This is a genomic window from Streptomyces sp. NPDC048353, assembly GCF_055587165.1.
The window spans coordinates 1-97,763 of record NZ_JBVJGU010000013.1; the positions used below are offsets into that span (position 1 = coordinate 1).

General features: G+C 69.6%; 105 protein-coding genes and 3 pseudogenes. 47 read left to right on the plus strand and 61 right to left on the minus strand.

Annotated elements, in window-relative coordinates; all coding sequences use genetic code 11:
* Nucleotides 1-744 precede the first annotated feature (744 nt).
* The 4 genes from ACZ6RC_RS31800 (at nucleotide 745) to ACZ6RC_RS31815 (ending at nucleotide 6,680) form a co-directional block, all read left to right on the plus strand.
* Nucleotides 745-3,270, plus strand: a complete 2,526-nt coding sequence (locus ACZ6RC_RS31800) for a helicase associated domain-containing protein (RefSeq protein ID WP_469589809.1) — start codon at nucleotides 745-747, stop codon at nucleotides 3,268-3,270.
* A gap of 569 nt (nucleotides 3,271-3,839) precedes the next feature.
* Nucleotides 3,840-5,036, plus strand: a complete 1,197-nt coding sequence (locus ACZ6RC_RS31805; protein WP_469589812.1) for a nucleoid-associated protein — start codon at nucleotides 3,840-3,842, stop codon at nucleotides 5,034-5,036.
* A gap of 34 nt (nucleotides 5,037-5,070) precedes the next feature.
* Complete coding sequence (locus ACZ6RC_RS31810; RefSeq protein ID WP_469589814.1) at nucleotides 5,071-6,054, plus strand: hypothetical protein; 984 nt, start codon at nucleotides 5,071-5,073, stop codon at nucleotides 6,052-6,054.
* On the plus strand, nucleotides 6,051-6,680 hold the full coding sequence (locus ACZ6RC_RS31815) for a hypothetical protein (RefSeq protein WP_469589817.1): 630 nt from the start codon (nucleotides 6,051-6,053) through the stop codon (nucleotides 6,678-6,680). The genes ACZ6RC_RS31810 and ACZ6RC_RS31815 overlap by 4 nt, the downstream gene beginning before the upstream one ends.
* An 89-nt stretch (nucleotides 6,681-6,769) precedes the next feature.
* On the opposite strand, the gene ACZ6RC_RS31820 is transcribed toward ACZ6RC_RS31815, so the two are convergent.
* The 3 genes from ACZ6RC_RS31820 to mobF all read right to left on the minus strand — a co-directional run bounded on the left by ACZ6RC_RS31820 (nucleotide 6,770) and on the right by mobF (nucleotide 10,167).
* Nucleotides 6,770-7,279 carry a hypothetical protein gene (locus ACZ6RC_RS31820; protein ID WP_469589819.1) on the minus strand — a complete coding sequence of 170 codons (510 nt, stop codon included), beginning with the start codon at nucleotides 7,277-7,279 and terminating at the stop codon, nucleotides 6,770-6,772.
* Nucleotides 7,280-7,398: 119 nt separating this feature from the next.
* Nucleotides 7,399-7,914 (minus strand): hypothetical protein, encoded by a 516-nt coding sequence (locus ACZ6RC_RS31825; RefSeq protein ID WP_469589822.1) that lies wholly within the window; start codon nucleotides 7,912-7,914, stop codon nucleotides 7,399-7,401.
* Between the two features lie 273 nt (nucleotides 7,915-8,187).
* Nucleotides 8,188-10,167: a MobF family relaxase gene (gene mobF, locus ACZ6RC_RS31830; RefSeq protein WP_469589825.1), complete on the minus strand. Its 1,980-nt coding sequence runs from the start codon at nucleotides 10,165-10,167 to the stop codon at nucleotides 8,188-8,190.
* A gap of 296 nt (nucleotides 10,168-10,463) precedes the next feature.
* On the opposite strand from mobF, the gene ACZ6RC_RS31835 reads away from it, so the two are divergent.
* Nucleotides 10,464-10,769, plus strand: coding sequence for a hypothetical protein (locus ACZ6RC_RS31835; RefSeq protein ID WP_469589828.1), 306 nt, complete (start codon nucleotides 10,464-10,466; stop codon nucleotides 10,767-10,769).
* A gap of 28 nt (nucleotides 10,770-10,797) precedes the next feature.
* Here ACZ6RC_RS31835 and ACZ6RC_RS31840 read toward each other — a convergent pair whose 3' ends face one another.
* The gene (locus tag ACZ6RC_RS31840) at nucleotides 10,798-11,814 is read right to left on the minus strand and encodes an ATP-dependent DNA ligase (RefSeq protein WP_469589830.1); all 1,017 of its coding nucleotides are present in this window, start codon (nucleotides 11,812-11,814) and stop codon (nucleotides 10,798-10,800) included.
* Between the two features lie 254 nt (nucleotides 11,815-12,068).
* Here ACZ6RC_RS31840 and ACZ6RC_RS31845 point away from each other — a divergent pair, with 254 nt between their 5' ends.
* Nucleotides 12,069-12,398, plus strand: coding sequence for a hypothetical protein (locus tag ACZ6RC_RS31845; RefSeq protein WP_469589834.1), 330 nt, complete (start codon nucleotides 12,069-12,071; stop codon nucleotides 12,396-12,398).
* 250 nt (nucleotides 12,399-12,648) lie between these two features.
* Here ACZ6RC_RS31845 and ACZ6RC_RS31850 read toward each other — a convergent pair whose 3' ends face one another.
* The gene (locus ACZ6RC_RS31850; RefSeq protein WP_469589836.1) at nucleotides 12,649-13,674 is read right to left on the minus strand and encodes a hypothetical protein; all 1,026 of its coding nucleotides are present in this window, start codon (nucleotides 13,672-13,674) and stop codon (nucleotides 12,649-12,651) included.
* A 478-nt stretch (nucleotides 13,675-14,152) separates the two neighbouring features.
* On the opposite strand from ACZ6RC_RS31850, the gene ACZ6RC_RS31855 reads away from it, so the two are divergent.
* Both ACZ6RC_RS31855 and ACZ6RC_RS31860 read left to right on the plus strand, forming a co-directional pair.
* Nucleotides 14,153-15,301: a ParA family protein gene (locus tag ACZ6RC_RS31855; RefSeq protein ID WP_469589841.1), complete on the plus strand. Its 1,149-nt coding sequence runs from the start codon at nucleotides 14,153-14,155 to the stop codon at nucleotides 15,299-15,301.
* Entirely contained in the window at nucleotides 15,298-16,359 is a 1,062-nt protein-coding gene (locus ACZ6RC_RS31860; protein WP_469589844.1) for a ParB/RepB/Spo0J family partition protein, read from the plus strand. Before ACZ6RC_RS31855 ends, ACZ6RC_RS31860 begins: the two co-directional genes overlap by 4 nt.
* A 98-nt stretch (nucleotides 16,360-16,457) precedes the next feature.
* Here the strand turns inward: ACZ6RC_RS31860 and ACZ6RC_RS31865 are convergent, their stop codons facing one another.
* The 18 genes from ACZ6RC_RS31865 to ACZ6RC_RS31950 form a co-directional block, all read right to left on the minus strand.
* Nucleotides 16,458-16,961, minus strand: coding sequence for a nucleoside 2-deoxyribosyltransferase domain-containing protein (locus ACZ6RC_RS31865; RefSeq protein WP_469589847.1), 504 nt, complete (start codon nucleotides 16,959-16,961; stop codon nucleotides 16,458-16,460).
* On the minus strand, nucleotides 16,958-17,341 hold the full coding sequence (locus tag ACZ6RC_RS31870) for an HIT family protein (protein ID WP_469589849.1): 384 nt from the start codon (nucleotides 17,339-17,341) through the stop codon (nucleotides 16,958-16,960). Before ACZ6RC_RS31870 ends, ACZ6RC_RS31865 begins: the two co-directional genes overlap by 4 nt.
* Before the next feature lie 2 nt (nucleotides 17,342-17,343).
* A complete protein-coding gene (locus tag ACZ6RC_RS31875; protein WP_469589852.1) occupies nucleotides 17,344-17,835 on the minus strand; it encodes a hypothetical protein in 492 nt (163 codons plus the stop codon).
* Nucleotides 17,836-17,837: 2 nt separating this feature from the next.
* A complete protein-coding gene (locus tag ACZ6RC_RS31880) occupies nucleotides 17,838-18,695 on the minus strand; it encodes an Lsr2 family DNA-binding protein (protein ID WP_469589856.1) in 858 nt (285 codons plus the stop codon).
* A 9-nt stretch (nucleotides 18,696-18,704) separates the two neighbouring features.
* On the minus strand, nucleotides 18,705-18,890 hold the full coding sequence (locus tag ACZ6RC_RS31885; protein WP_469589859.1) for a hypothetical protein: 186 nt from the start codon (nucleotides 18,888-18,890) through the stop codon (nucleotides 18,705-18,707).
* 29 nt (nucleotides 18,891-18,919) lie between these two features.
* Nucleotides 18,920-19,174 carry a hypothetical protein gene (locus ACZ6RC_RS31890; RefSeq protein WP_469589861.1) on the minus strand — a complete coding sequence of 85 codons (255 nt, stop codon included), beginning with the start codon at nucleotides 19,172-19,174 and terminating at the stop codon, nucleotides 18,920-18,922.
* The gene (locus tag ACZ6RC_RS31895; RefSeq protein WP_469589865.1) at nucleotides 19,171-19,611 is read right to left on the minus strand and encodes a type 2 periplasmic-binding domain-containing protein; all 441 of its coding nucleotides are present in this window, start codon (nucleotides 19,609-19,611) and stop codon (nucleotides 19,171-19,173) included. Before ACZ6RC_RS31895 ends, ACZ6RC_RS31890 begins: the two co-directional genes overlap by 4 nt.
* Nucleotides 19,608-20,285, minus strand: a complete 678-nt coding sequence (locus ACZ6RC_RS31900) for a GGDEF domain-containing protein (protein WP_469589867.1) — start codon at nucleotides 20,283-20,285, stop codon at nucleotides 19,608-19,610. The genes ACZ6RC_RS31895 and ACZ6RC_RS31900 overlap by 4 nt, the downstream gene beginning before the upstream one ends.
* 92 nt (nucleotides 20,286-20,377) lie before the next feature.
* Nucleotides 20,378-20,683, minus strand: coding sequence for a hypothetical protein (locus tag ACZ6RC_RS31905; RefSeq protein WP_469589869.1), 306 nt, complete (start codon nucleotides 20,681-20,683; stop codon nucleotides 20,378-20,380).
* A 107-nt stretch (nucleotides 20,684-20,790) separates the two neighbouring features.
* Nucleotides 20,791-21,636 carry a hypothetical protein gene (locus ACZ6RC_RS31910; RefSeq protein ID WP_469589872.1) on the minus strand — a complete coding sequence of 282 codons (846 nt, stop codon included), beginning with the start codon at nucleotides 21,634-21,636 and terminating at the stop codon, nucleotides 20,791-20,793.
* Nucleotides 21,637-21,728: 92 nt separating this feature from the next.
* A complete protein-coding gene (locus ACZ6RC_RS31915) occupies nucleotides 21,729-22,709 on the minus strand; it encodes an AAA family ATPase (protein ID WP_469589875.1) in 981 nt (326 codons plus the stop codon).
* Nucleotides 22,706-23,047: a hypothetical protein gene (locus ACZ6RC_RS31920; protein WP_469589878.1), complete on the minus strand. Its 342-nt coding sequence runs from the start codon at nucleotides 23,045-23,047 to the stop codon at nucleotides 22,706-22,708. The genes ACZ6RC_RS31915 and ACZ6RC_RS31920 overlap by 4 nt, the downstream gene beginning before the upstream one ends.
* Nucleotides 23,044-23,625: a hypothetical protein gene (locus ACZ6RC_RS31925; protein WP_469589881.1), complete on the minus strand. Its 582-nt coding sequence runs from the start codon at nucleotides 23,623-23,625 to the stop codon at nucleotides 23,044-23,046. Before ACZ6RC_RS31925 ends, ACZ6RC_RS31920 begins: the two co-directional genes overlap by 4 nt.
* 111 nt (nucleotides 23,626-23,736) lie before the next feature.
* Nucleotides 23,737-24,030 (minus strand): hypothetical protein, encoded by a 294-nt coding sequence (locus ACZ6RC_RS31930; protein ID WP_469589884.1) that lies wholly within the window; start codon nucleotides 24,028-24,030, stop codon nucleotides 23,737-23,739.
* On the minus strand, nucleotides 24,027-24,278 hold the full coding sequence (locus tag ACZ6RC_RS31935) for a hypothetical protein (RefSeq protein ID WP_469589887.1): 252 nt from the start codon (nucleotides 24,276-24,278) through the stop codon (nucleotides 24,027-24,029). The genes ACZ6RC_RS31930 and ACZ6RC_RS31935 overlap by 4 nt, the downstream gene beginning before the upstream one ends.
* A gap of 19 nt (nucleotides 24,279-24,297) precedes the next feature.
* Nucleotides 24,298-24,726, minus strand: a complete 429-nt coding sequence (locus tag ACZ6RC_RS31940; protein ID WP_469589890.1) for an RRQRL motif-containing zinc-binding protein — start codon at nucleotides 24,724-24,726, stop codon at nucleotides 24,298-24,300.
* A gap of 293 nt (nucleotides 24,727-25,019) precedes the next feature.
* A complete protein-coding gene (locus ACZ6RC_RS31945; protein ID WP_469589893.1) occupies nucleotides 25,020-25,820 on the minus strand; it encodes a hypothetical protein in 801 nt (266 codons plus the stop codon).
* A gap of 46 nt (nucleotides 25,821-25,866) precedes the next feature.
* Nucleotides 25,867-26,361, minus strand: a complete 495-nt coding sequence (locus ACZ6RC_RS31950) for a hypothetical protein (RefSeq protein ID WP_469589896.1) — start codon at nucleotides 26,359-26,361, stop codon at nucleotides 25,867-25,869.
* A 226-nt stretch (nucleotides 26,362-26,587) separates the two neighbouring features.
* Between ACZ6RC_RS31950 and ACZ6RC_RS31955 the strand changes: the two genes are divergently transcribed.
* Nucleotides 26,588-26,749, plus strand: a complete 162-nt coding sequence (locus ACZ6RC_RS31955; protein WP_168725275.1) for a hypothetical protein — start codon at nucleotides 26,588-26,590, stop codon at nucleotides 26,747-26,749.
* A 1-nt stretch (nucleotide 26,750) separates the two neighbouring features.
* Here ACZ6RC_RS31955 and ACZ6RC_RS31960 read toward each other — a convergent pair whose 3' ends face one another.
* From ACZ6RC_RS31960 to ACZ6RC_RS32020, 13 genes are all read right to left on the minus strand, one after another.
* Entirely contained in the window at nucleotides 26,751-26,939 is a 189-nt protein-coding gene (locus tag ACZ6RC_RS31960; RefSeq protein WP_469589901.1) for a hypothetical protein, read from the minus strand.
* Between the two features lie 79 nt (nucleotides 26,940-27,018).
* Complete coding sequence (locus tag ACZ6RC_RS31965) at nucleotides 27,019-29,160, minus strand: chromosome segregation protein ParM (protein WP_469589903.1); 2,142 nt, start codon at nucleotides 29,158-29,160, stop codon at nucleotides 27,019-27,021.
* Between the two features lie 84 nt (nucleotides 29,161-29,244).
* Nucleotides 29,245-29,661 carry a conjugal transfer protein TraB gene (locus ACZ6RC_RS31970; protein WP_469589905.1) on the minus strand — a complete coding sequence of 139 codons (417 nt, stop codon included), beginning with the start codon at nucleotides 29,659-29,661 and terminating at the stop codon, nucleotides 29,245-29,247.
* A 22-nt stretch (nucleotides 29,662-29,683) separates the two neighbouring features.
* Entirely contained in the window at nucleotides 29,684-31,924 is a 2,241-nt protein-coding gene (locus tag ACZ6RC_RS31975; protein ID WP_469589907.1) for an ATP/GTP-binding protein, read from the minus strand.
* A gap of 128 nt (nucleotides 31,925-32,052) precedes the next feature.
* Nucleotides 32,053-32,361 carry a hypothetical protein gene (locus ACZ6RC_RS31980; RefSeq protein ID WP_469589909.1) on the minus strand — a complete coding sequence of 103 codons (309 nt, stop codon included), beginning with the start codon at nucleotides 32,359-32,361 and terminating at the stop codon, nucleotides 32,053-32,055.
* Nucleotides 32,358-32,834, minus strand: a complete 477-nt coding sequence (locus tag ACZ6RC_RS31985) for a hypothetical protein (protein WP_469589911.1) — start codon at nucleotides 32,832-32,834, stop codon at nucleotides 32,358-32,360. The genes ACZ6RC_RS31980 and ACZ6RC_RS31985 overlap by 4 nt, the downstream gene beginning before the upstream one ends.
* Nucleotides 32,835-32,948: 114 nt before the next feature.
* Nucleotides 32,949-34,853, minus strand: a complete 1,905-nt coding sequence (locus ACZ6RC_RS31990; protein ID WP_469589914.1) for a DUF2637 domain-containing protein — start codon at nucleotides 34,851-34,853, stop codon at nucleotides 32,949-32,951.
* A 239-nt stretch (nucleotides 34,854-35,092) separates the two neighbouring features.
* Nucleotides 35,093-35,452 (minus strand): hypothetical protein, encoded by a 360-nt coding sequence (locus ACZ6RC_RS31995; RefSeq protein WP_469589917.1) that lies wholly within the window; start codon nucleotides 35,450-35,452, stop codon nucleotides 35,093-35,095.
* A gap of 112 nt (nucleotides 35,453-35,564) precedes the next feature.
* A complete protein-coding gene (locus tag ACZ6RC_RS32000) occupies nucleotides 35,565-35,729 on the minus strand; it encodes a hypothetical protein (protein WP_469589920.1) in 165 nt (54 codons plus the stop codon).
* Nucleotides 35,730-35,851: 122 nt separating this feature from the next.
* Nucleotides 35,852-36,166: a WhiB family transcriptional regulator gene (locus ACZ6RC_RS32005; RefSeq protein ID WP_469589923.1), complete on the minus strand. Its 315-nt coding sequence runs from the start codon at nucleotides 36,164-36,166 to the stop codon at nucleotides 35,852-35,854.
* A 161-nt stretch (nucleotides 36,167-36,327) separates the two neighbouring features.
* A complete protein-coding gene (locus ACZ6RC_RS32010; RefSeq protein ID WP_469589926.1) occupies nucleotides 36,328-36,474 on the minus strand; it encodes a hypothetical protein in 147 nt (48 codons plus the stop codon).
* A 121-nt stretch (nucleotides 36,475-36,595) separates the two neighbouring features.
* Nucleotides 36,596-36,760, minus strand: coding sequence for a hypothetical protein (locus ACZ6RC_RS32015; protein ID WP_469589929.1), 165 nt, complete (start codon nucleotides 36,758-36,760; stop codon nucleotides 36,596-36,598).
* Nucleotides 36,761-36,930: 170 nt separating this feature from the next.
* On the minus strand, nucleotides 36,931-37,770 hold the full coding sequence (locus tag ACZ6RC_RS32020; RefSeq protein WP_469589931.1) for a hypothetical protein: 840 nt from the start codon (nucleotides 37,768-37,770) through the stop codon (nucleotides 36,931-36,933).
* Nucleotides 37,771-38,135: 365 nt separating this feature from the next.
* On the opposite strand from ACZ6RC_RS32020, the gene ACZ6RC_RS32025 reads away from it, so the two are divergent.
* The 9 genes from ACZ6RC_RS32025 (at nucleotide 38,136) to ACZ6RC_RS32065 (ending at nucleotide 46,519) form a co-directional block, all read left to right on the plus strand.
* The gene (locus ACZ6RC_RS32025; protein ID WP_469589934.1) at nucleotides 38,136-38,483 is read left to right on the plus strand and encodes a GntR family transcriptional regulator; all 348 of its coding nucleotides are present in this window, start codon (nucleotides 38,136-38,138) and stop codon (nucleotides 38,481-38,483) included.
* A 354-nt stretch (nucleotides 38,484-38,837) separates the two neighbouring features.
* A complete protein-coding gene (locus ACZ6RC_RS32030) occupies nucleotides 38,838-39,854 on the plus strand; it encodes a helix-turn-helix domain-containing protein (RefSeq protein ID WP_469589937.1) in 1,017 nt (338 codons plus the stop codon).
* Nucleotides 39,854-40,438 (plus strand): cysteine hydrolase family protein, encoded by a 585-nt coding sequence (locus ACZ6RC_RS32035; protein WP_469589941.1) that lies wholly within the window; start codon nucleotides 39,854-39,856, stop codon nucleotides 40,436-40,438. Before ACZ6RC_RS32030 ends, ACZ6RC_RS32035 begins: the two co-directional genes overlap by 1 nt.
* On the plus strand, nucleotides 40,435-41,355 hold the full coding sequence (locus tag ACZ6RC_RS32040) for an FAD-dependent oxidoreductase (RefSeq protein ID WP_469589944.1): 921 nt from the start codon (nucleotides 40,435-40,437) through the stop codon (nucleotides 41,353-41,355). The genes ACZ6RC_RS32035 and ACZ6RC_RS32040 overlap by 4 nt, the downstream gene beginning before the upstream one ends.
* Nucleotides 41,356-41,636: 281 nt before the next feature.
* Entirely contained in the window at nucleotides 41,637-41,906 is a 270-nt protein-coding gene (locus tag ACZ6RC_RS32045) for a helix-turn-helix transcriptional regulator (RefSeq protein WP_469589947.1), read from the plus strand.
* Nucleotides 41,907-42,829: 923 nt separating this feature from the next.
* Entirely contained in the window at nucleotides 42,830-44,584 is a 1,755-nt protein-coding gene (locus tag ACZ6RC_RS32050; protein ID WP_469589950.1) for a hypothetical protein, read from the plus strand.
* The gene (locus tag ACZ6RC_RS32055) at nucleotides 44,584-45,615 is read left to right on the plus strand and encodes a DciA family protein (protein WP_469589953.1); all 1,032 of its coding nucleotides are present in this window, start codon (nucleotides 44,584-44,586) and stop codon (nucleotides 45,613-45,615) included. Before ACZ6RC_RS32050 ends, ACZ6RC_RS32055 begins: the two co-directional genes overlap by 1 nt.
* A gap of 107 nt (nucleotides 45,616-45,722) precedes the next feature.
* The gene (locus ACZ6RC_RS32060) at nucleotides 45,723-46,112 is read left to right on the plus strand and encodes a hypothetical protein (protein ID WP_469589956.1); all 390 of its coding nucleotides are present in this window, start codon (nucleotides 45,723-45,725) and stop codon (nucleotides 46,110-46,112) included.
* A 137-nt stretch (nucleotides 46,113-46,249) separates the two neighbouring features.
* Nucleotides 46,250-46,519, plus strand: coding sequence for a hypothetical protein (locus tag ACZ6RC_RS32065; protein ID WP_469589959.1), 270 nt, complete (start codon nucleotides 46,250-46,252; stop codon nucleotides 46,517-46,519).
* Nucleotides 46,520-46,577: 58 nt separating this feature from the next.
* On the opposite strand, the gene ACZ6RC_RS32070 is transcribed toward ACZ6RC_RS32065, so the two are convergent.
* From ACZ6RC_RS32070 to ACZ6RC_RS32080, 3 genes are all read right to left on the minus strand, one after another.
* Nucleotides 46,578-46,976, minus strand: a complete 399-nt coding sequence (locus ACZ6RC_RS32070) for a GNAT family N-acetyltransferase (RefSeq protein ID WP_469589962.1) — start codon at nucleotides 46,974-46,976, stop codon at nucleotides 46,578-46,580.
* Nucleotides 46,977-47,150: 174 nt separating this feature from the next.
* Nucleotides 47,151-48,947 carry a hypothetical protein gene (locus ACZ6RC_RS32075; protein ID WP_469589965.1) on the minus strand — a complete coding sequence of 599 codons (1,797 nt, stop codon included), beginning with the start codon at nucleotides 48,945-48,947 and terminating at the stop codon, nucleotides 47,151-47,153.
* Nucleotides 48,948-49,091: 144 nt separating this feature from the next.
* On the minus strand, nucleotides 49,092-50,993 hold the full coding sequence (locus tag ACZ6RC_RS32080) for a hypothetical protein (RefSeq protein ID WP_469589968.1): 1,902 nt from the start codon (nucleotides 50,991-50,993) through the stop codon (nucleotides 49,092-49,094).
* Between the two features lie 652 nt (nucleotides 50,994-51,645).
* On the opposite strand from ACZ6RC_RS32080, the gene ACZ6RC_RS32085 reads away from it, so the two are divergent.
* The 4 genes from ACZ6RC_RS32085 (at nucleotide 51,646) to ACZ6RC_RS32100 (ending at nucleotide 54,108) form a co-directional block, all read left to right on the plus strand.
* On the plus strand, nucleotides 51,646-51,798 hold the full coding sequence (locus tag ACZ6RC_RS32085; RefSeq protein WP_469589971.1) for a hypothetical protein: 153 nt from the start codon (nucleotides 51,646-51,648) through the stop codon (nucleotides 51,796-51,798).
* A gap of 90 nt (nucleotides 51,799-51,888) precedes the next feature.
* Nucleotides 51,889-52,851, plus strand: coding sequence for a PIN domain-containing protein (locus ACZ6RC_RS32090; protein WP_469589974.1), 963 nt, complete (start codon nucleotides 51,889-51,891; stop codon nucleotides 52,849-52,851).
* Between the two features lie 92 nt (nucleotides 52,852-52,943).
* A complete protein-coding gene (ku, locus tag ACZ6RC_RS32095; protein ID WP_469589977.1) occupies nucleotides 52,944-53,879 on the plus strand; it encodes a non-homologous end joining protein Ku in 936 nt (311 codons plus the stop codon).
* Between the two features lie 43 nt (nucleotides 53,880-53,922).
* A complete protein-coding gene (locus ACZ6RC_RS32100; protein WP_469589980.1) occupies nucleotides 53,923-54,108 on the plus strand; it encodes a hypothetical protein in 186 nt (61 codons plus the stop codon).
* Nucleotides 54,109-54,143: 35 nt separating this feature from the next.
* On the opposite strand, the gene ACZ6RC_RS32105 is transcribed toward ACZ6RC_RS32100, so the two are convergent.
* Together ACZ6RC_RS32105 and ACZ6RC_RS32110 are read right to left on the minus strand one after the other, a co-directional pair.
* Nucleotides 54,144-54,518, minus strand: coding sequence for a DUF6233 domain-containing protein (locus ACZ6RC_RS32105; RefSeq protein WP_469590112.1), 375 nt, complete (start codon nucleotides 54,516-54,518; stop codon nucleotides 54,144-54,146).
* Between the two features lie 19 nt (nucleotides 54,519-54,537).
* Nucleotides 54,538-54,906 carry a hypothetical protein gene (locus tag ACZ6RC_RS32110; RefSeq protein ID WP_469589983.1) on the minus strand — a complete coding sequence of 123 codons (369 nt, stop codon included), beginning with the start codon at nucleotides 54,904-54,906 and terminating at the stop codon, nucleotides 54,538-54,540.
* Nucleotides 54,907-55,135: 229 nt separating this feature from the next.
* On the opposite strand from ACZ6RC_RS32110, the gene ACZ6RC_RS32115 reads away from it, so the two are divergent.
* The 3 genes from ACZ6RC_RS32115 to ACZ6RC_RS32125 all read left to right on the plus strand — a co-directional run bounded on the left by ACZ6RC_RS32115 (nucleotide 55,136) and on the right by ACZ6RC_RS32125 (nucleotide 56,425).
* Nucleotides 55,136-55,390: a hypothetical protein gene (locus ACZ6RC_RS32115; protein WP_469589986.1), complete on the plus strand. Its 255-nt coding sequence runs from the start codon at nucleotides 55,136-55,138 to the stop codon at nucleotides 55,388-55,390.
* The gene (locus ACZ6RC_RS32120; RefSeq protein WP_469589991.1) at nucleotides 55,387-55,761 is read left to right on the plus strand and encodes a PIN domain-containing protein; all 375 of its coding nucleotides are present in this window, start codon (nucleotides 55,387-55,389) and stop codon (nucleotides 55,759-55,761) included. Before ACZ6RC_RS32115 ends, ACZ6RC_RS32120 begins: the two co-directional genes overlap by 4 nt.
* A gap of 304 nt (nucleotides 55,762-56,065) precedes the next feature.
* Complete coding sequence (locus ACZ6RC_RS32125; RefSeq protein WP_469589994.1) at nucleotides 56,066-56,425, plus strand: winged helix-turn-helix transcriptional regulator; 360 nt, start codon at nucleotides 56,066-56,068, stop codon at nucleotides 56,423-56,425.
* Nucleotides 56,426-56,745: 320 nt separating this feature from the next.
* On the opposite strand, the gene ACZ6RC_RS32130 is transcribed toward ACZ6RC_RS32125, so the two are convergent.
* From ACZ6RC_RS32130 to ACZ6RC_RS32140, 3 genes and pseudogenes are all read right to left on the minus strand, one after another.
* Nucleotides 56,746-56,949, minus strand: coding sequence for a hypothetical protein (locus ACZ6RC_RS32130; RefSeq protein ID WP_469590118.1), 204 nt, complete (start codon nucleotides 56,947-56,949; stop codon nucleotides 56,746-56,748).
* A pseudogene (locus ACZ6RC_RS32135) lies at nucleotides 56,930-57,286 on the minus strand (IS5 family transposase); the annotation flags it as partial. The pseudogene ACZ6RC_RS32135 and the gene ACZ6RC_RS32130, both read right to left, overlap by 20 nt.
* Nucleotides 57,287-57,340: 54 nt before the next feature.
* Nucleotides 57,341-57,814: a GNAT family N-acetyltransferase gene (locus tag ACZ6RC_RS32140; protein ID WP_469589997.1), complete on the minus strand. Its 474-nt coding sequence runs from the start codon at nucleotides 57,812-57,814 to the stop codon at nucleotides 57,341-57,343.
* Nucleotides 57,815-58,195: 381 nt separating this feature from the next.
* Here ACZ6RC_RS32140 and ACZ6RC_RS32145 point away from each other — a divergent pair, with 381 nt between their 5' ends.
* The 3 genes from ACZ6RC_RS32145 to ACZ6RC_RS32155 all read left to right on the plus strand — a co-directional run bounded on the left by ACZ6RC_RS32145 (nucleotide 58,196) and on the right by ACZ6RC_RS32155 (nucleotide 59,759).
* Nucleotides 58,196-58,630 (plus strand): hypothetical protein, encoded by a 435-nt coding sequence (locus tag ACZ6RC_RS32145; RefSeq protein WP_469590001.1) that lies wholly within the window; start codon nucleotides 58,196-58,198, stop codon nucleotides 58,628-58,630.
* A 265-nt stretch (nucleotides 58,631-58,895) separates the two neighbouring features.
* Nucleotides 58,896-59,168, plus strand: coding sequence for a hypothetical protein (locus ACZ6RC_RS32150; RefSeq protein ID WP_469590004.1), 273 nt, complete (start codon nucleotides 58,896-58,898; stop codon nucleotides 59,166-59,168).
* A gap of 423 nt (nucleotides 59,169-59,591) precedes the next feature.
* The gene (locus ACZ6RC_RS32155) at nucleotides 59,592-59,759 is read left to right on the plus strand and encodes a hypothetical protein (RefSeq protein WP_469590007.1); all 168 of its coding nucleotides are present in this window, start codon (nucleotides 59,592-59,594) and stop codon (nucleotides 59,757-59,759) included.
* Between the two features lie 51 nt (nucleotides 59,760-59,810).
* Here ACZ6RC_RS32155 and ACZ6RC_RS32160 read toward each other — a convergent pair whose 3' ends face one another.
* Nucleotides 59,811-62,486: an ATP/GTP-binding protein gene (locus ACZ6RC_RS32160; protein WP_469590010.1), complete on the minus strand. Its 2,676-nt coding sequence runs from the start codon at nucleotides 62,484-62,486 to the stop codon at nucleotides 59,811-59,813.
* Nucleotides 62,487-62,684: 198 nt separating this feature from the next.
* On the opposite strand from ACZ6RC_RS32160, the gene ACZ6RC_RS32165 reads away from it, so the two are divergent.
* A complete protein-coding gene (locus ACZ6RC_RS32165) occupies nucleotides 62,685-62,960 on the plus strand; it encodes a hypothetical protein (RefSeq protein WP_469590013.1) in 276 nt (91 codons plus the stop codon).
* Here the strand turns inward: ACZ6RC_RS32165 and ACZ6RC_RS32170 are convergent.
* On the minus strand, nucleotides 62,924-64,708 hold the full coding sequence (locus ACZ6RC_RS32170) for a zeta toxin family protein (protein WP_469590016.1): 1,785 nt from the start codon (nucleotides 64,706-64,708) through the stop codon (nucleotides 62,924-62,926). The two genes, ACZ6RC_RS32165 and ACZ6RC_RS32170, sit on opposite strands and share 37 nt — an antisense overlap.
* A 186-nt stretch (nucleotides 64,709-64,894) precedes the next feature.
* On the opposite strand from ACZ6RC_RS32170, the gene tap reads away from it, so the two are divergent.
* Together tap and tpg are read left to right on the plus strand one after the other, a co-directional pair.
* Nucleotides 64,895-67,150, plus strand: coding sequence for a telomere-associated protein Tap (tap, locus tag ACZ6RC_RS32175; protein WP_469590019.1), 2,256 nt, complete (start codon nucleotides 64,895-64,897; stop codon nucleotides 67,148-67,150).
* A gap of 12 nt (nucleotides 67,151-67,162) precedes the next feature.
* On the plus strand, nucleotides 67,163-67,720 hold the full coding sequence (gene tpg / locus ACZ6RC_RS32180) for a telomere-protecting terminal protein Tpg (protein WP_469590026.1): 558 nt from the start codon (nucleotides 67,163-67,165) through the stop codon (nucleotides 67,718-67,720).
* Between the two features lie 491 nt (nucleotides 67,721-68,211).
* Here tpg and ACZ6RC_RS32185 read toward each other — a convergent pair whose 3' ends face one another.
* Entirely contained in the window at nucleotides 68,212-68,517 is a 306-nt protein-coding gene (locus ACZ6RC_RS32185; RefSeq protein ID WP_469590029.1) for a hypothetical protein, read from the minus strand.
* A gap of 459 nt (nucleotides 68,518-68,976) precedes the next feature.
* A complete protein-coding gene (locus ACZ6RC_RS32190; protein ID WP_469590032.1) occupies nucleotides 68,977-69,546 on the minus strand; it encodes a hypothetical protein in 570 nt (189 codons plus the stop codon).
* A gap of 308 nt (nucleotides 69,547-69,854) precedes the next feature.
* Here ACZ6RC_RS32190 and ACZ6RC_RS32195 point away from each other — a divergent pair, with 308 nt between their 5' ends.
* Nucleotides 69,855-70,031: a hypothetical protein gene (locus ACZ6RC_RS32195; protein WP_469590034.1), complete on the plus strand. Its 177-nt coding sequence runs from the start codon at nucleotides 69,855-69,857 to the stop codon at nucleotides 70,029-70,031.
* Between the two features lie 1,483 nt (nucleotides 70,032-71,514).
* Nucleotides 71,515-72,321: a hypothetical protein gene (locus ACZ6RC_RS32200; protein WP_469590037.1), complete on the plus strand. Its 807-nt coding sequence runs from the start codon at nucleotides 71,515-71,517 to the stop codon at nucleotides 72,319-72,321.
* A gap of 562 nt (nucleotides 72,322-72,883) precedes the next feature.
* On the opposite strand, the pseudogene ACZ6RC_RS32205 reads toward ACZ6RC_RS32200, so the two are convergent.
* The 3 genes and pseudogenes from ACZ6RC_RS32205 to ACZ6RC_RS32215 all read right to left on the minus strand — a co-directional run bounded on the left by ACZ6RC_RS32205 (nucleotide 72,884) and on the right by ACZ6RC_RS32215 (nucleotide 76,159).
* A pseudogene (locus ACZ6RC_RS32205) lies at nucleotides 72,884-73,714 on the minus strand (IS5 family transposase).
* Nucleotides 73,715-74,046: 332 nt separating this feature from the next.
* Entirely contained in the window at nucleotides 74,047-74,487 is a 441-nt protein-coding gene (locus tag ACZ6RC_RS32210) for a hypothetical protein (RefSeq protein ID WP_469590040.1), read from the minus strand.
* A gap of 718 nt (nucleotides 74,488-75,205) precedes the next feature.
* Nucleotides 75,206-76,159 carry a hypothetical protein gene (locus ACZ6RC_RS32215; RefSeq protein WP_469590043.1) on the minus strand — a complete coding sequence of 318 codons (954 nt, stop codon included), beginning with the start codon at nucleotides 76,157-76,159 and terminating at the stop codon, nucleotides 75,206-75,208.
* 268 nt (nucleotides 76,160-76,427) lie between these two features.
* Here ACZ6RC_RS32215 and ACZ6RC_RS32220 point away from each other — a divergent pair, with 268 nt between their 5' ends.
* Nucleotides 76,428-77,294 (plus strand): hypothetical protein, encoded by an 867-nt coding sequence (locus tag ACZ6RC_RS32220; protein WP_469590046.1) that lies wholly within the window; start codon nucleotides 76,428-76,430, stop codon nucleotides 77,292-77,294.
* Nucleotides 77,295-77,815: 521 nt separating this feature from the next.
* Here ACZ6RC_RS32220 and ACZ6RC_RS32225 read toward each other — a convergent pair.
* Complete coding sequence (locus tag ACZ6RC_RS32225) at nucleotides 77,816-78,994, minus strand: ParB/RepB/Spo0J family partition protein (protein WP_469590051.1); 1,179 nt, start codon at nucleotides 78,992-78,994, stop codon at nucleotides 77,816-77,818.
* The gene (locus tag ACZ6RC_RS32230) at nucleotides 78,991-80,226 is read right to left on the minus strand and encodes a ParA family protein (protein ID WP_469590054.1); all 1,236 of its coding nucleotides are present in this window, start codon (nucleotides 80,224-80,226) and stop codon (nucleotides 78,991-78,993) included. Before ACZ6RC_RS32230 ends, ACZ6RC_RS32225 begins: the two co-directional genes overlap by 4 nt.
* Before the next feature lie 935 nt (nucleotides 80,227-81,161).
* On the opposite strand from ACZ6RC_RS32230, the gene ACZ6RC_RS32235 reads away from it, so the two are divergent.
* The 5 genes and pseudogenes from ACZ6RC_RS32235 (at nucleotide 81,162) to ACZ6RC_RS32255 (ending at nucleotide 86,405) form a co-directional block, all read left to right on the plus strand.
* Nucleotides 81,162-82,064 (plus strand): hypothetical protein, encoded by a 903-nt coding sequence (locus tag ACZ6RC_RS32235; RefSeq protein ID WP_469590057.1) that lies wholly within the window; start codon nucleotides 81,162-81,164, stop codon nucleotides 82,062-82,064.
* Nucleotides 82,065-82,364: 300 nt separating this feature from the next.
* Nucleotides 82,365-83,057, plus strand: a complete 693-nt coding sequence (locus ACZ6RC_RS32240) for a hypothetical protein (protein WP_469590060.1) — start codon at nucleotides 82,365-82,367, stop codon at nucleotides 83,055-83,057.
* A gap of 76 nt (nucleotides 83,058-83,133) precedes the next feature.
* Nucleotides 83,134-84,177 carry a hypothetical protein gene (locus tag ACZ6RC_RS32245; protein WP_469590063.1) on the plus strand — a complete coding sequence of 348 codons (1,044 nt, stop codon included), beginning with the start codon at nucleotides 83,134-83,136 and terminating at the stop codon, nucleotides 84,175-84,177.
* A pseudogene (locus tag ACZ6RC_RS32250) lies at nucleotides 84,174-85,339 on the plus strand (C40 family peptidase). Before ACZ6RC_RS32245 ends, ACZ6RC_RS32250 begins: the two are co-directional and overlap by 4 nt.
* Before the next feature lie 589 nt (nucleotides 85,340-85,928).
* Nucleotides 85,929-86,405, plus strand: coding sequence for an HNH endonuclease (locus ACZ6RC_RS32255; RefSeq protein WP_469590065.1), 477 nt, complete (start codon nucleotides 85,929-85,931; stop codon nucleotides 86,403-86,405).
* 81 nt (nucleotides 86,406-86,486) lie between these two features.
* Here ACZ6RC_RS32255 and ACZ6RC_RS32260 read toward each other — a convergent pair whose 3' ends face one another.
* Complete coding sequence (locus tag ACZ6RC_RS32260) at nucleotides 86,487-87,020, minus strand: hypothetical protein (protein WP_469590068.1); 534 nt, start codon at nucleotides 87,018-87,020, stop codon at nucleotides 86,487-86,489.
* A 156-nt stretch (nucleotides 87,021-87,176) separates the two neighbouring features.
* Between ACZ6RC_RS32260 and ACZ6RC_RS32265 the strand changes: the two genes are divergently transcribed.
* A complete protein-coding gene (locus tag ACZ6RC_RS32265) occupies nucleotides 87,177-87,470 on the plus strand; it encodes a hypothetical protein (protein ID WP_469590071.1) in 294 nt (97 codons plus the stop codon).
* On the opposite strand, the gene ACZ6RC_RS32270 is transcribed toward ACZ6RC_RS32265, so the two are convergent.
* The 5 genes from ACZ6RC_RS32270 to ACZ6RC_RS32290 all read right to left on the minus strand — a co-directional run bounded on the left by ACZ6RC_RS32270 (nucleotide 87,467) and on the right by ACZ6RC_RS32290 (nucleotide 90,169).
* Nucleotides 87,467-88,072, minus strand: coding sequence for a GIY-YIG nuclease family protein (locus ACZ6RC_RS32270; RefSeq protein ID WP_469590073.1), 606 nt, complete (start codon nucleotides 88,070-88,072; stop codon nucleotides 87,467-87,469). The two genes, ACZ6RC_RS32265 and ACZ6RC_RS32270, sit on opposite strands and share 4 nt — an antisense overlap.
* A 56-nt stretch (nucleotides 88,073-88,128) precedes the next feature.
* Nucleotides 88,129-88,608, minus strand: coding sequence for a hypothetical protein (locus tag ACZ6RC_RS32275; RefSeq protein ID WP_469590075.1), 480 nt, complete (start codon nucleotides 88,606-88,608; stop codon nucleotides 88,129-88,131).
* 57 nt (nucleotides 88,609-88,665) lie between these two features.
* Nucleotides 88,666-88,860 (minus strand): hypothetical protein, encoded by a 195-nt coding sequence (locus ACZ6RC_RS32280; RefSeq protein WP_469590078.1) that lies wholly within the window; start codon nucleotides 88,858-88,860, stop codon nucleotides 88,666-88,668.
* Nucleotides 88,861-88,920: 60 nt separating this feature from the next.
* The gene (locus ACZ6RC_RS32285; protein WP_469590081.1) at nucleotides 88,921-89,331 is read right to left on the minus strand and encodes an FxLYD domain-containing protein; all 411 of its coding nucleotides are present in this window, start codon (nucleotides 89,329-89,331) and stop codon (nucleotides 88,921-88,923) included.
* A 523-nt stretch (nucleotides 89,332-89,854) separates the two neighbouring features.
* Nucleotides 89,855-90,169 (minus strand): hypothetical protein, encoded by a 315-nt coding sequence (locus ACZ6RC_RS32290; RefSeq protein WP_469590083.1) that lies wholly within the window; start codon nucleotides 90,167-90,169, stop codon nucleotides 89,855-89,857.
* Between the two features lie 261 nt (nucleotides 90,170-90,430).
* Here ACZ6RC_RS32290 and ACZ6RC_RS32295 point away from each other — a divergent pair, with 261 nt between their 5' ends.
* From ACZ6RC_RS32295 to ACZ6RC_RS32325, 7 genes are all read left to right on the plus strand, one after another.
* The gene (locus ACZ6RC_RS32295) at nucleotides 90,431-90,856 is read left to right on the plus strand and encodes a hypothetical protein (RefSeq protein WP_469590088.1); all 426 of its coding nucleotides are present in this window, start codon (nucleotides 90,431-90,433) and stop codon (nucleotides 90,854-90,856) included.
* Between the two features lie 225 nt (nucleotides 90,857-91,081).
* A complete protein-coding gene (locus ACZ6RC_RS32300; protein ID WP_469590091.1) occupies nucleotides 91,082-91,540 on the plus strand; it encodes a hypothetical protein in 459 nt (152 codons plus the stop codon).
* Complete coding sequence (locus ACZ6RC_RS32305) at nucleotides 91,537-92,070, plus strand: hypothetical protein (RefSeq protein ID WP_469590094.1); 534 nt, start codon at nucleotides 91,537-91,539, stop codon at nucleotides 92,068-92,070. The genes ACZ6RC_RS32300 and ACZ6RC_RS32305 overlap by 4 nt, the downstream gene beginning before the upstream one ends.
* Nucleotides 92,071-92,765: 695 nt before the next feature.
* The gene (locus tag ACZ6RC_RS32310) at nucleotides 92,766-93,806 is read left to right on the plus strand and encodes a bifunctional DNA primase/polymerase (protein WP_469590097.1); all 1,041 of its coding nucleotides are present in this window, start codon (nucleotides 92,766-92,768) and stop codon (nucleotides 93,804-93,806) included.
* Nucleotides 93,807-93,832: 26 nt separating this feature from the next.
* Nucleotides 93,833-95,329 carry a DNA primase family protein gene (locus ACZ6RC_RS32315; protein WP_469590116.1) on the plus strand — a complete coding sequence of 499 codons (1,497 nt, stop codon included), beginning with the start codon at nucleotides 93,833-93,835 and terminating at the stop codon, nucleotides 95,327-95,329.
* Nucleotides 95,326-95,727: a DUF6009 family protein gene (locus ACZ6RC_RS32320; RefSeq protein WP_469590100.1), complete on the plus strand. Its 402-nt coding sequence runs from the start codon at nucleotides 95,326-95,328 to the stop codon at nucleotides 95,725-95,727. Before ACZ6RC_RS32315 ends, ACZ6RC_RS32320 begins: the two co-directional genes overlap by 4 nt.
* Complete coding sequence (locus ACZ6RC_RS32325) at nucleotides 95,724-95,870, plus strand: hypothetical protein (RefSeq protein ID WP_469590103.1); 147 nt, start codon at nucleotides 95,724-95,726, stop codon at nucleotides 95,868-95,870. The genes ACZ6RC_RS32320 and ACZ6RC_RS32325 overlap by 4 nt, the downstream gene beginning before the upstream one ends.
* 249 nt (nucleotides 95,871-96,119) lie before the next feature.
* Here the strand turns inward: ACZ6RC_RS32325 and ACZ6RC_RS32330 are convergent, their stop codons facing one another.
* Together ACZ6RC_RS32330 and ACZ6RC_RS32335 are read right to left on the minus strand one after the other, a co-directional pair.
* Nucleotides 96,120-96,710, minus strand: a complete 591-nt coding sequence (locus ACZ6RC_RS32330) for an SMI1/KNR4 family protein (RefSeq protein ID WP_469590107.1) — start codon at nucleotides 96,708-96,710, stop codon at nucleotides 96,120-96,122.
* Between the two features lie 97 nt (nucleotides 96,711-96,807).
* Complete coding sequence (locus ACZ6RC_RS32335; protein ID WP_469590110.1) at nucleotides 96,808-97,176, minus strand: hypothetical protein; 369 nt, start codon at nucleotides 97,174-97,176, stop codon at nucleotides 96,808-96,810.
* Between the last annotated feature and the right edge of the window lie 587 nt (nucleotides 97,177-97,763).

The window sequence follows — 97,763 nt, forward strand, 5'->3', positions numbered from 1 at the left end:
CGCTCCCGCTCCGCGTGAGCGGATGCGGCTCGCTCCGCTCACCGCCAGGCGGCACGCGCTCCGCGGGCACCGCCAAGGGCAGGGCAGCCGGGCCGCGTTGCGGCCCGGGGCCGGCCTCCGGCCGACCGGTGGCCTCCGCTGCGCTCCAGCCACCCGCCACCCCACCGCCTGACCCCACGTCACCCGCCGTACCACGGGGCGCGCCACGCTCCGCGCGGCCCACCCACGGGCCTGCGGCCCGAGTAGCAGCAAGAGGAAGGGGTGACAGGTGGTCGAGGGCGTCAACGCCTCTTTCGGTACAGCCCCCAGGAAAACATGCCCACCAGAACCGCAAGCAGTATCACCGCGAGTACCTTTCCTGTCGGCCCGTCAGGCCATGTCGTCCCGGCCAGCTCCACACCGCATCACCCCTTATCCGGTAGCCCGAACATTCATTGGGTGTCGCCTACCCTCGATCCGTTGGCTAACCGCTTCATAGCATCCAGTTACATGGGGGAATCTCGACATCGCGCGTGCTTCATTTTTCCTATCAGATAGACTCTGGACTCAAAGCATGCCACCTCGTAATGTCCTGGGACTCCTCTAGATCCATCACGCAGTCTTTCCGGGGTTCCATCGAGGAGGAGTGGGGGCACCCAGCCGGACCACTCCAACCGTAGCTCTTCACAGCCCCATCTACGTACAGGTTTCCCGTTTCCCGCCGCTCGAATCGACCGGACGGCATCCCAGGAGAAGGCAGGCGATATGTCGAGCACAGACCGCGTTGACCAGCGCGAGGCAGCCCAGCGAGAAGCCATTGACGCGGTCGTGCGTGCCCTCGAATTGCCTGCAAGATCACTTGTGCCCGAACGGGGGCTTCGAACGCAGGTGATCATGGCGACCGGGTCCGGGAAAACCCGGGTGGCGGTCCGCAGCGCGGAGGAGCTCCACGCGGGCCGTGTGTTGGTGCTCGTGCCCTCGTTGGACCTGCTCGCCCAAACCGAGGCCGCGTGGCGCGAGGGGGGCCGCCGGGGGCCGATGATCGGGGTGTCCTCGCTCCGGGGTGAGGAGGTGTCCTTCCCCAACACCACGGACGTGCACGAGCTGGTGGAGTGGACGCGGGGCCTGGACAAGGTGACCGTGTACGCCACGTACGCCAGCCTCGGTCTGGGCACGCTGGAGCGTGCGCACGCCGGGGGCCTCGCGGCCTGGGACCTGATCGTGGTGGACGAAGCCCACCGCGTTTCGGGCCGGATCGGGAAGCCGTGGGCGGTCGTCCACGACAACCAGAAGATCCCGTCCCTGCGCCGTCTGTACATGACGGCCACGCCCCGGCTGTGGCAGCTCGGGGACGAGGACGAGGCCGGCGCACCCGGTGAGCTGGTCGCGAGCATGGAAGACGACCCCAACGGGCCGTTCGGCAGCCGGGCGTTCACTTTGACGCTCTCGGAGGCCATCGACAGGGGCATTTGTGCCCCCTACCAGGTCGTATGCGTGGACGTCACCGACACCGCGCTCCAGGCCGCGCAGCTCCTGGGCGCCGAAAGCCGCTCGGCAGAGGTCCGCGGGGCCCGGCTCGCTGCCCTGCAGACCGCCCTGGTGAAGGCGTCGGCCGAAGAGGGCTTCCGCAGGACGCTGGTCTTCCACCACCAGGTCCGCGAGGCCGAAGCGTTCGCGGCCGGCCTTCCCGACGTCGCCGCGCAGCTGCACGCATCCGACCCCGAGCTGTACCCGAAGACGATCTGGGCGGACTGGCTGTGCGGTGACCACAAGCCGCTCCACCGGCGCCGCCTGCTGGGCGAGTTCGCGGCCGGGATCGCTACGGACGGCACGGTCGTGGAGAAGTGCTTCTTGTGCTCGGTGAAGGTCTTGGGTGAGGGGGTCGACACCAAAAAATGTGACTCCGTGTACTGGGCGGATGTGCGCGGCTCTATGCCGGACCTGGTCCAGGCGGTGGGCCGGGCGCTGCGGATGCAGCCCGGCGAGGGCAAGGTGGCCTCGCTCGTGGTCCCGGTGCTGCTCGGGCCGGGCGAGACAGCGGACAACATGCTCACGAGCCGGGCGTTCGGCGGGCTGGCGAAGCTCTTGGAGGCGCTGCGGGCGCACGACGCGCGGATCGTGGAGAGCCTCGCGGAGCAGCAGGCCCCGAGCCGCTACAAGCCCGTCAGCAAGGCCGACAGCGGAAAGAGCACGGGCGGGAGCGGCGAGGGCTCCGGAGGCGTGAGCGCCCCCGCCAAGGCCCTGCTGAAGTTCTCCACGCCCCGCGACCCGGCCGCCCTGGCCGCGTTCATCAACCTGCGGGTCCTCAACCCTGAGCACGAGCACTGGCGGCGCGGCGTGGAGGCCGCCGTCATCTACGCCCGCGAGCACGGCGACCTGAAGGTGCCCTTCACGTTCCGGGTGCCCGCCGCCGATGACCAGGAGGCGGAAGGCGCGGTGTGGCCGGCCTCGCTCGCCGGGTTCCCGCTCGGGCAGTGGACCGCCGACGCCCGCCGGTTCTACGCCCGCAGCGACATGGACGAGGACCGCATCGCGCAACTGGAGAAGCTCGGCATGATCTGGAGCCACTTCGACGTCGCGTGGGAGGAGGGCCTGTCCGCCGCCCGCGGGTGGGCCGCCGAACACGGCCACCTCCTGGCCCCGCTCGACGCCACCTACCAGGGGTACCGGGTGGGCATCTTCCTGAAGAACGCGCGGGCCGCCGCCCGCAAGGCGCAGGAGAACGAGCAGCGGCGTGCCGAGGGGCTGCCGGTTCAGTCGTCGGCCGGGGCGCTGTCGGAGATGCGGCGCGAGCAGCTGGAGGAGATCGACGCGTCCTGGTGCCCGAGCTGGCCGGTCACCTGGCAGCGCTGCTTCCACCTGGTGAGGATGCACCTGGACGCCGGTGAGGCGCTGCCCACCGAGACGGGCGACGTCGTACGCCAGGGCGAGGATCTCGGACGGTGGGTGCAGTCGGTGCGGCTCGGCTGGGACCAGCTCACGACCGTGCAGCAGTGGATGTGCGAGCAGGTTCTCGGAGTCCAGCCCGCGGCCGAGGACGAGAAGCCGCCGCCGCGCCGTACGCAGGCCGACAAATGGGCGATGAACTACGAGGCCGCCAAGCAGTTCTACGAGCGCGAGGGGCACCTCCAGGTCCCCAGGAAGTGGGTTGAGCGGGTCGTCGGCGGCGAGGGCCAGGAGGAGCGGGAGCACAAGCTGGGTGCCTGGATCGGGAATCAGCGGAGCAGGGCGTCGACGCTGACGCCGGAGCGGATGGAGCTGCTGTCCGCGATCAGCATGCGGTGGTCCTGATGGTGAGCGTCCTCGTCACCGCGGTCGTCACGCTCGCCACCGGCTACCTGCTCGGGCGGCTTCGCCCATGGCAACGGCTGAGCGACTGGGCGGCCGATCAGGTCCGCTTCACCGAACCGTGGGGGCCCGGCCGGCCAGGGACGCCAGGGCGCCGTAATCCTGGCGCATGTCCCTTTGCGTAGCACACCGGTAAGCGTCTCATGTACGTGGTGGCTCCCTAGGCCAGAGTTTTACCGAGCGCAGGAACCAAGATCGTTTCTTCAGGTGGCACGTTGGAAGACGTACGCGCACAGGCCTCAGGAGCTGTGGTCTCAGTCGAGCTTCCGCGGTTGGACATGACGTATATGCGGGTGGTCGGTCAACGAGGCACTGCTTCGCAGCTGTTCAGCTTGCTCTCGACATTGGGTCTACATCTGTTGCACCCCCCGTTACGATGAGCGCTACGGTTTGTGCGCGCGGCGTGGAGGGGGCGGCTGAATCGCTTGCGGGTCCCCTCTGCTGCTGTACGTGCGGTTCGACCAGCAAGCGTCCGGCCTTCGCGGCGCGGGCGGGGATGCAAGAGGTGAAGAGTGCGGACCGACTTTGGTGATCTTGTGGTCGAGCAGGCCATCGTCCACGTAGTGCCCAAGCGCATCCGCGGAACGGAACTTGCCCCACTTGAGCTCAGCCAAGCAGTCTGCCGGCTCGACGACACTGTGCGGACGGCGTTGCAGGCGAGGCTCCGCGATGTACTCGCCCGCCTGGGTCGCGAGGTTGTAGAAGACCCCGACATCAAGGCAGGCCTTCCTGATGCGGTGCGCGCCTTCCTGAGTGGCGACCAGGATCTGGTCAGCGTCTCGGGCGAGATCGCCCATCTGCTGCGTGACAACCAGACCGGCTCCAACCCGGCGGGCCTGCTTCTTGTCGCCACTACCCGTCTAAACGACAGGCGAGCGTTGCTCATGGTCAAACTTGAGCAGGAAACCGGCATGCAGGCCAAAGGGATCACCGCTGATGGCCTGCGGACCTTTGACGTGCAGTTTTTTGCCGACTTGTTGTTCACCGAGAGGTCTAAGGTCTACAAGGTGGCTCTCTTCTCTGAAGAGGGAGCCACTGAGGAGAGGCTGGAAGGGTGGGCCGCGGACGCGCAGTTGTCGGGCAAGGCTGTAGCCAGGTTCTTCTTGGAAAGGTTCTTGGGCTGCCGGCATAAGGACGACCCGCGAGAGGTGACCCGGCGCTTCCATGACACGGCCATGGAGTGGGTGAATACCCGTTTCACGGATCCCGAGGTTCGCATGGACTACGTCATGGCAGTCATGGTTGAGCTGCAGAGCTCTGCAGCTGCGCTGGACCCCGTTGCGTTCATCCAGAAGCATGTGCGTGCGCCGCATCGTGATGATTTTGCCGAGTTCCTCCGGGAGAACGACGTCCCGGTCCGTGTCTTCGACAAGGACACCGAGCTCGTCGGCAACCGGCTGCAGAAGATGAGGGTGGAGCTGTCCAGCGGCGTCTTCCTGGTGACGCCGGTGGAAGCTGTACAGGAAAGCGCCGTCAAGGTCGAGGACCTGGGAGACGGGCGGACCGTTGTCACGATTCCCGGCGTGGTCACCAAGACCAGCAGCTTCGCTGGAGCGGGACGCCGCCCTCAGTCCAAGGAAGAGCCGGAGGCATCCCAGGAGGCTGCCTCTTCGGATCTCCACGCAGAAGACACTCTGAGTGTCTCTGTAGCGATGCCGCTGGCCGAACAGCAGCCTGTCGCCGACAGCATGCCATCGGTACAGGCATGATGCCCTGCCCCCACCCTCTCCTCGGTACATCACGATGACGTTGACCGCTGACGAGGCGTTCCAGCGCTATCGGGATGAGAGAGAGCGTATCGAGAAGGCGGTCAAGGAGACCGCAGATCACCTGGCGCGCAGTACCGCCCGGAAGGGGCTTACCTGCGAGGTGGACTCGCGCGCCAAAGAGGTCAGCAGCTTCAAGACCAAGATCGAGCGCAAGGGCTACACCGACCCCTGGAAACAGATCACTGACAAGGCCGGCATCCGCGTCATCGTGCCGCATTCCGGCCTGCTAGACCCCGTTCTGGAAGTGATCACCAACTGTCTCGACATCATCGAGGTCCAGGACCACCGCACGCTCACTGACGACAAGTACCGCCTGCAGTACCCCCGTCTGCACGTTCAGGCGGTCATGGTCGGTCGGCAGAACGATCCGGACGGCATCCCCTACGAGTGCGAGATCCAGCTGCGGACAGAGGCCGTCGACCTGTGGGCACGGATGTCCCACAAGCTTCTCTACAAGCCTGGTGTCGTTCCTCCTCCCGATGTCAGTCGCTCGCTGTACCGTCTGATTGCTCTGGTTGAGCTCTACGACCTCGAAGTCGAACGGGGGGCACAGACCATGTCGAACCACCCCGAACTTATCCGTAGCGCCCAGCTTCTTGACGTTACGGAGCAGGTCTACCGGACCTTCACCGATCACCCTTACAGCCGAGACCTCTCACATGAAGTCCTTGATGTCCTCTCGCAGGCCATCGAAGACGAACCGGCCTACGGCGAGAAGCTCACTGCCTTCGCCGAGCGCTTCCGTGAGCGGCTCGAGCGTGCCTACACCGACTACGGCCCCAACAGTGCCCACTTCCTGGAACATGGCCGTTACCTCTTGGCCAGCCAGCCGGAAAGTTTGATCATTTTCGAACGGCTGACCACCGCTCCCTTCCTCCTCCAAGAGACCTGGGAGGAGGGCGAGCTGCCTGAAAGTATGCTCACCGATATGGCAAGTGCCTGGGGGACCCCACTATGACCAGCTCGACGCAACCCGAGCCTCCCGCCCTGGCCGCAGCCACCGCGATGTTCGTCGAGGTTCTTGTTGTCGGCATAGGCACCCTGGCCGCAGGCACCTCGCTCCTCATCGCCCTCATCGGCCCTGCCACGACGGCCAAGATCGCCCCAGCCACAGATTCCACACTGATTGCAGGAGCAGGCCTCGCAGCCGCCTATGCGCTAGGCATCCTCACCGACCGGGCGGCAGATGCGGCTCTCTCGCCTGTCCGCCGCCGACTGAGGGCCACGTTCTTCCCTGCAGACGGCTCGTACGCTCAGGCACGACTTCGCCTTGCAGCAATCCCCGCCCTGGCCGCCCAAGCCGACTACGCACGCTCCCGCATGCGTATTTGCCGCGGATGGATCATCAACACTGCGGCACTGACCATCGCATCGGACCTGACCCTTCTGCGCTACTCCTTCGAGAACCGGCAGCTCGTCATCTGTGCTATCAGCGCCGCTGGCCTGCTCATCACCTTCGGCTTCTACCGAGCCTGGCACGCTCTCACAGCCACCAGTTACCGCAAACTTGCCGAGCAGACCACCCCTGCGGCCTCCGGTACCTCGGTACCCAGCCAGCCTCAGCCTCGAGCAGCACGTCCTTGAAAGCCTGCCTGCCTTAGCTGATGAGCAACTAGCGAGCGGCCGCCATGGCGGGGTGAAGGGTTGTTCCGGCACAGGTTTCTCGTACGGCGCTACTGAGGAGGGCGCAGGCGGGCGTGGAGGGTCTGCCGGGAGATGGCGGTCATCCGGGCGAGGGCGGCGATGTTCACTTCTGCGCCGGTAGCCTCGATCTGCCTGACCATCCGGACGATCATCTCGATGACCGCGCCGCGCATCATGTTGTGGTGTGCCCAGGAGCACGCGAGGCTCTGGATGGTCTTGAGGCTGGCTTCTGCCGTTGCGTTGCCCTGCCCTCGTGGCGCCACCTCCGCGAGCGTGTTGCTGTCGAAGCGGTCGAGGAGACCGAGTCCGATGTCGGGGCCGAGACTGAGAATCTCGTCGTACCTTCCGGGGCCGTGCCAGCGGCCGATGAGGCGTTCGTGCAACTCCGCTGTGCGAGTGTCATATACCGCGCGCTCACGTTCAGATGCAGCTCCCTCGGTGTCGCCGCGCCTGTCTGCCTCGACCGCCTTGCGATAGTGCTCGCCGGCACTGATACGCAGGCTCTCCGCCCTCTTCTGAAGAAGATCGTCATCCGTCATAGGTACATGTAAAGGCCTTGACGTTTCACCCGTCAAGGCCTTTACGATTTTTCGAGCAGGGGGCTGCCGTTATACCTGGACGGACAGCCCGCTCTACACGGGTGCCGCCTCACCCTGGCTCATTCCTGGGTGCGTTCGTAGACGGCGCGCTGCGCATCGGTCTTGACGATGAAGCCATCCGCGCAGAGGTCTCGAAGGATCTGGCGGACGCGCTTCTCGGCGGCCTGTCGGTCTTCCCAGGTGTGCCCGTGGTCTGCGAGGGCCTGGATCGAGCGCTGGGCGTCCCAGGCTCCGCCGAGGGAACGGATCGCCTGGGCGAGGACGTGCCGTTCGGGGTGATCCTTCTTGCGGTGGTTGGCGATGCTGGCGGGCGCGCCGCTGTAGTTGCAGTCGGAGCACTTCTCCCAGGAGCAGTCCGGGTCGGTGACGGCGGCGTGACGGACGGAGTGATGCGAGCCGTACCCGTGTGCATGGAGGAGTTGAGCCACGGACCCGTCGTATTTGAGGGCCATGAGGGCGGCTTCAGCGATCTTGTCGTGGCCGGCGGCGAAGAACTTGCCGAGGCCGACATCCTTCCCGCAGCCGCACCAGCACTTACCGGTCGGGATGAGGCGAGGCTTCTCATTGCTTGGCATGCACCCAAGGTACCAATCCTTGGATATCAATCAAGGGTTCAATCCAAGGATTCTTTGAAGTCGCTACCGCTGCAGGACATTTCGCTGGGGTCGGGCGCAGTGGCTGTTGATCACCAACTGTGACGGCCGGCCGGGGGGGGGTGCCTTCCCGTCCTCGCTCACCGGAACGAGTGGCGATGGCGTCCACTTCCACCCGGTGGACTCCACTCGGTGGAGTGGATGGGGGCGTCGTCGGTGCGCACCGCCGCACCGGGTGCGCGCCATCGGGTCCACTCAGTGGCCGGCCTCCCGGCCGCGGTGCGGTCCGGGCTGCTGTGGGCGGTGCGCCTGCTGGTCGTCCGGGCGCACCGGGCGCACCGCGTCGGCGTCGGCGTCGGCGTCGGCTTGTGCGGTGTGGCGGTGCGCGCGGGCGCGGGAGTCGTTGACCATCTTGGTGCCCGCCTCCCGGATGCGGCGCAGCCGGTCGGCGGTGAGATCGAGGGCTTCCACGTCCGTGCGGGACTTCCGCAGGGCCCGCAGCGCCGTCATATCGATCGCGTCCCCGCGACCGGCCTCCGGCTCCTGGTCGTCGTGCTCGGGGTCGGCCGGGTCGGGCGCGAGCAGCTGCTCGGGCATCGCCGCCTGCTGGTGGGCGACGACGTCGTACGCCCGGCCCCGCACGGCGGTCGCGGTGGTGCGCAGCTTCTCCCGCACCACGGCACCGGCGAGGACGGCCCGGTCGTACTGGAGCGGGATGCGGGGGATCTCCCACTCCCCCGCGTCCTGTCCCGGGGGCCGGCGCGCGGCCGGCGCGCCGGGATCGGCTGGGGGTCGCCGGTCCGGGTCGGGCGCGGGAGTGGGTGGGCGGCGTCGGGCGGGGAGGTCGGCCAGGTTCCACCGGGCGGTGTAGAGGCGATAGCCGGCCTCCAGGCCGCGGATCGTCTTCGGCTCGCTGATGTCCAGGCAGTGGGTGGAGATGGCGGCGGCCACGACCTGGTCGTCCAGGCCGGGGTCGCGGCGGCGGCCGCGCAGGACGAGGGCGAGGTGGCGTCGGGCTTCGGCGAGCAGATGTCGGCGGTGGAAGCGGCCGCCCTCGTTCATCACGAACACCGTCGCGGTGACGTCGACGGCCGCCAGGGCGACGTCGACCACGCCGGTGACCCGGGCCCGGATCGCCGCAGCCGCGGCGCGGGCGTACTCGAGGAGGGAGGTGATGACGTCGGCAGCGACACCGGAGGTGAGGATCGCGCTCACCTTCCACCACGCGCGCAGCTGCGCGAGCGGCCGGGTCTTCCGCTTGGGCGGGCGGGTCTTGCGGGCAGCGATCTGGTTCAGTCTGGCGCGGGCCCGCTCGGAGACCACGGGCAGGAACCGCGGCTCGCCGTCGTCGTCGATGGCGGTGACGTACTCGTGCTCCAGCTCAGCCAGGCAGGCGGCAATCTGGTCGCTGCGCCGGGCGGTCCAGCGGATCAACTCGTGGGGCACCCCGGCAATCTCCATCACCGGCCGGCGCTCCGGGGTGACGGTGCGCGGCTCGGTCGCCAGCCCCAGCGCCTCGCAGACCTCGGAGGCGACCAGCTCGTTGTAGAGCGCGGAGGCGGCCACGGTGTTCTCGTGCAGGGCCGTGGTGTGGATCGATCCCCACTTCCCGTCCAGGCGCTGCCCCTTCACCGACAGCAGCAAGTGGTCATGCAGCAACGGCCGACCTGAGCGCGCTTCGTAGTGGCGGAAGCGGGCGGCGACCAGGCCGCCGGGCGGCCGGACCCGGTAGATGCCGTCCTTGCCGGACCGGATCACCGCGACCTCGTCCTCAATCCACTCCAGCACCCGCTCGATCGCCCGCTCGTGCGCGGCCTCGATCGCCCGCCGGGTCTCCTCGTCCCCGAACGCCCACAGGAGGTAGATCGTCGGCTGCGGCCGGAACACGAAGTCGACGCCGGTCACCGTCACCTGGCGTCCGAGGGCGCCGGCCATGAACGCCTTCTTCGGGGAGTCGCCCTGGGCGAGCCGGTCGGCCTCGATCCGGTCCGCGTACGGGTGGCGACCGCGCTCGCCGAACAGGTTCCGCAGCTGCGCCTCGGTGACCTCCTCACCCGGCGCGAGTCCGAGCACGGCCAGGCCGCGGCCCATCCATCGCCCGACCGGGACACCGGCCTGCTCCTGGGCGGCGCGCAGCGGCGTGCGCGCCGGGCGGCGGCCGTCGCCGACAACGGTCTCGCGCAGGTAGTAGCGGTACATCTGACCGGCCCGGATCACCCTGATGTCGACTGTCATGCAGACCACGCCACACGGCTCTGACCTGCAAGAAAAGTCCGATCAGCAGCACGTCCCGCCAGGCGGGAGCAGCGGCCGAACTTTCTTCTCAGGTGCCCGCCGGGCGGGAAGCGGCGCCGGGCCGGACGCGAATGTCATCGCTCTCCGGCAGCACGCACACCCCGACCCGAACGACACCAACCAGCACCACTGAGCATCACCACGCGCCAAGAGACGAGCACCGCCAAGGAAGCACCGCCTACAGCAGCCCCTGGCATCCGTCGGGGGCTTCGTCGTGCTGCCCGGAGGAACCCACCGTGCCGACCTTCGAGACCCTCCCCCGCTTCACCGCCGACCTCCAGCGCCTCACCCCCGCCCAGCGCCGGCGCTTCCGCCGCGCCGTGGCGGCCTTCGTCGAGGACCTGCGCACCGGAAGGCACTTCCGCGCCGGCCTCCGTGTCAAGCGCGTCCAGCGCGCATCCGGCATTTACGAACTGACCTGGTCCATGGGCGCTGGCCCCGCAGGACGCGCCACCTGGCAATACGGGCCTGCGCTCCGCCCAGGCGTTCAGCACGTCATCTGGCGCCGCATCGGCGGACACGACATCCTCACCGGCCCCTGACGGCATCGGGGGCGGTGGGCCCGGCCGGTCACCCGCTGGCGGGCTCGGCGCCCGCGCCGAAGGGCGGGATGTCCGCGACGGCGACGTCCAGCCGGAGCCGGGCGAAGCGCACCGGGTGCCGCCACGCCCCGCACTCCAGCGCCGTGTCCACCATGATCTCGGCGACCAGCTCCGGTTCGACCAGCACGACGTCGAGCGGCGTCCGCGACCCCCAGGAGGTCGTGAACCGCACGCCTTCCCATGGGTGCCGGGGCCCGGCTGGTGTCAGCCGGTCGGCCAGTTCACGCGCGACGTCCGGCCGCAGCGGCGTACTGCGGCCGACCGGCCGGAGCGCCCCGGCCACGTCGAGGCGGCCCAGCACGAGCGTCTGCGGCCGGCGCACGGTCCCGGTGATGGCGCCGACCACCGCCTCGGTGGAGTCCCGGCGGCGCACCTTGTAGAGCGCACGGGCTCCCGGCAGATACCGCTGGCCGCTCCCCCGGATCACCAGTCCTTCGACGCCGGGCACCTGCGTCCAGGACGTCAGCCACTCCTGCGCCGTCGCCAGGTCAGTCGTCTCCGGGCAGAGCGTCCACGGGGCACTCAGCCCGTGGTCGGCGAACAGCCGCTCCAGCCGCGCGCGCCGCTCGCCGTACGGGACGTGCAGCAGCTCCTGGCCGTCGATCTGGAGGACGTCGAAGGCGATGAAGTGCGCGGGTGCCTCTGCGGCGAGGCGGGCGGCGGTGCGGCCGCCGGAGACCGCGCGCCGCTGGAGCGCCTCGAACGACATCTTCTCCTCGGCCCACACGATCAGCTCGCCGTCGAGGACCAGGCCGTCGGGCAGGGGCGCGGCAGCGGCCACGAGGTCCGGGAAGCGGCTCTGCAGGAGGCTCCCGCGGCGGGACTGCACCAGCAGCGGGCCGGGAGCCGGCCACGGGGTGTAGACGATCGCCCGGTAGCCGTCGAACTTGGGCTGGAACCGCAGCTCACCGGGCAGCGCGCCCGGCGCGGGCACCGTGTCGCGGGCCTGCGCCAGCATCGGTTCCACCGGCGGCCGAAGCGCCATACGTCCGGTCTACGGGCTGCCCGGTGCCCCCGCGACCCGGCACGGCCAGCGGTGTTGCGGGCGTCATCATGTGATCAGCGCGCACGACCTTGCGCGGTCACATCTCGTTGGGCAGGACATGAAGCTGACCACCGAGCCAGGCAGGGTGGACGCGCTGGCGGAGGAGGCCGTCGTCGCGGCGTGCACGCTGGCCGACGCCGCCGATCCGGCGCGGTGGAGCGCGGGCGCGGTGGAGCGCGGGCGCGGTGGAGGGCGTGGCCGCCGCCCTCGAGGTCCTGGCCGGTGCGCTCGCCCAGCTCGATCCGGAGTTCGCGGAGATCCTCTCCGTCGTGCCGATCGCTGCGGCCGCCGTCGTGGAGCGCGCCGGACAGCCTGGAGCCGGGGCGAGCGAGTCCGTCGACGGCAGAGCTGCGGCCGGAACGAGTGCGGCGCTGCGCCAGGCACTCGCCGCTCACGGCAGGCGCAGCCGGACGACGCCGGGTGGGGTGCCGGGCCGGCGGAGACCGCGGCCGCCGCGCTCGCCGACGCACTCCGGGCCCACGGCACGGGCTCGTACGCACGGGTCCTGGCCTCCGGGCAGGTGAGCGCCGGCCTCACCCCGCGCACCGCCCAAGAGGTGGTCGCGTCCCTCACCGCCCGGCCCGGCGCCACGCCGCGCGGCAGGCGACGCGGGCTCGGGTCCGGCTTTCAAGGGCATCCCCGCCCGGTAGCCAGCCTCACGGCCGGCCTCGCCCCAGCGTCGCCCTCGTCTGGCGCCGCGTCGAGACCCACGAGATCCTGGCCCGGCCCTGAGAGAGACACCTCCGTACGAGGCTGGAGTCTCGGCGCTGACCGCTAAGTTGCCGGGCTGCGGTGATGAGCCGGCAGGGCCTGGGCAAGCCAGTCGGACGCAGCGCCTGCTCCGACCAGCCGTCCGTACTCGCGCATGATGTCGTAGCCAACGCGGGTGGACCTGAAGTGGAGCACGATCTCGTCGCGTCGGCCTCCACCTGTGTCGAGGGTGAACCAGCAGTTTCGCTCTGCTCCCCCGTCGCAGTCGCATTCCTTGCACTCGCAGTGGTCGCGGGTGCTCTGAATCGCCAACCCATACCTCGGCTCGGTGAGGTGCTTGATGAGCCGGTCGTGGTCCACCGGGACGCCGTGTTCGTAGCGCAGCTCGAACTTCCAGCCCAGCCCGTGACGCCAGTACCTGATACAGAACGGCTTGATTACCGTGTGGAAGAGGGCGATCCGCCGGAGCAGTCCGCTGGCGATCCATGCCCTGTCGGCTTGCTCCTTCCACCAGGTGGAGTCTGCGGCGAGGTAGGTGGCTTCGAAGGGGGTCAGCGCGGGCGCGTCCCACAGAGGGACGAGGCTGTGATCACGACAGAAGGACCGGTGGCGGGCAAGGGTGGCCTGCCACCACTCGGGGGGAGGTCCGGTGAGGGTGACGCGGGCATCGGTACCGGCGAGGCCGAGGTGGAGGCCGCTGGAGTCGACCTCGAGGAGCCGGACACCGGCGACCCCTCCGGGTGTCAGCCCTTCGTCCTCGTCGGGTCCTGTGTACTGGGTGGGCAGGAGAGACTCAAGGCAGTGCTTGGGAAGCGAGTGCTCGGGACCGAGCTTGCGGTCCACCTCCACGACCAGGTGGTCCGCGCTCGGACGGACGTAGGCGATACCGGCCGGATGGGCGCAGTAGTCAATGGTGCCGCCCAGGCGCTCGAACACGGCGGCCTCCAGGCGAGCCTGGTCCCGGTTCGCGGCGGGCACCGGGGCTTGCCCGTGAGCGGTTTCGAGATGCTGGAGGCTGGCCTTGTGCCCGATGCCGGTGCAGCGGGAGTGGTAGCGGGCCCTCTGCGTGAGGGTGTCTCCGTGGCTCATCAGGGTTCCTGATCTGCGTACCGTCCGACCCCAGTGCGCACAGGCAGGTGTGAGCACGTCTTTTGGTGGGTGTGTGTCTGCCGGTCGGGGCCTGGCTCCTTCAACATCCGCCAACGCGCGGGGCGGGGTGTCTGGTCGGAGAGCGCCCTGCGGATGCCGGCCCACCGGGGAGGGCCGCCCGCGATTCTGCCGTGAAACTGCGGTGAGGGGCCAGCTCCAGACATGAGGAAGCGAAGAAACCCCCAATCGGGTGATCCCAGGGGTCGAGTAGAGGTCATACGGCCGCGCGCAGATAGCTGGGAGGACCGGCACATCGTCTCGTGGCGCATTGGCAGCTTCGCTGCTCTGTGAACTTCCCCGCTGGTGAGGTGTGGTCGATGGTGTGCCTGAGTCCGTCGGGGTGTCGTCTCACTCTTGGAAGGCGATTGTCGTGTGGCGGCTACTCCAAGACACAGGTGACCTAGTAATGTTCGGCCACATGAGCATCCCTAACCCCCGAGGGGAGCGAGAGAAGCTAATTACCTCCCTCACTCCCCAGTTGCGCAGGCACTTGAAAATCCGGGCCTTTGAGCACGGCATGGACATTCAGGATGCGGCCGAGCATGCCATCAACGCCTGGTACGCCGAAGAGAACCTGCCGGAGGTGAAGACCGAGGGCGCGAAGACCTGGGGCACTTTCCTCCCGGCCGGCGAGCCCGACAACTTCAAGGCGGTCTGTGCAGAGCGGGGCGTTACCTACGTCCAGGGCCTCGCGCAGGCGCTGACCCTGTGGCTCGAGAGGCACCCCTCTCCGTCCGCGCCTCTAGTCGCTCAGCCGGTCGTCCGGATCCTGATCGCCAATCAGAAGGGCGGAGTCGGCAAGACGTTCCTTTCCTCCGGGATCGCCCAGGCGCTCGCCGAGGCTGGCAAGCGCGTGTTGCTCGTCGACTACGACCCTCAGGGGCACATGACCGCCGAGCTCGGCTTCGAAGACCTCATGTACGAGGACGACGTCGAGACCTTGATGATGCACATGGATGGATCAGCCAAGGGCCACATCGGCGACCTGCTCGTCGCCCTCGATGGCGAGATCTTCGGGGACCGGCTGCACCTGCTGCCCGCCTCTGACGACGCCTTCCTGCGCGACGTGGTCCTGTCGAAGGTGAGCTTCAGCGAAGCGGCTCTTGAGCGCGCCCTGGAGCCGATCGAGAACGACTACGACGTCATCATCATCGACGGGCCGCCGAGCCTCGGCCTGAACATGGACACCGCGCTGTACTACGTCCGCCGACGCGACGGCGAACTCGCCGACCGCTCGGGAGTGCTCACCCCGGTGTGGGCCAACAAAGCCTCGCACCGCGCCTTCCGCCTGCTGAGGTCCCAGATGGAGGACCTGCAGAAGAAGGGTCGCATCTCCGTCGATTACCTCGGTCTGATCGTCAACGCCTACGACAGCCGCCGAGGAAAGCTCGTACAGCACAACAAGCAGGAGTGGGAGAAGAGCGCCTCCCCCTCCGTCCTCGCGGTCATCGGGGACCTGAAGGAAGGCCGGGAGGCGGCAGACGGAGAGATCCCGCTGCTCGAGTACGCCCCGGACAGTGAGCATGCGCACGTGATGCGCGAACTGGCGAAGGAGCTTGCCGTATGACCCGGCCGACCCGTCGCGTCACCGCTGGATTCAGCGTGGACGGCGAGGAGGGCACCGCGAAGCCGGCGCCGCGGCGGGTGCGAACCCGCGATCAGATCATGAAGGGCGAGGGAAAGCGGCCCCCGGCCTCGGTCGAGCTGAAGCTTCTGGCTCACAACCCGTTCAACCCCCGGGAAGAACTCACCGAGATCGAAGAGACGGCGGCGTCTCTTCGCGAGCGGGGACAGATTCAGCCCGTCACGGTGGCACGGCGGGCAGCGTTCCTGGCGGCTCACCCTGGACAGGAGGAGGCCCTCGGGGAGGCAGAGTACGTCGTCCTCGACGGGAACCGTCGGCTGGCCGCAGCGAAGGAGGCCGGTCTCGAAGAGCTTCGTATCGACGTCAACGACGCCCTCGCAGCAACGGCCGCAGACATCCTCGAAACCGCTCTGATCGCCAACGTCCACCGCGTGGATGTCGCTCCGCTGGACCAGGCGCGGGCCCTGCAGGAGCTTGTCCGCTTCCACGGTTCGCAGGGGAAGGTCGCCAAACGGCTCGGCATGACACCCCCTTGGGTCTCGCAGCGGCTCGCACTTCTGGAACTCACAGACGATCTGCAGAAGGAGGTCGAGTCCGGCAATCTGAAGGTCGAGCCGGCCCGCCGGATCGGCCGCCTGCCCAAGACGAAGCAGGCCGCGGAGGCGCAGAAGGCCATCACGGCGGCCAAGACGCCCCGCCAGCGGTCCTCTAGTGCAAAGGCCGACGAAGGCCAGACCATTAACGCCGTTAATACCCCTGCTGCTGGAGCCGAGGACCAGGCAACTCCGGAGGCAACCGTTAACGCCGTTAATACCCCGGCCGCCGGAGCCGGCGAGCAGGGGAGTCTAGGTGAAACCGTTAACGGCGTTAATACCCCGGTGGCGGGCGGGACAGGCCAGCAGCTGATCGTCCCGTGCTCCTCGCCAGAACAGGTCGTGGATGCCCTGGTGGCAGGACTCTCTTCGGGTGATCTGCTGGCTGTAGCAGAGCTGCTGCTCGATCGTGTCTCCAACACCTCCGCCGAGAAGGTCAGCGCGTAGCCCGCGACCGTCCTGAAACGCAAGAAGGCCGGCACCCCACGGTTCGTGGGGTGCCGGCCTTCTTGGTTGCCGGGCAAAGAACTTCGGGCCCCTGGCTCTTACCGGACTGCCGGGGTGCCTGCTGCGGTGACGAGGGCGAGAGCTTCTGTCACGGTGTCGGTCAGGGTCTCGCGCACCGGGACGCCGTGGCGGCGGGCCACGTAGGCGAGGTACCTGTTGCGCTCGGGGTTGGGGCAGTCGGGCGGGACTCCGAGGACGGCGCGGCCGGTGCTGACGTCGAGGCCGAATTCGACGTTCGTCGTCATGCCCGGCATGGTGCGCATATCGCGGGGGATCCAGAAGAGAATCGCGTCGGCCGCTGCGCGGGCGTCGGTCTCCCAGTCGACTTGGTGCTCGTAGCGCTCGGCCCGGAGGCCGCCGCGGGACTCGGGGGTCAGGACGGTGAGCGGCTCCGGGCCGGTCCACTGGGCGGTGATGAGGTCGAGGGCCTCGGTCCGCCAGGAGGGGACTGGCGCACTCTTGTCGGGGGTCGGCCCGGCCAGGAAGACCTTGGGGCCGGCGGGGATGGGCTCGCGGGCCATGACGAGGCGGACGGTGCTCATCGGGCCTCTCCGTTCTGCGCGGCGGCACGGGCGGTGTGCTGCGGGGTCCAGGGCAGGGGCAGGCCGTCGCCCTCCTGGCGGCCCAGGACGTGGACGTGGAGGTGGAAGACCGTCTGGGTTGCCGCGGCGCCCTTGGAGGTGATCAGGTTCGCGGCGGGCTGCTCGGCCATCAGTTCTGCGGCCCGGCGCATCACCGCGGCGGTCACCTCCGGGTCGGTGCCGGCGTCTTCAACGTGGACGCGCGGCAGGACCAGGAGGTGGCTGGCGTTGACGCCCCCGGAGCGGGGGCGGATCGCGAGGGCGTCGGGCCACTCGCGGACGATGACGGCCGGGGCGGTTCCGTCCGCGATGGCGCAGAAAGCGCAGGTCTTGCCGGTCATGGTCAGCCCTTCTGGTCGGGGTTGTGGGTGGATCGGGTGCCGGTCTCGTAGGCGTGGATCAGGTCGGTGATGGCGTCCGGGTGCTCGGCGGTGCCGATCCAGGCGCCGGCCTCGGTGAAGACCGGCACCTTGTCGGTGTCCGGGTCGAGAACGACGAGGTAGGGGCCGTAGCGGTCGAGCACCATCTCGGCGAGGTGCCGGGCGGGCGCGGGGGCCAGGAGCTCCAGCGCGTCCACGTCCATGCGGGGGCCGCCCTCGTAGCCGGGGCCGGGCAGAACGAGGTGGCCGGCGATGCGCAGCAGGTCGCCGGGTTGCATCAGGGTGAGCAGCGCGTGCGCGAGGTGCGGGTCGGCGGTGCGGCAGGCGAAGACGGTCTCGTCGGCGGCGTCGTCAGTGGGCGAGGAGATCACCCGGAACCGCGCGGTCAGGCCGTCGTCGCCGGGGGCGGGGAGCTCGTCGAGGTAGCCGTCGAGGACCAGGGGGATCGCGGTCATCGTCAGCCCGCCTTCCGGGCGGGGGTGGCCGGGTGGGCGGCGGCGTACTTGTCCAGGACCGTCTTGCTCGGCAGGCCCCGGTCGGCGACCTGGTGTCCGTTCTCGCGCGCCCAGGTCCGGATCGCGGCGAGCTCATCTCGGCTGTAGGCGCCGCTGGTGCCGGTGCGGATCGGGGTGGGCGTGGTGGCGGTCGCCTTGGTGGTGGTGCGGGTGCCGGCCTTCACGGCGCGCAGCTCCTGCTCTGCCTGTTCCAGCGCTTCGTGGGCTTTGGTGACGCGGGCCTCCGCCTCGCGCTGGGCGGCCTCGCTGTCGCGGCGGGCGGACAGCTCGGTGAGGGCGGTGGTGATGCGGGCGGCGGTCTTGCGGACCGATGCGGCCGGGTGCGCGGCCGCCCAGTCGATCAGCTGCTGGAGGGAGTTGGAGCTCGGGAGCGGGATGACGGGCACGTCGATCAACGGGGTCATCATGACGCCGGCGCGGGGCAGGTCGAGGACCTTGTTGGCGATGAGGTCGCTCAGCTCGGACTCGGTCAGGCCGGTGGCCTCGCGGATGGCGTCCTCGCTGGTGCCGGCGGCGTGCATCGACAGCGCGACGGCCTGGTGCGCGGAGTGGGTCGAGCCGCCGGTGGTGGTGGGGTTCGTCGTCATGGGTGCGTCTCCGGTTTCCGGGAGGAGGGGGAAGAGGTCGGTGAGGGTGTCGGGTTCGCGGGGGAGGCCGAGGACGTCCAGGAGCTGGGCCAGGTCGTCCTTGTTGTGGGCGTGGCGGGCGACGGTGCTGGCGGCGGCGCCCTGTTCGTCGTCGGTGTTGGCGTTCAGGGCCAGGGCCTGGGCCTTGGCGCTCTCGGTGAAGTCGTCGAACACGGCGGCCTCCTAAGCGGCCTTGGCGGTGGTGGTCTGGCGCGTGCGGCGCTGGGCGAGGAGGAGGAGCTCGCGGTTGCGGCGCTGCTGCTCGGGGGTGAGCTGGCGGGCCCGGGGGCCGTGGCGGTGCCACAGCGGCGAGGCCGGCGGCTCGGGGTAGGCCAGGGCGTGCTCGACGGAGGGGTCGGTGTTGCTCACAGGTGCCTCCAGACGGTGGAGGGAGAAGGTCAGGCGTGGTCCTTGCCCTTGCCGCTCTTGGGCGGGTCGGAGACGAACCGGGCTGCGCCCGGGTTGGCGGCGTTCCAGGTCTCTGCGCACGTCTTGTGCACGGGCTCGCCGTCGTGGGAGCGCAGCGGGGTGAACTCGCGGCACAGCGCGCACCGCTCGGGCCAGGCGAAGTGCGCCCCGTCGCGCCAGTCCAGGAGGCGGGCCGGCACGACGGGCGGCTCGGGCGGTGCGGGCGTCGGGCGGCGGGTGCTCATGGCCGGAAGCCGGGGAGCTGGTCGAGGACGCGCTCCAGGAGGTCCGGTGTCGGGCGCCAGGGACCGAGCTGTCCGGTCGCGGGGACCGGCAGGGCGAGCTCCTGGACGTCCGTGAGCTCGAGGTGCCAGGCCCCGGGCAGCGACCAAGGCGTACAGGGGGCCGCGTCGTCGGGGTCCTGGTGCAGGGCGGGGATGCGGGCGATGCCGAGGACTGCGCCGGTCATCAGCTCGCGGCCGCGGACCGCGTGGGCGACGAGCGGGTCCCGCCGGGCCCGGCGGTCGATCTGCCCGCCGGCGTGCAGCAGGACCCAGCCCGGCCGCCAGGGCCGGAAGCGGTTCTCGATCGTCTTGTGCCCGGCCAGGATCGCGGCCGTCCAGGGCTGCCTGATGGTGATGCCCCGGATCCAGTCGCCCTCGGGGAGACGGGTGGTGCTCATGCGGCACTCCCCCACGAAGCCGTTCCCGGGCGCCCGGCGCGGCGGCCGTTGACGGACGGGACCGTGGCGTGCGCTGCGGTGGCGAGGGTGGCGTGACCGGAGTGCTTGCCGCCGTACAGGGCGGCGTCGGCGGCTCGTTGCAACACGGACAGGTCGCTGGAGCCGACCGCGTCCGGGGTCGCGGCGCCGACCGAGGCGGCGACGTTCACCACCCGGCCGTCGTCCAGGACGACCGGGGTGCGCAGCATGCCGACCAGCTGCGCGAGACGCTCCTCACGGCGAGCGGCGGGTAGGTCGAGAACGACGGCGAACTCGTCGCCGCCGAGGCGGCCGAGCGCGGCGCGCGGGCCCGCCCAGGCGGTGAGCCGCGCGCCGAACGCGGCGAGGACGGCGTCACCGGCCGCGTGGCCCAGCGTGTCGTTCACGGCCTTGAAGTCGTCGGCGTCGACCAGGACCACAGCGGCGCTGTCGCCGTGGCGGCGCAGGACCTGCCGGGCGCGGGCGGTGTAGGCGTCGCGGCGCAGCAGACCGGTCAGCGGGTCGCGGCGACTCGCGGCGATCTTCTTGTGCAGGGCGATGGCGTGGACGGCCCAGCCGGTCAGCGGCAGGGCCGCGGTCGTCAGGAGGAGTGCGCGTTGCCCGAACCGGGCCTGTGTGCGCAGGACGGAGTCCATACTGGGATCTCCCTCTCGTCTCGTACGGGATGGGAAGGCCCGGGGCAGGCGAACTGGTTTGGACGCCGAGGTGCGGCTGCCCCGGGGCGGATCTACAGCTCGATGTCGCCGTCGTCGGCGCGGGTCCAGCTGTACGGGTCGTTCCAGCGGCCGGCGGCCGCCGCCTTCCAGTCGAGCTCCCAGCCGGGCCGGTAGCCGCGCGCCGTCCATCCGTCCGGCCGCGTGCCGGGAACCTCGAGTCCGGCCCGCCGCGCGGCGGCGGCCTGGTCGTAGACCTCGTGGGCGATCCGTACGGCGGTGCTGCGGCTGTCGGCGTGGCCGGTGAAGACGTGCACACCGCGCAGGCCAGCGGTGTTCCTTATCGGGACGTCGACCTCATAGAGGGGGAGCAGGGTCATGACGTCCTCTCCTTTCCTGGTCCTGGTCCCGGGGTGTCTGCTGTTTGAGGGACCACCGCGACCGCCCCGGCCTCCGTCGGAGAGGCCGGGGCGGCACAGAGCGTCCGTCAGGCGCGGTAGACGGGCGGGCGGACTCCGGCGCGGAGTTCGCGGATGATCGAGCAGGGGCCCTTGGTGGCGCAGTACGCGTCGTCGGTGTCCGGGAGGGCGTTGCCCGTGGTGCCCCACATGTCGCGGGCGACCGCGTTCACGACGCGGAGCATTTCGCCGTTGTTGGGGCGGCAGGCGCTGTTGGTGTCGCCGACGCCGTGCCGGTGGGCGCTGGTGATGTGCTGGCGGGCCTGGCGGGCGGCCCAGCGGCGGCTGCTGGGGCCGGTGTTCTCGTGGACGTGCCCGCAGTCGTGGAAGGTGTCCAGGTGGCAGGCGGTGCAGTGGTAGGTGACCAGCTGCTCCGGGGTGCCGCCGCGGCTCCAGGCGCCTTCGAACTCGTAGACGATGACCTCGGCGCCCGGGATCTCGGTGTGCGCGAAGGCGGTGACGAGGCCGACGCCGTCCGCGATCGCACCGCGCGCCTTCGCGTTCCAGAAGGTGCGGGGGATGAAGTCGTCCCAGCCCTTGCCGTGGGGCCACTGGGCGTACAGGACGCCCTGCGAGGCGTCGAAGGTCGCCTTGCCGTCGGCGTTCTCGCGCTCGTACTGCTCGATCTGTGCGATCGACCCGAAGTACGTCGCGGAGAACTCCTCGGACTCCAGGAAGATCAGCCCGTAGCCCTCGGGGCGGGTGTCGTGGCCGTTGTCCTTCAGCATCTCGACCATGTCCTCGTAGCCGGGGTTTCCGGGGGTGATGGTGGCGACGAGGGGAATCCGGTAGTAGTCGCAGCTCGTGACGTGGGCCGGGCTGGTGTCGCAGACGTTGTGCGGGTTGCCGTACGTGTTCGTGATCGTGATGCCCATGAGTGGGTGTCCTTCCCGGGGTAACAGCGGGCGCCCGGTGCGGCCGGGGCGCGGCAGGTTGTGGTCGGTCGGCGAAGCGTCGGCGGTACGACTCACTCACGGACCGCGTCCGCGTACTGGCCCTCCAGGTCGGCGCGGCCCTCGGGGTCGTCGCCTTGGAGGTGGTGGTCGTCGGCCTCCTGGTCGGCGTCGTTGTAGCCGCCGTGGACGTCGCAGACGATGTCGTCGCGGTGGTCGGGGTCGCCGGTGAGCGCGCGGTGCAGGCAGGTGACGCTGTAGGCCGGCGTCCAGGCGGTGCTGCTGCACTCGGGGTCGAACGGGCATGGAACGAGCACGTCGAACCCGATGTCGCCCTCGCCGTCGACGTTCAGGCGCAGGGCGAGGGTGAGGACCTGCTGGCCGAGGCGGATCTCGCCGACGCGGTCGCTACCGGCGATGTCGGAGTCGTCGTTCCACCGCCACATCGGCAGGATCTCCTCGCCGAAGAAGCGGCGTACGAGGAGCAGGTGGCCCAGGCCGTCGCCGCCGTCCAGGCCGAGGTCGGCCTGGCGGGCCGCGCTCAGGTGCCGCAGGTACGGCTCCAGCCGGTTCAGGTCGTGGGCGAAGAGGACCTGGTTGAAGCCCTCCCTGGCGAGGTTCTGGTGGGAGAAGGTCATCGCCTCGTGCTGGCGCCGGACGACGTCGTCGGGCACGCGCCGGTTGGCCGGGCGCGGTTGCTGCCGCTGGAGGCACAGTGACAGCGGTGTGGAGACGACGACCGCGACCGTCGGCACGCCGTACTTCTTTGCCGTCATCACCAGCTCGACCCTGACGGCCTCTTCGACGTTGGTGGCGTCGACGACGGTGTTCAGGCGGCGGGCCATCCGGCGTTCCAGGATGAGCTTGAGGACGTCGGCGGCGTCGGCGGTGGCGCCCTGGTCGCCCGGGTCGTCGCCGACCGTGCCCCTCAGAGCGTCGAGGGAGAGGACCTGGGAGGCGGGCCAGGTGCGTGCCAGGGTGCTCTTCCCGGCGCCGCTGGCACCGATCAGCACGACGAGCGCGTTCTCCGGAAGCTGCGGCTGGGTCTGGCTCACGTGTCGTCTCCTTGCGGTTCGAGGGCGCGGGCGGCCCAGGTCATGCGCTGCCCGGCGTTTTCGGTGATCAGGGCGGCGGCCTCGTGCAGGGAGCGGGAGGCGATGCCGTCGCGGTAGGGCTCGAGCTGCTCCGCCGCGCGGGCGGCGGTGCTGACGAGCTGGGCGAGCGTGGGGAAGAGGCCGCTGGGGAGGGTGATGTCCTCCTGGAGCTCGCGCAGGATCGCGGCGAGTTCGGGGGCGTCGATGTCGTCGGCGCTGAGGTCGTCCTCGATCTGCTGGAGGGCGAGCTGGGCGATCCCGACGGAGGCGCGGATGCGGTCCAGGCGGGTGCGGCTCACCGGTGGCCGCCGGGGCGGGTGGTGAGCCAGGTGGTGATGGCGGCGGCGCCGATGCCGATGGCGCGGTGGAGTGCCGCGTCCAGTTCCATCCACGCGCTGCCCGGTCCGGTGAGCTCCTTGGTGACCGTGCCTTCGTCGTCGAGGCGGACCGCCTGGCAGTGCTCGATGTAGCCGGTCTTCTTGGTCTTTTTCGCGAGCCACAGCAGCAGGGCTCCGCGGTCGATCGCGGCATGCGTTCCGGCGTTGATGGCCGCGCCGGCGAGCAGCGCGGTCGGTGTGACGCGGTAGCCGAACGCGCGGGTGATCGCGACGGTCGCCCCGAGCTGTACAGCGGTGTACGACGCAACGTGGCAGGCCACCGCGCGCCTGCCCAGGGTGCTGATGGTCATGGTCGGGCGGGTGGAGTCCGGCGTGGCGGGGGAACCGTCGGCGTGGACCAGGTCCTTGCCGTACAGCCGCTTCCGCGAGGCCGTCTTGCTGCCCTGGACCCAGTGGTCACAGGCGGGATGCAGCTCGCCGAAGGTGGCCAGCAGGGTGCCGAAGAGGGCCAGGCGCTCGGTGGTGAGGTGACGGGGCATGCTGGAGGTCTCCTGATCTCGGATTTGGGCGCGGGAGCGGGTGGCCGGCCCTTTGCCGATGCGCGGCCGCCCGGGTCCGACCCCGGCCGCACTGGCCGGGGTCGGGCCGTTTCAGAACGGGGGCTCGTCCGGCCGGGCCGGGACGGGCAGGAGCCGGATGCGCCAGGTGGGCCGGTTTGCCCAGCAGCCGCACGCCTCCATCTCGGGGTTCGCGCCGTCGATCCACCGGCCGCCGTCGCCCCGGGTGTCGGGGCAGGAGCGGCGGGGCTGGGGCGTCAGCTTGATGCGGTGCCGGTCGGCGTGCAGCCGCCGGTGTCCGGTCCTCAGTGCGAGGGTGACGGCCCCGGCTGCGGCGGCCGGAAAGGCGGCGAACAGCAGGGCGGCCCGCAGGCAGCGGGCGGTCACGTCAGCGGGATCGCGCGGCAGGTGGTGGCGTGGGTGCTGGCCGCCTCCCGGATCCGCCAGAGCCAGTCGGTCTTCGGGCAGTCGGAGCTGTCCTTGCAGCCGCGGCACGTCCAGCGGTTGTCCTGGGCGTGCTCGCCGCCGCCGGTGACGACGACGGCGGCACCGGCGAGGTTGATGTAGCGGATCTGGAGGTTCTTCGGGCGCTCGGGCTCGGTGAAGGCGGAGACGCGCAGGGTGGCGGTGCTCATGGGCGGTGGTCCTCTCGGATCAGGCGGCCAGCAGGTGCTTGGCCGGGGGAGCGATGTAGGAGGTGGGGTCGGCTGGCGTGCCGTCGAAGCACTCCAGGCAGGACCCCAAAGTGCGTAAGGGAAGGCAGTGGAAATAGCGCCGACCACAGGGGCCGGGACACGTCTGGCGAGCAGCCATCGCCTTGTCGAGCGCGGCTTCCTTCGCGAGGGTCATCGGGAACTTGGGCTTCGCCAGGTCGATCCGGTACAACCACGCCCACCGTTTCCCGCCGCGGCATTCGATCCGGGCGACAGGCTCCGCTCCTCCCGGGCGAAGTCCCATCTCCCGCAGCTGGCGACGGGTCGCGAGGTTCGCGCGTCCGGCCTGCTTCCACCGGTAGACCGGTAAGGAGCCGTCGCCGGGGTCGTAGAGGTCGACGTCGACCAAGTCCTCGTCCTGGTCGCCCATCACCCGCTCCAGGAACCGGGAAGCCGGGCGGGGCGCTGCGGGTAGCGGGGGCCGGGGCGCTGCGGGCGGGGCCGGCCGATCCGGCGGCGCGGGCGGGGAATGAGCACGAGCGGTCTCCTCCAGTCGTCGGGCGGGCAGCGCTGCGCCCCGCCGACGTGGTGCAGGTGTCGGCGGGGCGCGGCAGGTGGTGCGGGCGGGTTATGCGGCGAGGCCGTGGGCCGTGCGCATGGAGTGCTCACCGGGCGCGGGCGTGCTGTGGCCCGGCCGGGACGGAGCAGGCGGAGCGGACCGCGTCAGCGCTGGAGTGGGTGGACGTTGTCCGGTTCGTCGTCGTAGTCGTCACCGGCCGGGGTGGGGGCGGGGATCGTGGCGTGGAGGTGGACCGCCGGGTTGAACTGGTACTGCGGCGGGTGGTTGTGGACGATCGGCCGCAGGCTCAGGCCGCGCAGGGCGAAGATGCTGGCGAGCGCCCACATGAGGGCGGCGAGGCCGGTGGCGGCGGCGCGGCCTCCGGCCGGGGTGGCGGACCAGATCATGGCGAGGGAGCCGGTCCCGAACAGCAGCCAGGCGATGCGGGCTCCGGCGTTGCCGAAGAACCCGCCGACCAGGCCGAGTAGCCCGGTCAGCTGCCAGAACGCGTACAGGGCGGCCGGGGCGACGGGCAGGTGTGCGGCCTGGTCGGCGAGGAACACCCTGATCGGGTGGTCGACCGTGCCCCACAGGCCGCTGCCGTCCCCAGCGCCGGAGGCGGGGACGTCGGACAGGGCCTTGAGCGTGGCGGAGGTGATGTCGCCGGCGGCGTCCAGCATCAGCACGATGAGGCTGAGTCCGCCGAACAGGAGGGCGGCCTTGATCCAGTTGGCGGTCTCGTGCCAGCTGACGTGCCGGGCCTGGCCGACGTCCTCCCACCGCTCGTAGAGGAAGCCGCCCTCCTTCCAGGACGTCTTCCACGCGGCGCGCAGCCACGCGAGCCGCCCCGTGCCGTGCTGGCTGTCGAGTTCGGGGGCCGGCGGCACGGGCGGCAGCTGGTTGAAGAGGTCGAGGAAGTTCGGGTTGTCCTGGCCGTTGATCGGCTGCTTGTCGTTGTGGGTCATGGTGTGGCTGCTCCCTTGTGCCGGAAGGCGGGTGATGTTGGGTGGGTCAGTGGATGTCGTTGCGGGTGCGGGCGAAGAACGCGCCGCGGGTGGTGCTGTTGTTGTGGATCTCGGTGTGGTGGGTGACCGGGCCCTCGTAGACGTTCTTGGTGACGGCCGCGCGGGCCTTGCTGATCGCGCCGCCGATGGCGGTGGCGGCCATGGCCAGGCCCGCGAACGGCAGGGTGACCATGAGGACCCCGGCCAGGCTGACGGAGGCCAGGCCCTGCAGGACGAGCCAGGCGCCGCAGCCGATGCCGGTGATCCCGGCGCCCACGCCGATGCTCGCGACGGCGATCCCGGCCCCCCAGGCCGGGACGATCCGGTGGTCGGGCTGCGGCACGGGCGGGGTGGTGCCGAAGGCCGGCGGCGCGGTGTCGTCGCGGTAGGAGGTGGGGTGCTGCCGGACGGGCTTGCCCGCCCACTCGTCGAGCAGGCGGCGGGCTTCGGCCGCGGCCTCGGACTCGGGCAGGCCGGACTGGGTGGTGTGCAGGGGGTCCATCGGGTTCTCCGATCACGCGGGAAAGGGGCGCGCTCTGCTGGCCGTGAGGGCGGGGAGGGCGCGCGTGGGGGAGTGGCCGCGCAGCGCCGAAGGGCGTCGCCGGGGTGGTGTCCGGCGGCGCCCTTCGGCGTTGTGCAGCAGGTGATTTGAGGCTGACGGGTGGGTAGTCACCGCACCGGCGCCCCGGGCATCCTCGATCCGGCAGGTGCGCGGTGGAGGGAATCGGGTGGAGTTCGTCTTCGATTGCGGTTGGTGCGGCGGGGACAACTACTTCGTCGGCAAGCAGGTCGGCTTCTGGGTCGACAAGTGGGAGATCCCCTCGGAGTGGGACTGCCGCTTCTGCGACGGGCTCAACTACACGCCCGACCCGCCGTGGACCGAGGCGTAGGTCAGAAGCTGGCGAGCAGTCCGGCGATCCCGGCCAGGCCGGTGTTGATGGCCGGGGCCAGGCCGGTCGCGGCGAGGGTGAAGCCGAACAGCGTGCAGGTCAGCGCGGGGCCGACGCGGACGTGTCCGCCCTTGACCAGGACGACGACGATGATGGCGAGCAGCGCGGCGGCGGAGATGGACAGGGCCACGGCGGTGGTACTCCTTCACGAACAGTGGGGGCCGGCCGCCGTTCGGGCGGGCCGGCCCCTGGGTGATGGGCGGGGTGGTTCAGGCGTCGGTGAGGCTCTTGATGGCCTCCAGCGCCTGGCGGGGCGAGGTGACCTTCGGTTCGGCGCGGCGGGCGCTCTTGGAGCCGCGCCCGCCGCCGCCCTTGCCGCCGCCTCCGCGCCGGCGGGGCTTGCCGTCGCCGTCGTCGTCCTCGTCGGGCTCGGGCCAGAACTCGCCGGGCCGCGGCTCGGGCTCGCTCCAGTCGAACCACAGGCCGAGCTTGGTCAGCTCCTCGATCTCGTAGTCGGTGAGCCGGTGGATTTCGCTGGGGAACAGGTCGGCCAGGTCCTCGTCGAAGTCCACGTACAGCGCCTTCATCAGGACGGCCCGCCCGTTGTCGAGGACCACGACCGCGACACCGCCGGTGGAGACACCGTTCTCGGGTTCGGCCTCTCCGGCCATGGCCCGCTCGATCGCACTGCCTTCCTTGGGGGCGTAGCGGGCGGGGATGGTCGGGACGTCGTAGGCGTTCTCCATGGTGCCCTCCGCCGCCTTGCGGGTGGCGCCGGGCGATCCCATGTTGAAGATGACCGGCCTCGAGTTCTGCCGGAGGTTGTCCTTCATCTCCGTGGAGAACCCGTTGTGCGCGAACGGGCTCTGTCCGGCCGGGTTGAACCCGATGCCGTACTTGAGGCCCATGACGGTCAGGGCGTCGCCGTCGGCCTGGATGAACTCGCCGTACTCGGGATCCTGGCTCGCGGTCATGAACTCGTCCGCGTAGACGTTGAGCTGCTTGTAGGGGCAGCGCGGGTCGCCGGGCTTGTAGTCGTGCGGCTTGCCGTCGTGCGCCCACGGCATCTCCGCCCGGATCTGGCACAGGGCCTTGGCCGCGCGCAGCTGGCGGGCCATGTAGAGCGGGGTGATGCCCTGGCGGTCGATGTACTCGCCGAGGGCGGTGGTCTTCTCGTCCTTGAAGCAGGACGACAGCCACACGATCTGTCCGGCGTTGGACTCGGCCACCATGGTGACGGCGAAGAACTGGGTCTTGCCTCCTCGGGTGACGCCGAGGACCAGGCCGTGCTTGGCGGCGTTCTTGTCGTGCTGGAACACGAAGTTGTGCACCGGCTGGCCGGTGATGCTGAACCCGCACACGTACATGCCCTTGGCGTCCGGGCTGAGCAGCTCGCGGGTGGCGGGGAACTTCGGGGACAGCGGCGGGGTGTCGAAGACGCTGATCAGGAACTCGGATCCTTCGACCAGGACGAAGACGCGGCTGTCGTCATCGGGCAGGCCCAGGCCGCGGCAGAGCTTGGACAGGTCGATGCGCGGGGTGTCGGTGGAGTCGGCCATCCTCGCCCGGTAGAACGTCACGCCGCGCTCGTTGTCGCGGGTGGTGTGGACCAGCTCGGAGCCGGGGGCGCCGCCCTTGGAGCTGGCGACCCGGTCCGTCCACTTCTCCTGGTCGGTCGGCTTGGTGCGGCGGCGCTGGTTGGCGTCGGGGGTGATGTGGGCCTCCATCCAGCCGGGGCCGCCCTGGCGGCCGGGCTGGATGGCGACCTCGGAGAGCACGACGTCGCTGGAGGGCACCGCGAATGGGGCGGCGACCGCGGCCTCGGTGAGACCGGTGATCGGCCGTCCGGTCTCCGAGGCGCGCAGCAGGATCGTCATGTCGTGCCGCTGCCCGGGGTGCCGGGTGGCCTTGACGACGTGCGTGCGGCCGGGCATCCCGGCGTTCTCCCACAGCATCCGCACCTCGCGGGTGAGCAGGTCCGCGCCGTCGTCCACCGCCGCCATCGGCTCCTCGAGGACTTCGGCGGGCACCGGCTGCGGGACGGGGGCGGCGAGGGCGGGACGGTGACGGCGGCGGGTGTGACGGGAGTAGGGCAGCACCAGAAGACCGAGCGCCGTCCATCCGGCGGCGAGCAGGCCGTCCATCCCGTACGGGCCCCAGCCGATCGTGTTCTTGGCGGCGACGTCGATCGCGGCGGCGGCCACGAGCGGCGTCCAGCGCAGGATCTTGCGTCCGGCGCCGGGCTCGTCGCTCTTGGCGGCGAGCACCCAGCCGCCGATCCCGGCCGCGCCGGCCAGCTGCACGACCTGGTTGACGGGGCTGTCGGGGTACAGGTTCGGGGCCACGGCCAGCACGGGCGCGGCGAGGGTGTAGGCGAGGCGTTCGAGCGTGACACTGCGCGGCGTGGCCACCGGCTTCTCCTTCAGGGGTGAACAGGCACGGGCGGCCCCGCTGGTGTGCGGGGCCGCCCGTAGCGGGGGTGGGGGAGGGGAGGATCAGCGGTTGAAGAACCCGGGCCGGGGCGTCTTCTCACGCCGGCCGGAGCGGATGTCGTCGAGCGCGCCGTAGAGCCGGGCGTGGGTGCGCCGGGTCTCGTGGGTGAGGTCGGCGGTCTCCTGCGCGGTGTCGGACAGCTTCTTGACCTGCACCCCGGCGCCGCCGAGGGCGACGGCGACGTTGCTGGTCAGCTCCACGAACTTCGCGTCGAGTCCGGCGTTGTCGATGTCGCGGGCCACGTCCTCGGCCCGCTTGGCGTTCCTGCGGACGCTGCGCATGAGTTCCTCGAGGCCGAGCCCGGCGTCGCCGAGCGCGCGTCCGAGGGTGTCGAGCTTGGCCTGGACGGCCTTGTAGCGGTTGTCGCCGTCGGCGACGGCGGGTGCCGCGCCGCCGGGGCGGGGTGCGAGATCACTCATTGGCGGGTGTCCTCCCTGCTTTCTAGTCGTGGTGGGCGGCGGCCGACGTGTACGTCAGGCCCGTGTCTTCCTTCGCGGCCATGTCCTCGCCGTACACGCGGGCGACCATCGCGGCCGCGAGCTTGGCGGCCTCCAGGGCCAGCCCGCACTCGGTCGCGCACCGTTCGGCCTGCTGCTTCATGCGTGCCGCGGAGTCGGCCAGGTCCGAGATCAGCTCGGTGACCTGGGTGCTGACGTTGTGGTCGCCGACCAGGTCGGTGGCCATGTCCCGCAGGGCGTCGGCGACCTTGTCCAGGGCCTCCGCGAGGGCTTCGGCGCGCTCCTGGTCGGAGGCGGCCTGGATGGCGATGTTCGCCATCTCCATCAGGTAGTCGTCGAACGTGATGTCCGTGCGGTGCTGGGCGGCCAGGCCGCCTCCGCCGGACGGCCTGCTGACCTGCGAGTTGCTCACGCTGCTCCCTTCCGTGGCTGTCGGCCGGCTGGTGCCGGGCCGGGCGGTGTGCGGCTCCGGCGCGGGCGGCAGGCCGCGCACGCCGGTCGTGACGGCCGCGGGGGCGTCGGGGACGATGTCGGCGTCGACGATGTCGTCCTCGCCGCTCTTGGTGCCGGTGCGCGGCGGGCGGGTGGGACGGTCGGGCCACTCCACCGTCGGGGTGGAGTCCTCCGCGCCGAACGGGCTGTCCGCCGGGCGGCCGGACCGTCCGGCGCGTCCCGTACGACCGCGTCCCGCCCGGCCGGTGCGACCGGTGCGGCGGGTACGTCCGCGCCGTCCGGCCCGCCCCGTGCCGGCGGTGCGCCGGCGCCGGAACCGGCGGCGCTTCTTCGCGCCGTCAGACGCCCCGTCACCGGCCGTGGAGTCTTTGTCCGGCTCGTCGCCCGCCTTGCCGTCCTTCGTGGCGCTGGAGGCCCCGTCAGGGCCGTCCTTGGCGGTCTTGGAGTCCTTGCCGTCGGTGCCCTTGGCCTTGGAGTCCTCGGAGTCCTTGCCCTTGGAGTCCTTCTCCTTGGTCAGGCAGACTTTCTCCGCCCCGCCCGCCTTGGCGTCCTTCGCGTCGGCGGCGGCCTTCGCGTCGGCGCGGCGCTTGTCGAAACGGCGCTGGGCTTCCTCGCCGATGGCCTGGCCCAGCGTGGTGCGACCGGAGTCGGCCGACGCCGCGGCTTCCCGCTTCGCCTGCCGCGCCTTCGCCCGCTCCTGCCGCTTCGCACGGCGGTCCTCCCACGCCTGTTGCTTCTGGGAGCGGGCCTGGTCGCGGTCCTTGGACCGGTCCGCGACACCGGCGGCGTGTCCGGCGGTGCGCCGTTCCTGCCGCCCGGCCTGCCGGGCCCCGGCGCGCTCCTGGCGGCCGCGGGCCCGCTCAGCACGGGGGCTGGACGCCGAACCGCCGCCGTCGGCCTTGGAGTTGCCGCTGCGGCCGGAGCCGCCAGAGCCCGTCTGAGAGCCTTTCGGGCCCCCGGACGACCCGTTGCGCCCGGAACCGGCTGCGCGGCCGCCAAAGCCCCGTTCGGAGCCCTTCGCGCCGCCCTTGCCGCCTCCGCCGCCCCTGGTCGCGCCGGACCCGGAACGGCCGCCGGGGGTGCCGGAGTTGGAGCCGCGCGACGGCCCGGTCCGGTTCGGCCCGGCGGCGGAGTTGGTGCGGGAGGGCCCGCTGCCGCCTCCGCGCGAGGAGCCGCCCCCGCCGCCGGCCTTCGAGCGGCCCTTGTCCGTCCCCATTCCGGAGCCGGAGGCCGAGCCGGACGCCTTCGTGCGGTCGGCGTCGGCTTTTCCGCGCGCCGCCGCCTTGTCGCCCTTCGCTTTCATCATTGCGGCGTGGAGCTTTCCGTTCTGCTCCATCATCGCGACTTCCTGCGCGGTGCGGCCCTCGATCAGCGCCGCCTTCCGCGCTATTTCAGCCTCCCGGAAAGGCGCTTCGCTTTCCCGGTTGTACCGCGCCATTTCCAGCCGGAATTCCAGCCAGTCGCCGAGGCGGTCGGCGAGAGAGCGGCGCTGCTCGTATTCGCCTTCCTCGTATTCGCCTTCGGATTCTTCGGCTACCGGCGGGGCGATTCCTTCGGAACGCATCGCCAGTGCGGGGTCCGGGGCCGCCGGAACTGCGGGAAGTTCCATGGTGGTCTCCTCCGGGGTTTCCGGGGGAGCCTCCGGGACGTCTTCCGGTGGCGGAATGGTGTCGATGAAATCCGGGATCGGCGGCAGCTCGTAGGTGGAATCACCGCTCCACGGGCCGTGGACCAGGGTTCCGCCGCCGGTCTCGTCGGACTCGTCGGACACGGGGCACCTCCCTTCTGGGGGCTTGACAGACAGTGGGGTCTCGTGTGCACGCGCGTGCGCGTGCACGTGTGCACGCTTTACGCGCGCGAGGCCCCGCCGGAGCCCGGCGGGGCCTTCGTTGGTGACGCTCAGTTACGCGGGCCGTGCTGCTTCAGCACGGTGTCCGCGTACTGCATGAGGTGGTCGAACAACCGCGGGTCGCCCGCCTGCCGCTTCTCCAGCACCAGCTTGAAGAGGCGGCAGACCAGCGTGAATGCGGTGAGGACGTCATCGCGACCGGATTTGACTTCCCTGGAGATTTCAGTCCGGGTGACTCGGAGCCAGAATTCCATCCGGCCGGTCTCTCCGCGACTTTCAATTGCCTTGCGCTCTTCTTCCTGCAGCCAGCCGTTCCGCCCTTGAATGGAGCGTTCGATGCTGCTGAGGGGGCGCGTCACGCCGACTCCCGACCGAGGTCGTAAATCGACTTAGGGGCACTGTAGCCGGAATTTTGCTGCGGCGCACCTTTCTGCGGCGGGTTGGGTGCGGCCTGGAGGACCGGCGGGTTCTTCTTCCGCTGCTTTTCCAGCTCCTTTTCCTTCCTGTCCTTGGCCGTATTCACCACGGCCTCGTCGTGGGCGCGGCGCTTGTAGGCGCTCTTTTCCAGGCCCTCGGTGAGGTTCTTGAGGTTCTTGAGGACGTTTCCGAGGGCCCTTTCGACGGGCATCGCGCGCAGCCTGGCGTGGTACCAGCGGTCGCCCTCCACGTGGGTGTCGCGCAGGTGCACCTGGGTCTCGATCGAGAGGGTCTCCAGGTTCTTGCCGATGTCCAGCAGGACCCTCTGGACGTCGGCCAGGTACCGGGCGGTGGCCTCCGGGCTCTGCGCGACGTCGCGCAGGGGGGAGTAGTTCGGGTCGTTGTTGCTGTTCACGGCAGGGATTCCCTCCTGGTGTACTGATGGGGCTGTGACTGCTTCCGGCAGTCGCAGCGAGGGCCAGCCCGCTTCCTTCGGGCTGGCCCTCACTGGTGTGTGCCGGACGGTGGATCAGGGGCGGTAGCCGCCGGCGAGCAGGGCGACGGCCTCCTGGCGGTACTTGGAGGCGGTGTCGGTGGACGAGACGTCGAACTCGCGCTGGACGTCGGCGATGGAGACGACCCGGCACAGTTCGCGGTAGATCCCGTCGGCGTCCAGGCCGACGAACACCGCGCCGGCCGCGAGCGCCATGCGCGCGACCTTGCGGACCGCCCGCTCGCGTGGCATCAGCCTCGCGATGTCCTCGGCTTCGACCGCGCGCCGCTCGATTTCGGCGGCAGCCAGCCGCGTTTCGGCAACAGCCTTCTCGGCTTCGGCGGCCTCCTTCTGGGAGCGCGTGGCGTCGGCGAGAGCGGCCGCCTGGCGGCGCTCCTCCTCCGCCTTCTTGCGGTCGGTTTCGGCAGCGGCGCGCCGCGTTTCGGCGGCGGCCTTCTCCGTTTCGGCAGCGACCCGGTCCGCTTCGGCAGCGGCCTGGCGGGCTTCGGCGATGGCCTGGGTCTCGATGGTCTGAGCCTCCGCTGCGGCGACCCGGTCGGCCTCCGCAGCTTCCTTCCGCTTCTGCGCCGCCTGGCGCTCCAGCTCGGCCGCGTCCAGGTCGGCGGCGGCCGCCGCCTTGCGCGCCTGGGCGATCCGCTCGGTCTCGATCGCGCCAGCCTCCGCCGCCGCAACCTTGTCCGCCTCGGCCGCCGCCCGGCGCTGCTCGGCCGCCTTCCGTTCGAGCTCGGCCTTCGCCAGGTCCGCGGCAGCCGCCGCCTTGCGCTCCTCGGCCTCCAGGCGCTCCGCCTCCGCCTCACGGGCGCGGGCTTCGGCGACCACCGCGTTATCGAGCGCCTTCTGCTCCAGCTCAGCGGCCCGCTCCGCGGCGCTGACCTGGGCTCGAGCGTGGGCTCGGGCCTGCCCGGTCTGGCCCTCGACCTCCGCCTGGACCAGGTCCACCTTGCCCTTGGCCCGCAGCCGCTCGGCTTCGGACTCCGCCTTGGCGACCTCGCTGCGGGTCTCCGCGTCCAGGCGGCGGCGCTCCGCCTCCTCCTCACGCTCGGCAGCTGCCCGCTCCTGCTCATCGGGCATGGCCAGGGCCTGGGCGACGGTGTAGCCGTAGGGGGCCATCTTCATCGGCAGCAGCTCGTCCTCGCTGGCCTGGGAGATGTCGCCCTTATACCTGCGCTTGAGCCACTGCTCGTAGGCGATGAGGTCCTGGTCGCGGCGCGTCATCTCCGGGTAGGAGGTGACGCCCCACAGCCGCATCCGGCGGAAGATCCGGGCCGTCGCGACCGGGGCAAGGATCCACCGCAACCACGGGATCGAGTCGCGTTCGGCCTGGTCAGGCCGGACAACACGGTCGATCGAGGTGCGGCCCAGCTCCACCACCATGATGAAGAGGACCGGCACGACGCCGTGGGCGCCGGCGGCGACGTAGTCCAGCAGCGTCCACGCCCGGTTCCTGGGGGCGCCGGACGCGGCGTTGAGGACGACGGTGGCGGCCGTCAGCAGCCACACCGGATAGCGGATCCAGCTGATGGGGCGCTTGAGCCAGGCCATCAGCAGGTCGACCGCGATCATCACCAAGATGCCGACGTCGACGCCGACCGCGAACAGCTGGCCCTTGCCCAGCGAGCCGAACCGCAGCTCCTCGTGGGCGAAGCGAGCGACGTGCTCAAAGGACAGGTACAGGCCGATGCCCGCGAGGGCGAGCGCGAACGCGACAATCGCGCCGGCCGTCCACTTCTGGCTGCCGGTCAGCCTCGCCGTGGAGGGTTTCGCTCCGGTTCCGCTTTCCGTCTCCGAAACGAACTCCGCCGTCTCCGAAACGACGTCGGCCGTCCGCGAAACCGGCGTGGACGTTCCCGAAACGGCGGCCGGTGAAGCCGTCTCGGGGTCGGGTTCAGCCGCGGTGCGCGGCCAGTCGGTGATCGTCATGGGGGCCTCCGAGAGGGGTTGTTCAGGCGTGCGCGAAACGGCGGGGGCTGCTCCCGAAACGCGGTGAGGCGTTCCCGAAACGGCCCGTGGTGCGGATGGTTGCTTGCGAACTGGACTCCGGCTCTACCCGCTCCGCACGCACGAAAAGGCCGGCGGTCCGGGGGGCGGGCGACCGTGCCCGCGAAACGGCGTGAGGCGGGCTCGAAACTGGGATCGGCTCCCGCCGGGTGGGCGCGAAGTCAGCTCGTGTGGAGCTGCGCGCCGTGGCGGCGGAGGTCGTCGGTGGTGATGCCGTAGATCCGGCACCTGTCGATCAGCGGCTTGAGCGCGGTGCCGGCGGTACGCGCCTCGAGCGATCCCTCGCCGAACAGCCGCTGGGTGTTCAGCAGGTCGTTGATCGCGGTCGCGGTGCGGCTGGCGTGCCGCTCGAAGTGGCCCTCGCCGACCCACTCCTCCGCGATGACGTGGAGGGTGGTGCGCCAGCTGCCGTCGTAGTCCTCGGGGTCGATCGGGGGGATGTCGGTGCCGAAGATCGCGAAGGCGCACGCCTGGGCGGCGGCTTCCGTGCCGGGCTGGAGCGGGGTCATCGTCGTGGCCATGGGGGCCTCTCCCTCGAACTGTCGGTCCGGGCTGTCCGGCTCCCCCTCGCCGCCCGTCCCGGTCGCCGTGGTCTGCGGGCGCGGTGCGGGCGGATCAGGCAGCCGTCAGACGTCAGTTGCCGTCGGTGCTGGCGGTCCACTCGGGCGGGATCGTGTGGCCTTCGCGAAGCCGGATGGTGCCGCGCGCCTTCGCGGAGGGAGACGTCTCCGGCTCGACGGGGCTGGCGGCCGAAGAGGGCTTCGCCGGTCGCAGGGAGATGCGGGGCCGATTCTTCATTGCTCGCTCCAGGTGTCCGGGATGGAGTGGGTCCGGGCTGTCCGGCTCCCCTTCACCGCCCGTCCCGGCCGCCGTGGTGTGCGGCGGTCGGCGCGGGCGGATCAGGCAGCCTGCAGACCGGATCAGGCAGCGTTGCGGGCCCGCTGGCGGGCGGCGCGGCGCTTCATGGCGCGGCGCTCGTCCTCGCTCAGACCGCCCCAGACGCCGCCGTCCTCGCCGTGCTCCAGCGCCCACCGGAGGCAGGTCTCCATCACGGGGCAGCGACGGCAGACGGCCTTGGCCTCCTCGATCTGGAGCAGGGCCGGGCCGGTGTTGCCGATCGGGAAGAACAGCTCGGGGTCTTCCTCCCGGCACGCGCTGCGGTCCCGCCAGTTCGTGTTGACCGGCAGATCGGCGGCGGGGGCGTAGCTGGCGCGTACGATGGACGTGCGATTCATCAGGGCCTCCCAGAAGGTCCAGTGCAGAAGTCAGCCCCGGGGCGGCCACCCCGGGGCTGTTGCGTGTTGTGGCGGCCGGACGGCCGGAGCGGGCGGGAGCTCCCGGCGCTCTCCGCCGGCCCCGGCCGGGACGGCGCGGGGACGACGGGCAGGGCCGGGGATCAGCGCTGCTGCTTCTGTCGTGCGAGATAGGCGTCCTGGAGACGGGCGAACCGCTCGTGGATCGGTGTCCCGACCTCGCACGGCTCCTCGGCCTGGCAGGCCGCGCAGCCACCGAGGTGCGTGGTGGAGTCCTCGAACGACTTCATGTAGCGAACGAACAGGTCATCGGTCGGGCGGGCACTCACTTCTGGTGCCTCTCCGAACGCTGGTTCTGCTCCCTGTTCTTCTGCGAGAGCGCCTCGCGCTCGGCGTCGGTCAGGCTGGTGATCACGCCGCCACCTCCCAACCGGCCAGCACCGAAGCGGTGATGGGCACGAGGGCCAGAGCGACGTCGACGCGGGCGGCGTCCTCGGGCTCGTAGCCCTTGGCCTCGTCCTCGCTCTCGATGTCGTCGATGATCCCGGCCCGCAGCTGCGGTGCGGTGCGTGTCATGCTGTGCTGCATCAGGTCCTCCGAGTCAGGTCCTGGACAGCCCCGGGGCCCTAATCCCTGGGGCTGTCGCGTTCACTCCCCAAGTGGGGAGTCGGCCGCCGTACGAGCAGCCACGGCCCCGGCCGCCCCTGCGACTACAGGGCGGCCGGGGCCGTGGTCGTTCGTGCGGGTCAGACGGCCGCTGTACTCGCCGCGTACCGGCGGCCCAGCTCGGCCTGCCGCTGGTCGAACGCCTCCTCGTCGCCCGGGGCGAGCGGCACGCCGCGGGCCTCGGTCGGCCTGGCACCGACGGGCATCTGCGAGCGTCGGGTGTCCGCGTCCTTCACCTTCGGCAGCACCGCGGCCCACTCGGACGCCCGCTTCGCGGGGGCTGCCTCCGCGTACTGGCGGTCGAAGCGCCGGCGCTCCCGGGCGAAGAACTCGCGGACGGACTGGCGCTTGGGCTCCTGGCGGTGCAGCCGGAGGAAGGTGACGGCCAGGCGCTCACCGTCGGGGCAGGGCAGCAGCTGCCCGTCTCGGTTCTTGACCTCGCCCTTGCAGGCCAGGCACTGCTGCTGGTGCTGGCGGAATACCCGGCGGACCTGCTCCGCGCTGAGCGGGGCGGGCTTGACCTGGCTGGCGGCCGGGGCCGGCTTCACCTTCGGCTTCGGCAGCACCTTGGTGGCGCGCCGGGAGGCGGCGGTCGGGGCCCCCTCGATCAGCCGGGTACGCAAGGCGTCGGCCTGGACGTCGATGGTGACCTGGCGGTTACTGCCGGCCGTGCAGCGGCGCGGCTCGGCGGCCTTGGCGCGGCCGGTGTGGTGAGGCACCAGCTTCGGCGTGCCCAGCAGGCCGGTAATCGGGACCCACGTGGAGCAGTCGGGGCAGACCAGGTGCTCCTTGCCGGGGGTCAGGTCGATCTCGGTGACCTTGAGCTTGGAGGCGATGACCGGCGGGCGGTGGTTGACGTTCGAGGTGCGGGTCTTGCGGCGGCGCTTGCTGGCCTTCGGCGTCGCGGGCGTCGTGATCATGGGGACTCCTCATGGTCGGAGGGACGGGGCGCGTCGCGGTGCTCTCTCCGCCCGTCAGGCCGCACGGGTCGATCCCGGCGTCCTGATGGACGGACAGCGCATCTGCGCTGCGACGTGCAATGCGGGAGCCACACCAGCCAGGGGACTGGTCCGGGGGATTTGGTGGAGCTATCGACCCCGGCCCTCCCCGTATGGGGAAGGGGCTTCCTGCGGTTTTGCGATGGTGCGGTCCTACGTCGCTGCTGTTGACGCCTCGAAGGCAATCAACCGTATCGACGTGGATAACCTAATCAGTACACTGGCTACCGTGTCAACCAGGTTGGGCAGGCTATCTATTCGAGCGAGGTGGCTCTACGATGTGGCTCATGACGGACGAGGCCATGCAACCCTTCGAGCGCATCGCGCAGGATGTACGCGAACAGGTTCGACTCAGGCAACTCAAGCCTGGCGACAAACTGCAGAGCACCAGGGAGTTGGCGAACAAGTACGCCGTCGCGCCCGGCACGGTGCAGCGTGCCTTCGCCGAGCTTCGACGGGACGGAGTCATCTACTCCCACACTGGCCGCGGGAGCTTCATTCGCGAGAACGCACTCGATGCGCTTGCCGACCCGACTGCACAGACCATCAGGCGCCTCGAGGAACAGATCGCCGATCTGACTGCACGACTCGAACGTGTCGAGCGGAACCAGAGCAGCGGTTCGACTCAGCCCTGAGCCCGACCACGACGCCGTACTGCCTCGTTCTCCTGCAGTGGCAACCACGGCGTCCCCCGTTCGTCATCGGCATCACTTCGACGGAGATCAGCTTCGGGGTCGCGGGCGTCTCGGCGAGATGTCCCGGCGTGGAAGGGGTGTAGCAATAGCGTCGCAACAGGGCTCTTCCTGCCTGGCAACAGAGCGTCATAGGGGTGTGTAGTGATCGCAGTTGAGCAGTGGACAGGCGAGGAGGCACTGCTGTTGCGATCAGTAATGCGCGCTTCGGTGCGGGGGTTCGCCGATCACCTCGGGATCAGCCCGCGGACGGTTTCGCACTGGCAGAGGAACCGGACCAGCGTGTGCCGTCCGCAGATGGCGCAGATCCTCGATACAGCGCTCAACCAGTGCACCCCCGAGGAGCAGGAGGCGTTCCGCCTGCGCCTGGCGGCCCTCCGCGGGAACGCCGTCGCGGCAGGGGGCGTCGATACTCCGCAACCGACGCCTTGCATCGTCGTCTCCCACAAGTTCCTGCCGGCCTACGTGGGCGAGCAGATCGCCCCCCTGTACGCCGTCGGCGCTCCCGCGCCGTCTGGCCCGGGAGGCTTAGAGCGACGGACGCTCCCGGCCGGACACCGTTCGGCCCAGTCGTCCTCGGTCCACGTCTACGGGTGCGGCGTCGCCGTCGTGCACCTGGAAGAGCATCGCCGCGTTGAATCGCTGACCGATCTGGCGGTATGGCGATACCGCACATACCTGCAGGAACCCGACTGGGCGGGCAAGCAGATCACGCAGCTCATGAGGCTCCACGCTGCCGAAGGAATACCTACTCACGAGGTACCCGCGCCGCAATACGTGCTGTCGGTCTACGAACTCCGCGAGAACTCCTGGGCGGGCGCCGGTCTGGACACCGCGCTGCAGCTCCTGGCCACGCCCTCGGTCCTGGTCAACCGCCAGGACCCGGAGAACATCGTCCCGCTGGGGCCAGACGTCGAGGCCGCCAAGTTCCGCGAGGGCTGGTCGCACGCCGAGACCGTCCCCTTCGGAGGCGGCGTCTCCCAGGGCGTCGCCGGCTGGTCCGGAGTCTCCTACCACCCGCAGCCGGATGAGCGCGCCCTCACGACGAGTCAGATCGTCGCTCTGGAGCTGGACGTCCAGGCGTTGTGGGCGCTTTCCTCCCACGTCCTGCACACCGTCGAAGACGGCCACGACCCGGTGATGCCTCCCGAGTACGGCTGGCGATTTCTGCGGAGCGCCTACTACCGGCTCACAACCGCACGTCCCACCGAGACTGCCCAACACCGCGTGATGCGCGAAGCAATCTTGACCACGAGCGAGCTCCCCGATCGGCTTCGCGCCGCTCAGGACGCCCTCCGAGACAGCAACCCCTGATGACCATGGGAAAGGTGGACGGGTTGGACCCGCGATCGACAGCGTTGCTGGTTATCGACGTACAGCAGGGCTTCGTCAACCAGCACAGCCGCGACGTTGTCCCGACGGTCGTACGGCTGGTGGACGGCTGGCGAGCAGCCGGCGCTCCGGTGGTCTTCACCCGGTTCCATAACGCTCCAGGCTCGCCCTACGAGACGATCTCCGGTTGGAAGCGGCTGCGCACTGCGGAAGAGCAGGCGTTCGTGAAGGAGCTCGCTCCCTTCATCGACGGCACGACCTTGGTCATCGACAAGGCTCAGGCGTCGGTCTTCACGCCCGAGGGATCACAGCTCATCCAGGAATCCGGCTGGAGTGACCTGGTGCTGTGCGGCATCGACACCGACGCCTGCGTGTACGACTCCGCCACCGCCGCCTACCAACGGGGTCACCGGCCCTGGGTCGTCACCGACGCCTGTGCCTCCAGCGGCGGCTCCCAGTACCACGAGGCCGCTCTGCTGCTCGCGGCCCGGAACCTGGGCGCCGATCAGCTCATCACCAGCGAAGTCGCTCTGTCTCGAATCAGCGGAATTGAGGGAATCCAGTGAGCACAACTTCGTTCGACGCCGACGTCCTGGTCGTCGGGGCCGGCCCCGCAGGCGTGGCGGCCGCCCTCATGGCCACCAGCCTCAACATGAAGGTCCTCGTCGTGGATGCCGACAGCATCGGCGGCAAGCTCCAGACCATCGGCGCGCTGGAGAACGTCTCCGGCAACTGGACGACCGGCCCCCAGCTGGCCGAGGCCCTGACCGCGGATCTGTCCCGCCTCGAGCAGGCCGGCCGGTGCTCGCTGGTCCGATCTCGCGCCGTGGGGGTCAGGGGCCATTCCGACCGAGCGGAAGTCCTCCTCGCGGACGGCCAGGTGCTCACCGCGCAAGCAGTCGTGGTCGGCACGGGCGTGACCGCGATGGCACCCGCCGACACCGACTGGATCAGCGCCGTCCCTTCGCTGTCCACGCCTCCGCTGTGGCGCGCGACGCCCGAGCAAGTCGGTCCGCGAACCTACGTACTTGGGGGTGACAGGCCGCTCGGCACCTGGCTGCGGGCTCACCCGCACTCCACTGCCACGCTCCATGTCCTCGCCCCGCCGACGGACGACTACAAGCTGGTCGAGGTGTCAGGAGACGATCGAGTCCGGGTAGTTCCGGTTTCTCACGTCGCCGTTTCGCAGGCCCGTCACGGCACCGACTTCATCGTGGACGTCGAGAACCGCAGAGGAGAGCGCAGCACCTACGTCGCAACGGCAGTGCTTAGCAATCTCGGTAATCGGCCGGCGGCTCTCGAAGGGCTCACGGTGGACGAGAACGGATACTGCCCGCCGGAAATGCAGCACCCCCGAATCTTCATCGCCGGGGATCTACGGTCCGGTCGGTTCCAGCGCATCACCACGGCACAGGGCTCAGGAGCCGAAGCGGTCCTGGCGTTCTACTACGCCACCGCGCTTTGGCAGGAACAGCTCGTATGAGTGCATCAAGGGATTCACGAACCAGCGTCCTGCCACGCGGGAGCGGCAAGGTTGCGAGTCGGCGGGCGCTAGAACAGCCGCTCGAAATCCGTTCCGATTCAGGGGCACCAGGGGTTCCACCTGCGCGTTCTCACGTCAGGAGCGGAATGGTCATCGGCCAGGGGGCGGGGAGTCGGGTGGGGGCGGTCGGTATCTCGTACGGCTACACGCTCGTTCTCGCTAGCGAAGATCATCCGGGCCATGTATGTTTTGGGGACTGTTTCCCTATGGTGGAGGTTCCGATGTCCGATCCGCTGAGGCGAATTGACGCCCTGGTAGAGAAGGACACCCTCCCCACGCTCAAGGTCCGGCAGCAGCTCCGACTCGCCGCCGGCCTCACCCAGACCGAAGTCGCAGAGGCCATCGGCGTCAAGCGGCTCGCGGTCGCGCAGTGGGAGGCCGGGCGCGCCCAGCCTCATCGCGGGAACCGTCGCGCGTACGCGCACTTCCTTCGGAAACTCGCCGAGAAGTACCCCGCCGCGGCCATCGAGGAGGCGCCCGATGAAGGGTGACCTCACGGATACGGCCGCATCCGGGTACGCCGACTCCACCTTCGATTTCGAGGGGGTCGGGGTGACGTAGCCGCCACCGGCCGCGCGCACCAAACGAGTGGACTGCAATCCACTCCGGCCTCGCGCGGCCCTTCATGCCGACCGTCAGGTCGGCCGCCCAGTCCCCGGTTCGCACCCGGCTCTGGGCTCCAGCTCACCGAGCTGGCTCATCTCACACGGTCCGTAAGGACCAAGCACCACCGCAGCGGCCCTCCTGCAAGAGGGCTTCTGCACAACCGTTCCGCCGGCCCCTGCAAGGGCTTTGGAACGTCCGTTCGAATCACGCAAGGAGAGAGGTCTCGCCTCTGGTTCTTCGTCCGGTGCCCGCTCCTCACGGAGGGGGCCTGGCTGGCTGGCTGGTGTCTCCCAGTTCGCTCGTCGGCCGTCCCGCGTTGCGGGGTGGTCCGGCTCGCTTATGAGAGTTGGTGTCTTCGCCATAGTGCCCGATCTGGTGTCCCCTGAAAAGTCGACCGCCGCCCGTTTCAGTGCGGTTCGCGCCTTTAGCGCGTTTCACGTGACGGAACAAGCGTCCCCTATCCAGCACTTCGCGGCTTTTGGTCAGGAAGTGACTCTTCCTGTAGGAAGCCACGAGCTGATCGTTTCGACTGGGTCTGTCCGGCCGCTCCTCGGTGGCGCCCACACTCGCTTCCCGCCCGGCGGGCAGTCGAGCAGGTATCTGCCCGCCGGGCGGGAGCGCCGAGGGTGATCCAGGCTCAGCGGGCTCTGTCCACAGGCCGTCTCGTGCAGGGTCGGCGGATGGATCACGAAACGTGCGTTCTGCCTGCTCAGGGAGGTGTCCGCTTTGGCGTGTACACCGGCCTGATGATGACGCAGATGCCTCCGACCCTGGTGGCTCCCGCCGCCCCTGTCGGGGCGGTGGGCGGGTGAGTGCTGTCGTGGAGTCGATGGCTGCGCCGACGGGTGTGGTGCGTCGGCAGCGGGTTCGGGTGCCGATGCGTCTGGTCTGGTCGCCGTCCTATCAGGACGTGGCGCTGTCGGTGTACGTGAAGGTGAAGGCGTTGGCGTCGCGTCCGGAGGGCTGCCAGGCGCGGACGGGGACGATCGGTTCGTACCTGGGGCTGTCGGCGGCGTCGGTGGAGCGGGGGATGACGCAGCTGCGCCGTCCGGGCCTGGACGGTGTGGTGGAGCTGCGGTCGCAGCGCCGGACGATGCCGGGCGGGACGGGGCAGTCGGCGGTGCGGTCGGTGCGGCCGATGGGGCGGGAGGAGGCGTTCGTGTGGCTGCCGGTGGCGGCCGCGGAGGACCTCACGCCCCGGCAGCTTCGGGTGTACGCGCTGGTGGCGTACGCGCAGGCGCGGGGGATCGCGCTGACGGAGGCGGAGATCGCCTCGTGTCTGCTGCACCACTCGGGCAAGAGGGCCGGCGAGGCGCTGTCGGTGACGGCGGCGTCGGCGGTCGTGGACGAGGTGGAGGCGGCGCGCTGGATGACGGTGCAGCGGCGTGCGGGGGAGCGGGGCCGGAACCTGTACGTCTCGCACGACCTCGCTCCGGAGGCCCGTCCGGACGTCCCAGCCGACCGCTGCGACGCCGCTGCGGAGGTCGCTGAGGCGGCTGTGGACGGTGGTTCTGAAGGGGCGGGCAGTTCCCAAGTTAGTGAGGGATCGGGTTCCCCGGTTGGTGAGGGATCCCTCGCGAATAAGGAAGTACCTATGACTGACTCACCTGATGACGGGCGAGCGCTCTTGTCACCCGCCGTAGGCGAGGTACAGGTGGGTAAGGCGGCTGGGCCTGTGGAAAACCCGGCCGGTGGTGAAGCTGCGGCTGTCGCGGGCGAAGGTGGTTTCGCGCTGCGCGCGGGTGGACAGACCCAGCTCTCCCCCTCGAAGCCGAAGAACCGCAGCAGCCGGAACGGGGCCGCGGCCCGGTCGTACGACGGTCCGCGTCTGGCGATGAACACGCACATCTACGCCGTGCTGGAGCCGGTTCACGTGCTGCTGGAGCAGGTGAACGACTTCGTTGCGCGGAAGGTGGCCCGTGAGGTGGGCCGCCAGCTGCGCGAGGGCACCAACCCGGAGCGGCTGCAGCACCGGCTGACCGCCCGGCTGGCCAAGGTGATGCTCGACGACGTCCGGGACCCGGGCCGCTGGCTGCTGGGTGTGGCTCTGCCCAGGTGGGGCTGCGGCTACCAGGACTGCGAGGCCGGGGTGATCTGGCGGACCGGCGCGCCGTGCGAGATCTGCTCGGAGGTCGTCCAGGACAAGGCCGCCGCCCGGCAGCGCGAACAGCGCCTCGCCCAGGGCCTGTGCCCCGAGCACGGCACCCGTCCCGGCCCGTCGGGGCGCTGCACGGCGTGCGAGCCGGACGACGCGATGACCCGGCCGGCCCCGGCCGTGGTGGTGCGGCAGCGGGTACCGGACGGCCCACCGCGTGGATCCTGCGGCGACTGCGGTGCGCGGATCATGCTAACCGGCCAGGCCCTCGAGGACGGCCTGTGCAGGCTGTGCCGCGAGGAAGCCGCTGCCCTGGCCGCCGACCAGGTGCCCGCGGCCTCCGGCGCGGTCGAGATCCCGGTCTGCTCGGGCCGGGACGGGAACGTTCCCTGCGGCCGGGAAACCCTGCCGAGCCGCAGCGTGTGCGCCCGCCACCGGGCCCAGGAGCTCGCCGGGGCGGTGGCCTGATGTCCGCAGACCAGCAGCCCAGCGGCATCGACCTGGCCAGGGTCGCCCTGCGGGCCGCGAGGGAGGCGGCGCGCAAGAACGGCGGCCGCGCGCAGCAGCCCAGGCCCCGCACCGTCCGGCCGGCCCGGCGCGACGGGCGCGACCCGCTGGGCCTGGGCGACGTCCTGGGGAAGCTGGTGGCCGAGCGGGCCTGGGAGCTCCCGGCCGCCGGTGCCACGCTGCGCGAACGGTGGGCGGCCATTGCCCCGGAACTTGCCGGGCACGTTACGGCCGTTGCCTTCGACACCGACGCGGGCCGGCTGACCGTGCGCCCGGAGTCGGCGGCCTGGGCGACGAAGACGCGCCTGGAGCAGGCCCGCGTCATCGAGGCCGCGAACATCTCGGCAGGCCGCACCGTCGTCCGGACGCTGCGGATCCTTCCGCCCGGGGCGCTGCCCGCCACCGGTCCTTCTGATGCCGAACCGGCTGCCGCGGCGGCGCCTTCCGGGCCGGTACGCACCCGGGAGACGGCCTCGGAGGGCTACCGCCACGCGCTCGCCGCGCACCAGGCCACCAAGCACGACAGGCCGGTGGATCGCGCGCTCGCCGCCGCCTACGACCGGCAGACCCGCGCCTTGATCGTCCAACGGGACCGGGTATTCGCCGACCAGGTTCCGGCTGAGGAATCCCGGCCGGACCCGGCGGCCCCGTACGGTGACCCGCACCGCCGGGCGCTGGCCCGTGCCCGAGCGGAACGGCCCCGGCACATGGGCGCAGGCCGCGGAGACCGCCCAGGCCCCAGCCCGGCAGCGGTACCGGCCGGGCCGGTGAAGACCCGGGAGACCGCATCGGCCGGCTACCGACTGGCCCTCGAAGCGCACCTCGCCGCCGTCGACCCCGCCCTCCAGCATCCCGACGGCGGTGACCCCTCCTGCATCCCCGCCGACGCCCGCTCGGTCTTCGACGACTACCGCACCCAGGCCCGCGAGACCGCCTCCGCAATCCAGGACGCAGCCATCCGCCGCGCCCGCGCCGAACGCACCGCCGCATGACCCCGGCACGGGAAGCGGCCTTGCCGCCATCCGGGGCGTCCAGGCCGAGTGCGCCCTCGTTCTCGTTTCCGCAAGCAGACCTTGGACCACCCCACCAGGAGGAACCCGTGCCGTACCCGCAGCCGCTCACCCCCGAGGGGAAGCTCGCCGACGCGAAGAAGCAGCTGGGCCTTCCGCGTATCGTCGTGATCTGCGGCTCCACCCGCTTCATGACCGAGATGGCCGAGGCCGATGTGCGGGAGACCCACGCCGGGAAGATCGTCGTCAAGCCGGGCATCGACATGAAGTCGCCCCACGCGCTCTGGTTCAACCCGGTCGAGGCCGCGGAGTTGAAGGTTCGGCTCGATGACCTGCACCGGGCGAAGATCCGGCTCGCCGATGAGGTGCTCGTGGTCGGCGACTACGTCGGGGACAGCACCCGGGCCGAAGTCACCTACGCCCGATCGCTGGGCAAGCCCGTGCGGTTCACGCACCCCGAAGTCGACCCCGGCGCCTGACCGCCAGCGGCCGCTTGACGGCGTCAAGACCACGGGGCTCTCCAGAGCGTCAACCCAGACCAGGCAGCGTCGCCCGTTCCGGTGGTCTGCAGCCCGGCGACGGTCAGGACGTCCTGGCCGTCGCCACACTCGCGACCGTGACCGACCCGAACACCCCCGGCGCCGCCCCCGAGGACCTCCCCGACAGGGCGGGCCGGACGACAGCCGGCACCGGCCGCGTCCGCTTCTCGCTCGCGCGGTGGGTCCTGGGGCCGCGCACGACGTGGCAGGCACGCCGCCTCGCCGCCGACTTCGGCGAAGGGATGGACGCCCGGACCGCGTGGGTGATGGCCCGCCTGGCCCGGCATCCGGAGGAGCACGTCTACGCCATGGCCCACCTCGACGACGACCGTCGGGCCGCGAACTGACCACAGCTCAGGCGCTGGCCCTTGGCCGCTCAGCGCGGCTTCCTCAGGCACCAGAACGTCAGCAGGTCTGCCACGGATACGCCGGCGGGGCTTCACCCGCTACGTCGGACTCGGACGGCACGCGGACCATGCTCTCCCGTGGGGCGCCGACCTCACCGCGCCAGGTGTTGGTGATGAAGCCGAAGCGTCGATAGAACGCCTCCAGGCGGACCACGTCCCCACCGAAGGCGTCACTCGGGCTGAGCGTCACCGGCACGCCCTGTAGGTCGGCTTCGGCAGTGATGTACTGCATGACGCGGCTGCCGATCCCGGTCCCTCGCCGACTCTCCGGGAGGACGATCGAGAAGAGGACGAGGTACGGGCCGTGATCGATTCCCAGCTCAAGGCGCACACTCGGGTAGGTCGCCCGTATCTCTTCGGCCAGGTCCTCGGCCCATGGTCCTGCTTGGTCCGTCACGTGGCGCTGCTTTCGGTGGGGCGGGCTGCGGGGGTTCGACGGGATCGCCGTTCTCGGGCAGGAGCTCGGCTCCGTCACGTTTACGGCGTAAAGAGGCCCCGCCAGGTGCGCGACGGAAGGGGCCGTGGAGGCGAGCGAAGGCAGGCGGAGCCGTCCCGCGTCGAAGCAGCCCCGTCAGGAGGTCTGCGTGTCGGTGGGTGCAGGGTCCAGGGAGTCGAGGAGCTGGCCGAAGGTGATCTTCTCTTCGTCGTACTCGAAGGTCATCGCGGCGGCGAGCGCTGCCCACCGGTCGGCGTTCCGGCCGCAGCGGTCCAGCAGGATGTTCAGCGCGACCTCGGGTTCACTGCGAGAGAGGACGTCGTCGGCGGGGATCTGGAGCAGGTGCTCCAGGGTGTGGTGGCGGGATTGGACGACGGCCCGGTAGATCTCGGAGCGGGAGAGGATGTCGCCGGTCGCGGGGGAGTCGAGCCAGGACTGCAGGACGGCCGCGGGGTCGGGGTGCTGGTCGAGTTCGTCGTCGCTCACCAGGCGCAGCACACCGTCGTCTTCGTCCCCGTCGACCGGGACGGCCGCTGCCGCGTCCAGGAGCCAGTCGGGGCCGCCGGACCTCTCGATGATCCAGGCCAGCTCCGCGGGGTGCAGGCCGTTCAGGACGTCGGTGACAGCCGTGCGCGGGATGTGCGGGTTGGCGGCGAGGACGGTCAGGGTCTGGACGCGGCGGTGCTCGTTGTGGCGTTCCAGGAGCCGGACCGGGCGGTCGTGGTCGCGATCGACGTGGTCGAGGACGCGGATCAGGGTCCGGCTCGGCGCGGGGGAGAAGACGGCCGGCTGATCCAGGCCGGCGAGCTGGGCGCAGGCCCCGGCGAGATGGTCGGGGTTGGCGCTGAGGAGGGCCAGGTCCTCGGCGAGGCGCAGGACGCGGCCCTCGAAGTCGTAGTCGCCGTCCTGCTTCTCGGGCGGGTTGAGCAGCTGGCCGTGGGTCACGAGGGCGTCGGCGGCCGTGTGCAGCTGGTCGGCGGCCAGGGTCGCGAGGCGGGGGTTCTTGCGGACGCGGTTGGCGATGTGGTGCAGGGTCCTGCGGGCCGTCACCTGTGGGTTGGGCAGGTCGGCCAGCTCGGGCAGGCACAGGGCCGGGAGGCAGGCGAGCAGTAGTTCCTCGCTCAGAGCGGGAGCCGGATCGGCGGGGAGTTCCTCGCTGTCCGGGTCGGCGCCGGCGGCGCGGAGACGGGCGTCCTCGAGGGCCTGGGTCTCGGCCTGGTCCAGCAGCAGGTGCTGGACGGCCGTCCCGAGCGTGGGGTGGGCGGCGAGCTCCGCCCACCGATCGGGGCACCGGGCGAGCATCTCCCAGCCGCCGCTGTGGCCGGTCAGGTCCAGCGACCAGTCCTTCGAGAAGTCGGACACGGCCTCCCAGCCCTCTTCGGGCTCCGGGTGGAGCAGGAACGCGGCGAGCGGGGTCAGGCACGCTTCCAGGACGGCGTCGAACAGTTCCCGAGGCACGGGCGGGGCCGGTGCGTCTGCTTCGGTGCGGGTGAAGCGGTCGGGATCCCAGGCCCCGACGACCTGCTCCACCTCGTAGCCGGGGAGCCGGGGCAGGAGGGCGATCGCCGCCTCGACCTGGCCGGGGTGACGTGCCAGAGCTGAGACCAGTCCGGCCCAGGCCCTGCGATGCCGCAGGATGACGGGCACGTCGGCGGCGGTCACCGTGCCCGCGGAGGCCAAGGCGGTCAGCATCTTCTCGTCGGCGTGCACCAGGAGCCGGCCGCGCAGCCGCTTGGCCGACGTCCGGGCCAGCAGCGCGGGCAGCGTGGCCGTGAGGGCTTCCTCCCGCCACCGGTCGGCCCGCGAGTCGAAGCCGATCGGCGTCCTCGCCGGGGTGCACAGAGCCTCGATCACCGTCTTGAGGGCTTCCTTGGGGAGGCCCTCGCTCATCGCGAGCTCCCGCCACAGCGGGTACGTACGGGCGTTGACCATCCTCGGATCCCCTCCCACTCCTCCTGACCTGGCGTCACCGCCTGGTCGCCATCCGTAGGAGCGACCGTACGGTGCACCCCGGCCCGAGCGGGGCGCGATCCACGAAGTCACCCCGCCGTGCGCTCTGCTGCCGTCCGGCCGGTTTCAGCGGAAGCGCCAGTCGGTGAAGACCTGTTCGGCGTCGGCTTCGACGACGTCCCGCAGGTCTTCGTCGTCGTCCGGGGCGTCCAGGCCGAGTGCGGTGAGGACGTGCCGGTAGTACTGGTAGGTGAAGTGCGGGTCGCCCGCTGCCAGCAGGGACGACAGGAGCGGCTCGTCGCCGGCCGTGGACCGGTCGACCTGGACGAGCACCTGGACGCGTTCGTTGTTGGTGAGGGAGGGGAGCGCGGAGCCGAGCTGGTGCTCCAGCCGGTTCCAGCTGGTCGCGGTCCGTTCCCGTGCCGCCTTCTTCAAGGCTCCGCGGACAGCCGCCGCGGCGGGAATGAGACGGTCCGGCAGCTTGGCGGGCTCCGTGATCGTGTCCGGCTGTGGCTGCGGGGCCGGAGAGGTCTTCTCGGCCGTGCCCGGTTCTTCTACGGGTGCGGCGGTCCTCTCCACCCACTCGTTCACCTTGTGCTGCTCAGCCTCGGACAGGTGGTCTCCGGCCTCCTTCGCGGCAAGAACCAGCTCCTCGACGAGCTGCTTCTGCTGTTGGGCGGACAGCTTTTCACGGCGTAGACGGCCGGTGATGCTCTGGACCTGTCCCCGCGCCCTGTTGCGTGCTTTGCGCTCCTGGGCCTGTGTCACGGGCTGCGCTTGCTGTTCCTGATCCTCGGCCGCGCGACGCCTCCTACGCTCTTCGGCCTCTGCCGCACGGCGTTCTCCCCATTCCCGGGCCCGTCGTTCTTCCCGTTCCCGGGCCTCTGCCGCACGGCGTTCGTCCGCTGCCCGCCGTTTCTGGGCGGCGTGCTGACGTGCTTCTCGAAGGAGTGTGTCGGCCGCCTGGAGGATGCCCGCTTCCTGCGGCGTGGTCACCGTGTCGCCCTGGATGAACCTTCTGACCTGCGGGGTCAGCGTCGTGACCTTGTAGACGTGACCGTGCCGGGTCGCTTCGTCGAGTCCGGCGAAGAGCCGCCGGCGGGCCCGGTCCTGCTCGTCGAGCAAGTCGTTCGCATGGTCGATCGCGCGTTGCAGGTGCTCGAGCGCCTGCCCTTCGCAGCGAGGCACCTGGAGCTGTGCCGTGTCCCGCAGCTCACGGACGGTGGTGGTCTCCTTCTCCCGTACGGCGTTGTTGATGAGCCGGGTCAGTGTGCCGATCTGCACCGGCGCTTCCGGCTTCTCACTGCGCGGCCGGGGCACCGGGGCCCGTTCTGCGGCGGCACGCGCCGCCTCGAGGCGGGTGACGACGGGAGTGATGAGCCGGCCGTGCTCGTCGACGGTGCAGTCCGCCAGCTCAAAGTCCCAGTCGGTACCCACATGCGGAAGCTCGGTACCGAGCATCATGACCCGCTGATTGCCCTCGCTGACGAACTTGACGCGGTTGACGTAACCCCGGCGTACCAGGGTGCGGTAGTCGACCTGGACGCCGGGGCCGAGGATGATGTCGCCGGCCTGCGCCGCGTCCCAGTCGGGCGGCGTCGCGGGGTCCATGTGCAGTAGCAGCGTGCGCCCGTCCAGCTCGATCTCCACGAGGGACCCGACCGGGACGTCGTCGTGGTCGATGTATCGGTAGCGCGGGGTGTGACCCTGGCGGCGCAGCCACGTCTGAGTGGCCGCCCGCACGTACAGGTGATCCGCGCTTGCGACGCCCCGGGAACGACGGCCGCATTCGGGCAGCAGCCCGTCGGGGTCGGGGAAGTGAGCGAAGTGGCTGACGCGGACGTTGCCCCGTCTCGTCAGAAGCTGGCCGCCGCACCCGCCCAGCAGGATCCCGCACCAGAACGTCGTCCCGGCGAACTCATCGCGGAACTCGTCGAGTTCGTCGGCATCTGTCGGGCAGACCACGGGATCGTCGGACTCGGGATCAGCCAGAACGGCCGTCTGGATCTGCCGGTTGTCAACGCCCATCGCCAGCCCCTTCGCCAGCACAGCCCAGCTCTCCTGCCTGCGGGAAGTGTCCTGGGGGCGGGAGGAGAGGTAGATCACCTGAAGTCGTTCAGCCTAACGAGCGTCACGGAGAGTCGCGCCGAAATGCGGGAAACGTAGTCAACACGACGGATCGCCACCGGCGTTCGTTTCGGTGCCGACGTCCGCACTGCCCGGCTCCCTTCCCGTAGGCAGGCCGGCCTTCTGATCCCGGTGGTCGCCTGCCCCGGCCGGGGAGAAAGCGGCTACGTCGGCCTCCGCGTGGCGGGTGAAAGACCGACCTTCCCGTACCGCTGGGCTGGCGTCCGGGCCGCCACGCGCGCCCAGATCGCCCTCCTCCGTGAGTTGCCGGCCGTAGACGGCCACGTCCAGGCACCAACGAGGCGAAGCCGTCCACGGGCCGCGGCGGCCGGGTTGCCGGGGCCGGGCAACCCGGGCACTCGGCCTCAAAGGCAACCCCGGCGACGCGTCTGTCTTTCCGGCTCCCGGCCGGGTGCCCCTGGCACCTGGCCGCCCTGACTCGGGGCGGCGCTGTCAGTGCCGCATGCGAGTCTGTACCAGCCCGGCGGGCGCCCATCACCTCGAAGCCGATGCCGACCGCCGGGCACACCCCGTGGCAGAGCGGAGAGCAGCGATGGTGAACTACCGGATCACATGGACCCTGCACGGTGAGGCCCGCACCTCGGCTGTCAGCTACGACCTGCCGAGCGCCGAGCGCCGTAGGAGGGAACTCGAAGACGCCGGCGCCACCGCCGTGGAGATCCTGACGGTCAAGCCCGGCGAGTAGCACCCGCCCATGAGGAGCACACCTGCCCCGGGCACGGAACGGACGCTCACGCATAGCCGCCCTCTCCCACCCCACCGACAGGAGCCGCGCATGCTCATCACCCCTCGTCCGGGAGCCGACCGGAAGAACATCCGCAACGCCCTCCGGGAAGCTCACCTCTCCGCCGACAACCTACGAGGGCCGTCCTCCGGAAACGCCTTCTCGCGGCTTCTGCGCTACCTGGAGTGGGCCACGGAAGCAGCCGGCATGCTGCGCTACCAGATCAGCGACTCCGACATCGACCGTCTCGTCCTCACCCCCCGCTACCAGGCTCTCCTCGGAAGCTGCGGCACCCTCGCCGGGACCTCCCAGGAACGCCTGGTCAACGGGCTGGTGAATCTCGAACTGGCCGAACGGTCCCGTGATCTCGACGACGCCGTGAAGGCGCTGGACGCGCAGATAGGTCGGTGGAACTCGCTGGAGGAGTTCGTCGTCGCCGACTCCAGCTTCTACTGCCACAATCCGGAAAAGCTCCGCAGCGTTGACCTCCACCGGGTGCTGGACCTGCGGCCCCACACGAACATCCGTCTCCTGTTCCCGATCACGGTCGTCGACGAGCTTGACGCCCTGAAGGAGTCCGGAAAGCAGCAGGGGCGCTGGCGCGCGTCCCACACCCTAGGTCTCCTGGATGAACTCCTTCGCGGGTCCACCTTCGGGATCTGGCGCAGGGGTGGCTTCTCGGACGAGACTCAGGAAGTCCGGGGCGAGGTGAGCGTAGAGCTGGTCCTGGACCCGCCCGGCCATGTCCGTCTCCCGATCGCCGATGACGAGATCATCGACCGGGCCGTCGCCATTCAGGCTCTGGCCGCCCGGAACGTACGGCTGCTCACGTGTGACACCGGACAGCACACGCGGGGGCGCGCGGCCGGCCTGCAGGTGACGAAGATCCCCGCGCAGGACCCCGGTCCCGAGCCTGACCCGATGGCCCGGGAGCGGACCGGGAACGGGACGAGGGCCAAGCGCCGCGAGCGCCAGGCCGCTGCCGAGGGAGCGCGTGCGGAGCCCTGTCGCTGACGCCGGCTAGCACCTGGGGAGGACGGGGTGCGGACGGGCCCGCGCCTGCATAGCCTGGTGGCCTGTCGCCAGGGGGGCTCCTGGAGGTACTGATGCCGGGTCGTCCCATCTGGAGCGGGGCCGTCAGTTTCGGCCTGGTCACGATCCCCGTGAAGCTGGAGCCTGCGACCGAGTCGCACGGCATCAGCTTCAACCAGGTCCACCTCGAAGACGGGGGCCGGATCCGCTACCGCAAGGTGTGCGACATCGACGGCAAGGAACTCTCGCAGAACGAGATCGGCAAGGGGTACGAGGTCAGCAAGGACCACGTCATCCCGATCACCGACGACGAGCTGGCGCAGATGCCGCTGCCGACGGCGAAGGCGATCGACATCGTGGCGTTCGTCGACCGGGACAGCATCGACCCGATCCAGCTCGGCGAGGGCAACTACTACCTGACCGCGGACGGGCAGGTCGCGGCCAAGCCGTACGTCCTGCTGCGGAAAGCGTTGGAGCGTACGGACAAGGTGGCGCTCGCGAAGTTCGCCCTGCGCGGTCGCGAGCGGCTGGGGATGCTGCGGATCAGGGGCGACGCGCTGCTGCTCAACGCCATGCACTGGCCGGACGAGATCCGCTCCTCCGAGCCCCTCGCCCCCGACGACGTCGACCTGACCGAGCAGGAGATCGAGGGCGCGCTCGCGCTGATGGAGACGATGAGCAGCGAGCACCTGGAGGACCTGGAGCTGGTCGACCGCTACCGCGAGGCCCTGGTCGAGGTCATCGACGCGAAGGCCGAGCACCGTACGCCGCAGCCGGTCGGCGGCGAGGAGGCGCCGGCCGGGAAGGTGGTCGACCTGATGGCCGCGCTCCAGGAGTCCGTGGCGAAGGCGAAGGAGTCCCGTGGCGAGACCGCTGTTGGCGGTGACGCGACGGTGCACGAGATGCCGAAGCCGAAGAAGAAGACCGCGGCCAAGAAGACGTCAGCGAAGAAGACCACGGACGCCAAGAAGACGCCGGCGAAGAAGACCGCCCGGAAGCGCGCCTCCTGACCCACGGGCGTGTCCTGACGCCGCCGCCCGGGGTTGATCCGGCATGGAGACTGACGAGCCGGTGACCGGTGACTACCCCGACGAGCCCCGCCTGCCCCTGCTGACCGCCTCGGAGGCGCGGGAGGCGGTCGGATACATGAGCCTGCTGGAGACACTCGACCTCACACCCCGGGGCGCGGCCGCCGGGCAGCTCGCCTGCGACCTGGCCCGCCGACTCCCCGCCGAGTAGGCGATCCGGGCCGGGAGGCGACGCGCGCGGGCGAGTCAGGGGGCGCCGTCGCCCAGCAGGCGGCGCGGGGCCGGACGGTCGATGCCTAGGCTCCCCCAGGGTTTGCAGACGTCGCACAGCTCCAGCTCCGGGAACTCCTGGAACGCGGCGACGACCTCCTCGCGGGACAGGAGCCCGTGCTGCCGCTGGTCGATCTCGCACGCGCCCCGGTGCAGCACCGGATTACCCTCCACCGCCTGGGACGGCTGGAGTTTCCAGGACATCTCCCTGCGGGCGACGTCCCGGCGCCGCTTCTCCTCCGCCTCCTGGGCTTCCAGCTGGCGTATCGCGTGATCGGTCTGGTCGAGCTGCCACCGCAGCCAGGCCCTGAGCGTGCGCTGTTTCTCCAGGCGCTCCGCGGTCGACATCATCGGCGTCACGACGACACCCCTACGCGGCGACGCCCACCGCGGGCGGGGGGACGGTGGCAGGGTGGTGCTTGAGCGCCGTACGCGCTGCCACGACAGTCTGGTCCTTGGGGAGGGTCTCCCAGTACGGGTGGGTGGAGACCTCGATCGACAGGCCCCGGACGAGGGCCTGGAGCCGGGCGTCCTCCGCTTTCTGCTCGTCGGTGTAGCCGGGGCTCGGCGCGCGGCCACCGGTCACCTCACCGGTGTGGGGGTGGACGGTGCCGGGCCATCCGTCCAGCGGCTCAACCGACCACGGCAGGGTCCGGCAGTGTGCCTCGTATTCGGCCCGGGCCTGGTGGAGACGGAGCTGGACGTCGATCAAGTCTTGCGGGAAGGGAGTATCGGCCACGGCTGAAATACTACGCCTGTTCGAATAACTTGCATCGTGTACCCGCTCCGCCACGCGGTACCGTCACTCGAACAGGGGGCATGGTTGTCTCGCCCCGTACCAGGGAGGGAAACCGATGCGCAGCTCAAGTGGCCGACTCGGATGAGGCGCCGTCTGAAGCACCACCCTCCTCTGGCTCTGCCCCGACAGCACATCCCTCCTGAGTTCTACCGACGGTAGAATCGGAGATATGAGTAAGCCGACGAGCATCAAGACCAGCGAGGAAGTGCGCGACCGGCTGCGCAGACTCGCCAACGAGCGCGGCACCACTATCACTGAGTTGCTGGAAGAGCTCGCTTCACGCGAGCTCACCGAATCCGAGCGAGAGCAGCGTGCCCTCGAGGCGGCCCGTGAGCTCGGCATCGAGTACAGCGAGCAGGTCCAGCAGGTCGGCCAGGACGCCTGGGCCAGGATCCGCGCCCATCAGGGCGACGCCGCCGCATGAACCTGACGGCCGTCCTGGACCACACCGCTCTGACCGCCTTGTATCGGGCAGACCCCTTCTTCACCGGCCTCTACGTCGAAGCCTCGCGTGGCACCGGCCGCGTCCTCATCCCGTCGCTCTCCATCATTGCTGCCGAGCGGCAGGACGCCGGCGCGGGCAAGCACGCGGCATCGCTGCGGTTCGCGGAGAACGTCCCGTTCACCGCCGCGCACGCGGTAGATGCGATGGACTGGAGGAATACGGAATGGCCAGTGGCCCACGCGGCTGCCATCGCCTGGCAGGCAGTGAAGGCGGGGGAGCCGCTCACGGTCCTGTCACTGGACCCCGAGCTGTATGCGGGCACCGGCATCACCCCGCTGAACCCCACCTGACCATGCCCGCCGGCTACGTGGGAGGTCCCCGCGGGGATCTCCCACATAGCCGGCCGCAAGTGGTGGGCGCTGACCGTGGGTGTGCGCAGCCGTGTCACGCGGAGGTCAGGCGATGCAACCCGGGGCATGGTGGTTCGTCGGTGGTCACCAGCCGGAAGTCTTAGCCGACCGAATGCCAGGCACCTGACCTGAGCTCGGCCGCCGCGGGGGCGCAGCTTTGCGGCATGCTCTCGACAGTCCGGCACAGCATGAGTGGAGAGTCGGGCAGATACACAGCGGCTTACCAGCCGCATCAGGAGGGGATATGAAGGACCTGTCGGATCTTGTCCAGGATGCATTGCAGCGCGATCCCGACCTGACCCAGAGCGCGATTGCGCGCCGGATCGGAATCTCGCCCGCAGCCGTGAATGCCTGGGTCAGTCGAAAGCGCGGTACCGGCCGAGGTCCTAACCGGGAGACGCTGGCCAAGCTAGCTGACGTGCTCGGACTTCCTCAAAGAGACGTCTTCGCAGCAGCCGGACGGCGCGCCCCGGGCCCGGCGAGTCCTGCCGCTGAAGAGCGGATCCTGGGGTTGTTCCGCGAACTCACCGCCGAGCAGCAGCAGATCGTTGAAGCGCAGATGCGCGCCTTGCGCGAACACAACAGGTCCACCGAGCCGGCGTGAATGGACGAGTCTCGCCGTCACGCCCGCTCATCACACCGCAGTGCCTTCGTCTCTGTGGGCGGGATGTAGGGCCCCGCCGGGTAGTCGGGATCGCCCGGCTTGTGAAACTCCCGCAGTGCGTCGTACTCGGCCCTCAGCGGATCGGTCGGCAGTCCAGATGCCACAACCGCCCCGTACGGCAGCCCCTCGCGGTCGGTGTAGACGACGGCCCGGTACTCTCGCCCGCCGGGAGCGTGCGCGGATGCCATGGTGAATCCGACGAGCCGGTGTCCGGCGAGCACCGGCGGCACTTGGGCGCAGACCGCGGCCAAGGTCAACCACTACGACAGCGACAGCGACAACCCCCGCTGGATCACCGAAGACACCAGCGACGGCACCATCAGCCGTAACGTCGACTCGGCCTCAGGAGACCTCGCCGCCACCACCACCTCCACCAGGCGGGCGACGAGGCTCTGCCACGGCGTCTCGTCCTGGTGTTCCCCGGGGCCAGCCGGCCAGAGCCGGCGGCGGATCGGTGCGAGCACCGGCCGCATGCTGATGGGCCCGCACGATCGTGGAGTCCACCGAGACGTCCCAGTCGATGTCGCCGGCCGCGTCCGTTTCGGCCTGCACCTGCTGGAGCAGGCGTTCCCACGTCCCGTCGGCCGACCAGAGCCGATGTCGCTCGTAGACCGTCTTCCACGGCCCGAACCGCTCGGGTAGATCGCGCCACTGCACACCCGTCCGCACCCGGTGCAGAATCCCGTCGATCACCTGCCGGTGATCACGCCACCGGCCACAACGCCTATTACTCACCGGCAGGAAGGGCCGCAACCGCTCCCAAGCCGCATCCGTCAGATCACCGCGTTCTTCCCGCCCCATGCCCGAAACCAACGACCAAAAACCGGTAATTGTCACATGATGGGCGGACAAGTCCTAGCTGACCGGAAGCGCCATCACGATCTCCTCGTCCTCGAGGTCCCCGGTCGACTGGAAGCCGAACGAGGTGTAGAGGCTGCCGGCGGAGGTGTTGTCCGGGTGGCAGGAGAGACGGATCTGCCGGCACTCCGGCAGCGCCGACAGGCGCTCGATCACGGCGCCCATGGTGGCGCGGCCCACCCCCTTGCCCTGTTCGGCCGCGCTCACCACCATGCCGCCTATCCAGTGGGTGCCGTCCTCGTCGTCGTACGCCCACATGACGTGGCCCACGATGTCGTCACCGGCGCGGACGCCGAAGGACGTCCACACTTCGCCGCGCTGGGAGAGCAGGAGGTAGCGCGCCGCGAGCGCGGCCACGTACCGGCGCTGCTCGTCGGCGGGCGCCACGTCGGCGACATCGCGCCAGTTGCCCTCCGTGATCTCCTCGAGCACCACGGCCCGGCCCTGGTGGTCGGTGAACTGCTGCGTCATGCGTTCCCCACATCTGTGCTGGTCAGAGGGGGTGAGCGTAGCCAGTCATACAGGTGCCTGGGTAGCGGTTTTCCCGTATCTACTGGGGCGCCCGGGTGTCGAGGCCCAAGGGCCGGACCAGCTGGATGAGTTCGACGCGGAAGAGCTTGTCGGGCGAGGGGAAACCATCAGAACCGCATTGAGTGGGACAAAAAGAATTTCCGGCACTACAACATGGCAGGCAGCAAGAAGCACTACAGCGTCCGGCGCGGATTGTGGAACCTCGGGAAAACAGGGGTCCGTAAGGCCTGGCGATGGCGAAGGTAGGACGCCCGTAACATAGGGGCGGCCGGGCCAGTCAAGCCCGGCCGCCTCTCCAGAGATGCACAAGTTAGGACGCATATGCAAATCACGGCCGCCAATGACGGAGACATGGAAGTCTTTTTGGCCGTTCTAGGGGAGCACCTGGCCAAGATTGGCGCCTCAGTCACTATCGACCTGTACACCGACAGCGAGATCACAAACACAAAGGCGAAGCTTCTTTTCGAAGCCATGCGCCGCGCCGCCCAGGAGCGTCATGGCAAAGATGGGCGACGCCGCAGCCAGGATCCATACATGGGTGTTTCCATGGATCTCTCCACGAGCAACGGCATTGAGCAGTTTGCATTTCTCGCGCATCGCACAATTGACTGCGAGGCATACATCGGAATGCGGCAGGTGTTCTCATTTATCGAGAACGAACGAATCGCCTGGCTGGACCTGTCTATAAACGATGTAGAGATGCTGGAAGAACAGGCTCGCCAGGCTGGCGCAGTGACACTTTCGCGCATTTCCTAGCGCCATAAGCATGCAGGGTCTGGGCGTGCTGCGATGGAAGAGATGTCGGATTCCAGGCGCCCATCTGGCTTACATAGCGCTGTCGAGGCTCACCTCCTGACCAAGGTGTAACCATGCGCTCGAGATGACTGCCTTACGCTACGTGGGAAGTCCAACCAGGATCAGAAGTGGGGCACAAGAACGTCCCGCATGCATTGACATCATGCGATAAGGCGGCTAAATTCATCATTAGCTGTGACCTTTTTCGCTTCCCGAAAGGCGTCCAATGGAGTTTCTTTCACTTACTGTTAGGGAGACGCCGGATGCCGCTAAGCTGTTCATGGCGGCCTGCGGAGCTGGCTTCATGACTTTTGGATGCTCCTTCCTTGTGAGGGCTCCTAAAATTTCGGAGTTCATGAAGGCTAAAGTATCCGCAATGGAGGGCAATGCGACGCCAGGATACCCCTCTGAGGCGTACATTAGAAGGTTCGGTGTTGCTTTCCTTGCCGTGGGTATACTACTTGTAGCGCTGTCTATTTTGCTGTTGATTGTCGACTAGCGATCTGGCCCGCCGTCTATGGGGGCAGCATGCGTCGACAGTCGGATTTGCGCGGCTCACTTCTGGGCGCCATCCGCCGTTTCCGTCGTGTCGATTGCGGCGAGGTCTGGGGTGCGTCAAAGCCATGTGTGGCACCGGTCGCGTTCTCATCACGTCGCTGTCCATCGTTGCTGCCGAGCGGCAGGACGCGGCGGTGCGGGTAAGGGTGAAGGCGGGGGGCCGCTCGCGGTCCTGTCACTGGACCCCGAGCTGGATGCGGGCACCGGCATCGCCCGCTGAACCCCACCTGACCACGCCCACCAACGTCGTGGGGGCGGCCCCTATAGGTTTGGGCCAGGATCGATACTGGGCATCGGGTATCTCTGTGGGGGATCGATGACTACGTGGGCAGAACTCGGGTGGGGTTTGGTTTTCGGTGCCGTCATGTTGGTGGTGGCGTTCAACTATCGTGATGCGGCCTTGCGAATCTACGGCTTCATGTCGAACACGGTGGGGATCAATCGGCTCCTGACGCCGACGATGGTCAGGTTCGTTTGTGGTGTTCTGGCCACCGCTTCGCTGGTCAGCGCCGCGTTCGGTCTGCCTGTCTGAGTGCCTGGCGATCCGCCGATATGTCGGGTGGATACTCCCCACGTCGTTGGTTCAGCGCCGGACGGACAGGTACGTCTGCCGGACGGTGACCAGGTCACGCCAGCGGCTGCGGGTGTGCTGCTCGTTGTCGAGCCACCGGGTTCCGGAAGCCTGATCGAGGGGCATGCCGGCCATGAACTGGGCGATGTGGACGTAGTAGGCATAGTCGCCGCCCCGGGTGAGGTTGCGTAGCCGGGCGATCGCCGCGCTGAGTTTGGTGTGGTCGTTCTGGACGGCGTGATGGAAGCACACGGCCAGTTCCAGCGTGGCTTCTGCGGCTGTCAGGCCGGCGTCGCTGATGTCGGCGCGCAGCAGGCGTACGGGCTCGAGGCTGCCGATGTTCCCGGCGTCGCGGACGAGGGCGGCGATCTTCGTGGTGAGGGTGGTGGCCCGGAGGTCGAGTCCGGTCAGCAGCTGGTCGGCGAGGTGGAGTTCGTCGTCGGCGGCGTCAGGGTCGGTGAAGGCGAGGACGAAGGCGCGCTGGGCCTGGCTGGTGGCGCGTTCGCCGGCGATGCCGTGCTGCTCGGCCTGGTCCCGGGCGGTGGCGTAGGCGGCGGCCGCGCGGTCCGTGTCTCCGTGGGGCCAGTAGACGTCGCCCTCGACGCGGTGCTGGCGGCCTTCCCAGCCGAGCCTCTGCGCGACATCGTGGGCGGTGCGGAAGTCGCCGGCGAGACGCGCGAGGTGAGCCAGGCCCCGGCGGGCGGCGGGGGCGAGACGGCCACCGCCGTCGGCGACGAGCTGCATCCCGCGGCGGGAGCCGGCGGAGTCACCGAGGTCCCGCTGAGCCTTGGCGAGGTAGTAGACGGCCATCTCGTGCAGGTCGGCGGGCAGCAGCCCTGTGCGTACGACGCCGGAGAGGCGGGAGGCGGTGATCGAGCGGTGCTCGTGCTGGCGGCGGGCGAGCGCGGCCAGGAGCTCGACGAGGGCGTCGGCCGCTGTCGCCATGCCGCCGTCGGCGTCGGTCCGGGAAGGTGGGGCGAGCGGTTCCCACACCGAGTCGCTGACGTACGCCCAGGCGGCGTCGGCCAGCCAGCCCAGGTCGAGACGGAAGTCGCGGGCCAGGGCGAGGCCCTGGCGCAGGCAGCCGACCAGCAGCATCCGGTGGTGGCCGGTCCGCGCGCTGAACTGCTCGCCGAGGGCAGCCAGCGCGCGCCGGGCTGCCTGTTCCCAGTCGCGTGTCGACCAGCGGTCGTCGGCCTGGTCGTCGGCGCCGCGGACGGTGGAGCGGATCAGTCCGTGCAGGTGGTAGGGCCACAGGCCGAAGACGTTCTCTCGGACGAAGGGGCGTTCGATCAGCCGCAGGGCCGGTGCTTCGTGCGGCAGGCCGGCGGCCGCGGTGGCCAGGTGCAGGTCGAAGGCGTCCAGCAGGGCCACGGAGCGCAGGACGTGCCGCTCGTCCGGGGTGAGGTCGGACAGGGTGCGGGCGATCAGCGCGGGGAAGTCGTGGTCGAAGTCGGCGGGCTGCGGCGTGCGGCCGGTGCGGCGGATCTCCAGGAACCGCATCACTGATAGATCGAGGTAGAGCGGCAGTCCGTGGGAGCGGCCGGTGATGACCTGGCGGATCTCCTCGCTGATGAGCGGTTCGCCGTCGCGGGTGAGACGGCGGGCGAGGTGGTCGTCGCAGTCCTCGGGGGAAAAGTCGCCGACGAGGACCTGCCGCCCGCGGCCGTGGGGCGGCCGGGCGGCGCGGGCGGCCGGGACGGCTGCGGGCAGAGCCAGGCCCGGCCAGGCGACCGGTCCGGTGTAGTCGAGCTGTCCTTGGAGGGCCGGATCGGCCCACTGCAGGCGGGAGCGGCCGGTGATGACGAAGAAGCAGTTCGGCATCAGCCACACCACCCGCTGGATGAGGCGCTCCAGGTCGCGGTGCGTGCGGTCGCCGACGTCCTCGAAGGTGTCCAGCAGGATCACCGGCATGACCCGCTTGTCCGCCGGCAGCTGCGCGAGCTCCCACGCCAGCAGGTGCGGGTAGAAGGACAGCGCGTCCAGGTCGGGTTCGGCCTCCAGCAGGTCCGCCAGCCGCATACACCCGGCGAGCGCCCGTACGGTCTGGCGCCGCTCGCGCAGCGCCTTCGTGAGGGAGCCGACCAGCGCCCCGGCCGCCGTGCCGACGGTGCCGGGCAGAAGGAGCGCCTGGGCAGCGTCGGCGAGGGCGGACTGCATCTGCTGGGGCATGGCCTTGCCGAACCGGCCCGCGAGGCCGCCACGGCTCAGGTACTCCTCCAACGGTTCACCAGGGTGCTGGGTCTCCCAGTAGCGGCGCAGGGCGATGTCGAAGGCGGGCAGCGGGCGGCCCAGTTCGGCGAGCGCGGCGCGGATCGTGAGGATAACGTCCTCGAACGAGGTGCCGGCGGAACGGGACATGTCGATGCGCACGGGCAGGATCCGCTGTCCGGACCAGGTGGGCTCGCCCCACTGGGCGGGCCGCTGGTCGGCCCCGGCGAGCGCGGCCTCCAGCTTGCGGGAGAAAGTGGTCTTGCCGATCCCGCCGACTCCGTGGAACACCATCACGTGGTGACGCGGGCGCTCCAGGTCCTCGACATCGAATCCCGGCTCGCAGGTCTGCCGCAGGTGATCGGCCAGCGCGGCCGCGACCAGCTCCCACTGCAACTGCCGGTTCGTGAACGCCTCCACGGCCTCCAGACCCCGGTCGTTCGTGCTGAACAGCGCCCGCAGATCCCGACCTGCCACGTCCCACCCCCGGAAACGATGATCACCTGAGGCCAACCTATGCCCGCGTCCGGCCCCTTGGAGAAGCATCTCCCGCCGCCGCCGGGGTGCGAAGACACTTCGCTCCCTGCTCGTGGCGCGTCGCGGCGCTGGGCCACTGGTTCCGGCCAGGGAGACAATGGCCGTTTCGGATCAAGATCAACACGAAGGTGGTGGGCCATGTCCGACACTCCCAGCTCTGACTTCTCCGGCCTGGAAGGCGGCATCGAGGCGCAGGCTGCAGACGCCGTGCGGGCGGTGGTGAGCTGGTACAACGACCAGCTCCTCACCGAGCAGCGTTCCCCAGTGCCCGATGAGGAGCGGGTTGAGGAACTGCGGGCCGGCCGTCAGGCCGCGCTCGCCGACCAGCAGCAACTTGCGACCGCCGACTTGGAGGAAGCGGCCCGGATCGCCGAGGTCTACGCGGCCCGGCTGAAGGAGCTCACCGAGTCGTAGACCTCCGCCCGGAGCGGGACGGGCAGGGGCCACAGGGAGGGGTGCGGCCGGTCGATCCGGGCCGGCTGCATCCCGGGCGGCATCAACGGCCGGGCGAGCGCGACCATCTCCTCCAGTTCGTCGCGGTGCCGCGGGAGCGCTCGCCACAGACCGTGGTGGAGTCGGAAGAACGCGGCGGCCTCCTGCTCGGTGTATGGGCGTGCCCGTTCCGCCGCCAGGGCCCATGACGCGCTTCCGGCGCCGCCGGCCTCGTGACGCAGCAGGGCACGGCCGTCCCGCCGGATCACCGTGATCGCGGCGATCGCCGGATGGCGTTCGGCGGCGGTGACGACATCGGTGAGCGCATGGAAGCAGGTCCGGTGCCCCGACCGCGTGGTGAACCTGGGGGTGAGGCCGATCTGGAGGGAACGGGCGTAGCGCAGCGCGGTGGCCTGACGGCTGTCGGCCTCGCGGACGGCAAGGACCACGAGCTCGACCGGGTAGCCGCTGGCCGCGTACGGCAGGGCGCTATCGAACAGCTCTTCGACGCTGCCGGGCGCGCCCTCGATCAGGACGTCACCACGCCGGTCGCGCACGTACTGCTCGGCCTGGGCGAACCAGGCCCGGTAGTCCGCCCGGATCGCCGCTCCGGCACGGCGGGGGTCCTCGCGCAGCAGCCGCAGATAGTCCGGGTGCTGGGCCTTGAAGTCGTCGCCGATCAGATGGGTGGTGCCGGGCTGCATCACGCGCCGGACCATCCGCGCGGCCAGGAGCTTGCCCGCTCCTGGCTGCCCCAGGACGTAGACGGCGCGCGGATCGTCCCGGGTGATGATGCCGCTCAGGTACGACGGGGCGATCAGCTCGTCGAAGACCCAGCGGTGTTCGTCGGCGGAGAGGCGGTGGTAGTCGACGCCGGGCGCTCGCCGTCGGGGCTGGGCAATGCGCCGTACGGGCTCGGCAAGCGCGGCCGCCCGCCGGACGTCCCGATGCACGGCCAGGCGCTCGTCCTCGGGCAGATCACGGTGCACCCGCACTTCAGCCCGCGTGAGCGCGTGGTGGAAGACGGCCGTCTCCTTCGCGCTCCAGGGCCGGCGCTGCTCGTACACCACGGCCCTGTCCGCAGCGGTCCGGCGCCGCCACGTGCCGTCGAGCAGCTCGTTGTCGTACAGCACGGTGCCGTCGCGGCGGACCACGGTGATCCGGTCGGCCAGGTGCTCGGCCTCGATGACCGCGAGGGTCCGCAGCATGCCCTTCGCGCAGGCGTCGTGGTTCTCCCACGACACGTACCGCGGATCGGAGAGAAAGCGGTCCAAGATGCCCAGCTGGCTCAGGGCCTCCGCCGTTGCCACCGCCACTACCTCGATCCGGTGGCCTGCCCGCCGGTAGGCGGCTGAGGATGTCCGGAACTCTTCCGCGTCGGCGAGGGCGGATTCGACCACCGCATCGAACCCGTTTGCCCGGACGTGCTCTTCGACTGCGGCCTGCCAGCGGCTCGTGTCCGGGCGCACCTGGACGCCGGCGGTGCGGACATCGGCGGTCAGCAGCTCTGTGTACCGGCGGTGCGCCGCCTTGTAGAGGTCGCGGCAGATCCGTACGGCGCCGCCCCGGCGGTCCAGAGCCGCCTGAACGAGATCGGCGATAGCGGTCTTCCCTGCGCCCGGCTGCCCGGCGACAACTACAGCGACCGGACGGGACTGGCGCACGGCTCCCGTCGTGGCCGCCGGAATGATCACCTGTTCCAGCACCTGGCGGCTCTCTGACTCGGACAACGCCTCCAGAACGCCGCCTTCCCCCACCAGTCCTCCATGCCGTTCGAGCCCACACGGTCGGGACCGAGCAGAGCTGTTCGCATTCAAGTCAACATAGCAGGCGTACGCGAAAAGAACGAAATTAGTACGCGATCTGTACGCGATCTGTACGGTTCATACGCTAGGGTGTTAGTCAGGAGGTGTTCCATGTCCGAGTTGTTCGACGCGGTCGACGCGCTGGTCGCGTCCCGCTCTCCGCTGCCGCCGGCGGAGGAGCGCAAGCGGCTGCGGGTCGCGCACGGCCTGACGCTGGACGAAGTCGCCGCCGCGCTGAAGGTGCGCCGCGCCACGGTGTCCGGCTGGGAATCGGTCAAGAAGCCGACCGAGCCGCGCGGCCCGGAACGCGAGGCGTACGCGCGGCTGCTGAAGAAGCTCGCCGAGCTCTACCCCGCTCCCTCGGTGACCAAGGAGCCGGCCGCACCCGCGGTACCGGCGACGTTCACCGGCACGCCCGCCCCGGCGGAAGTGCGGACTCTGTCCACAGGGCAGGCGTCCGAGGCTGCGGCCATGCCTGCAACCGAGAACACCCAGACCAACTCCGCTCCTGCTGCCGCCGCTCCGGCGGCCGCGCCGCGTCCAGCACGCACCACCAGGACGTCGTCGACGTCGCGCCGCCCGGGTGCGAAGAAGGCGGCCCCGGCCGGTACTCCGGCGGGCGGCGCCGACCCGCGGTTCGAGAACGGACCGCTGGCGGTCCTGGACGTCGACGACGACGGGCAGATACTGGCGTACTGCACCGGCGGCCTGGTCCTGGACGTACCCGCCAAGTCCCTGCCCTCCCTGGTCGCCTGGGCGCTGCGCGAGGCCAAGCTCGGTCAGCCGAAGCTCGCCGGGCCGGGAAAGCCGGCCGACCCGCTGATCGTGCTCACCGAGGCCGCTCTGGAGCGCTACGGCCTCCCCGTCACGCTCACGGAGGAGGAGCGCGTTACCGGGCGCCTGCCAGAGGGCCACAAGGTCATCAAACAGCTGACCCGCGCGGAGTGGCAGCTGACCAAGCGCGGGTTCGGGCCGTGGGCGCGGATCTACCGCCCCGCAACCGGCTCGGACCGCCAGTGCGTGCAGCTGTGCATCCCGTCCTGGCAGGCGCTGGACACGCGGCACTGGGGTGAGGTCGGGCAGCTGCCGCCAGCCGAACTCGCCCGCGTCCTGGGCGTGTACGCGTCCCGTGTGATGACGCCGTGCGGATCGACCGCCGTGACCGGCCTGCAGCTCATGACCGCCCTGCACCCGGCGACCCGGGCCTCCGAGCCGGACGCCGACGGCAAGCGGCACTCCGAGCACAACCCCGGCTCGCTGGGCAAGGACGCCATCGACCCGATGAACTGGCCGCCGTGCGAGGTCCCCGACGGGCACCCCGTCCTCAAGGACCTGCCCCGCTTCCACATGCGCGGCCCCGGCGAGAATCTGTTCGAGGAGGCATACGACTGGGCACGGCCGATGACCGACGCGGAGTGCACCCTGCGCCACCTGGTCGGCATCGACGTCAACATGGCCTTCGCCGCCGGCGCCAACGGTCTGAACGTCGGCCTGGGCGAGGCGACGCACGTCAAGGCCCCGGCGTTCGACCCGAAGCTGCCCGGCTCGTGGCTGGTCGACCTCTCCCACGTCGACCTGTCCCGCGTGAAGGTGGGCAAGGAGTGGGTGGAGCTGGACGGCTCGCTGCTGCCCTCTCCGTTCACGCCGAAGGGCGAGCATCCGACCGGTCCGGCCTGGTACGCGACGCCCACCGTCGCGTACGCGGCGGAGCTCGGCTACGAGGTACGGCCGATCGAAGCGTGGGTCCGGTACGAGAACGGTCGGTACCTGGACGGCTGGTACAACCGGCTCCGCGACGCCTACCTCGCCACGATGGCCGACCTCGGCGTCGACGCCGACCTCGACCCCAAGGACTTCCTCGCCGCGATGGACGGCTACAAGGCCCGCGACCCCGAGCTGGCGATCGTCGCCTCGGCGATCAAGGCGACGGTGAAGGGCGGCCTGGGCAAGCTGCGCGAGCGCCCGCGCGGGGAGGGCTGGCGGCCGGGCGAGCCCTGGCGCGCCCTGTCCCGCCCGACGTGGCGGCCGGACATCCGCGCGGCGGTCATCGCCCGCACCCGGATGAACTTGCACCGCAAGATCGTCAAGCATGCGTCGTTCACCGGTCAGTACCCGATCGCGATCCTGTCGGACTGCGTCGTCTACGCCTCGAACGGCCCGAGCCCGCTGGACTTCCTGCCCTACCGGGAGGGCAAGCCGCTGCCCGGCGGCTTCAAGCTCGGCATCAACCCCGGCCTCGTGAAGTGGGAAGGCACGCAGGACGTCCTGTGGGGCGAGGAAGTCCGGGAGAAGTTCAACGCGCCGGAGATCAACCTCGCCCGGTACATCAAGGACGGCACCGTCACCGACGTCGACAACGGAGAGTAGGAGAGGGCCACGATGAGCCTGATCGGGGACGGCCTGGAGGCCGCGGTGCAGAAGGCGTTCACCCGCCCGGCACCAAAGAACGCGGGCCCGCAGATGCGGTACCTGGTCAAGCAGCTGGGCGGCACCAAGCCGGTCGCCCAGATGCTGCGCATCTCTCAGCGCACCGTCGAGCGGTACGTGAAGGACCAGATCAAAAAGCCCCGCCCCGACCTCGCCGCGCGTTTGGAGCGCGAGGTGAAGAAGCGGTGGCAGCCGCAGATCAGGGCCAAGGCCAAGGCCAAGGCGGCCAGCACGGGCGGCATCGTCATCGACACCCGTGCTCGCATGGGCTACACCGCCCCGATCGGGTCGACGGACCAGGACCGCATCCGGCACCTGACCGTCGCCCTGCCCCCAATCTACGCCGCCCGCCTCTTCGACGCCCAGGAGGCCGACGCCACCGACCAGCAGCTCCAGGAGATCGCGGCCGAAGCGCTCAAGGAGGTCTACTTCCAGGACGGCGGCCGCCGCGCCGGCTCCCTGGAGGAGGTCCGGTTCACGAACATCGAACACCTCGAGTTCGACCTCTAGCAGCAACGCCCGAACAGCCCGCGAGCCCCGAATGTGACTGAGCGCTTTAGTTGGCCGGTAAGCGTGTGAGTTGGCCGCTCGTAGCCCTCAGTCCATCGTGATCATCTCTTCGTGGGCTGCTTCGCAGTCGCAGGCTCCGTCGTGGCCGGGTTCAAGTCGGCAGAAGAACCAGTAGGGCAGGCCCGTCAGGTGGGGAGGGTGGAAGCGCCGATCACAGTAGGTTTCACTCCAGTGGTCGGTGCCCCGCTTCGCCATCAGACTCATTCCTCGCCGAGATTCGAGCGTGCACGAGGCGCAGCGCCCACGGCTGAAGGATGGCAGATCAAAACGCCCCGCGGTGGGCGCGCGGGAAGCAGGTGGGGGTGGACCTGGCCAGCCGGCGCCTGACTGGCCAAGTGAAGCGCTCGGTCGCACTCGGTGTGACGTGACTGAGCGTTCCACATGGCGGTTGACCACTTTCTTTGGAGTGCTTCGCCAGCCTGGCCCCGCTCTCAGGATTCCTTGATCCCATGCTCGGCCGCCTGCTCGGGCGTGTAGAGGTAGAGGCTCTCGCGAAACGCGTCAGCGAATGCCTCGAAGGCATCCGCGTTCCGTGGCTGGACGGGTGGAGGGAAAGGTAGATCGCTGGAGCGCCGGGGCCATATACGGGCGACGGAGCTGCGGAACGCGTGCTGGATGACAACGTCGACGGCCGGGAAGTAGACGTAGATGCACAGGTGCCCGATCTTCATGGGGCAGAAGAAGCCGACCGGCTGGGGGGTTTCAGAAGCGGATACACCTGTGAGGTCGATCCTCACGGTGTGACTGGTGACGGTGGGGTTGCGCTGGGGGCAGGACCCCAGCCCAGACGCGCGTCCCACCAGGTATCGCTCGGTGCGTACACATTCTCCGGAGCTGATGGGACGGCAGGATGGCTTCCTGCTGAGTCTGGTCGGCCATCATCGCTGCCGGGGTCACGCCTCAGAGGCAGAAGGTGTCCCTCGCCGGGCCAACGGCGGGGGCACTGCCCACCCCAACGCACTCAACAGTGAGCTGCCCCCATAGTGCCCTCGCGGCCCGCGCCACGAACATCGTCGACTCCGGCCTGTGCACCCGCACCTCAGCCGTCCCGGACTGGATCGCGCGCCTCGGCACCCCCTACGCCCCCGTGGGCCGACGCCCTCGCCGTTCGCTGAGGACATCCTGGGCGTCACGACCTGGGCCGACTTCCACAAGTCGCTGGACGCGATGTAGGCGCGGCCGCAGTGCCGCACGCCTCACTTCTGTGACGGCCCCCCATTCAGGTATGCCCTAGCCGCCTTCAGCAGGCCATGGTGGGCAAGGCTGAACTCAGTCAAAGCTGCGTTCCGTTCTAGATTTCGTTGCGGCCTGTCGTCGTCGAAGTCGTAGGACGGCACGGTGTGACCCCACGCCTGCACCCGCCGGTGCCCGCCAAGCTGGTGTGCGCTGGCGAAGATCCGATCGGCGATCTTTGCGAGACTTTCGGGCCCCTCGAGCCGCACCATGTCCGCTGCGTGCTCAAGCGCGTCCCGGGCCTCCCGCATCTCGTCCAGCAGCGCACGGACCTCTGGCGGCGGCAACTCGGTCCGCACGTCTCGAGGGGGAGGGCTGTGCATCGCCGTCTCGGCCCTCTCCCATGCGTCGATGAACCTGCGGCCGGTGCGGTAGAGATCCGCGTACGCATCGCGTTGGACTGCGCGCCGGACGGCGTCGACAGGTCCGTGGTACGCGCCGCGGCTCTGCGCCCGGCCGGCTAACCAAGCGGCTGTCGCAGCGACAAGGACCGCCGGGGTGCCGATCAAGGCGGCTATGACTTCAGGCTCCATACGCGCGGAGTTTGCCAGGCCGCGACCTAAGCCGCTGCCGCCATCCACTCTCCCCGCCTCGCCCAAGGTGCAATCACATGGGCCGCGCTCCCCGCAGTCCGGCGCCCGGGGCAGGCGGGGAGACCAATGCTGTGAAGGCACGACGGCGCACCGGGCCACCGACGGGGTCAAGGCCATCGTCGTTGACCGGGACGGCGGCGCCTGCGTGCGGTGCGGAACCCGGGAGCTCCTGACCATCCACCATCGCGTAACCAGGGCATGGGCGGGGCGCCGAGGAGTGGATCAACCAGGCGCACAACCTGCTGCTCGTGTGCACCGTATGCAGCGGCTGGTTCGAGGACAACCCGCGGGATTCGTACGAGGCCGGGTGGAAGGCCCGCCAGCCGCAGCTCCCCAGCGAGGTCCTGGTCCGCTACGCCGACGGCGGTAAGTACCGGCTCACCCCCGACGGGGTCCGCCGCACGATCGTGGGGGCCGCACGATGAGCCGGCCTCGCCGTAACCGCGGCGGCCGCACTGTTCCCGTGGGGCCGCAGGTGACGTACGAGCCTTCCCAGGCGTACCGCCCTGGGGGAATGGGCCTGGAACCTGGCCGCCACCGCGCTGCTGTGGTGGCCTCAAGGAGTGCGTTGCTGCGCGGTACGCGGGCCAACTCGCGGCGCCGGCGCTTTCGGCGGGGCCTGGGCATCACCGGCCTTGGCCTCGCCACCGGCGTGGACCCCAGCACCGGCGGCATGTTGCGGTCTCTCCGTGCGGACCTCGGTCAGCTCACAGACCTGGTTGTGGTCGTAGGCGGCGAGGCGCTTGTACGCGGCGGCCAGGCGGCGTCAGTCGGCGCCTGGTACCCAAGAGGCATGGGCCTCGGGGAGCACGCGCGCCGGTTCGGCATGCCGAGGGTGGGGGAGAGGACTGGCTTGCAGTTGTGCCAGCCCCACGCATGGATGATGACGTCCTTGACGCCTCTGAAGAGGCCCACGGACACGCCTCCATGATAGGCCCCGCCCCTTGTGATCCGGGTTATAGGTGCGCCTTGTCGGGCATCCCCCAGGAGCAAGTTTTGACAGGAGTGATCAAGTTCGTTCAACTCGACGATCGCGAGCCCCAGGCGGCATAGCGTTCATGCTGCTGTGGCAGTCGCGTACGTCACGAGCCGGAATTCCCTTCGCTCATGGAAGGGAGGTGAACTATGGCTCGACACCGGAAGCCGCGCAAGAAGAGGGCCCCGATCTGGGGAATCATCAGATCGCTTCTGATCTCGGCAGGCTGCAACCTGCTAGGCCAGTACTACAGCGGCTGAAGTCCCAGGTCAGGGCCTCCTCATAGGAGCCGAAGCCTCGGCGCGGATACCCGCCCGGGGCTTCGTGCTGTCCAACCCAGCGCACTGTTCAGTACGCTGCGCGGGCGTTGCCAATCTACAAGGTAGTACTACCCTCCACAGCAATCTCTGGAGGATTGCCTACAGATAATCCCGATGAAATAGCCCTGCTGCTACGCGGAAATGGGCCTGAGCAGCTCAAATACTCCAAGCGGTGTCCCGCTGCGGAAGCGACTACCCGCGCGAGCTATCAACGGGTTCAAACGCCTCCGCGTAGCCGATCGTCGCCGAGCCGCTCGTGGCGGGCGCTGCAGCGAGTTCGGTGAGAGCGCGGACACCGGCGTGCATACGACCCGGGAGGCCATGCCTTGGATCCAGATGCCGAGCATCGGCTCGGCGCGCAAGCCTTGCCTGCATGGCGTGACTCGACTTAGGCGAGGGCGGTGCGGAGTTCCGGGATGGCGCGGCGGGCGACGCGGCGCCGTTCGGCACGCGCACACCTTGTGGTCGAGGTCACCCTTGCAGGCGCGGGTGGGTGAGGAGTGGCCGAGGTTGAGGATGCGGTCATCGTCGAAGGGCACACCTTCGCGGCGAAGGTTTGATGGGGCCAGCGCGGCGGGCGGCGACTTCGGCTTGTTCAGCCTTGGAGGGGGCATGGCGGTAGGGCTCCCGCTGTTGGTCAAGCCCCACGCGGATGAGTCGATGATCCCGGATCCAGGGTTCGGGGTCCTCCAGGCCCGCTCTAGTGGCATCCTGCGCGCTTTGAGACGCATGCATGGGGTGGGGATGGTTGCGGCCGGTGTGGCTGCGGCTGTGCTGCTGTCAAGGTGTGGGGGCGAGGGAAGCGACCCGAAGGCTGGAGTCGCGACACCGACCTTGGTAGCACCATCGACGGAGGCCTGGACGCCGGAGCCGCTGCCGACGGCGGAGGAGCCGTCCTATCCGGAGGGCCCAGAAGGCGAGATCGACAAGCTGGCGGACGAGAAGGGGTGGACGTACGGCGAGCTGTACGCCTCGGCACCGGGGTTCGTGAGTGATATCTGCGAGTCCTTGCCGACCAGCGCCGTCCAGGCGATGGCGAGGCCCCACTGGCTGGCCGAGAGCGGGTCCCTGGAAGGTGATGGGGCTGCGATTTTGCAGGTGGGGATCCCGAAGCTGTGCCCGAAATGGTCGGAGACGCTGAAGCAGGCGATCTCGGGGAAGTACGACCGCTGGTTCACTGGCGGTACCTACGTGGTGTCGTCGAAGCCGTCAACTAACGAGGACGAGCAGACGATCCCCCCGGGCACGTATCGCGCAAAGGGGCAGATGGAGAACTGCTACTGGGAACGGACCACGGAGAGTGGGGAGATCGTCGACAACCACTTTGCCACGTCCGCCCGGTCAATCACGGTGACGATCCGGTCCTCTGACGGTCAGTTCACGTCGAGGGGCTGTGAGGTGTGGAAGCCGGTGAAGTAGCCAGGTGTGGATCGGCCCCCACGGGCCGGGCGGCGGGTGGGGGCCTGTCGAGGCCTGCGAACGGGGACGCAGGGCTCGCGTCTCAAGGGTGGCACGGGCGCGGGGACGCTCAGGCTCTCTCAGGCCGGCCCTGCGAGATTCATGCTGACGGATCAACGGTGGTCTATCTGAGCCGCTATCCCCCGGGGGGCGTCCTGGAGGGCCGCGCCTGCAGTTCAGGCGGAGGTGGAGGCGGGCACTACCGGGTGGTCGATGTGGTGGTGCTCGACTTCGACGCCGTACTCGCCGTCCCATGCCTCCCAGACGCGGCGGGCGACCCCTGCGGCTCCTGCGACGGATCGATGCCGGCCTTCCTTTCTCTCGCCTATTGCGAGCTGTTGCTTCCACCGTCAATCGAGCATGGGCCGCAGGTCGGAGGCACGACGCCGCCGCGTGGGTGCGAGCAGCGGCGGGTGCGGCATAGCGGAGTGCGGCGTGGCCACCCGGACAGCTCTCCCCCGCTCTCAGCACCTATGGCCCCGCAGCGGGTGAAATCGCCACGTGAGACACCGCTTTAGAGGTCCTAACAAAGGCGTTGGACGTGTCGGTGGGTGATAAGGCAGGTGGCGAGGCCGAGGAAGGCTTCGTGGATGTCGTCGCGTCGTTCCCAGCGGACGCGGAGGCGTCGGAAACCGTGCAGCCAGGCGATGGTGCGTTCGACGACCCAACGGTGGACGCCAAGCCCGGAGCCGTGTGGGACGCCGCGTCGGGCGATGACCGGTTTGATGCCCTGGGCCCAGACGAGGCGGCGGTACTTGTCGTGGTCGTAGCCCCGGTCGGCCAGCAGCATGTCCGGTCGCCTCCTCGTCTGGGCCCAGGGCCGCGACGGACGGGATCTTCGCGAGCAAGGGCATCAGCTGAATGCCGTTGCGGTTTCCGCCGGTCAGCGACACTGCGAGTGGAATGCCCTGTCCGTCGACGAGGACGTTCTGTTTGCTGCCCGGGCGTGCTCGGTCGACCGGGCTCGGTCCGATTTTGGGCCGCGCCGAGCGGCCCGGACATGGGTGGAGTCGATCACCGCCCGGGACCAGTCCAGCTGCTTCGCTGACCGCAGCTTCGTCAGCAGGACGGCATGGAGCCGGTCCCACACGCCGGCCTCGTTCCACGCGGCAAGCCGCCGCCAGCACGTCATGCCGGAGCCGAAGCCGAGTTCCTGGGGCAGGTACTCCCACTGGATGCCGGTGTGGAGCACGAAGAGGATGCCGCACAGAGCCTGCCGGTCCGGCACCCGAGGCCGCCCAGCCACCAGCTTCGGCGCCGCAACGGGCAGCAACGGCTCGCTCAGCAGCCACAGTTCATCCGACACGACCCACGGCCGAGAGTTCCGCTTCGCCACGAACGGACCAACGACCATCCAAGCCGACAGTCACACCATCAACGGCTTCTGTTAGGACCTCTTAGGGAACTCCCGCCGGGCGGGATCGGCTTCTGCCTCAGCCATCCCGTCAAGCACATCAAGCAGGTCGCACCGTTGTTCGCTCGACACGTGCTGGAGACGCGCAGCCATACCCTCCAGGGCCTTCACCGCGTCATCGAGTTCCATCTGTTCGTCGTCCGCGCCGTCGATAGACCAAGCCAGGTCGACCAAGGCCTCCGTCAAGGCATGCGCCAGCGATGAGAGTACTCAGTTGGCACGGTGATCCCCCCCGCCTTTGTCGTCGACAGTCCGCCCCGCGATCCCCTCAGCTATGAAGGACGAAGAACGGAATCGATCTCTGCCAAGCTCGCACGCAGCAGACGGGCCCCCCGGGCCACACGATCGTCGGTGTCGCCCGACATCTCCGCGCAGAGCCGTAGCGCCTCGTCCACGTCGTCCGAGTAGATGCTGAAGACATCGACGATTGCGGTGTGGATCCATTCGGCATGGCTGTCATTGGTGACTGCCAGTGCGGACGCGACGATCGTCAGTCCAGCCCTGTCCCCTCGTCGAAGCAAGCCCTCCGCCGTCCGCCGGGTGACGAAGGTGTCACCAGGATCGAGCATGAGCCCCAGCAGCGGCTGTACGGACTCCTGCATCTCGGCGAACCCTGCCAAGCTGTGACCCGCATCCGCCCGGTCACGCCAGTCTCCGCTTCGCCCAAGTTCGCCAAGCGTCGCGACGACTGCACGCCGCAGGTCACTGTCCACAGATTCGCCCCCCATACACGAATCCGGTCAAAATACCACCGCGGCGCCATACGTCGCGCGCCCACGATGTCCGCTCAAGCAGCTCACCCAACCCGGGAAAACCGGCCCCTGGCACCCCTGGTCCCGGGCCCTCCGACCGCGGTGGCACCCCGGAGGACGAGCAGGCCTCGGTGCATAGCCCAAGCCCGTGAACTCCCGCGTTCTCTCCCTCCCCCCGGCCACGCGCCGCCAACCAGCTGGCCACCTTCATCCCCCGTGGAACCTCTTCGACGCCTGCTGCGACGAGGGGCTCGCACCGCGGCCTGACACAGGCAACCCTCGACTTCATCGGGTACGCAGGACTCGCCCTGTCCCCTGCTTCGGAAAATGACCCGACCGCACACCCGGCCATCGGGTAATCGGAGTGCCCTCCGGTCGGCGACCCCGCTGGGGGCAGCAGCGGCCGCCGACGGCTAATGGGTGGACTCGTCACCGGCACGTGACTTCCCGTGGGGCCCAATCCGGCAATTCGCCCATTAGTGCTTAAAAGCGACGCCAAGAATGGGCCCCTCAATCGACGAACTCAACTCTCCCGGTATGGATCGACCTATCGTTACTCAGCAGCCCGCCAGGCGGCCCCTAGTGGCGTTTTCGGCCGCCGAACCAGCTGCCGACTACTGAAAACGGGTGAGTGCGAGGCTCCCACTGTCGGAAGAAGGCCGATCGACAAGCACACTGCTCAACTCGGCGTCGCTGCCGACCAGCGGACGGGATTGCCGTCGGGACCGGCGGTGAGCCAGGAGCCGTCGCCCAGGGGCACCAATTCGTACGGGTTGGTCGACTCGACGGTGATCTCGCCGCTGAGCGTGCCCGTGCGCACGTCGACCAGGTGGTAGCGGAACCACTCCTCCTCGTCGTCCGGGCCTTCGCCGCCCAGAGTGACGACGGCCAAGTCCGAGGTCAGGTAGCCGCCGCTCCATTCCACGAAGGTCTCCTCCGGGTCGTATCCGAAGGCTTCGACGGGCAGGGTGCAGAGCACGTCTCCGCTGGGGTGGCGGTGGAAGGCGACATCCGCCTGTCCGTGGTCGACGGTCATGAACTGCCGCCCATCCGGCGCCAGGTCGATCAGGCAGCGGTCCCTCCACGAGTACGTAACGAACGTCGCCTCGCCGTCGGCCCCAGCCATCCCCCTGAGAATGACTGAGCCGTCCTGGCCCTCACCGATGTCGAGGTAGATGCCGCCGTCCACGGGGTGCACGTGGTGGACGGCGCCGTGCCCGACCGTCTCCAGCTCACGGCGGCCAAGGACCGCCCCGCTGTCAGCGTCATGCACGACCCACTGGTCGCTGCCGCGTCCCGCCATCGCGTCCGGCCGGTAGACCCACACGGTCCGGCCGTCGAGTGACAGCGCGCAGCCGGGCCGGTGGCCATGACGCCGGTCCGAACGCGGCTCAAAGTCCGACGCCCACACCACATCACCAGCGCCCGTAAGGCAGACGACGCCGTTCAGCGTCGTATACACGAAGCGCTCCAGATCGGGCCACACCGCCGACTCCACGACCTCGTCGCCTGACCGCGGCTGGAATACCGCGACAGGCTCCAGCGGGCCGAGCCCGTTGGAGTCCAGCACGTACGCATGGATCGCTCCACCGCGGTGGCGCGTGATCACGTTCGAAGGTCGTACAGGAACCATGAGCCGAGGCTAACGTCCAGCGCAGTCGCACCGACAGCCAGGATCGGCGTACCCGAGGCGGCAGACGATCGGGCGAACTAACCCCCGTCAGTCACACCCGCCTAAAGGGTTTGTCACGCGGTCGCACGTCGACGATGATCGCCTCATGACGACCAGAAAGGGCCATGCCTTCTAGGCGCCCCGCTCGCCTCTCCGCCGTTCGCGCGCCGCCGGCCGCCGCCACCCCAGCGTCCGATAGCCGTGTCCGCCCACCCAGGAGAGCCCGCCCGTGCAGGAGACCGCCCTCGTTCCCCACGTCCACCTCCCCCGAGCGCACCATCACCACCACGTCCTGACCAGTACCGTCGATGTTTTCGGCACCGCCCACTGGCTGCTTGCCGAACGCGCTCCGCAGCCTGGCGTCGACCTTCTGCCTTTCGACGCGCTGGTCGTTTCCGTCCATCCGGGCGGCGACGTCGAACTCACCGACCTGAGTGCCGTGCGAGCCCGCTGGCCGAAGTTGGAACGTCTGCCCGACGGCGGGTTCGTCGTCGCCGCGTCTCGCACCCGCCGGAACGAGGACGCGCACCAAGTCCAGGTCTTCGACGCGCTCGGCCGCGAAACCTCGTCCTTCTCCGTCGGGGACGCCATCGAGCACCTGCTCGTGGACGAGTCCGGCCATATCTGGGTCGGGCACTTTGATGAGAACCCGGCCGGAATCCGCCGCTGGAGCGCCACGGGCCGGCTCGCCTGGACGTCAGACGGCGCTCGAATCCCCGGCCTCTTCGACTGCTACGCCCTGAACGTGTCGGGCACCGCCGCTTGGGCGTGCACATACACGGACTTCCCGCTCGCCGAAATACGCCCCGACCGCCACGACCGGCCCGTGAGAGTGTGGGCAAACCGCATTCGGGGCACCAAAGCGCTGGCCGTCCACGGCGACCGGGTCGCCTTCTACGGCGGCTACGGCGAGGAGCGGGACCGACTCGCCCACGGAGAGATCACCGAAGTATCCGTCGAGCCCACGGATACCGGCCGGCTCACTCTGCCCGACGGCGCTGCCCCCGGTCGCCGGCGGGTCGTCAGCCGAGGGAGCAGGATTTACGTCCAGGCCGAGCCGTTCACCGCGTGGGGCGTGTTCGACCTCAGCAGCTGATAGCCAGCACTGGAAACACCATGCCAGCCCGGTCGTCGGCCATTCGACGGCCGGTCTCGCAAAAAACTCGCCGCGCCGTGTGCCAGCGAAGGTCTAGGCCTGCCGACTTGACGCGGACTTCGGACTGCAGATCCGCGTAGTCGAGCGCTGGCTGCCTCGTCGGCCTGGCCGGGCGTGAGCACGAAATACAGGCGACAGCTAATGTCAGCGGCGAGATAGATGTTCATGGTTAGCCCACTATGGGACTGCCCCCTCACGTGTTGGACGGGTCGTCAGCCGGGTCCTCGAGGTGACGCAGCCGTTCTGCAGCGAGATCGAGGTTTCCACGTCGAGGCGGGTCTGCCATAGGGCCCGCAGCGCCGCCAGGTGGATGGCCTCCCGGGGTCCGGCCTTCGGGTCTCACTCCCTCACCCTTCCCCCGCCATCGGAACGGGTTGCTGATTCGTGTCCATGAGGTGCGGCACTGTGAGGCCGTGTGAAAAGGCCGACCTCTTGAGGAGGCCGGCCTGTTGGTGATCTTGTTAGGGCTTACCGAGAACGTCCGAAATCCTTCGGATGATCAAGGCTAGTTCGTGCCGGTCTTTCGGCAGAAGGCCGCGGCTCAGGTCCTCGGCCACTTCATCGACTCCGCTGGCAAGCTGGAAGTATCGCTGCAGCATGGCGCTTCGTTGTTCTGGGGTGAGGCTCTGCCGGGCGAAGTCCATGAGGGCCTTGCCGTCGCTCCGCAGGGCAGGCAAGCCCTCCTCGGGGGTGGCCGCCGCCGAGCGCGGATCAGGAAGGACCACGCCTGCAATCTTCATAACCGGGTTATGAGCCTCGTCGGGCGATGACGACTGTTCGGGTGCGAGCTCTGCGGACGACGTCTTCATAACCGGGTTATGAAGCTCGCCCTCGGGGTTCCCTGCATCGGACGTTGAAGAGGGCTTTGAGGCCTCCGAGGTTGCGGTGCTGCTCGGCTGCCTCTTCCGGGCCTGCTTCTGCGCTGCTTTCGCTGCCTCCTCCTGGGCCTTGATCTCTGCAAGCCGGGATTCCTGCTCCTCGGGCTTCTTGTTGCCGACCCTGCGCAGGTGCTTGGCCTGCTCCGTTCCGTCCTTTAGACGCTGTTGCAGGTCGGGGGTGAGGTTGAGAAGCGCGAGGCGTTGGGAGACCCAAGCCTGTGTCCGGTGGAGGCGCTCGGCCAGTCTTTCCTGGGTGCCGTGCAGCTTCAGGAGCTGGAGCAGGGCTTTGGCCTCGTCCAGGGGGTCAAGGTCCCGGCGGTGGATGTTGGCGACGAGGGCGGATTCGAGGACGCCGTCGGAGTCTGACCCGAGGTCGTCGTCGACCATGACCTTGAGGGTGTTGAGGTTGGCTTCGCGGGCCGCGGCGAGGCGGGAGTTTCCGTCGATGGCTACGTACTGGGTGTCGGGCTCGAGGTCAGCCTCGCGACCGGGGTTCGCCTGGAGGTAGGCGAAGCGGGTCATGATGCTGATCGCCGTCTTCTGGCCGTGGTCCCGGAGGCTGTTGGCAAGGTCGGTCAGGTCGCCGAGTTCCCTGCGCGGGTTATCCGGGTTGAGGCCGATGACGCTGGGCGGCAGCTCGGTGGGCGCGGCCACGCCTTCGGTGGGTGCGCTGGTTGCCTGGTTGATGGCCGCGCGACGGGCGCTGACCGGACGGGCGCGCTGGAAGGAGCTGCTGGCTCCGAGAAGGTCGGCCTTGCTCATGAGATCTCCCTAGCGAGAGCGCGCATGCCAACGGCCTGGTCGCAGCGCGGGGCGTAGGCGAGGAGGGGCCGCTTCACTCTGACGGCTTCCTTCTGTTCCTTGAGGTCGCCAATGACGCCGACTACCTTGGGATCCTTTATGTCGATCCATCCCTGCAGCGATGACGTGGCGATGTAGCCGCGACGGGCGTCGTATTGGTTGACGACGATGCCGAGGTAGTCCAGGTCGAGGGCCATGTCGGTGCGCAGGTCCTCCAGCTGGGTGGTGAGGAGGTCGTAGGCGTCGGCGGAGCTGTCTTCGGCTTGGACGATGACGAGGATGCCGGAGTTGCCCGGCTCTTCTCCCTCTCGTCGGCGGCCGTAGTGGGCGGCGGCGTCCATGCTGAGGCCGAGGCTGGGCGGGCAATCGACGACGATGACGTCGTAGTCGCCTTCGATGGGGGCGAGGGCGCGTTCCATGGCGGCTTCCCGAGCGCGTACGCCGGACAGCTTTACGTCGAGCAGGAAGGCGTCGGTGCACGCGGGGAGGAGGTGGAGGCGGTCGCCGAACCGTTCGTCCTCGACCTGCACAATGAGGTCCTGTAGGTGGCCCTTGGCTTCACCCGCCATGTGCTTGGTGAGGCTGTCGCCTTCGATGGGCAGCGTGTTGTGACCGAGCTGGCTGGTCATATGGCCCTGGGGATCGAAGTCGACCAGGAGCACGCGCAGCCCCAGACCGGGAAGCTCCTCGAGGTCGAAGACGCGGTTGGACTCCTCCTCGATGAGTGCGGCCAGGTGCTTGGAGATGCGGACCCAGTACAGCTGATCGGAGTCTTCGGCCATCGCTTCGCCGAGGCCGGAGCCGACGGCGGTCTTACCGACGCCGCCCTTCTGGTTGCAGACGACAATGCGTCTGACGTAGGTGGGTCGGAGCACGGCGGGGGCCGGGTTCTTGTCGAGCCAGAGAGCGACCGACTGGGAGAGGCCCTGGACGATGGAGACTCCTCGGGCTGTGCAGTCGGCGCGGAAACCCTCCCATTGGCCTTCCGGGAGGAAGGTGGAGAAGGACTTGGCTCCTGCGGTGTCGATAGGGGCCAAGTTGGATCCCAGTCCGCGCCAGGCGGTGATGCCTGCCTCGACGGCGTTCTGGATGCCGGTGCCGTGCTGAGCGCTGCGTACCTTCAGGTCGCGTTGCAACTCGGGAGGGAGTTTCGAGACGACCTTCTCGCGGTCACCAGGTGCGGGCTGAGTCATGGACGACACCTTACTAACACAGGAGATCGTTGCCAGCGTCAACACGGTTAGGTTCACACCTCGCGTGGTGTCTCCGACGTTCCATAACCCGGTTATAGAGACGTCGCCCTGATGAGGCAGCAGGGACCTAGCGGCTCCTTGCACCGTCACCGGCTGCATTGGCTGCCGCATCGTCAAGTTCGTCCACTAGGCTCGAATCATCGGGCCTCGTGCTCCCGGGGGGAGCGCGGCAGATGGACGTGCAGGTACTTGACGACGACTTCGCAGCCACGGTCCCGGATCGCTCGGGCCAGGAGTTCGGAAAGACCGCCGGCGGGGGTGCCAGCCGCCTATACGTGGCGATGTGGCGGGGCCGCCGATGAGGTTGACGAGCAGCTCACGGGGCGCCGGAGGATGCAGAACGACGTCCTGAACGCGAACGCGGGGGAGAGGGCCGTCGACTCGAGGATGTTGCGGGCGGCGGCTGGGATGCGCGCCACAGCTACACAGAAGTCGAGTGAGAACCCGTTCATCCCGCACAGAGCCACCCAGCCGTCCCGCCGTGATCAGTGGCACGCAGCCGGTGCCGTGACCGGTCGGCCAACCCGCCCTGCCCAATCCCGACCCGGTGGCCGAACCAGGCCCGCCGGTCACCGGTCATGACCGGTCCGCAGCCATCGGTCACCCGTCCGCCGCGCCCTCGCTCCCGCCTCCTGGGCAAGCCGTCGGCAGCACAAACCCGAGGCTTGCCCACCCCTCAAGGAGGCTGGCCCACAGTTGCGAGGACCGGTCACGGAGGCTTGACCAACCCCCCGCCAGGTTTGCCCAACTGGTCACCGAAGGCTTGCCCAGGTACAGGGCAAGCCTCTTATCTGCGCTCTTAGGGTGGCGGGCAAGCCTTCGGGCAAGCCGCTCTGAGGAGTGTGTACGGCACGAGATCCGAAAGGAAACGTGCCGTGCACGACGCTTCACACCCCGCCGCCGGCGGCAGGTTCTTCGACCGGCTGGATACCGACTGGGCCGCGCTGTGCGCGGACCCCGCCCTCCAGCAAGCGGTGACCGACTGGGTGACCGATGGCCACCTGACCGACGCCATCGGGGCGGTGACCGATTCCTGGGCCGGCTCCCTGACGCCCGCCCAGCCTCTCGCCGCGCTCCGCCCGGCGGCCGACGGCGTGACCGATGCGCTGACCGATGCCGTCCTGCGCGTCCTCCTGCAGCGCGCCGCTGGCCGTGACCGATCGGCCGTCCTCGCCGGCCGCGTCATCGTCCAGGCGATGCTGCCCGCCGTCATCCGCATCACCCGCGGACAGGTCCGGACGACCGGCGGCCGGACCCGCGACGCCGTCGGTCACGTGACCGTGGCCGCCCTCTACGAAGTGGCCCGCGCCGGTCGCATCCACCTTCGCCCTGGCAGGCCTGCCGCCAACCTCGCGCTCGACACCCTGCGCCAGGTCCTGGCCGAGCTCGCCGCCGAGCAGGGTCCAGCGGGGGAGGACCTCACGGCTGCGGAGCACATCGCCGCCCCGGCGCCGGGCCCCTACGAGATCGCCCGCGCCCGCACGGTATGCGCGGCCGCCGCAGAAACCGTGCTCCACTCCGGCCCGGCGGACGACGCCGCGGCCGCCCCAGCCCGGCTGGAGCTCCTGGAGCTCCTCCTCGACGCCGTCCGCGACGGCGCGCTCTCGCCCGCGGACGCGCAAGCGCTGGCCTGGCGCCACATCAGCGGCGGCCTCACGGACGCCGAGGCCGCCGAGGCCGCCGCCCGCGCCGGCACCACGGCCGGCGCCTGGCAACGCCGCCGCTCGCGGGCGCTGGCCCGCCTCACAGCATTCCTCCAGCCCATGGCCGCGGCATGAACGGGAACTCGCCCCGCCCCCCTTGGAGATGCGTCTTGACCACACCCGCCGCCGCGACGTCGCTGGACGCGGACGAGGAGCGCGTCACCCGCGCGCAGCGTCTGGTGATCTACCTCGGCGCCGCCCTCATCGCCCGCCCCTTCGACACCGGCACCCACGAGCAGCTCCGCGCCTTCCTCGACGAGGACGCCGAGCCGTCCTCGCCTCGCTCGCCGCACTGCGCCTGCGACCCGAAGCGGAACTCCACAGCCGGATCGCGGAGCTGGCCAGCCACACCCTGCGCTCGGCCGGAGGCACGGCATGAGCCTCGTACGCACCCGCCGCAGGCTGGCCGCACCGGTCGAGCCGCAGACGCCGGACATCCGGGAGGCCGAGGGGGAGCAGGACGCTGGCTGGGTCGGTGGCTGGTCGACCGGCGCCCAGGCCAACTCGGCCGCGCTGATCCGCTGGATCGTCTGGGGCCTGATCGCGCTCGGCCCCCTGCTGGGCGCGCTCGCCTACCTGTCGGGGCCCGCCACGTCCGCGGCCCCGGCGCCGAAGACCGCCCCGTCCGCACCGTCCGCGAGCGGCGGTCAGGGCGTGGCCGGCTTTGCGAGTCTCTTCGTCGCCGCCTACCTGTCCGCCGGCCGTGGCGACGAGCCCAAGCTCGCCGCCTACTACCCGCCGGCCGCCAGCATGCAGCTCGACGAAGTGTCCGGTCAGCGCCGGGGCGAGCAGCTGACCGTCGTCCGGCTCCGGCAGACCGACACTGCCGTCTGGGCGGTCACGGTCGCGGCCCGCGTCATCGGCGGGCAGCCGTCGCCGGCGCCGTCCGCGCAGCTGGGCGCCTCCCCGGCCCCAGCGGCTGCGGCCGACGCGGTGCGCTACTTCCAGGTGCCCGTGGCCACCGCGCCCGGTGCCAGGGGAGCGACGGCGTACACCGCGCTCGCGCTGCCGGCCGAGGTCGCCGCGCCTGAGCAGGCCAAGACTCCTCCGTCGCCGGGGAGGTCGTAAACAACGGGGCGAGATCGCTCTTGAGCTGGGCAACCGCGCCACGCAGCTCGCCTACGACCGGGCGATCAACCAGCAGATGGAGCAGCTGAAAAAGTTCAACAAGGACTGCGTCCAGGGCGGCGCGCAGGCCGCGAGGCGGGCCTCGATGGACAAGGTCGGCGGCGCGATCTTCCTGCTTGTCGCCGCGCTGATCGTCACCGTCCTGATCGCCGGAGTCGCCGGCAGCTTCCTCGTCGCGCAGTGCCGCATCGCCTGGGACGCCGTACGGGCCGAACCCGCCCTTGTGGCCGGCCTGGTGCCCGGCGCCGGCCGCGGCTACCTGTGGGACTGGGCGGCATCCGTCCTGCACTCCCTTGGGCAGCTCCTCGCCTCCATCATCAGCCTCGCCGTCCTCATTCTGATCATCCAGGCCGTCCTCGACCCCGTGCAGCAGGACTGGGGCAACGGACTCACGCTCCGGTTCCTGGCCGCGGACATCGTGTGCATCGGCGCGATCAGGAAGCGCAAGGCCCTCACGGTCAAGTCCAGGCAGGCCGCTGCGAACTTCCGCGCCAAGATGTCCGCCGCCCGGTTCGGGGGGACCAACGGCTCCGTCTTCACGCCGTCCTCCACCCCGGTGGCGAAGAACCAGTCGATCGCCCGCAAGGTCACCCGCGGGGCCGTGCGCACCGCGATGGTCGGCGTAGCGGTCGCCTCGGACAACCCGATCGCCGCCCTCGGCTACGCCACGAGTTCAAGCGTCAGCACCGTCGCCCTGATGAACCGAATCCAGTCCGGGCGCAACGGCGGCCGCCGACCGGCCAGGCCTGCGGGTCATCACCATCACCAGCCCCATCACCAGCCGCAGCCGCAGCCCCAGCCCCAGCCCCAGCCCCAGCCCCAGCCCCAGCCCCAGCCGGGCAACGCCGGCAACCCGGGCCAGCCACCGCTCCTCCCGCCGCAAAATGCGCCCGGCGCGCCGGCGAATCAGCTCCCGGCCGGGCCGGCCGGCCCCCCGGCCACGCAGACAACGAGGCGCCGCCAGCCCCGCCGCCAGGTCGCGATTCAGCCCGCGGCCTCGACGCGCCAGCAGCAGCTCCGGCAGCGTCTGGACCGCGGCCGCCGACGGCGCCGCTCATGAAGAAGACGTTCAAGGGGTGGCGGGCTGGTGTTGCAGGCCTGCTCGGCCTGGGCCTCGTCCTGCTGGCCGCGACCGGGGCACACGTCGCCGGTCTCGGCCGGAGCGAGGCCGAGGCCGCGGCGGCCTCGGCCCGCTGCCCCGCCGGCGGCCAGTCCGGACTCGACCCGGAGACCGCCGACATCGCCCGCAAGGTCAAGGAAATGGTCGTCGGCAGCGGCGACGTCAACGTCCCGGCCTCTCCGAGCCTGGGAAGCAGCTCCCCAACGCGAAGGTCATCGTCGCGACCGGCATCCAGAAGCGGGTGCCGGCCCGCGGATAGGTCATCGCCCTCGCGACGGCCCTCCAGGAGTCCACCCTGATCAACCGAGACCATGGCGACCGCGACTCTCTCGGCCTGTTCCAGCAGCGGCCCTCCAAGGGCTGGGGGACCCGGGAGCAGGTCATGGACCCTGTCTACTCCTCCGGGAAGTTCTACGACGGGCTCGTCAAGATAAAGGACTGGGAGCAGATGCCCGTGACCGTGGCCGCGCAGAAGGTCCAGCGCAGCGGATTCCCCGCCGCGTACGCCAAGCACGAGCCACTCGCCACCGCTCTCCAGCAGGCCATCGCCCCCACCCTCGGCGCCGCGCCCGCCGGTTCCCTGCCGCAACAGTCCGGTCTCGGCGGCAGCTTCGGCCCGCGCGCGTGCACCGGCCAGGGAAGCGGAAACGTGGACTTCGGGCAGATCCCGCCCGGCACGCTCCCGGAGGGCTACCAGATCCCGGCCACCGCGCCGACGCAGGTACAGACGGCGATCCGCTGGGCCCTCGGCCAGCTCAACACCCCGTACCAGTGGGGCGGCAGCTGCACCAACCCCCACGGCAAAAAGGCCTCCGAGCGGTGCGACTGCTCCTCCCTGACCCAGCGCGCGTACGGCGTGGCCGGCAAGGAGATCACCCGTACCACCTACACCCAGATCCACGACGGCCGCGTCGTGCCGACGAGCACCATCCAGCCGGGAGACCTTCTCTTCGCTGTCGGCTCCGCCGCCCGCCCCGAACACGTCGCCCTGGCGATCGGCTACGGATACGTGGTCCATGCCCCGAAGCCAGGCCGCGTCGTCGAGGTCACCCAGCAAAGCAACCTGGGCCCGATCCTCCTGGTCGTACGCGTCGTCAGCTGAGCGCCGCTACGAAGCCGAGCACCCCGCCGAGCGGTACACCGTCGACACCATCACCTCCGACGCCCCGTACCACCAACTGGCCACCCTCCGCATCGACCAAGGCCGGCCACAACGCCGTCAGCGCCGCATTGGCCCGGAAGCTGAGGGAGGAGCGGGCGCGCGCTGAGCGGATCACGACCGAGCGGGACACGCTCGGCCGCGAGGCCGACCGCCTCCGCAAGGACTACCTGGAGGAGCGCACCCGCGCCGAGCGGGCCGAGGCCGAGCGGGACGGGGCGCACGGCCTGGCCGGTGTCGGTGCCGGCAGCTTCGGCGGCGGCCTGGGCGACGCCTTCGGCGGACCGCGAACGGGTCCAACTCGTCGCACACCTCGCCAGCCTCTTCCCCGGCCACATCGGCTACACCGACCCCAGCAGCCCCGAGTGGGCCGTGATCATCGTCCAGACCCCGGCTGGCCAAATGTCCTGGAACGTTGCCCCCAGCAACATGGACCTCTTCGGCCACGTGGAAGCATTAACCCCAACGTGACGCCGCACGCCCAACGAGGATGACAACCGGCAGACCACAAGACGCCGACGGGGGACCGGACTTGACCGCCACCGACACCACTTCGGACGGCACCTTGCTGCCGCCACCCCTATGGCTCACCTTCGAAGCCTTCCTCGCCAACACCCCCATGCGCGACATTCGGCACTGGTGCGGTCGGAAAGCCGTCCGAGCCAACCGCAACCGACTGATGAGCGGACGCCCCACCGAACGAATCACCACAAACGACGTCGTGTCGATACTGACCGCCGCCCGCGGACGATGCTCCAGTTGCGGGTCCCTCGCCGTCGAGCCTGCGCCCATGCACCCGGAGACCCGCAAGCCCCTCCCCTGGGCCCACATCGGACGCCGGATCGGCAGCCTGGACCACGTCGTCTCGCGCTTCGACGGCGGCCCGAACACGGTCGACAACCTGCGCTGGTCCTGCCACTGGTGCAACACGTGGCCCAGCGAGCGAACCCCCGGCGCAACAGACCACGGCGCACTTCAGCCACCGCCGAACCTCATCGCAGACGACTGACGACAACACGAAGGGCGCACCCAGTCGAGGTCGGGCCAGAAGCAGGCGATCTGGCGGAGCTGCTGGGGGTGAGGGTGGTGTTCATGGTGCGCTCCGGGGCGTGCGTGGGGCGGGTACGGTGATCGCACCGAGTGGGGCGCGCCCGCAAGGTCTTGGCGCCTGCACGGCACGGGCGATCTCGTCGGCGGTGTCGAGGAGCGCGGCCTCGACCAGGTGCATGGCGTCGTGGACGGCGAGGCTGATCGGGACCGGGCGGGCGCCGAGCTGGTCGGGGGAGCGGAGGGTGGTGCGCGCGCGCCGCAGCAGCCGCCGGCCCCGGCCCGCGCCGCGACAGCCCGGACCCGCGCGGACCGCGTCTACTGCGAGGACCGGGCGCGCCGGATCGAAGCCGCCCGCCGCGACGCCTGCGACCCGCGGCGCTGGCAGCAGAACCGCGACCGGACCGCGATCCGCGCCGCCCTGTGGCTGCCCGGACGAGCGGACGGCGGCCCGGGCCCGTTCCGGCCGATGAGCGTGGCGGAGCACCGGCGCGTCGGACGGGGCGCGGCCGGCGCGCTCGGCCGGGTCGAGACGGGCGCTCGACCTGGCGGACGCCCGCAGGGAGTTGGCGTCCATCCGCCCGTGCCCCTGCGGCGGGACGATCGAGGTGTACGGCGGCCGCGGGGCGCTCCCCGTGCCCGGTGCAAGGGATGCGGTGCCCTGTGGTCCGAAAGAGGCGTCATTGCCACCTGAAACCGGGCATCCTGGCGCCTTCACACCGGAGGGGACACCATGCACAACCGCCGCGCGCTCGTCGCGCTCACGCTCGTGCTCGTCGCTGGAACGACCGCATGCTCCAGCGGCCCGACGTACGACGAATCCGTGGAACTGTGCCGCAAGGCGCTCGTGGAACGGCCCGAGGGCGAGACCGGTAAGCCGGAGGAATGCGAGCCGCTGAAGCAGGACGACTATGACACCGTCAACATGAGCGCCGTGATCGACCGTCTCGGCTGGACCGACGAAAACGGCAGGTTCGACAAGAACAAGATGCTCGGCGACACGCAGGACGACACGGAAGAGGACTAGCGTTCCGGCCGGCGGGTGCGGCAATCGACCGCACCCGCTGGACCCTGTCGGTGAGCAAGCACGACCGCAAGCTCACCTGCCGTGAGCGCAGCCTCCCGCAGCTGCGCCTTCCAGATCGCCAGGTCCAGCCAGTAGCGAGCAGCCGTCACCTCGTCCTCAAGCCAGCCATCCTCTTCAGGGCGGGAAGGGCGCTCGGGGACACCGGCGGGAAGAGTGGGACGCAACCCACCCGTCAAGTCGCCCCAGGACTCCGCATTGTGCAGGGGTAGTTCGCCCCGGACCGCCGTCCGCTCTGCCTGATGGGCGGCTGTCCGTCGGTCGAACCACTCCTCTTGCCGCTCGACCACCTGAGGCCACCACCAGTGCGTCTTCCGGTGCTCCTTCCACCTGCGCTTCAGGTCGGAGCTGATGCCCACATAGAGCAGCCTGCCGAAGACGTCAAAGAGCCTGTACAAGCAGGTAGGCATGGCATCGAGGGCGGCGCGCCGTGCGGTGAGCGCCTCGTCGTGGCAGCGCGGACAGGCTGGTGATGGCTTCCATGTGCCCCACTTGATGGCGTCGGCACTGCCGCAGACTGTGCAGAGTTGCATGCTGCGGATCATGTCGTGCTGGTGTGACAACCTCCGAGGTGGCGGCCCGAGGCCGGTGTAGTCGCCGACTAGCTGCGGTTCTTCGGCGGGACCCGGACAGGCACGAAGTCGTCGCTCCCGTTCCACCTCGCGAAGAGCTGCGGCGGAATGTGAGCCTCATGAAGGCCACCGGCCATCTCGAAGTCCACGCCCTCGTAGGGCTGCAAGGTCACCTCTCCCGTACCGCGAAGCTTGAACACCGTAGGCAGGTCTTCATCCTCGAAGGTGATGTTGATAGCGGGCGCGGTCCCCTCATTCGTCAACCGGTACACGTCCCTGTCCACGTGGATGAGCTCCAGGCCTACCCGCGGCCTGGAGGCTTCCTCTGCGGCTGCGCGACGTTCATCTGCCTCCCGCCGCTGGTCGGCCAGTGTCTCCTCAGCGGCTGCGGCAGAGCGCTCGGCAGCGTTCGCCGACTTCTTGCCGTCTCCTCGGGCCTTCACGGCCACGATGAGTGCCGCGCCCGACATGGCGACGGCGGCCAGTGCAGATCCATCTCCCCAGTCCATGGCCGGACACTACGGCGGTGGTCGCCATCTTTTCGAGGGACTGATTGTGCAGACAATTCAGCGACTCCACCGCTCGGGCCCGCCGCCACGCCACTCGATCGGCGGCCAGTCCTCCTCGTCGAGCCACCCGGCCCGGCGCAGGAACTCGGCCAGATCTGTGAGGCTGGTCGCACGGCCGAGGACCTTCTCGTCGACGTGCACCCGCCGGCCGGTCTCGTCGGGCGGGTAGACGATCACGCGCGGCTCGGTCATGACGTCCACCCTGGACCCGGGACGGGCCCACCCGCGCATCCGGACACCATGGAACGAATCTCAGGACGCATAGCGGGTAACGTCCGTGATCCGGCATGTGATCTTGACCGACACCGGCGTCAGGCTCGACGCCGTCACTGTCGCCTGCTGCCCGGCTGCCAGCCCACTCGATCCCGTGAGCGCCTCACCGAGGCGCTTGTTGGACGCGTCGACGAACTCGACTTCCACGGCGTAGTTGCTGGCTTTGCTCGACCGATTCGTGATGAGCAGTGTCGCGCTCGGCCACTTGGTCGCGGGGTCGACCTCGCATGCTGTGATCCGTACGTCGCCGCGAGCTCCGCTCTCGTCCTCCGGCCGCTCGCGCTCCGCTGACCGGCTTGCGGGGCTGGCTGGAGTTCGGTCGGGCCCCTCGCCGTTATCGCCCCCGACGGCCAGGATGCCCACGAATAGTGCGACCACCAGCACGATCACGCCGAGGCACGAGAAGCCGATGATCCTGCCTGTCTTCCTCTTCCGAGGTGGAGGCGGGCCTCCCTGGCCAGGCGAGTGGTCCCACCCAGGCGGGGGTGTTTGTTGCGACATGAGGACAGCGTCTGCCGGACTGCTGCTGTACGCATCCGGACAAGGCCGGACGGCCGAAGGGCAGCACAGAGCCCCCACCTCCTGCACGTCGGCGGAGGTGGGGGCTCACCGAGCGTGGCTACGGGCGCCATGCCTCGTCGTTCGGGATACCGGCTGCACTGGTTCCCCTACGAGATCACCCGATGCCGGAAGCTGACCCGCAGCACAGTGAGCACGCGCGCGTTGTTCGGCAACGAAAAGCTGCGGCCACCCTTCCCGAGGCTTCAGCCTGTCCGGCCAGAGCCTTGAAAACGGCCGCGGTCGCTCCTTGCCTCACTTCGTTGTTGCTTGAACAGGTGAGGAAGGTGGGGAGCAAAAAGCATGCGTGGGCTCCGCCGACCTGACGGTCGGCGGAGCCCTGTGATCATGGACCTCAGCTGTGGGTCAACTGATCAGCCCGCACTTCGAACTCGATGCGTCCGTCGAGTGACTCCAGCCCCCAGGGGGCGACGGAGATCTTGACCGTGTCCGCGGTGCCCGAGCTGTTGCCGCTGGTCAGGATGTCGCAGAGGATTGCCACTTCGACGGGATAGCTGGAGTCGGAGTGCCGGTCCTCACCGCTGAAGACAGGCCACTTGTCGATGAAGGTCCATTGCTGGTGATGGGCGTCGGTGAAGCGGACTTCGACCAGGCCGGGCTGGGGTTCGTCATCGACCCATCGGACCGCTTCGCAACGCAGGAGGACCATGGGCAGACTCTGCCATCACGGCCTGCGGTCGGCAGCCGGATTTCTCGGCTGCCGACCGGTCGATGGTGCTCTCACGGAGCCCTGCGGAGCGGGACGACATCGGGAAGCTCGTATCGACGACGAGTTCGAGCGTCGCACACTGCCGAACCCTGGGCCGGTGAACGCCTCCAGGGTGGACGGCTGGTGGTGGTCAAGGATCCGTGAGCACTGAGAAGACGTTCGACATGCCGCTCAACCTCTTCTCTGGTGAGGGGTGGAATTGTGGAAAAGTCGATCTTGGCCGAGTCCATCAGGTACTCCGCTGTGTGCCAGGGGTGCGGTGCCGAGGCGGAGTGGTGCGGCGTGCAGGCGCTGGTGGGCGAGACGCTGCGGTGGGATGTTGAGTCGACGTGTTCGACCTGTGGGTTCACGCTGGCCGTTTGCGGCGGTGACCTGCCGGATGAAATGCGTAGCCGACTGCTCTCCGAGCGCGGGCGCGCGAGGGTTCGCCTGAGCGGATCGACGAGCAACGCCCTCGTCATGCGCGTGCTGCGGGCGGAACTTGGCATCGGCTTGGACAGCGTCAAGGCCGTGCTGGAGCAGGTCCTCAGCGGGCAGTACTCAGGGACGCTCCCCGAGATGGAGCTCCTGGCCCGCAAGCTGCGGGCATCTGGGATCGAGGCGGTCGCCTCACGGACTGTGGTGTGAATGAGACTGCAGCGCCGGATGACTTCGACGCCGAGCGAAGCCGGAGGAGCACCGGGCATTTATCAGCACCCACCCCTAACGCAAAGGGAAGGTAAAGCATCCGGTTGCGGTGTCTGAACTGGCCGCCGTCTCCTACTTGGTCCAGGTGAAGGGCTTCTTTCATCCTCGACCTGGAGGCACTGTGCAGCACATCGCCCCGCCCCGGCCGACCTCCGGCCGGCAGACATGAGTCTCCCGAGCCTGTCGGTCAACGAGCTCTTCGCCCAGCTCCAGGCCATCCTGCACGCGAGCGCCCTCTACCTGGTCACCCTCAGCGTCCTGGGGGCGGCGGTCTGGGTGTGGTGGACGATCCGGCGCGCGGCCCTCATTCGGGAAGCCCTCGCTGACCGGGTCCAGGTGGAGACGATCCCGACGGCGACCTTCGATCCCAGCGAGGGAGAGGTCGGCCGCTGGGCCCGGCAGCTCGGTCGCGTGCATTACGCGGCCGCAGGCGTACCGGCCCGCGGGTCCGCGGTGCGCCTTCGGTACGCCGCCGTGGACGGCAAGATGCGCTGCTACATCGAAGGCCCGGCCGCCGCGGCCGCGATCCTGAACATGCCCGGCTTCGCCGAGGTCGAGGTCCGAACCCAGCACGGCCAGGCCGATATCCGACCGGTCCGCTTCGGCCCGGGAGGCACCTCGTGACCGCCGTCATCTCCCTCGCCAAGCCGGCGCAGGTGCCCGCCGTCCAGGCGAGCACGCGCCGGTACGTGCAGCGCGCCGAGCTCGCCGTGGGCCTGCCCGACTACAAAGGTCTCGCTTCCCTCGGCCTGAGCCCGGACCCCCTGCAGCAGCTGGCCGCGGCCATGGCCTCGGTCCGCACCGAGGACGGGGAGAGGGCGGAGGCTGTCTTCGATCTGGTCCCGGTCTCCGAGCGGCGCCTGGCCCGCCGCCGGCGCCGCTTGATGGCGCGGGCCGCCCGCCGGGGGCCGTCCGCGTACGGCGAGCGCCTCACCGGCTCACTCGGCGGAGGCGGCTTCTCGGGATCCATGACCTCCGCCTGGTCCGGTGGCGCCGGAGCCTCCAGCAGGTCTGAACGGATTCCGCGGCAGACCGACCTGCGCGACGGCGTCGGCCCCAGACGGCCAAAGGCTCCCGTGCGCCCCGGCGCCAGGCCACGCTGCCGGCCTGGCGCTACCGCTACCCGGCGTTCCCCCGGCTCCTCCTCGTCCTGACCGGAGCCTCCGAGGAACGCCTAGCCCGCCGGATCGCCGACCCGCGAAGCCTCGCCGCCAGCGACCCCGCACTCGCCACCACCCAGTTACGCCTGGATCTCCGGTGCAGTCAGTGCTGCAACCTGAGCAGCCAATGGCCCATCCTCCCCTGGGCACAAGGGCCCTGCGGTGACGGAGTCTGCGCACTGCCTTCCCCGTGATCTGACGACGGTCGGATGTGTTCAGTCGCTTCACCCCAGGGACAGCGACTGAACCGGAGCGACCGTCGCCCCATTCAGTCGCTGACATAAAACACCAGGTCAGAGGGCTACAGACCAGGTGCACAGCGACTGAAGTGACCGAAATTCTATATATCAGCTGTGCAGATCGCGTGTGTGCGTGTCATATATAGGTGTCTACAGTCGCTTCAGTCGCTGTTCCCCTGGGTCCGGAGCCTCTGACCTGGTCGTATGTCTAGCGACTCAAAGCAGCGACCGAAGCGACTCAATCGCTGCCGCAAGTGTTCAGTCGCTGGCATGGACCGCCCGAACGACTCGCCTAGCCCAAGGTGGTCTGCTCGAACGGGCGTTTTCGCTAGGCTGTCTCCGTTATTGAGTCGCTTCAGTCGCTATTGGGGGAACGGGATGCCTGCTGACCTGGGGGTTTCCCCCAGCGACTCAACAGTCGCTGCCACCCCTGCCCTCGCAGGACCCGACATGCTGGCCCTTGCCCGCTGGTGCGCCAGCCTCGGCTGGCCCGTCCACCCGCTAAGCCCCGGCAGGAAGACCCCAGCCGCCAACTGCCCCGCGTGCCGCGAGCCCGGCCACGACCACCGCACCTGCTCCTGCCGCGGGGAAGGCCGCTGGTGCCACGGCTTTCACGCCGCAACGCTGGACATGCACCGAATCCAGCAGTGGTGGGGCGCCCGCCCGCAGATGGGCGTAGCCGTTGCCTGCGGGCCAGCCGACCTCGTCATCATCGACATCGATACCCACGCTTCCCAGCCCCCGGACAGGAACCGACTCCTGCCCGGATTCGAGATTGCCGAGGACATCGACGTCTCCGCGATGACCACCGGCTTCCACACAATCGCCGTCCTCGCGGCCCTCCGTGGCCAGGCCAGCCCCGCCGACGACACCACCACCCTCCGCGTCCGAACCCCCTCTGGCGGAATGCACGTTTGGTACCGCAACAGCGACGGCCGCCGCTGGCAGTGTTCCTCGGGGTCCAGCAAGACCCGCGCGCTTGCCTGGCAGGTCGACGTCCGAGCCGACGGCGGCTACATCATCGCGCCCGGCACCGTCACTGACGCCGGCGTCTACACCCCGATCGGTACCTCCCGAACCCCCGCACCGCTCCCGCCGTGGCTGGCCCAGGAACTCCAGCGCACCCACCACCTGCCCGCCGCCCACGTCCCGGCCCCTCGCCCCGTACCTGGCCGAGCCCGCCAGGCCGTTGCTGCCGCGCGCCAGAGCGGCGACCCAGTTCTCGCCACCCTGGCCACCGTCCTGGCCGAAGTCGCCGAGTGCGCCAGTGGCAGCGAAGGCACGGGTTTCTCCGAGAAGCTCAACCGGGCCGCCTACACTCTTGGAGGCCTCGTAGCCGGCGGACACCTCACCGAAAACGACGCCAGAGACGCCCTCCTGCAGACCGCCCGCCATGCTCGCCCTGGGCAGGAGCGCAGAGCCGAGGCCATCGTCCGCAGCGGTATGACCGCCGGCGCCCTACGCCCCCTTCACCCTGGGAGCCGCCCGTGAACAGTCCCGCAGGCGGTGAGTCGAACATGCTGTTCGACTTTAACCCCCATGACCTCGCCGCGCAGATCATCGCCAAGTCCGCCCCCGTTCTGCCACCTCAGCAGAAAGGCGTCCCCACTGCCAACCCGGTCGGCCAAGCGACCGCGCACGGCCTCCTGCCCGACACGCTCACCGACCGCGGCAACGCCAAACTCTTCATCCGGCTCTACCAGGCAGACTTCCGGCACGTCCCCGGCCTCGGCTGGTACCGCTGGGACACCACCCGCTGGCAGGTCGACGAAGACGACTCCGTCCTCTGGGCTGCCGGCGAGATCGGCGAACACCTCGCCAGCACCGACCCCACTGGCGAACACCCCGTCGAAGCCCTGCGTAAGCACCGCCGCCGAGCCCTGAGCACAGCAGGGATCAACGCCCTGCTTGCCCAGGCGAAATCCGCACCCGGCATGGTCCTCAGAGCCGAGCACCTCGATGCCGACCCCTACGCCCTGTGCACTCCCGCTGGCATCGTCGACCTGCGCACGGGGCTGGTGCGCATGCCTGACCCGAACAAAGACTTCCACTCCCGCTCCACGACCGTCGGCCCGGCCGCCGTGCCGATCCCCAGGTTCCAGCGATTCCTGGCCGACACCTTCGGCGACGACACCGAAGGCACCGGGATGATCGACTTCCTACAGTTGCTGCTCGGCTACTCCATCACCGGTGACGTCGGCGGACAGGTGATGCCGTTCCTCTTCGGCGCCGGCAAGAACGGCAAGTCTGTCCTCCTCGACGTCCTGATGAAACTCCTCGGCGACTACGCCGACGCTGCCCCACCCGGCTTCCTCATGGCCCGCCCCTACGAAGGCCACCCCACGGACCTCGCCGAACTCCACGGACGCCGCGTCGTCGTGTGCTCCGAGGTCAAGCCCGGCGACAAGTTTGACGAAGCCCGCGTCAAGCTCCTCACCGGAGGGGACCGCATCAAGGCCCGCCGCATGCGGCAAGACTTCTTCTCCTTCAACCCCACCCACAAGCTATGGCTCCTCGGCAACCACCGCCCCGAAGTCGGCACCGGCGGCTTCGCCTTCTGGCGCCGCATGCGGCTGATCCCCTTCGAACACACCGTCTCGGACGACCGCAAGATCGACAACCTCGCCGACATCCTCGTCGGGGAGGAAGGCCCTGGAATCCTGAACTGGCTCATCGACGGAGCACGCCGCTACCTTGCCGGCGAGAAGGACCTCACCGGCCCCAACAAGGTCCGCATCGCCACCACCGCTTACGCCGAGACCGAGGACCACACCGGCCGCTTCTTCGACGAGGCCTGCCTCATGGGCCCCGACTGCCGCACCGAGCAGAAGACCCTCTACGAGGCCTACCGGGCCTGGTGCAGCAGCGAAGGCTGCCTGGCAATGAGCAACCGCACCTTCGCCGCCAGAGCGCGCGAACTTCTCGGACTTTCTTCCCCGAAAGAGATGATCTTGTCGAATTCGAGGAAGTACTACCCTGGCATCGGACTGCTCGCCCAGGAGGAGACGGCATGAGTTCCCTGATCAGCGAGAACGATCTCAAGCACGAGAACGACATCGTCTGGCTCGAGGACATCTCCCGCCTCGACTACGTCCGCCAGAGCCTCGACCGCCTCCCCACCCGCGCCGGCAAACCCGCCTACCACCGCGACGGCCGAATGATCGGCTATGCAGTCCTTGACACCACCGCCAAGGCATCCCGCGCCTCCGGTACCTTCCGCCGTCGCGTCTTCTGGCTCCTCCCACACGATCGTGATACCGAGCCCAACGGCCTCTACGCCAGCTCTGCCCCGGCCGAAGCCGTCGATCCCAGCACCCTCCAACCCAGCGTCAAGGGCCGTAAGACCGAGCGCAGTGAAGGCGGCCCCCCGTCCAACGCCATGCGTGAACTCGGTATAAGCCTCCCTCTATGACGCAGCCCGACGCACAGCGACCCAAGCGACTGGAGCGACTGAAGCTCGGACATGACGTTGCAATGCCCGCCACGCGGCAGCACGAGGCGAACATCCAGGTGGAAGAGACCGCGCGATCCGTGGTTTCAGCCGAACCGGTCTGACGACGACCGATAGCGCTGACCGAGCCCCACCGGAACACGCTGATCACGCTGACCGGATGCAAGCGGGCGACGAGCGACCGGCAGGTGGGCCGCAGTGCGCGAGCAAGGGCATCTGATGGTGGCTACGTGGCAGGCCCGGAGGCTCGCACGGTTGACGGGTGTCGCTGTTCGGGAAGCATTTGGTGCCTGGATGAACTGGTGGGGCGCGGTGCTGGGGGTCGCGGGCTTGGCAAGGTCCTGAGGGACGGCCTACGTCGGGCCGGTGATGGTGCGGGGGTGGGCCCAGCCGGGGAGCAGGTCAAAGGAGTCGCGGCCGAGCCACTGCGCGAAGGTGGCTGGTTGGCTGGCGTTCACGGGGTCGAGGCAGAGCGGGACGATGAGGTCGCAAGAGGCGCGTCCGTCCCACCACATCGTGCCGGCCAGGGGACCGGTGACTGCCAGCAGGGTGGAGAAGCCGCAGCCGTGTGCTCGGAGGCGCATCGCGCCTGCCGTCCTCCGGTCCTCGAACTCCTCGCACTCCGCGTCCCAGGCGGCCCAGGCCTCCGTGAACGCAGCGGGGTCGTCGAAGTCCGCTTCCCGCGGCTTGCGGTCCCGCAGGGCGGCGTTGGCCTCCATGCACGAGTCGGGGTGCGGGAACGGCTCCGACAGCAGGTCGCCGCGCAGCACCTCGTCCCCCGGCCACCGCCACACGCCGTCGGTGCGCACCACTGTGAAGCCGTGGGCGCCCGGGCCGCGGAGGTAGGTGCGGTACTCGGAGGGGAAGCGGACACCAAGTGTGAGTTCGGCATCGGATATCTCGGCCTCGGTCAGCGGTGGCCGCAGTGTGGCGGGTCTGTCCATACGGCGAGCGTACGGGCGGCCCGGCGTGGGCGACGTACAGCCGGGCAAAGATGACGGACACCCTGCTGCTGGGCGTAGTGGACGAGCTGCTGCACCATCAGGCTGCGGATGACCATCGACGACGACGGATCGGTACGACCCCGCACCTGGCACCGAGTACCCGTTCTCCATCTCCGACATCGCCCGCCAGGCTGTGCAGGAACTCGGCGCCGGCTGGCACGCCGAGTCCGGCGTCCGACCACTGCACGATCTCGCCGAACCGCTGCACGACCACGGCTAGAAAGCCGCAGCACCCGCCAGTGCACTCGGGTTCCCCCAGCTTCAGGCGGCGGGCCTCTCCGGTGGCCCGGAGTAGGCTGGGCCGCCCCGCCGGCAGCACCTCGGCGGCATACGGCCCGCGGCCGCCCTCATCGACTGCCGCTTCGACGATGTCCTCGCCGTTGACCCAGAACCGCACCTGAGCCACGAACCGGGGTCCCGCCGGCAGTCTCCCTCGTGGTCCACGCCCACGATGAACCGGGCGCCGTCCGGAGCGGTGATCTCGCCGGTCACGCCCCAGTATGGGAGGTCCCATCGCCGGCGCACATCCCCGTGCCGTGCCCCCGCCCGCCGCAGCTCCACTTCGACGCCGTTCCATACGACACCGAAGTGGCCCGTGCTGAGGCGGACCGCTGGTGGCGGGTCTAAGCCCAGCACCGCGCGCCCTGCCCGACTGCGGGGAACAGAGCGCGGCGCCCCTACGCCGACCGCGAGGCGTCGACGATTGCCTGGATAGAAGCCCCTGGTCGCGGCGGCACGGTGTCGGCGGTTCGGACGGATGGCCGCCGGGCAGGCCCTACACCTCGTGGGGTTTGGCTCGCGCCCTGCATACGAGGTGACGGTGCCTATGCCTCGTCGGCCGGCGCACGATCCGGGAGGTCTCGCAGACGCGCCACGAGGGAACGGCAGATGCGCTCGGTCTCCAGGTCGCGAGCGACTGCATCACTCCAAGCGTCGTTGCCTCGGCGCGGTTGCGCGAGCGCCGTCCGGATCCGGGGCAGGGCAGGACGTGCG

What these genes read in the sequence shown, in the direction of transcription:
- ACZ6RC_RS31800 (WP_469589809.1), top strand. Translation starts at nt 745, where the DNA reads ATGTCGAGCACAGACCGCGTTGACCAGCGCGAGGCAGCCCAGCGAGAA.
- ACZ6RC_RS31810 (WP_469589814.1), top strand. Translation starts at nt 5,071, where the DNA reads ATGACGTTGACCGCTGACGAGGCGTTCCAGCGCTATCGGGATGAGAGA.
- ACZ6RC_RS31815 (WP_469589817.1), top strand. Translation starts at nt 6,051, where the DNA reads ATGACCAGCTCGACGCAACCCGAGCCTCCCGCCCTGGCCGCAGCCACC.
- ACZ6RC_RS31820 (WP_469589819.1), bottom strand. Translation starts at nt 7,279, where the DNA reads ATGACGGATGACGATCTTCTTCAGAAGAGGGCGGAGAGCCTGCGTATC.
- ACZ6RC_RS31825 (WP_469589822.1), bottom strand. Translation starts at nt 7,914, where the DNA reads ATGCCAAGCAATGAGAAGCCTCGCCTCATCCCGACCGGTAAGTGCTGG.
- mobF (WP_469589825.1), bottom strand. Translation starts at nt 10,167, where the DNA reads ATGACAGTCGACATCAGGGTGATCCGGGCCGGTCAGATGTACCGCTAC.
- ACZ6RC_RS31840 (WP_469589830.1), bottom strand. Translation starts at nt 11,814, where the DNA reads ATGGCGCTTCGGCCGCCGGTGGAACCGATGCTGGCGCAGGCCCGCGAC.
- ACZ6RC_RS31850 (WP_469589836.1), bottom strand. Translation starts at nt 13,674, where the DNA reads ATGAGCCACGGAGACACCCTCACGCAGAGGGCCCGCTACCACTCCCGC.
- ACZ6RC_RS31855 (WP_469589841.1), top strand. Translation starts at nt 14,153, where the DNA reads ATGAGCATCCCTAACCCCCGAGGGGAGCGAGAGAAGCTAATTACCTCC.
- ACZ6RC_RS31860 (WP_469589844.1), top strand. Translation starts at nt 15,298, where the DNA reads ATGACCCGGCCGACCCGTCGCGTCACCGCTGGATTCAGCGTGGACGGC.
- ACZ6RC_RS31865 (WP_469589847.1), bottom strand. Translation starts at nt 16,961, where the DNA reads ATGAGCACCGTCCGCCTCGTCATGGCCCGCGAGCCCATCCCCGCCGGC.
- ACZ6RC_RS31870 (WP_469589849.1), bottom strand. Translation starts at nt 17,341, where the DNA reads ATGACCGGCAAGACCTGCGCTTTCTGCGCCATCGCGGACGGAACCGCC.
- ACZ6RC_RS31875 (WP_469589852.1), bottom strand. Translation starts at nt 17,835, where the DNA reads ATGACCGCGATCCCCCTGGTCCTCGACGGCTACCTCGACGAGCTCCCC.
- ACZ6RC_RS31890 (WP_469589861.1), bottom strand. Translation starts at nt 19,174, where the DNA reads ATGAGCACCCGCCGCCCGACGCCCGCACCGCCCGAGCCGCCCGTCGTG.
- ACZ6RC_RS31895 (WP_469589865.1), bottom strand. Translation starts at nt 19,611, where the DNA reads ATGAGCACCACCCGTCTCCCCGAGGGCGACTGGATCCGGGGCATCACC.
- ACZ6RC_RS31900 (WP_469589867.1), bottom strand. Translation starts at nt 20,285, where the DNA reads ATGGACTCCGTCCTGCGCACACAGGCCCGGTTCGGGCAACGCGCACTC.
- ACZ6RC_RS31905 (WP_469589869.1), bottom strand. Translation starts at nt 20,683, where the DNA reads ATGACCCTGCTCCCCCTCTATGAGGTCGACGTCCCGATAAGGAACACC.
- ACZ6RC_RS31910 (WP_469589872.1), bottom strand. Translation starts at nt 21,636, where the DNA reads ATGGGCATCACGATCACGAACACGTACGGCAACCCGCACAACGTCTGC.
- ACZ6RC_RS31925 (WP_469589881.1), bottom strand. Translation starts at nt 23,625, where the DNA reads ATGCCCCGTCACCTCACCACCGAGCGCCTGGCCCTCTTCGGCACCCTG.
- ACZ6RC_RS31935 (WP_469589887.1), bottom strand. Translation starts at nt 24,278, where the DNA reads ATGAGCACCGCCACCCTGCGCGTCTCCGCCTTCACCGAGCCCGAGCGC.
- ACZ6RC_RS31940 (WP_469589890.1), bottom strand. Translation starts at nt 24,726, where the DNA reads ATGGGCGACCAGGACGAGGACTTGGTCGACGTCGACCTCTACGACCCC.
- ACZ6RC_RS31945 (WP_469589893.1), bottom strand. Translation starts at nt 25,820, where the DNA reads ATGACCCACAACGACAAGCAGCCGATCAACGGCCAGGACAACCCGAAC.
- ACZ6RC_RS31950 (WP_469589896.1), bottom strand. Translation starts at nt 26,361, where the DNA reads ATGGACCCCCTGCACACCACCCAGTCCGGCCTGCCCGAGTCCGAGGCC.
- ACZ6RC_RS31970 (WP_469589905.1), bottom strand. Translation starts at nt 29,661, where the DNA reads ATGAGTGATCTCGCACCCCGCCCCGGCGGCGCGGCACCCGCCGTCGCC.
- ACZ6RC_RS31990 (WP_469589914.1), bottom strand. Translation starts at nt 34,853, where the DNA reads ATGACGATCACCGACTGGCCGCGCACCGCGGCTGAACCCGACCCCGAG.
- ACZ6RC_RS31995 (WP_469589917.1), bottom strand. Translation starts at nt 35,452, where the DNA reads ATGGCCACGACGATGACCCCGCTCCAGCCCGGCACGGAAGCCGCCGCC.
- ACZ6RC_RS32000 (WP_469589920.1), bottom strand. Translation starts at nt 35,729, where the DNA reads ATGAAGAATCGGCCCCGCATCTCCCTGCGACCGGCGAAGCCCTCTTCG.
- ACZ6RC_RS32005 (WP_469589923.1), bottom strand. Translation starts at nt 36,166, where the DNA reads ATGAATCGCACGTCCATCGTACGCGCCAGCTACGCCCCCGCCGCCGAT.
- ACZ6RC_RS32010 (WP_469589926.1), bottom strand. Translation starts at nt 36,474, where the DNA reads ATGAAGTCGTTCGAGGACTCCACCACGCACCTCGGTGGCTGCGCGGCC.
- ACZ6RC_RS32015 (WP_469589929.1), bottom strand. Translation starts at nt 36,760, where the DNA reads ATGACACGCACCGCACCGCAGCTGCGGGCCGGGATCATCGACGACATC.
- ACZ6RC_RS32020 (WP_469589931.1), bottom strand. Translation starts at nt 37,770, where the DNA reads ATGATCACGACGCCCGCGACGCCGAAGGCCAGCAAGCGCCGCCGCAAG.
- ACZ6RC_RS32025 (WP_469589934.1), top strand. Translation starts at nt 38,136, where the DNA reads ATGACGGACGAGGCCATGCAACCCTTCGAGCGCATCGCGCAGGATGTA.
- ACZ6RC_RS32030 (WP_469589937.1), top strand. Translation starts at nt 38,838, where the DNA reads ATGGCGCAGATCCTCGATACAGCGCTCAACCAGTGCACCCCCGAGGAG.
- ACZ6RC_RS32035 (WP_469589941.1), top strand. Translation starts at nt 39,854, where the DNA reads ATGACCATGGGAAAGGTGGACGGGTTGGACCCGCGATCGACAGCGTTG.
- ACZ6RC_RS32045 (WP_469589947.1), top strand. Translation starts at nt 41,637, where the DNA reads ATGTCCGATCCGCTGAGGCGAATTGACGCCCTGGTAGAGAAGGACACC.
- ACZ6RC_RS32055 (WP_469589953.1), top strand. Translation starts at nt 44,584, where the DNA reads ATGTCCGCAGACCAGCAGCCCAGCGGCATCGACCTGGCCAGGGTCGCC.
- ACZ6RC_RS32075 (WP_469589965.1), bottom strand. Translation starts at nt 48,947, where the DNA reads ATGGTCAACGCCCGTACGTACCCGCTGTGGCGGGAGCTCGCGATGAGC.
- ACZ6RC_RS32080 (WP_469589968.1), bottom strand. Translation starts at nt 50,993, where the DNA reads ATGGGCGTTGACAACCGGCAGATCCAGACGGCCGTTCTGGCTGATCCC.
- ACZ6RC_RS32085 (WP_469589971.1), top strand. Translation starts at nt 51,646, where the DNA reads ATGGTGAACTACCGGATCACATGGACCCTGCACGGTGAGGCCCGCACC.
- ACZ6RC_RS32090 (WP_469589974.1), top strand. Translation starts at nt 51,889, where the DNA reads ATGCTCATCACCCCTCGTCCGGGAGCCGACCGGAAGAACATCCGCAAC.
- ku (WP_469589977.1), top strand. Translation starts at nt 52,944, where the DNA reads ATGCCGGGTCGTCCCATCTGGAGCGGGGCCGTCAGTTTCGGCCTGGTC.
- ACZ6RC_RS32100 (WP_469589980.1), top strand. Translation starts at nt 53,923, where the DNA reads ATGGAGACTGACGAGCCGGTGACCGGTGACTACCCCGACGAGCCCCGC.
- ACZ6RC_RS32105 (WP_469590112.1), bottom strand. Translation starts at nt 54,518, where the DNA reads ATGATGTCGACCGCGGAGCGCCTGGAGAAACAGCGCACGCTCAGGGCC.
- ACZ6RC_RS32115 (WP_469589986.1), top strand. Translation starts at nt 55,136, where the DNA reads ATGAGTAAGCCGACGAGCATCAAGACCAGCGAGGAAGTGCGCGACCGG.
- ACZ6RC_RS32120 (WP_469589991.1), top strand. Translation starts at nt 55,387, where the DNA reads ATGAACCTGACGGCCGTCCTGGACCACACCGCTCTGACCGCCTTGTAT.
- ACZ6RC_RS32125 (WP_469589994.1), top strand. Translation starts at nt 56,066, where the DNA reads ATGAAGGACCTGTCGGATCTTGTCCAGGATGCATTGCAGCGCGATCCC.
- ACZ6RC_RS32140 (WP_469589997.1), bottom strand. Translation starts at nt 57,814, where the DNA reads ATGACGCAGCAGTTCACCGACCACCAGGGCCGGGCCGTGGTGCTCGAG.
- ACZ6RC_RS32145 (WP_469590001.1), top strand. Translation starts at nt 58,196, where the DNA reads ATGCAAATCACGGCCGCCAATGACGGAGACATGGAAGTCTTTTTGGCC.
- ACZ6RC_RS32150 (WP_469590004.1), top strand. Translation starts at nt 58,896, where the DNA reads ATGGAGTTTCTTTCACTTACTGTTAGGGAGACGCCGGATGCCGCTAAG.
- ACZ6RC_RS32155 (WP_469590007.1), top strand. Translation starts at nt 59,592, where the DNA reads ATGTTGGTGGTGGCGTTCAACTATCGTGATGCGGCCTTGCGAATCTAC.
- ACZ6RC_RS32165 (WP_469590013.1), top strand. Translation starts at nt 62,685, where the DNA reads ATGTCCGACACTCCCAGCTCTGACTTCTCCGGCCTGGAAGGCGGCATC.
- tap (WP_469590019.1), top strand. Translation starts at nt 64,895, where the DNA reads ATGTCCGAGTTGTTCGACGCGGTCGACGCGCTGGTCGCGTCCCGCTCT.
- tpg (WP_469590026.1), top strand. Translation starts at nt 67,163, where the DNA reads ATGAGCCTGATCGGGGACGGCCTGGAGGCCGCGGTGCAGAAGGCGTTC.
- ACZ6RC_RS32190 (WP_469590032.1), bottom strand. Translation starts at nt 69,546, where the DNA reads ATGGAGCCTGAAGTCATAGCCGCCTTGATCGGCACCCCGGCGGTCCTT.
- ACZ6RC_RS32200 (WP_469590037.1), top strand. Translation starts at nt 71,515, where the DNA reads ATGGCGGTAGGGCTCCCGCTGTTGGTCAAGCCCCACGCGGATGAGTCG.
- ACZ6RC_RS32215 (WP_469590043.1), bottom strand. Translation starts at nt 76,159, where the DNA reads ATGGTTCCTGTACGACCTTCGAACGTGATCACGCGCCACCGCGGTGGA.
- ACZ6RC_RS32225 (WP_469590051.1), bottom strand. Translation starts at nt 78,994, where the DNA reads ATGAGCAAGGCCGACCTTCTCGGAGCCAGCAGCTCCTTCCAGCGCGCC.
- ACZ6RC_RS32230 (WP_469590054.1), bottom strand. Translation starts at nt 80,226, where the DNA reads ATGACTCAGCCCGCACCTGGTGACCGCGAGAAGGTCGTCTCGAAACTC.
- ACZ6RC_RS32240 (WP_469590060.1), top strand. Translation starts at nt 82,365, where the DNA reads ATGAGCCTCGTACGCACCCGCCGCAGGCTGGCCGCACCGGTCGAGCCG.
- ACZ6RC_RS32245 (WP_469590063.1), top strand. Translation starts at nt 83,134, where the DNA reads ATGGAGCAGCTGAAAAAGTTCAACAAGGACTGCGTCCAGGGCGGCGCG.
- ACZ6RC_RS32260 (WP_469590068.1), bottom strand. Translation starts at nt 87,020, where the DNA reads ATGGACGCCAACTCCCTGCGGGCGTCCGCCAGGTCGAGCGCCCGTCTC.
- ACZ6RC_RS32265 (WP_469590071.1), top strand. Translation starts at nt 87,177, where the DNA reads ATGCACAACCGCCGCGCGCTCGTCGCGCTCACGCTCGTGCTCGTCGCT.
- ACZ6RC_RS32270 (WP_469590073.1), bottom strand. Translation starts at nt 88,072, where the DNA reads ATGATCCGCAGCATGCAACTCTGCACAGTCTGCGGCAGTGCCGACGCC.
- ACZ6RC_RS32275 (WP_469590075.1), bottom strand. Translation starts at nt 88,608, where the DNA reads ATGGACTGGGGAGATGGATCTGCACTGGCCGCCGTCGCCATGTCGGGC.
- ACZ6RC_RS32280 (WP_469590078.1), bottom strand. Translation starts at nt 88,860, where the DNA reads ATGACCGAGCCGCGCGTGATCGTCTACCCGCCCGACGAGACCGGCCGG.
- ACZ6RC_RS32290 (WP_469590083.1), bottom strand. Translation starts at nt 90,169, where the DNA reads ATGGTCCTCCTGCGTTGCGAAGCGGTCCGATGGGTCGATGACGAACCC.
- ACZ6RC_RS32300 (WP_469590091.1), top strand. Translation starts at nt 91,082, where the DNA reads ATGAGTCTCCCGAGCCTGTCGGTCAACGAGCTCTTCGCCCAGCTCCAG.
- ACZ6RC_RS32310 (WP_469590097.1), top strand. Translation starts at nt 92,766, where the DNA reads ATGCTGGCCCTTGCCCGCTGGTGCGCCAGCCTCGGCTGGCCCGTCCAC.
- ACZ6RC_RS32315 (WP_469590116.1), top strand. Translation starts at nt 93,833, where the DNA reads ATGCTGTTCGACTTTAACCCCCATGACCTCGCCGCGCAGATCATCGCC.
- ACZ6RC_RS32320 (WP_469590100.1), top strand. Translation starts at nt 95,326, where the DNA reads ATGAGTTCCCTGATCAGCGAGAACGATCTCAAGCACGAGAACGACATC.
- ACZ6RC_RS32325 (WP_469590103.1), top strand. Translation starts at nt 95,724, where the DNA reads ATGACGCAGCCCGACGCACAGCGACCCAAGCGACTGGAGCGACTGAAG.
- ACZ6RC_RS32330 (WP_469590107.1), bottom strand. Translation starts at nt 96,710, where the DNA reads ATGGACAGACCCGCCACACTGCGGCCACCGCTGACCGAGGCCGAGATA.